Genomic DNA, 115,343 nt, shown 5'->3' with positions numbered 1-115,343 from the left:
AGCAGGGCCGCGCCGCTTTTCTGGGAGCTGTGAAAACGGCCTGGGGCGGGTACCAAGCGTGCGATTCACTAGTTGCAGCTAACGTGGTGGAGGCATTCGCGGCCAGTTGTACTGATGAACTGATGGCTCTCAGAACGCGGTCATCTGCTTAGCTCCGTTCAGCGCACCAGCGCGTCCCGATGACAGCCAGACGGATGCCGGCAGTCCCGCCGACGCTACCCCTTGATCGCCGAGCCGACGATCGAATCCACGAAGAAGCGCTGCAGGAAGACGAAGAGCACCAGTGGCGGCAGCACAGCAAGCGTGGCGCCGGCCATGACCAGTCCTGTATTGAGGGCGCCTCTGTTATAGCTGAGCAGGCGGCTCAGGCTGATGACAATCGGATAGTCCTCCGCATCGCCCTGCAAAACTGTCAGCGGCCAGAGATAGCTATTCCAGTGATAGACGAAGGCAAACAGCGCCAGTGCCGCGATTGCCGGCGCCACGCTCGGCGCGACGATCTTGAACAGGATCAGGAGTTCCGACGCTCCATCCATCCGTGCTGCGTCGATCAGATCGTCGGGCACGCCGGCTATGAACTGGCGCATCAGGAAAATGCCGAACGCATTGGCGAGATTGGGCACGATGATGCCGGCAAGGCTGGCGTTCAGGCCGATTGATCCGACGAGACGGTAAAGCGGGATCAGCGTGACGATCGGCGGCAGGAACATGGTGGCGATCAGCACCGAAAACAGCAGTGAGCGGCCGGGAAAGTGATGCTTGGCGAAGGCGTAGCCAGCCATCATGCTGGTGACCAGAATGCCGGCGGTGGTGATCGTGGCGATCACGAGCGAATTCCACATCGAGCGGCCGACATTGATGACGCCGGACACGTTCTCGTACGCTTCGAGGGTCGGCGTGCGCGGTATCCACACCGGCGGCACCTGCATGGTTTCGGCCGGCGTTTTCAGGCTGGAGAGCACCATCCACAACAGCGGGAAGGCGGAGGCCACGGCAACCAGCAGCATCAGCGTGGCGAGCAGTGCTCTGCGGCCCGCCAGGCGTTTGCGCGCCAACCGGCTCGATGCTGAGCGGCCCGGCGCGCTCATTCGCCATCCTTCCGGTTGGCGAATGCAAACAGCGCACATACAATGACGATCAGCGACAGCATCAGCATCACTGCCATGGCCGAGCCCAGCCCGCCTTGTGCGCGCTCGATGCCGACTCGGCGGATATGGTAGGTCAGCACGTTGGTCGAGCCGACCGGCCCGCCTTGGGTGATCAGCGCCACCGGCTCGAACACTTGCACGGCGTTGATGATGGCAATGACGGCGCTGAACAAGAGCGTGCGGCTCAATAGCGGCAAGGTAATGAAGCGGAACTGTTCGCGCCGGTTGGCGCCGTCAAGCGTCGCCGCCTCGTAAAGACTGCCTGGGATCTGGGTCAGCCCGGCAACGGCCAGCACCGTAAAATAGCCGATCTGCTGCCAGACATTGAGGACGACGATCGAGATCAACGCCGATCTTGGCGAGGACAACCAGAGTTGCGGGCCGATGCCGGCGAGACCGAGCACCTGGTTGAGCGGCCCCTCGCTCGGCGAATAGAGCTTCGACCAGACCAGCGTCACGGCGATCATCGGCACCATGTAGGTGGAAAACAACACGGTCCGCAGCGCCGTACCGCCTGCGACATTGCGCTGGTGGACCATCAAGCCGAACACTACCGAAAGGGGTAGGATGAGCATCACCGATAATGCCGTGTAGATGGCGGTGTTGAGCAGCGCTCGCTTGAAATCCCGCCCGACCGAGGTCGGCCCGAATATTTCGCGAAAATTATCGAAGCCGATGAAGCTCGCATTGGAAAAAGGCGTCTGCGTCGACCAGTCCTGGAATGACAGCCAGATGGTGAGCAGCATCGGCAGCAGGATGAAAACGCCGATCAGTGTCACGGCAGGCGCCAGCATGATGCCCGCCGAGGCACGATAGGTCTTGATCATCGCTCTGCTTCCAAAGCGTCGGGCTCTCCAAACAGCGCCTTCGCTATTTGGCGGCACGCTCCAGGATCGAGACGGCATCGGCCTGCGCGTTCGCCTGCGCATCCTTGGCCGAGAGCTGCCCATACTGCAACGCCTCGAGCGTCTGCTGCAGCGATTCGCTGAACTCCTGGCCGCCCGGGACGACAGGGAAGGGCTTGGCGTCGACAAGCACGCTGACATAGCCGGACAGGAACTCGGAACCGAGCTTGTCCTTATGGGCTTCGATGTCGGAGGTCCGCGTCGGCAGGATGCCCATCGACATCAGAATATCCGACATTGCCGATGCGCCGTTCTTGCCGGACTTCGGACTGTTCAGCCATACCAGGAAATCCCATGCCGCTTTTTGCTCGGCCTGACCGGCATTGGCGTTGACGACGGTCATCCATGAATAGGAGATCGAGTGCGGCTTGTCGCCGCTCGGACCGACCGGGATGGGTGCGGTGGCGATATTGGAGAACTTGTCGCCCATGCCGCTCTTCAATGCGCTTTCCCACCAGTTGGCCATGATGATCATGCCAGTCTTGCCGGAGACGAAATTGTCGAGGAAGGGGCCGGTTGTGTTGGCGTCGGCCGTGGCCATCGCCGGATCGCTGGCGCCGGACTTGATCAGGTCCTCGTAAAGCTGGAAAGTCTCACCGGCTTGAGGACTGTCGAGCATCGGTTTGCCGTCCTTGACCAGCTCGCCGCCATTGGAGACCAGCAGCGAGGCGAAGGGATGGACGACGCCCGCCGCCCAGGAATTGATCAGGCCGAAGCCTTGCTGGCCGGCATCTTTCCTGGTCAGCTTCTGGGCCGCATCCTTCAATTCGGACCAGGTCTTCGGCGCGGCTGTAATGCCTGCCCGTTTGAACAGCTCCTTGTTGTAGTTCAGCGCGTAGACGTCGATCTCGTTTGGAATGCCGTAAAGCGTGGCGCCAACAGAGGCTGCACTGACGACACCGGCCGGCCACGCACTCTTGACCTCGCCGGCAACTGCATCGGGGGCCGGCGCGACCAGCTTGTCTCGCGCCAGTTCGGGCAGCCACAAATCATAGATGCCGCCGATCGTCGGCCCGTCCGAGCTGCCGCCCTGGGAACGCAGTGTCGTGAGGAGATCGCCGAAGGGGACGGCGCGCACGGTGACGGTCACATCCGGATTGCTCTTGGCATAGTCCTTGGCCGCGGCGTCCAGCAAAGCGACCGTTTCGGGCGACCAGTGGGTCAGATAGGAGATGTTGACCGATTGCGCCCAACCAATGGTGGGCGAGGCCAACAACCCTGCAGCAAGTGCCAGTTTCGAAATCCAAGCCAAAGACATCCGACCCTCCGCATAGCCACACAGCGATGTCCATGACGTTATGACAACCCGAAGCAACGATGCAAGCGCTATCTTCGTGGAGAGCTCCTGCCGGCGTTGCGGCGTTTTCTTACTCCGATTTTGTGAAGAGATATCACATATCATAAACAGGAGTTTAGATACGATGGCTCGAGCTGTTTCTAACTGCTGGCTATCCCCAAAACCTCTTGCGATCGAAGTCATGTCGTTATAATGACACTGAGCCGCTGCAAAGGATGCCGATGTCGAATGGGAGACGGAGCATGGTTCATCGACACGCTGCGCTCAGCCCGATCGGCTTTGGCGCCGCGTGCACCGGAGTCTGGACCGCACTGCCGACCAGAGCCGACGACGCCGTGGCGTCATGGAACTGGCGCTCCGAGGACCGGGCGGCAGCCAGTCGGAGTCGCTCTCGATGACACGCGTTCTGGCCATCGATCTTGGCGGCACCAACTTGCGCGCCGCTATCCATACCGGCGATGTTCGCTGGCTGGAGATGCTCAGCCGCGAGCCCGCACCAGCAAGTCTTGATGCCTTCGTCGCCCGCGTCGGTGCGTTGCGCGCCGAGGCCGGTCCGGTCGAGGCACTTGGCTTAGCGGTGCCGGGGCTTGTCGAGGGCTCGGTCTGCCGCTGGATTCCGAACCTGCCCTATCTCGACGGCATCGACATCGCGGCCTTGTTTCCTCGTCTGCGCGTTGCCGTTGGCAATGACTCGCAGGTCGCCATGCTGGCCGAAGCGGTCGAAGGTGCCGCAAAAGGCCTGTCCGATGCCATCCTGCTGGCGATCGGCACCGGTATCGGCTCCGCCGTTCTGGTCAATAACCACATCGTCGCCGGCGTACGTGGCGGCGCCTGCTCATTCGGCTGGGCCTGCGCCGACATCGAGGATGAAGGCGAGGACCGCAGCGGCTGGCTGGAGCGCTTCGCTTCCGGGCGGGCGTTCGACGCCGCGGCGCGCCAGATCGGGCTGGCCAATGGCGGCAGGCTGGTCGAGGCGGCCCGGGCTGGCAACACGGCCGCACTTGACGCCTTGGAGCTGCCGGCGCGCCGGCTGGGCACTGCCTTGGCGGGTGCGGTCGCGCTGCTTGACACCCAGGCGGTCCTGATTTCCGGCGGGCTTGCCGATGCGCTGGACGTGGTAGGGCCGCCGCTGCTTGCGGCATTGCGGCGTCAGCTGCCGCCGCATCTGCGCGATGTCGTGCTGCGGTCCGGCGAATTCGGCTCCCGCGCCGGTCTCGTCGGCGCCTCGCTGGCCGGTCTCGCCGGAGCACAGTGGAGGCAGATTAGATGAGCCAAGTGAGCTTTCAGCAACCGGACCGCCGAAGACCCGAGCCGCTCTGGTATCAGGTGGAAGAGGCCATCCGCGCCATCGTCAAGAGTGGCGATTGGGCGACCGGCGACCAGATTCCGGCCGAAGACAGACTGTGCGCCCTGTTCGGGGTGAGCCGCATCACGCTGCGCCACGCGCTGCGCAATCTGGAAGAGCACGGGCTGCTCAGGCGCGAACATGGCCGTGGCACCTTCGTGCGCTCCACCACGCTGGTCGCCGGCACCCGCGAACTCACCAGCTTCACGCAGGAAATGGGCAATATGGGCGTGGTCGCCGGCTCGCGCTTGCTCGACTGCAGCCTGACCACCGCCAATGCCGCCGCGGCCGGAGCGCTGGAGATCGAAGAGGGCGACCCGGTGGTGCGCATCCGGCGGCTCAGGCTTGGCAACAACGAACCGATCGGTATTCAGACTGCGCAACTCTCGGCCGCGCGCGTGCCCGGCTTTCTCGATGCCGGCCTGTTGCAGGGCTCGCTCTACGAAGCGTTGGAACGCCATTACGGCATCGTGCCGGTCGCGGCGCGCGAAAACTACCGTGTTGGCGCGGTCGGGACGGCGGATGCCGAGTTGCTCGATCTGCCTGCGGGGAGCCCCGCATTCGTGGTCGAGCGCATCACCACCGACGAGCGTGGCCCGTTCGAATTCACCGTCTCGGTGATGCGCGGCGACCGCTACGAAATCCGCTCGACGCTGCGTGCCGGTCGCGCCGCGCCAACCGCAAGAAGCTGAGCCATTACCGAAGCCGACACATAACAGGAGTACCGACGTGTCCGATCTCTACATACCTCGCCTTGCCGCCCTCATCGAACAGGCCTCGAAAGCCAATGCCGAAGCCTTTGGCGAAGCGGCCAGCCGCTTTGCCGACACGCTCGAGAGCGGGGGGTTGGTTCATCTTTACGGCTCGGGCCACTCGGTGTTGCCGGTCCAGGAAGTGTTTCCGCGCTACGGCAGCTATATCGGCTTCAATCCGCTGACCGACCCGCGTGTCATGTGGCATAACGTGCTCGGCGCCGGCGGCGTGCGCGAACTTCTGTGGCTGGAGCGGACCGAGAAATACGCCGAGAAATTCCTCGATCACCAGCCGCTGAACAAAGGCGATTCGATCATCATCTTTGGCCACAGCGGCCGCAATTCGTCCGGCATCGACACCGCGCTCTATGCGAAAAAACGCGGCATCTTCGTCGTTGCGATAACTAGCAAGAACAATCTCGACAAGCCGGCGACGCACTCTTCCGGCAAACGGCTTGCCGATGCCGCCGACCTTGTCATCGACACCTGCTCGCCGATCGAGGATGCCATCGTGCCGGTCGAGGGCTGGAGCCGGCCGGTCTCCGGTTCGTCGACCGTGCTTGCCATGATCCTGGCGCATGAGCTGATCGCCCGCACCGCCGAGGCGCTTTCGAAACGCGGCATCGAACTGCCGGTTTTTGCCTCGCCGACAATTGCCGGCGTCACACTGCACGACACCGACGTCATCTATGGCGTCTATCGCGAGAAAATGCTCGAGGCACAAAGGAAGCATCTGCCGACGTTCCAGGCGACCATGCGCGGCGACTGACAACCGGGGAGGGCACGCAAAACACTAGGACGTAGTGTTCTAGGCAAGCCGCTTGAATGGTTTGGCCGAGGACGTTTTCGACAAATCCGCCAGCAGCCGACCTTCAGGTCGTCGCGTATCCTTCGACCGGCCGCGGCCGGAACCGAGACGACAACTTGCAGGGATGGAGCGGTCGATAGCGCTTTCGCGGACTCGCGCCGGTGCCGCTACGTCCGCCACCTGGTGGCGTGCGGGGGTTTCACCAACGTCGAAATACGCCTAGTCCGGCAAGCCCGCCAGACGCCAGCCATCGACAAAGGGCTGGGCAGCACTCATGCTCCTAAATGGCAAGTTCGCTACTAGTTCGCCGATCGTCCAACCTGGATTGCCCGCAAGAAATAGGCGGGCTTCCTCCTGTGCCTCAGGCAAGCGGCCGGCAAGGGCAAGCGCGGCAATCAGGTGCTCCCTCGAACCTGTCCCGTAGGTTTCTTCCCGGCTCAAGGACACGACCGCTTCTTCGTACTGACCGGTGGAAATCTGCGCCATTCCCACGATCCAGAAATACCAACCGGGTGGACGAGGATTTAAACGCAGCGCCTCCGCGCAAGCTATCAGGGCCGCTTGCGGCTTGCCCAAGTAGATTTGAAGCTCACCAATCCATGCAACCGCATCTGCATTGTTGGGATTTATCCGAATGGCAGCATCGAATTGAGATTTTGCTTCATCCCAATTGCGCTCAAAAAGCTGAACGCAGCCTAGGATCCTGCGAACGTTGGAATCGCCGGGATCGATTTCCACGGCCCGTTGTGCGTGCATCAGAGCCTTTGCGCGGCCGGGTACCTGTGGTTCTCCCCAAATAATCCAGCCAAACAGCAGTGAGATGGCAAGATTGCTGTGCGCTTCACAGTAGTTTGGATCGAGTGCAACGGCACGTTCCAAAGCTGAACGCGCCTCGCTGTTGTCTGATCTGGAAATGTTCCATTTGCCTCGCGACCTAACACAAAGATCATAGGCTTCGAGATTTGACGGTCGAAAACGGCTAACAATGTTCCTTTCACTGAGCTTGCCAGAAATCGCTTCAACAACGCGTCGCGTGACCTCGTCCTGAACGTCGAAGATGTCGGCGATTTCGCGGTCGAAACGCTCGGCCCAGACATGATTGCCGCCTTCCGCCGCGTTGATCAGCTGCACATTTACACGCAAACGCTTGACGGACCGCCTCGCGCTGCCCTCAAGTATGTACTTGACCCCTAGATCGCGAGCGATCTGACGGACATCACTGGGCTTGCCCTTGTAGGCGAAGGTGGAGTTACGGGCGATTACGAAGAAGCCCGGTACATTGGAGAGATCGGTGATGATGTCCTCTGTCAGGCCGTCGGTAAAGAACTCCTGTTCGGCGTCGCCGCTCATGTTGATGAAGGGCAGCACGGCGATGGACGGCTTGTCGAGAAGGGCGAGCGGAGCCGGAGTGGCGCCGATTAAGACAGTTGGCTCGCGACGGGCAGGCGTACCGACCTCCAGCGCATAAACACGCATCGGCTCAGCAATGTTCTTAAGGACTCTCTCGCCGAGATCACAAATCGCGAGGTCGTGCCGGCTCCGCACCTGACGGTAGGCATCTTCAGACAGGCAGATTGTTCCTGGCTTCGCCATGCCCTCCAGACGAGCAGCGATATTGACGCCATCGCCCATCAAGTCGCCATCCGCTTCCTCGACAACATCGCCGATATGAATACCGATGCGCAGTTCAATTCGACGCTCTGCCGGCAATCCGGAATTGCGCTCGAGCATCCCTACCTGCAGCTCCATAGCGCAGCGGACCGCGTCAACGCCGCTCCGAAACTCGGACAGCACGCCATCGCCGGTGCTCTTCACGACCCGACCCCGATGAACTGCGATGGTCGGGTCGACGAGGTCGCTTCGCAGCGTGCGGATGCGAGCGAGCGTACGATCCTCGTCACTCGCCGTCAGACGGCTGAAGCCGACGATGTCCGCCACCAGGATTGCCGCGAGCTTGCGTACTTCGGTCATTGCATGCCCATACCCGAACCTATCACAGCTGCGGACGGATGCCGCGCAGTTTGTGGCCAGCGAGATACCCTCCAATCAGTTCCGCATACGGACGAAGAAGCACAGCTTTGGGTAGTGAACGGAGTGACCGCTCAACGCGTCACCCTGGACGTCGAGGCGACCCGCGCGATCCGGCAGGCTGAGGTGGGAGCCGCGCGCACCAGGATTGACAGGACCGCGGACCGCTTCGGCCTGAAGCCGGAGTATTTGGCCGCCGACAGCGCCTATGGATTGGCGGCGAACCTCAGGCGCGCGACGAGTTCCTCCTCGCCGCTACCACTGTTCACCCTTAGCCGAGAAGGTCGCAATCGGCTGGAGAACCGACCCGCAGTTTTGGACAGCTCGATCAGCCGACGTCAGCCGTCTGGTTTGAGCGGTTCGTGCTCAATTACCTGGACAATGTCGGTAAGCTCGATTTCCGGTAATGCTCGCGCATCCCACGCAGCATCATGTCATCCGGCCACTCGGCCGATTTTCTGAGACAGGCAGCTCCGATGCAAGCTGAATATCCGCGCATTTTAAGACGTTAACGACAGCGGATTTTGCTCGCGTCATCATCGCAGACACACCGCATCGGACCGGGAACGATGCGGACCTCGCGAAACCGGATGGTCGACGTCTTTCATCGCTCATAATCAGCGGGAATAGTCGGCTTACGACACCGAGCGTCTGCATGGCTCTCGCGCCGCGATGCAAGGCCAGGAAAGCCTTACGCCAGATCAGTTTGTGAAAAGTCATTGCCCTTGTAAAGCAGGGCAAGCCGATGAGCCTTCGCGCAGGCGTAGGCAAAACAATCGCCGAAATTGAGATCGGCTTTGTTCCCGACTGCTTTGCCGTATTTCATGCTGGCTTCGATCGCCCGGTCGCCGATGTCGCCGGATATCGTGATTTCCTTGCCGGCGATCTCGATCAAAAAGGCGTCGACGGTATCACGGGCTTGCGCCAGCATGTTGGCCGTGGGCTTGGCGTTCTTTTTGATGGCTTCGGCCGACGCTCGCGCGAGTCCCTGGACTGCCTCGAACCGGACGAGCGGGGAGATATACAGCGGCTTGGTCGCGGCCGCGAGCCGCTTTTCCAGTTCTTCCGCGCCAGGTTCCTCGTTCAGGATGGCAACGATCACCGAGGCATCGACGAACATCAGTCGTCGCCCCACATTTCGTCGGTGAATTTCTTCATATCGAAATCAGGGTTGGCTGGCCCGATCCGCCGCGCCATTTCCTTGACTTTGGCAAGTCTCTCGCGCAGCGGGACGCTGCCGCGGTTGCGCTCGATCTCATGGCGCAAGGCGGTTCTGACGGCCTCGGTCTTGCTGCGCGCCTTGGTAATCTGCTGCAGCTCGACGGCCATGGCGTCGACATCGGGGTCGCGAATGAAGAGCGGCATTTTGTATATCCTCATGAGTGATATATGTATATCATGCCGGAGATATACTCGCCAGCGAATTCGCGAGCGGCGGTTTTGATAAGGAGGGGAGGGAGGAATGCAGCTCGCGAAAATCCGTCGGGAGGTTCGGTTCTGGTGCTCAGTCCTTGGAATTGCTCGGCGTCTGAAACACGTCGCTCCGGCCATGTCACTGTCAACGCCTACATGCCCAAGGCGTATCGACGCTACGTGCGCCGACGCATGCGCATCCCAACATCCGCGGCGATCGGTTGATGTCGATAGACCGCCCACGCGCCCGACGAGGCCGCGCCAGCTGCATCGATTGCGTCAGGTTCATAACGGCCATAATCCCGGCCCAGCGAACTCTCTCGTTAGGGCAGCTCGGGGAGTGCTACGGCTGGATGCTCTTGGGAACATCCCGAGCGCATGATCCGGCGGCGAGGATAAACAATCTGAACCACGCGCTGCCTCCACATGATGGCGCCGGCGAACTCAACGAAGCCGTGCTGCCATTCGTGCTGAACTGGATAACACGGCCTATCTTCTCGCTCGAAAATTCGGCGGCCTCGACAATCATTGCCGGGGTTACCTCGACGGATCCCTTCGCCGTCTATCCGCGTCTCATCGGCTGTCGCGCTGATCCGGATTGACAGCCACCCGCAATTAAAGGGCCGTTTGATGACACCTAGCCTCCCCAGCAGTATTAGTTCACAAAGCAGGTCGGCACCCCGCGATCCGCTGGATCCGGTCAGCGTGTGCTTCGGGTTCGGGGTGCAAGATCAGGCGGTGCCATTTGCACGGATGGCGGCGAACCAACCACCACGGCAGGGGCGCCAGATTGCTCACCACGTTGGCTCTCCACTTCGCGGCTCATAGCTTGGTGAGCAGCTTGCATCTCCGGAACGGTGAAAACCGGCACCTCGCCCTTGAAACCCTGGAGTTCAAAGGCGCCCGCCTGGACGACCGGCATCGGCGCTCCTGCCGCAAAGCCGGGACCAAGCACCAGGGGGATGCCCAGCTTCTTGGTCGTCGACTCGAGCCGAGCCGTGCGGTTCACCGGAGAGCCGATCGCGGTGTAATCGAAACGCCGTTCGGAGCCGAAATTGCCTACCGAGCAGATGCCCGTCTCGATGGCGACGCCGATTGCGATGGAGGGGTGGCCGTCCGCGGTGAAGGCGGCGTCTTCGCGCTTCACCCGTTCGATCAGGGCAAGGCCCGCGTCGAGCGCGCGCTCGCGATGGTCCGGCTGATCAAGCGGCGCGTTCCAGAAGGCCAGCACCGCGTCACCCATGAACTTGTCGATGGTGCCGTCGCGCTTGAGGATCTCATCGGTCGCAATGCCGAGGAAGTGGTTGACCACCTTTGCGATTTCCTGGGTGTCGAGTTGTTCGCTCATCGTCGTGAAGCCGCGTATGTCGCTGAGCAGGATCGTGATCTCGCGCTTCTCGCCGGACAGGATCGCTTCGGTGTCTGAGCTTGCGAGGCGCTGCACCACGGAAGGTGACAGATACTGGGCGAACTGCCGTGCCAGGGTGGACCGGCGCTGCTCGCTGCGCCTGTAGAGAACATAGCCTTCGAAGCCGGCTACCAGGATCGTCGCAAGCGCCGGCTGCAGCGGGTCATAGAGTGCACCCTGCAGGCTGTATTCGAGAGCGCCGAACACGAACGGCGTGACGGCAAGCAGCACGAGAGCCAGGGCACCAAGCACGACACGCCCGGCGAGCACTCCGGAAAGTCCGATAAAAATGACGGCACTGAGGACAAACCAGAGCCGCTCCACCGTGCGCGCATGCGTTGGCTCTGTTAGGTAGCGCCCCGCAAGCAGCTGGCCGATTGCATCGGCGTGGATGTCCGCGCCTGGTCGCGCTGGACGTGTCGGGGTGGGCAGGTACTGCGTCAGTCCCACGGCCGACAGATCGACAATGGCGATGGCGTCCCGCAGCCGTGGATCACTGCCGCCCGAAAGGATAGTGCTGGCAGATATACGCGGCGTATCCGTGGCGGTTTCCCAGAGGCGGATGGTCCCCTCCGGCTCGAGCAGCACGATGGCGCCGGCCATCCTGAGTGCGTCGAACCCGGCTGCATTCATCCGGGCTATGTAGCCGTCCTGCCCGGCGTAAAGGCGAAGAAGCTCGAGCGCGAAGGACGGCCACAGCTGCACGCCTTGAGCGGTATTGCGAAGCCACAGCAGCGGCACATGGCGCAGTACGCCGTCGGGATCGGGCAAGGTGCGAATTACCCCGAGGCCCGCGGCGGCGTTCGAGAATTCGGCAAGCGAGCCGGTCAGGCCGGTGAAGCCGGGAAGTGTGTCGGGTACCTGTCCGACGATCGACCAGCCGGCTTTGGGCCCTGCATCTGAAACCGTCGCCTCATTGCCCAGGCTGACAGCAAGCGCCGTTCGATTTTTGGCCAGCGCCGCTGCCAGGCGCTTGTCTCCGGCGATGCCCTCAGGCGAGGTGTCGGCCTCTGGCAGCACCAGCGCAAGCCCGATGACCGCGGCGCCGGACTTGGTGATGCCATCGACCAGATCGGCCAAGAGGCCCCGGTTCCAGGGCCATCGCCCATGTGCCTTGAGGCTGGCGTCGTTTATCGAGACAATCACGACAGGATTGCTCGTCGCCTGGCGCGGAGCGAGAAACTGGTAGAAGTCGTACGTCCGCTCACGCAGGCGCGACAGCGGCCCGTCGAAAGCCAAATGGCAAGCGAGCAGCAGGAGCACGACCAAAAAGCCGGATATCTTACTCCTGGCAGCTTGCCGCCAATCAGCCCAGCGCCAACCGACCAAGAGGCTCATGTCGTGCGGCCAGGCCTATTCACAGTAGTAGCAGCAACCCTCACCCTGACACTCGCCCTTATTCACGCCGCCGCCCACGGGTGGCGTTGGGGTGTCGGGGAACTCCATGACCACTCCTGGCAATGCGCCGTCGGTGGAGTCGCAGATTTTGAGCGAGCCGCCGAGTGCCGACGCACAAAGTGCGCTTACGTCCAATCCCGGACCCGGTGCGCCTGGCAGGCCGGTGCCGGCAATCCGGTCGATGCTGTCCAATATCGGGAAGGTGTCGATTCCGCCGTAGCCGGTCAGCAGCTTGCCATCTTCCGATGTGCAGGCGTAGCCCGGGTTTGTGATGACCAGCCGTTTGCCATTGATCGTGCAGGTCATGCGGCCGGCGCGCAGAATGCCCACGGTCTGGCCGGCTGCCACCAGCACTTCGATGATGCCGCCTCTGGCCCCGAGCACCATATGCGGCGTCGCAACCTGCATGACGCCGCCTTTCGAAACCTGGCCGCCATAAAAACGGGCCAGGCCGCTGTTCATCCCGATGTCGATCTTTCCCGATCCGGAGCCCGGATTGTAGACGAATTCATCGATCGTCAGGCTGGTGTTCGGACCAATCTTGGCGCTCGATTCGTCCCGGAACACCAGCATTCCAAGACCGGTGGGATTGCTGCGCAGCTGGTCGCCGAGTTCGACGCCGGCCCCAACGTTCATTGTCCCGCCGTTGTTGCGGACGATGTTGGTCTGGTAGGCCGTCATCGACCCGACCGTTTCAGCGGCGGATGGTGCCGAAAAAACAAGGCAGGCGACAAAAATGGCGATCTGACGGTACGGGGTCCTCATCGCGGCCTCTTTCAATTGAGCGTCAACGTATAGCTCATGAGCATTTCGAACGATTTTCGGTCGCGGTTGGCGATGTCGAAGTTGGTTTCGCGATAGGCGAGATCGACGCTGATCTTCTGCGCCTCCGTCAGCTGAAAATCGCTTTCCGAGGCAATGCGCCAGAAGTCGCTCTTGATATCTGTGCCGATGCCGACGGACAGATCGGGAGTGTTGCTGTGGCCGGCCGAAAAAGCGATCTGGTGCGACCATGCGAAAAGATCCGGTACGTTCATCAACAGGCCGCCATAGCGGACCTCGCCCGTGTAGCTGTGGCCGATTTCGCCAGATCCGGAGGCGAAGTCATTCGAGCCGACCAGCCGCAGTCCGAGCGCCTGGCCATTGCGGAAGCGGTAGCTGCCGCCCGCCTCGTAGAAAACCCTGCTATCGGCGAAAATGCCTTGCGAGGCGCTTAGATCGATGTAGCCGCCGCCTGCGAAAAGCGTCGTTTCGACCGTAGGGCGCACAAGAAAGCGCCCACTGACGCCGATGCCGGTCTCGTGGATATCGCTGTCGAAACGATCCGTAACTGTGAACGCCGAAAGCAGCAGGCGCAGCGAATCGATCCCACTGTTCGGCAGCCCCTTGTCCCAGGTGATTGCGGCGTTGCCGTGGATGAAGGTCTCCTCGCTACCCGGAACCGACAGGTCTTCCGTGAAAAAGCGCTGTGTCGCGGTCAATGAGCCTGAAAGGACGAGAGCGTCGGCGCTTGGCGTGCCGAGGTCCCACCGGACAAAGCCTTCCGCCCGCCCATAGGGCGAGACGAAGCTGTCGTCGTCCTGCGCCCCGCCGGGCTCAAAATCGGTAAATGCGCTGAACACGCCGCCGGTCAGGGCGAGTTCCCAGGTGACGCCACGCAACGCGCGCTCGATGCGGGCGAGCAGGCGAACGGCTTCCTGCTGCTCACTTGCGGTCAGACCGCCGACTTCGATGCCGTACTGCACCTGCCGCCGGGCCAATTCATAGGAGCCGACATGATAGTACAATCGGCTGGCCGCCAGTCGGGCGCGCGCATCGCGGGGATATTTGATCAGATACTGCTCGATTGAGGAGATCGCCTGATCGTATTGTCCCGCGTTGACGGCAACCGTGACGAATTGAGCGAGCGTTCCATTGTCGGCCGGACTGGCGATGCGGGCCGAAAACGCATCGTCATATGCCGTAAAAAGACCTTGTGCGCCGGCCGGCAATACGCCGGTACAAAGCAGCGCTGCGGCGAAGCCGAAGATCGTTCGAAACGAAGATTGCATGCCGAGAACCCACCCCAAACCCGACTAGTGCGAAGGATTTAGCACGACTCCAAGAAAAAGGCGACTGAACTGTCACCAGACCATGCGAGTCTCAGCAGCTGTTGCAGCGGCGCAACAAACTATCGGGTTTATTCGTATTTCGGCTGCGCTGGTTGTCAAAACATCTTCTCAGCGTTGCTGTACATAATTGAAGTATTCGGCACCAGTGGCAACTAACCCAAATCATCATCAGGGGCGGATCGAACAGCCGACAAGATTAATATTGTTTGCGCGATTCTGCGCGTATCTGGTCATCGAATGAGGCTTCAAGGTCACCCACGGCTCATCCAAAGGTCTTCCGTCGCGTTGCGCAAGGGGTCGGAGAGCTGCCGGAAGGTGCTTCTCACGACGCGTGCGCGATGCGGCACGGCTCTTGCTGTTTCGTTGAACGCGACGAGGTCAGTTATCGCCGACTCGCAGGGACGCGTCACCGGACGCGTCTTGCTACAGCACGAGCATGGTGGCCAGCCCCAGCATCAGGCCCATGCCTACAATATCGGTCACGGTGGTGAGGAAGATCGCCGAGGCGACCGCCGGATCGGCGCCGACCCGGCGCAGGCCCAGCGGGATCAGCACGCCGGAGATTCCGGACATGAGGCACGATCCGGACATGGCGAGCAGGATCACAAGTGCCAGCATCGGCGCCTGGGCCGCCGACTCCGGTTGCCGCGAGGCGTAGAACCACATCGCCGCAGCCGCCACAAGACCGACGAGCACGCCGTTGGCGATCCCGAGCGCGCCCTCCCGCATCACCAGGTGCAGCTTCGGTCGTTTGTCCACATCCCCCAGGGCAAGGCCACGCAGCGTCATAGCCAGTGCCTGGCAGCCGGTGTTTCCGCTCTGCCCGGCCAAGACCGGGAGGAACGCCGCCAGGGCGACGATCTTCTCGATCGTGCCTGTGAATGAACTGACCACGAAAGCGGCCATGAAGGCCGTCAGCAGGTTCAGCTGCAGCCACGGATGACGCTTCAAGAAGGCTGAAAACAGCGGCGTAAAAGAACGCTCCTCCTTCTGGACACCCACCATCTGGCCAGACTGAGCGGAAATCTCGATGATTTGCTGCTCGAACAAGCGCCAGCCGCGAACCTGCCCGAGCAGCCGGTTCTCCGCGTCCACCACCGGATAGACAGGGTACTGACGGCGTACTGCTGCCTTGCAGGCGTCGCTCAAAGACAGACCGACATTAAGGGCGAACGGCCTGGGCAGCATGATCTGATCCACCGTCGCGTCCGCTTCGCTCAGCATCAGATCGCGCAGGACCACCAGGCCAACCAGTTTATTGCCTTCGTCCGTGACGTAGAGATAAGTGAGCTCGGTCGGCACCTGGGCGCGTCTGACCGCCTCCACTGCGGCGGCAACCGTCGTCGCGACAGGAACGCTGGCGGGAATCGGGTCCATCAGCTCGACGAGCGAGTCGGGGACCGCGAAATCCTTGCCACTGCCATGAGACCTGATGGGCCGCATATGCGGTGGCAAATGCTCGGCCACCTTACGGGCGTGCCCGTCCGGCAACAGCTTTAGTGTGTCGCGGATGAACTCGGGAGATTCTCGGGCCAGCAATTCAGCCGCGTCATCAGGTGCTCGAGCACGTAATGTGCGCACCAACTTCTGAATGTCGTTCTCTTCTTTCATTTGCTACGGCCCCCAAATTGCTAGAGTCATGCCTCTGACAGTATGACACGGATTGGATCGCTCCGTCTGGCGCGCAGTGGACCAAGCGCCTCGATCCCGAAATCTTCACCTCTCGGGCCCGAGTGGACCGAACCCAGATAGATCTGCGCCATTGCGTGGGTGCATACAGGCGGGCTGTAACGTCAGAGTGTCGCCGAGAATTTGACATGTTGCGAACTTCACCGGTCTTCTGGGCTTTGCGAGCACGCCGACCAATGAACTTAAAACCGGAAATTCTGCAGAGGCAGGGTCTCCGGCGTTCGAATGATTGCCTCATCCGGCGCATCTTGCCAGTTTCACCAGGTATTGAGGCCACGGCCGGTTAAGATCTGCGACTGCTTGCACACAAGGATGTGGAGCACGAGCTCCTTCGAGGACGATTTCATGACGGTCTTGCACCAAGGCAAAAACTTCGGCAAGTTCGTTGCGTCTTGGAAGAGGGCAACAACAATGAAATTTTCGTGCGTAGGCATGATGCCGGTCGCGGCAATGGTGATTTGCGCAAACTCGTTCACTCCAACCGCCGCCCGCGCTAACTCGGTTGCCTTCGATTATGGATATCAGATGGCAGCTTATTTGTTTTGCTCTCAATCGATCTATAACGACAGACGTTTTGGCGACTTTCTTGTTGAGGATGGGAAGTATAACAAAGCGAAAGAGTACAATCGTGGCGTTGCCGCTCTGAAGGCCGCGCTCAAAGGCCCCCACCCTAGGAAAGTGTGCTTCGATGCCGCCCGCGCCAGCGGTTGGTGGACCGACCGCTGACGGCTTTCGAACTCGGTCTTTAGTTGGTTGCTTATCGGCTTCGGCTCCACCGCCAATCGGCAGGCCGTCGAAGCCGTGCAACCATGCCTCGGCACGCTCGCTGTCGCGGCGCTGGCACTCCGGCTCCACGATTGTCCAGGGACGGATCTCGAAAGCCGGCAACTCGGATGTGCGGCGTTTGCTCTGCGAGGCGGTATCGGGTCTGGTGATCCGCTTCAAGGGCAGGGACAAGGTCAAGAGCTGGGGTGAGGCGACCGCCAAACGCTCCTGCCACCGTAGAGCCAGTGTCGCGGTGGCCCCGCAAGCTGGCGGTGATCATCATCGCCTTTGAGAGCCTCTTCGCCATGGAACCGGGTCAGTGCCGGCAGACCCCGGCCGAGGTGGCGCAGACGGTGAAGGCCGTCGGCCCTGGTGGCTCGTCGATTTCAACCACGCCTATATTGAATCCACCCATCGGGAGCCTGAACTTCCGCGAGCAACTGCGGGCCATGGCGCCGTGGCAGGGCACCTGCATGTCCATGATTCCTTCGGGCGCCCGCAGAGCTCCACAGAACCTACCTCCCGCAGGAGGATGCAGCTCTGAGTATAGGCGACCTGCACGTGCCTCTCGGCTGGGGCGAGATCGAATGGGATGACATCTCCATTGAGCTGGCCTTCTTGCCGGGAACGCCCTCATTGTGGTAATCGGACCCCCTATCGCAACGAGCAGCCCGATTGCCTGGCCCGGGCAAAAAAATCTAGTCACCTTGAACGATCGCGCTGAGCGCGGAGCGGCGGAGTAAAAACGGAGAATCCGCAGCTGTTGTGGTGCCAATGTCGGCCAGAGCTGCCGAATTCGTTGGCAGCGAGCCGTTCCGCATTGGCAAGGTCGACCGTAACGAGTTTTGTCCGTCTGTTTCGATGAGATTGTAAGAAGAGTTCGCCTGCCGGTCTAGGATACGACGGCCAGCATTAGTTGGCTTGTCCCTGGTGGTCGAGCGCGGGCAGGGGCGGAAACGTGCCAGTCACCTACCCGTTGGTCAGCCGGGCCCTCGGCTGATTTCTGCTCCATGTGATCGCATGTGTGTTCGCCATCCCGGTACCTTGGCGGGCGTGCGCCAGCTCGCTTCTGACTATTCCCTTTCCTTCGCACTTATCTTGATTCCGCGCCGTTCCGCGTACTCGATCAATGCGAGTTCTATCACCGAGGTGATAGAACGCCGCTCCGCTTCTGCAAGCTGTTGCGCCAAGGCCAAGACCGGCGGATCAAGGCGGGTGGTGAACGGCTTTTTGGTCATTTTCGCTCTGCGGCTTGATATTCGGTTTCAAAAGGCGCATAGATATGCACGTGCACCGCACTTGCATCGCACGTGCGGCGGCTGGCCAGAGTGCGCCAAACTCCAGTCAGCCTGACCACAACCCAAGCTGATGGAGCTCGGATCATGGCTGATTCCGACAATACCACGACTCTGCCTTCCGTCACCCGCAGGCGAGTACTTGAGGGAACAGTCGTGGCCACCACCGCGTGGACACTCGAAGGCAACGCGCCCGCAAGCGGCGCCGGAAGCACGAATGTGCGTTCTGATCCTGCACTGGCGCTTTGGCGGGAATGGGAGAGAGTCCATAAACAGACCGAGCGGCTTTGCCGCAGGCAGCAGCGCTTGGAGACAAGGCTTGTCGAGAGCGTCGGCTTTCCTTGTGTGACCCTCCGCGTGCCCGAAGGTAAGGAACTGACGGTCCACTCGATCGAGCGGCTCAATGAAGTGCTCGGCAACGGGCCGGATACCGCCGCTCTCCGAGGGAAGGCCGAAACTGAGTTCGCAATGCATCAAGCACGCTGGGATGCGGCGGCCGAGAAGACAGGTTACACCGCTGCGCTCAGGGCCGAACGCGAGGCTTGCGACCGGGCGAAGGATCTTCTGGGAGCTTTCTCAACCACCCACGCCACGACTCTTGCCGGTGTGGCGGGCAAGCTCGATGCCGTGGTGCGAGAGGGCGAAGCCTGGGAGGAATGCTCCGAGTTTCCATGGCCGCAAATCCGCTCAGCGCTCTGTGATCTGGTGCGCATCGCCGAAGGCTTTGGTGCTGACCGGGTGCGACGCCGAAGGATCCGTCCTGACCAAGCTGAAACTCTCCGCCATTCCCGATGACCGTCCGGTCAGGATCACGGTCGAACTGCCCGGCCGTTCATCGCGATCTCGTCGCCTATGCTGAATTGCGCGGCCGCGAGACCGGACAGACAGTCGCCGATCCGGCAAAGCTGATAGCGCCGATGCTGACCCGGTTCATGACAACGGACAGAGCGTTCGTTCGCCAGACCCCGACGCACTCTGAAACCGGGTGACTGCTCGGTTCATGCCGGTCGGAAGAGTCTCAGCACGAATGCCGATCGCGCAGGAAAGAGATGAAGGTCGGCAGGGCAGGATTGGCGTTGTCGGGGCGCCAACGGGCTAAACTGGAGATCTGGATTGGTTTGCCTCCGATCCGCAGCTTACGACAGACCGCATCCTGAGGAATGCTGTCGGCATCTCGGTCGTGGATCAGAGCGACTCCAAGTCCGTTTCCGACAAGGCGCAAAAGGATTCCCGCACTGACGTGATGTTCGACGATTGGAGGAAACTGCACGCCGCGTCCAACAGCGTCGGCGAGCTGAAATGTTTCGCCCCTGCGCACCAGCAACGTTTCCTGGTGCAACTCGTGCCACTCGATCACGGAACGGCTGGCGAGAGAATGATTTGAAGCAAGAACGACAGCCAGAGTGTCTTTCCACAGCGTCAATTCGAATGCGCCGCCGGCAAACCGGGAAGAGGAGGTCACGACCACGTCGACCTGGGTGGCACCCAGAGCAGCCTCAGGCGAAGGATAAGGACCCTCTGTCAAGCTGACAGTCACATTGGGATGAGATTGCCCGAACTCGATAATCGCATCCAATGCTCGCCCGGCGAGGATCATCCCGTTGGAGCCGATGGAAAGCCTATGTTTTTCATCCTTAATGCCGGTCCTGGCCAGGGTGAGAGTATTGTCCAGTTCGAGCAGCACCGAGCGCAGACGATCCAGGAAACGCTCGCCGGCTGGGGTTGGGCCAACGCCGCGAGCATGGCGATGAAATATCGTCGTTCCCATCGCGTATTCGAGATCGCGTATGCGCCGGCTGAGCGCAGTGTGATCGATCCCGGCGCGCCGCGCTGCGCGCAGAAAGCTACCCTCCTCTGCGACCACAAGCGCATAATTGAGTGTCGTGAGTTGAATGGAGCTCCGCATCTCTACTCAAAGTCAAGTTGGCGACAAAACGCGTTTGAGCGCTTTTGACGCCGGCGGGCTATCCCCAAATCTCAGTATTGACACTGAGTGAAACCATTCCGGCTTCTTTAGGCAGGATCACGCGGACAAGGACGATATCATTGCATTTTTGGGGTGATCGTTATGGAGGGGACGTCGCACTCCAGGAGGAGAGCACAACTCAGACCGGTCATTTCGCTTGGAAAATCCGGTGCTTGAACAAAGATAAGGCGGCGGACCGTCTCGAATTGAAGGTCCGCCGTTCCGGGTCGTTCAGATCACAAGGAACGAACCTGCCGTAAGCGACAGACCTGGAGAGAGAGTGGCGAACTGTATTTGAGCTGCGCCGCCGATGCCGTCGCTGTCGAAAGAGAGCGCTCCGGTTGAACTGTTGTAGATGATATGGTCGGAGCTATCATGCGCAGCCGTGCCAGCAAAGAAAGCATCGGATGAAAGGCCGCCCAACTTAAGCCCGGCAAAAACGGCGTCGTCGAGCTGGATCTTGTCCTGGAGCTTGTTGAAGTCGGTGACCTTGTCGATATTGCCGGCTCCAAGAGCGCTGTTGAACACGAAGGCATCATTGCCTCCGTTACCGGTCAAGATGTCGGCACCGCCGCCACCATTGATGATGTTCGCGCCGGCGTTGCCCTGGATGGTCTGGGCAAAGGCGTTGCCTGTGAGATTGATCGCCGTGGTGCCAGACGGGTACCTGGCAGCGAGAAGCTCAATCTCGGAGCCGGCCGAAAGGGCATGACTCACCGAAGTGAATACCTTGTCCGCGCCGCCCCCCAGTGCCTCAACCACCTTGTCGCCGGCGTTGTCGACATAGTAGGCATCATTGCCGCCATAGCCGACCATGGTGTCAGCGCCGCCGAGGCCGTTGATGATGTTGGCGCCGGCATTGCCCTGGATGGTTTGGGCGAACTCGTTGCCGTTCAGGTTGATTGCCGTCGTGCCGGCCGGGTACCTTGCGGTGAGAAACTCGATCTCGGAGCCGGCCAACAGGGCGTGACTGACCGAAGTGAACACCCTGTCTGTACCACCGCCCACCGCCTCGAACACCCTGTCGCCGGCATTGTCGACATAGTAGGTGTCATTGCCGCCATAGCCGGTCATTGTGTCAGCGCCGCTGAGGCCATTGATGATGTTGGCGCCGGCATTGCCCTGGATGGTCTGGGCGAACTCGTTGCCGGTGAGGTTGATTGCAGTCGTGCCGGACGGGCTGTTGGTGGCAAGAATCTCAATCTCCGAGCCTGCTGAAAGCGTATGGCTCACCGAAGTGACCACCCTGTCGGCGCCGCCGCCCACTGTCTCGATGACCTTGTCACCGGCATTGTCAACATAGTAGGTGTCATTGCCACCATAGCCGGTCATCGTGTCAGCGCCGCCGCCACCGTTGATGATGTTGGCGCCGGCATTGCCCTGGATGGTCTGGGCAAATTCGTTGCCGGTGAGATTGATTGCCATCGTGCCGGCCGGGTACCTTGCGGTGAGAAGCTCGACCTCGGAGCCGGCCGAAAGGGCATGGCTGACCGAAGTGAACACCTTGTCTGCCCCACCTCCCTGTGCCTCAACCACCTTGTCGCCGGCATTATCGACATAGTACGCATCGTTGCCGCCGTAGCCGGCCATCGTGTCAGCGCCGCCGAGGCCGTTGATGATGTTGGCGCCGGCATTGCCCTGGATAGTCTGGGCGAATTCGTTGCCGTTGAAGTTCATTGCTGTGGTGCCGGACGGATTGCTGGTGGCGAGAAGCTCGATCTCCGACCCGGCCGCAAGCGCATGACTTACTGACGCGAGCACTTTGTCGGTACCGCCGCCTGCTGCCTCAATCTCCTTGTCGCGGACATCTTCGACATAATAGGTGTCATTGCCACCATAGCCGATCATCGTGTGGCCGCCGGCGCCGTGGAACACATCGTCGCCGCTGGTGCCATACAAGGTGTCGCTTGTGTCGACGGGAGGCGGTTCGGTCCCAGTCGTTGCGAGGTTGTGCTCCCGGAAAACGGCTTGTAATTCCGGAGAGCTCTCTAATGCGGTGTCGCCGTTCTGCGTTCCCCATTTGTAGGTGTAGTCGAAGGCAGGTGACGGAACCAGCTTGGCCCAATGATCGATCATGATTTGCATCTGTTCGGCGGTGGGCATGACCTGTCTGCCGCCGTCGGAAGTCTCCCAGTTACCGCCACCGAAGGCCTGATAGACCGGAACGATGTTGCTGATCGGGATGCCGGATTTCACCGCTGCAGCCACGGCTCGGTCGATCATGTCGTAGTCGACCGTGTCCGTTCCCGTGCGCACCGGATAGGGGTCTATTCCAAAATAGTCGATATGCGTGTTGGCCGGATTGTAGGTGTTGGTAAAATCCGGATTGGTCGGGGATCCCATGTTCATCATGGTGATGAAGGTCTTGGCGCCTGGAAAATGCTCATGGATCCAGTCGGATTCCGCCTTCAGGTTCTCGGCGGTTGCATAGGTGCCCCACCTGCCCGTGGGATCGGGCTCGTCAACCAGATAGAACCCAAACACATTCGGATTGCCGAGGAAGGGGGTCATTTTCTCGATGAAGGATGCGGTTACGCCCTCATGCTCGTTGAGGTACACCAGGCCTTTCATGCCGTCAGGCAATGCGTCGACCAGCGAAACATACTGAACGTCAGCCAGATTGAAGCCGGCGGTTGCGATTTCGGTGGCAGAACCACCCGATGCATAGTGCAGAGTTGCCATCCATAATCCCTCATTTTGATTCGATAGCGCCCCGCGGATGTCTGCCTACTAGAGGGTGTATATTAGCGCCAAATCACATACCTGCAGGCTCTGATAGAATGGTTGATCGCCAATAGGAATGCTGCACGGAAGGAGTAACTTCCATGGACATAATAAATAAGTAACAAGAATATGATCCCATCAAAGGGCCGTGTTTATCCAGCCCATCTGGTCAGATTGAAAGACAGATAGTTTAATATCTAGAGCGTATCTTGCAGATCGCTGAAATAAACTTGTAAACTATGTTTCTATCTAACTGTTCACCCGCGCATTGAGAGATCAGACAGACGTTCACCTAAGAGCCAGACCCCTCCACAGTCTCACTCCCGCAACCAATTAGTTGTGGATAATTCGTAGGCGTCCCCGCGTTCGTCGCGTGAAATCGGTCGGCAGATCAGGTTGCCGGCATCGGTACGGTCGAATCGGCTTATCCGCTGGTCGCAAGGAGGCAGGTTGCGCCAGGAGTTGTGGCTGAGGGGTCGACTATCATGCCTGGTAGCACAAGCGGGACAAGCTGAGGCGCGAACCCGGACCGGGCGCTTAGGAATCCGACGCGCCCAGCGTAGAGCAGCCGTACAACGCACGACTGTGGGAAGCGCTTTCTTCGGTTGCCTTATCAGTTGCAAGTCCGGCTTGGCCGAACCCCTAGTGTTCGAGGCGCAATTCATCCGCGTACCCGTTCCTATGCACCACCAGATGCCGTCGAGGTGGTTCGCGATACCCGTAAGGCCGTGATCCCCATGCAGTTTGCCTCATTCAAACAGACGAGGACAGTATGCAAGCCTCCTCCTACCGTATCCTTTCACGCGCACAGAAGTAACGAAGCAAAACCATGAAAGCAGATGCGAAAGGCAGTTACTTCACGCGACCGGAACACGGCGCACGGACGGGAGCTTCGGGATGAATCCGCATCTCGTTTGTGTCGGAGGCGAAGATCACGCCCTGAGAATTCCGTTCCTAATGTCCCTGCGCGAAAGCGGCTTCCGGGTCACGGCAGTTTCAACCGGCGATGAGGCTGCGTTTTTGCGGCATGGCATTCCGCATCGTCGCTACGGTTTCGACCGATTTGCCAGCGGCACTGGCGAGTGGACCGCTGTAAGAGCGATTCGGAAATTGCTTGCGGAACTCCGGCCTGACATCGTCCAAAGCTTCGATACCAAGCCTAACCTGCTGACACCCATTTCGGTGCGCGGAACGGTCCCGGTCGTGCGCACGATCAACGGCCTGGGCTGGACATTCTCATCGTTGGAACCGCGGGCTCTGGCCTTACGTCCAATTTTTTGCGGACTACAATGGCTTGCCTCCTTCTGGACGGCAGCGACGGTATTTCAGAATCGGGACGATGAGGCTTTCTTCAAGCGCTTTCGATTGATTGAACCTGGCAGCGGAAGAGTGATCCGCAGTTCTGGCATCGATGTCGATGCGTTCGCTATGGCGAGGCATCTTGCTCCGCCGGCGGCGAAAATGCGCCAGGAACTCGGGCTCCAGTCAGCAGAGATCGTAATTTTTGTGGGCCGGCTAACCCGCCAGAAGGGCATCCCGACGCTGCTCCAAGCAGTCCCCCGCGTCCTTTCTAAAAGGCCTAATGCGCGTTTCGTGCTTGTCGGCCCTTGGGAGTCCGAAGGTCCATTTGCAGTCGACAAGTCGGAAATCGATAGACACGCTCCTCATATTATCGCGCTAGGCCCACGACGCGATGTTCCAGCCCTTCTTGGCATGGCCGACGTGTTCGCCTTCCCCACACAATATCGAGAAGGAATCCCGCGCGTCCTGCTCGAGGCAGGGCTGGCGGGATTGCCCATAGTCGCCTCAAAGATGCCCGGCTGCAATGAGGTGGTCGAGGATGGATGGAACGGCTACCTAGTCCAACCTTACGACGCCGATGGCCTTGCATCTCGAATAGTCGACATCCTGTCCGACCGCAGTCACGGAAAAATCATGGGCGGTCGTTCTGTCGAACTCGTCCGTGAGCAGTTCGCGCTGCCGCGGGTGGTCGCTCAGTATTGCGATCTGTACGAAAATATCCTTGGCGCCAAATCCCACGGTGGCCTCGCCCGACCGGCGTATCCGATCTTAATTAGAGACGATGCTGTCAGCGGTAGATTGGATGTGCGCCGATGATCCGGGACGCGATCCTGGCCTGCGGGCTCGCAACGACCTATGCGGAGCAACTCGACATTCCTGGGTCGCCCTTGGGGATTGGCGAACTGTTCCTCGTGCTTTGGATCATGCTGTCGATCGCGCGCGTCCTTGCCGGCGGTCGCCTGGAGACCAGGCCGGCGCTGACACTCCTTGCAAGCTACTGGACGATTATGGCGCTGGCTCTGGGGGTCGGCACCGTTGTCGGCTATCTGACCACAGTTCTATATCTGACGGGCCTGATGCACGATACGATGGCCTACCTGCTGTTGGTCAGCGTCACCTGCCTTGCCGCTGCAGAACCCGAGGCCGACCGCCATCTCCGTCGTACTGGCTGGTGGGTCGTGGGTATCGCGAATATGGCCCTTGCCATTCAGCTGGGACAAGGCTGGGGTTGGATCCCCCGAGCTGGCGTCGATCCCTGGTACTGGGACCGCTTTCGCGGCTGGTCGCACAATCCAAACCAGCTCGCGCTCTACTGCGCAATCTTTGGCCCGCTAGCCTTGCATCTTGCGACCACCACCAGCAATCGATGGGGCAGGTCTCTTGGGATCGCCAGCTTGTTCCTAACCTTCTATGTCGGGAGGCTGACAAAGAGCGATACCTATTTGTATACCAGCATCCTGACCTGCCTGACGTTCCTCGGGCTGCGGATCAGGACATGGCTCAAGACCAGTGGCAATAGGGGCAGCTTTTCACGGCAAGCCGTCCTCCTGTTGCTCGTCGGTATCCTTCCGTTGGCGATCGCGATAACCCCCTACGCCGTGACGGAGGCGAGCGTCCTCGAAAACTTCGCCAAGGGCCTGACCAAGGACAAGGGCGGCGAGGCCACTGCCGAAACCGCCGCACTCCGCGTGCATCTCTGGGACGAAGCAATAGAGAAGGGCGCGGAATCCGGGTCGTTGGGCCTTGGTCCAGGTCCGCATCTCGAGCGCCCATCAGTGTTCGAATCGCAATTTTTGGAACGACCCTTCGAGGCTCACAACACGATCCTCGATCTGTACACTCAAGGTGGACTTATTGCGGTTCTGGCGCTGGTCTGGATCGTCAGCGCCGCCATCGTGTCGGTATGGCGTGCGAAGCTCGACGCGCTGTTAGCGCTCGTGGTGTCAATCGCTATTTTCGGAATGCCGCACCTGATCATCCGTCACCCGATCGTGTGGTTTGCGCTGACCATCTGCCTTGTCGCCGGTGCTCCGAAAGCAGTTTCTGCAATCTCCAACAATCCGGGTTAATGGCATGTGTGGTATTGCCGGAATTCTTCTTGCCCCCGATTCAGCCGACACGAAGCCGCTCAAGGCAATAGAGCAAATGACGGCCGCGCTTCGTCACCGCGGACCGGATGGCGAGGCATTCTGGATACATAGCGAAGCCGGGCTTGCCTTCGGTCACAGGCGTTTGGCCATTGTTGATCTGTCGGAGGCGGGCTGCCAGCCAATGCATTCCGAAAGCGGCAGATACGTCATTACGTTTAACGGCGAAATATACAATTTCCGCGATCTGCGCTGCGAACTGGAAAGTACAGGTCGTCATTTCAGGGGCACCAGCGATACCGAGGTCATGCTTGCCGCTATTGAGAATTGGGGCCTCGAAAAAGCACTCACACGCTTCGCCGGCATGTTCGCGCTAGGACTATGGGATCTGAAGACGAGGACGCTCCATCTCGCCCGCGACCGAATGGGCAAAAAGCCGCTTTATGTCGCCTCAACACGTGATGCGCTTGTTTTTGCCTCTGAGTTGAAGGCGATCACCCGTTTTCCAGGTTTTTGTCAGGAGCTCGATATCAATGCGGCCGCGGCGATGCTTTCGAACGGATGGGTACCGGATGACAGCTGCATCTGGCGAGGCGTGTTCAAATTACCGCCGGGTTCGGTCCTGTCGGTGACGGCAGCTGACTTCGCCGCGTCGCGAAGTGCCGCCTCGCTAGCGCATCGTATTCGATACTGGTGGTCGCTAGCCGAAACCGCCGCCAAAGGGCGGGCGGAGCAGGTCGTCGGCAGTGACGAAGAACTTACCACTGAACTGGATGGCCTGCTTCGACTTGCCGTTCGGGAGCGCATGATCGCTGACGTTCCGCTCGGGGCCTTCCTGTCGGGCGGAATAGACAGCTCGACGGTTGTAGCCCTGATGCAGGCTCAATCGGACAAGCCGGTGCGCACGTTCACGATCGCTTTCGGAGAGGGCGGGTTCGATGAGGCTCCCCACGCGGCGGAAGTCGCGCGGCATCTGGGCACCGACCATACCGAACTCCACCTTTCGGCTGCCGTAGCGCGCGAAGTCATTCCAGAATTGCCGCAGATCTGGGACGAGCCTTTCGCTGACGAATCGCAGATACCAACTCTGCTGGTGGCGCGGCTCGCCCGCCGGCACGTTACGGTGGCTCTGTCGGGTGACGGTGGCGACGAATGCTTCGCCGGCTACGCCCGCCACTTCATGGCTGCCCGCCTGCGACGACAGCATACTCTGCCGTCGGCACTGCGTCGGGCGCTCGCGGCAGGCACTGGGTTACTGGCCCGTGCAGCCCGTCACGATCTCGTCGGGAAGCTGCCGCTTTCGGAGGGTGCACGGCATGCGCTGCGGGGCGACCGGCTGGATCGCCTCGCTCAGCTACTCGCTGCAGCCGATGAGGACGAGTTGTTTCGGCGACTGACGAGATCGTCGACCGAGAACCTCAGCCTGCACCAGCCCCCCTCATCAATCCACGTCGAGCACCGGCTTGATGGGCTGCTGTCCCGTCTTTTGTATGACGATATGGACGGCTACCTGCCCGGCGATATATTGGTGAAGCTGGACCGCGCCAGCATGGCCAACAGCCTCGAGGGGCGGTGCCCGCTACTCGATCATCGGGTTGTCGAATTCGCCTGGCGCCTGCCGACGAATACCAAGGTTCGTAATGGCAAAGGTAAGTGGATCCTTCGTCAGCTGTTGCGCCGGTACGTTCCGCAGCGACTGATCGAGCGGCCAAAGCAAGGTTTCGATGTTCCTATAGCAGTCTGGCTGAGGGGCCCGCTGCTCAGTTGGGCAAACGATCTTGTCGCCGATATGCGCATCTCCGGAGACGGAATTTTCGACCTTGCGAAGGTGGATGCGTGCTGGCGCGGTCACGTCGATGGCAGGCACGACCATTCTCGCGAATTGTGGCCGGCTTTGATGTTCCAGGCCTGGCACAACGAGGCAAGGCGGCCATCGCCGCCAGCAACGGGTTCTCGCGTGCCCGAACTTACAGGAGATTAAGATGGAAGGGTCCATAGTTAGCCGCATCCACCTTCCGCACGTTACCGAAATGCACTTGCCTGCGCGCGAAATCACTCCGCGCATGAAACGGCCGTTACGTGAGCAGATGGACACGCAAACCCCGCTCCATCAGCTCCTCGTTACCCTCTCAAGAAAAAAGTGGTTCCTCCTGGCCATGGTCGTCGCAGGCGGTGTCTTGGCCGCGCTTGGAGGGCTTGCACGGCCTGCCCTATACGAGGCCACCACGCAGGTAATCGTCGACGCACCTAGTAGAGCAGCCCCTGCCGGCGGCTTGATCTCTGCTCAGGATCAGCTGGATTCCAGCATTGACGACCATATCACCATGCTCTCATCGCAAAGCCACCTGCGAAGCGTAGTGGCAGCGCTGCGCAAAACGGATGCTGCCAATGGTGCTAAACAGGCTGGTGCTCGAACCGGAAACCATCCTCCGAAGCCTGTTGGCGTCGAGCCGCTGAATTTGCGCTCGGTTCCAGCCGATTTGCTGGCCAAAATTTGGCCGCGAAGCACGCCGGCGGCGCCAGATGCGGCTGAACTCAAGGTGCTGCGTGAAGGTATGAGGATCGGCCAGGAGCTGCGATCGAGAGTTATCAGTGTCGGCTTCACCGATCACGATCCGGCGCGAGCCGCTCTGATCGCCAACACGTTCGTCGAAGTGTATATTGGCGATCTGGCAAGGAAAAGCCAAGCGTCGGACAGGCTGGAACTCGACTCGATAGTCTCCGGGCTGCCGACTATACAAAGCAGTCTGGCAGAAGCGACCGATCGTCTGGAGAGATATCGGTTGAGCCATGGCGCGGTCGATCAAGGTGCGGCGGACAATGCTGCCAAGGAGACAGCCGAACTCACTCAGCAAATTTCCTTGTCGAAAGCGGACCTCTCCGCAACGGAATCCCGACTCCAACACATTCAGGACTTGCGAAAGGGGGGCGCGCCCGTTGCCTCGGTAGCCGAAGCCATCGGATCACCCTTGCTGGCCGATCTCTTGGCAGGCCAGGCCAACGGCACGGCAGATGAGAATGTCACAAATGCGATCGATCGTGAGATCGAACAAGAAATCGCCCGCGTCGCTGCTGAGGCAAACATCTATCGCTCCCAGATTGCGGCGCTGCAAAAGCGTAAGGATGTCCTAGATGCGGTTGTGGCCGATACAGCCGGCCGGCTTTCCGGACTGCGTGCTCTCGAGCCGCAGGTCAGCATCCTGACGCAGCGCTACAACGACCTTTTGACCCGGCAACAGGACTTGATGCGGCGTATTGCAAGTCCATCCCCCGGAGTCAGGCTTCTCTCAGCGGCGTGGCCCCCTACCAATCCAACGACTCTTTCGCCAATTTTTCTTATTCCGCCTGGCATGGTCGTGTTTGGCCTGATTGGAGGGATTTTCATACTTGTCCGCCAACGCTTCGATCGCACTTTGCGCGGAGAGGCCGAAGCTGAAGCAGCGCTCAAGGTTCCGTGCCTCGGGCTAATACCCCAGGCTCCCACAACGCACGCGAAGCGACTGCAGCAGCTGGTTTCAGGCCAGCAGGGGTGCAGATACAGCCGCGCCGTGACGTCCCTGCTTGTCGCCGCGGCGCCCCAACAGGCAAGGGATTACTCGAACATAATCTTGATAACATCCTGCGGTGAGGATGATGGCAAGACCGAGCTCGCATGGAGCATGGCCTTGGCGGCCACCAGACTTGGAGGGCGAGTACTCTTCATTGATCTGGACCGCACGGACCACCGCCTTACGGGCGAGTTTGTGAAGGAATTCAGCGCACGTAAGCCGCACAATTTTTTCGGAGACTATGTGAGTGACCGTTGTGCACTGCACGATGCGATAGCAGGAATGTCGGCGATCGGGATCGACTTCATGGCGCTCGCACCGTCGGAGGATCTGCTGCCCTTGCTGTCCAGTGTCGACGGCTCCCCTTTCAAAGATGAACTGCACTCGATCTATCGGGTCGTCATCATAAATGGACCGCTGGGGCTTGAGGGACCAGAGGCCAGGCTCCTGACAGGCTGGGGTGACGTGGTTCTTTTCGCCGTTCGCTGGGCGAAAACGCGACGCAGCATCGCGCGAGGCGTTCTGGACCTGCTTGCGGGCGATGCACCAGCTTCGGTCCCCGTCGCAAGCGTTCTCACGAAGGTTAATCTCAGGAAGCACGCTGGTTACCGGTTCGGGGACAGCGCTGACCTCTTGCTGGAGAGGACATGACGAGCGCGGCTCTTGTTGTTGCGCACTTCCCGCTTGGTTGAAAATCACCGCGCTAGGCGCTGCGCCGATCGGCTGCTGGGCGCGGGCCATCCGGCAGTAGCTGGGGTTGTCGCGGAGAGATCCATCCGGAGCGTGGGTCCGAAGTGTCACAACGGAACCTACGGCCAGGAGCCGCCGGACGGGCATTCATGAATTCCGGACCCCATCTGAGGCAACGCGCCTGACGCCGTCCTTCGTCTGCTTGGCGTTCACCGCGCGCCTAGTGGTGTCGAAATCACCCTTCACGCGGACCCGCTCATCGCTGCTTGGCTTGGCGATGAATCCGTAGCGCAGGTGACGAGACTTTGTCGATCTTTGCCCAGAGTGCGCTCCCCCCCATCGTCGATGCATTCCTGACCGCGTATGCCCATGCCGGCAACCGCGATGGTGAAATCGCAAGGGCAGTCAAACCTTGCGCAATCCGTTGCGCTTTGCTTCGCGGCAGGGCGCGCACGAACTCACTCACGCTACCTGGTTTCTCTCCCTTTCGGAAAAAGCTGTGGACGATGTCTTGTTTCAGGAATTTGGCGAGATTGAACGGCTCCCGCTCGCACTTGCTCAATTGCAAGCCGTGCCGCTGACATATGGCATCGAAGGCTTCTTTCGTCCATCGGCCGATGTGGTTTGGTGGCATGTCTATGAGCGAGCCATGGGACTCCATGTAGTAAGTTCTGTTTTCATTTGGCACGGCGATAAAGGCAGATCCTTGCGCCTTCAAAAGATATTTCAATCGAGCAAAAACGTCGTCCACTTGGTCCATATGCTCGAAGACTTGAAACATGAAAATAAAGTCGAAGGACTCTTTCATAGAATCGAAGCTGTCCATCCGAAAATCGCCTGAATAGGTCTTAAAGCCTTTCGACGCCAGTACAGACCTCGCCGTTTCGTTGTAGTCGACCGCAGAGATGTCGGAAACATGGAAGAATTTATTCTTGATGCGATCGAGAAAATATCCGAACCCAGACCCCACTTCGAGGGCAGTTTTTCCGCCAGTCTTCAGGCCCGCGAGCTCTTCGATAGTCCTTGAATATTCCCATTTCATGGTCGGATAGGAAGGGTACGCCCAGGCTAAGTTATAAAATTCAACGCCGCCAGCGACGAAGGGATCTGCAAAACCGAATCCGCAATCTGCGCATTTGCGGATATCGCATGTGTTGCTGCCCCAGAGATCCGACAGGTGGCTTGTTAATTTTCGAGAGCGATCGGGGTCCTGACGCGGATTGATGAAATGTCGAGAGGCCTCATCTGCTGTCACTTCGAACAATTTCGCGGTTGATACACTGGCACACGCCGGACAAATGGTCATCTCGCTTACCCCTAAAGGCCAGACCGAAGGAAAGCCGCCTTCGACGGTATATGATGCGCCCCAGCCCGCCCGCCGTCGCGCTCGACGATGCCGCCATGCTCAGAAGCTAAATCGTCTCAGGCTACGCAATCGACCCAGTCTCGGGCGGATCGCGAACACGTAAGTAAGAATGTGCTGGCTCGCTATTTTCATAACTGACGGGCGAAGAATTTGCATCGCATCTCGGATCGTCGCCCGCCAGGGTTGCTGGTGGAATCTGCTGGGAAGACGAGCAACCCGCAGCGCCCGTAACAGAGTCTCAGGGCAGGGAAGATGTTTACGATCCTCGATGAGGTTCCAGTTAAGCTCTTTGACGGCAAGCGTTACCTGATCGACCTCATCGAAACTCTTGGTTGTAGTGATGCTCGGGTGGTTCGTCGCGTCGTAGAAGATCAAGCCATCGTTTATCGCGACCATGTCTCCGTGGCAGGCCAGATCGACAAAGAACAGCTGGTCGACTCCAGCTGGGATTGAATTATGGGCGCGCATCAGGCAACCCGCGTGAATGACGTCGCGGTTGATCAAAAGCGTCGATGGGATGATCCCAAGGCTCCGCGTCGTGCGGACCAGATAGAGGTCCGTCAGGCATTGCTGGCTTGAGTAGACGGAAATTCGTTGCCGCCCCTGCGGTGGCAATCGGAATTTCATCCGATCGTCCTCAATTATATTGGCTGCACAGGTCATGAATGCAGCTGAGGGATGCTTGGTGGAAACCTCGGCAAAGGTCTTGAGTGCGCCCGGGGCGAGCCAGTCATCGTCATGGAGCAGCTTGATCCATTTTCCGGCGCAAGCGAGCATGGCATTGTTGGTATTCTCTACCTGACCGCGGCCCCGGCAGTTTTCGACAATTCGGATGCGAGGCTCGGTCCGCGCATACTCGGCCACGATTGCCCAAGTCGGTCCGTCCCGGCCCTCGTCGTCGCTGACGACCAACTCCCAACTGGAAAAATTCTGACTCAGAATGCTATCCATTGCCCGGCGGATCGTGTCCGGTCGGCGAAAGGTTGGGATTGCAACTGAAATGAAAGGGCGCAGTCGCGAAGCATCAGCGCGATGATGTTGGTCAACCACAGCGGTCGTTTGGAGCTGATCAAGCTGCGATTGTTTCATGGTGCTTTTCCCTCGAGATGATGACCTTGTTTTGGTATGGCAGCTCCCGCTGGTTTAATGGCATGGCTCAAAATATACAGAGAGGCCGCCGTTTTCAGTGCAAACCCGACGCCGCCGCCGGCCGCCATCAGATAAATGACCTTGAGTGGTTCCCAACCTGCCTCAGCACCGGCAAGAAGCGGACCAAACACCAGCGCCGTCCGCGCGCCGTCGACGAGAAGCCGTAGCTCCTGCCGGCGCAGGAGAGCTGGGACATCTTGAAGCGGCGTCGCCAACGCCTGCGCAGCCCCCATGAACGCCAGCGCGGTCATAATGTCTGCGGCGGGAACCCAGGGCGGGCCCAGCAGGGGGACGACAATATATGGCGCAGCCAGGCCAAGCGCCAATATTGGCAATGCAGTGAGGCAGGCTGAAAGCATCAAGAGGCCGCGTGCGGTGCCGAGCAGATGTCTGCGATCACTGTTTTTGTTCGCCTCGGAGACAAAAACATTGCTGAGCGGGGTGGCGATCAGCGTGACCGGCGCAGTCACCAGCCGCGCTGCCACTCCCAGGTAACCCGCAAAAGCGGCGCCAAACAGCGAACCAACAAGTATTGCGGGAAGATTGATAATGGCGAAACTCGCGAGAGCTGAGGGAATGTCAAATAACGGAAACTTGTATTCTCGCCTGGCGACGGCAAAGACGGTACGCCACGGCGCTCGGGCGACGCCGTGTAAGTCCTTCCAGCTCAGAATCCGAGAGCCGAGGAGTCCGATAAAAATGAATTGGCTCAGGATATGGGCATGTACCATCGACTCACCTCCGAAATGGGCGAGCCCAAAAATCAATTGCAGCAGGGCCATGGTCGCCGGCAAGATCAGCCGGCCGAGGGCGAAGTCTCGTAGCAGGCCTGCGCGCAGGCTCCAGCAGTTCATGGCTTCGACGAGACCTGCGCCCGCCATCCCAAGTGGAACGAGCCAGGCGAGGTGGCCGACCCGCGCTGGAGCGATGCTCGCCCACAGCAATCCTGCCGCAAAGGCGAGGACACTCGTCACCGACACAGCCAGGAGAATGAGCTTAACAGTCACATACGCCCGCGCATTGTCCTTGACACCATAGAGAGAGGCCTCGAAACGCAGTGCTGCGATCGCGCCGAGGATGTTTACGATCGAAAGATAAATCGTGAAGATCCCGAAATCTGCCGGGGAATAGAGCCGGGCCAAAACGGGAATAGCGGCGACGAGAGTCAACTGACCGGCAATCGCCATGGCCGAAACGCCTCCTGCCGCGCGCAGAATACTGCCGATCGGGCTTGGAGGAACACGGGTGATTATTTTCTCGACCGTAGGAACCGTCCTGGATCTCAGAAAGTAGCTTTGGGACATGAGCTCGCGATTCCGAGGAGGCAAAATGCGGTTGACCGGAGCTTACGATGGGGCCTGAACGTCACCATCATCCATCTGAATGACATCGTTCGGCGGAGCGGCGATGTAGCGAATTCTTTGTGCTCCGGGCGGGGCACAACTGCAGCTCTGAAATTGAGACCGCTCGTTGGACTTGCCCGCGATGAACTGATTTCTGCGGGGATCGCGCGGGCATCGATGCTCGGGAATGTCGTCGTCACGTTATGCGGTACCAACTGGATCTTTTGACCAGACCAGCAGCCGCGACAAGGATGGCCGACGCGTGGATTCGTCGCTCCGACAAGGCGCGGATTACACGGTGGGCTTACACATGCATTAACGTTTGTTGCTGTGTGCTGGCTGCGATGTTCGTTCCATGAAAGTCCCGGTACCATTCGACAAAGCGTTGCACTCCGTCCTCGAGCGTTGTCGCCGGGGCGAAGCCGACAGCGTTACGAAGATCACTCACGTCGGCGCGAGTCTCCAGAACGTCGCCCGGTGGTAGAGGCACTTCCACGCGAATCGCCCGGCAGCCAAGGGCGGTCTCGATGAGCGAAATCAGCCGGTTAATCTCCTCCGGCCGGTCGTTGCCAATATTATAGACGCGGTACGGTGCAGAACTTGTGGCGGGATCTGCGGTAAGAAAATCCCAACCCGGGTCGGGTCGCGGCGGTGCAGCGAGTGCTCGAACCACCCCCTCAGCGACGTCGTCGATATAGGTGAAGTCTCGCCACACGCGGCCGGCATTGGCTACTTCGATTGGTTTCCCCTCGATAATCAAACGCGTGAACATGTAGACTGCCATGTCGGGCCTGCCCCAGGGGCCATAAACGGTGAAGAAGCGCAGTCCGGTCACGGGCAAGCAGAATAAATGACTGTATGAATGCGCCATGAATTCGTTTGAACGCTTGGTTGCGGCGTACAGACTGACAGGATGGTCTGCGCCGTGATGCTCAGAAAACGGTGTGGTTCGATTTGAGCCGTAGACGGAGCTCGACGAAGCGTAGACGAGATGACTAACGCCGAAGTGCCGGCAGCCCTCAAGGACGTTGAGAAACGCCACTATGTTCGATTGCACATAGCAATGCGGGTCAGCAAGTGAATGACGCACGCCGGCCTGAGCCGCGAGATGGACAAAGTGTGAGGGGCGAAATTCTGAAAACAGCAACTGAACGCGGGCGGCATCCGCCAGATCAATTCGCATCGAAGTGAAGCCCGGCTCGGCACAGAGACGTGCAAACCGCGCTTCCTTGAGTCGTGGATCGTAGTAGGGGGTGAAATTGTCGACGCCGATGACTTCGGCACCCAGACGCAAAAGCCGCAAGGCGACGTGAAAACCAATGAAGCCTGCAGCACCGGTGACGACGATCGGTCCTATCGGGACGAGTTCCTTCACGGCGCGGTCTGACCGGGATCGGGCGGTTTCCATATTTTCCGCAGAAAGAACGGAACCACCGTTTAAATCATGATCCAATTTTTTGCCCCTTCGACGTCACTCGACAGTGTCGAATTGCCTATTCCGAGATCCCGGCCAATTGTGCCGGGATGTTATGTGCCGGGGCGTCGGCGTCGGCACAGGTGAGCAGGCGCCGGCCACGCGCTGCGCAACGTGACCTGCCAAGCTAGGTTGGAACGGCCTCCAGCACCGGTCGACCAAGCCCCGTCGCATGTGGATGCCGCCAACTAGACCCCAACAACTGCGCGGCCCTTACGGCAGGACCGAAATACGCCCAAGAAGGGCCACCAGTTCCGCCTGGCGTTTTGTTTCGGTCTTGGCGAACAGCGAGGCAAGCTGGGAACGGATCGTGGTGCGGCTGAGACGCCAGCTGCGAGCGATCTCCAAAGGTGCGTCGCCCTGGGCCAAGCGCAAGGCGAGGTGCGTTTCTGCGCTCGTCAAGCCAAACATTCTTTGCAGCGTCCGAGGATTTGGCCCCGACCTGTTGTCGCGATCCAGCAGCGCCACAATGCTTGTTCCGTCGGGAGCGATAACGCCGTTCTCGTTCAGTATCACCGGTCGGTCGCCCCTGCTGCGGATCACCACCCAAGACAATGAGCCCGGCAGGAATTGGCCCGGAACATTCGCGATCAGCCGCCTTAGGGCGGCCGTAAGTCCGCTCGCCGTGTCGGCCGCTTCGCCCTGGCGCTCAAGCGTGGTTTGGGCGGCTGCGTTCCACTCGACTACTTTTCTTTCGCGATTCAACACGAGATAGCCACAGCCAATGCGATCAAGCACGCCGGTTATGGATTCCAGACTGCGGCCTTTTGGTTCGCCGAACCTTGCGCCCAATGGATCCGATGCGCGATCGGGAAGGTGACCAGAAGAGGGCCGCGTATTCCGCGCTTCAAAATCATACTTGGTCCTCGTAACAATATACCGATTGTTCGAAGAAGCATCGACCTGTCTATCGATCAGATTCATTTTCTACCCCTAACCCAAAGTTTCACACGCCCGAAATAAGTATTCGGGATTCATGTAGTCTTCTATGTGTAGCTGGATTATAGTCTTCTATGCGCTGACGGATAATACGTTCATCATCACCTTGAAAACTTAATATGATCCGACAGTTCTAAGGCAGCTCTTAGGCCCCGCTGCGTCCGATAAAATGCGCGCTATGATAGCGGTATGGCAATCCGGCAGTGGTACTAAGCTGTACGTTTTTTGCTCTAGTCTCGACGGGCTAGTCAGAAGGTTGTAGTCTGTGTCCATGAGCTCGCAGTCGCGCAGGTCGAATTCGAACCCGTCGGGCAGATTGCTAACTCATATTGCGTCTGCATCGGTGTTAGCTGCCACACTGATATTTGAAATAAAATCGTCAGCCTATATTGGGCAAGGCGCAAGTTTTCTGGAATTTATTCCGGCTATTATTATTATCGCTTATCTCGAAGACCGCGTACCTGCGCTCGCTGCGACCATTCTGATGGTTGCTGTCGGGCTGTGGGCACGAGGACACGATCAGATTTCAAGTGGAGACTGGGCACGCGCAATCCTGCTTCTGGTTTCGGGTGGCGTGATTGCCATGACCTTCCATCGTCTGCGGCAGGACTTGCGTGAGTTGCTGGAAGTCGCGGAGGCCAGGCTCGCTGCCGTCGAGGCGACCGAAAGCCGCTATCGTTGGGCCTTCGAACGTGCTGCCATGGGATTCGCGAACACCAACAAGAAAGGTGAGTTGCTGCAGTCCAACAGACGCCTTTGTGAGATGACCGGGTACAGGGAGGAGGAGCTTGCCCAATTACAGCTTGATACGCTCGCCCATCCGAACGACCGGGATACCTTGGCGCAATTGCTGGCGAGGCTGGGCAATGACATTTCTTCGTTCGTTTCGGAGGTGCGTCTGTCACGAAAGGACGGTACGGCATTCTGGGCCAGGCTAACGCTTTCTTCGTCCGTGCCCGAGGGTGGCCTCTCGGAGAGCATCTTCGTGGTGGTCGACGATATTTCGGAACGACGCGCTGTTCACGAAGCGCTTCGGGCCCAGAAGGAATGGCTGGACCTCGCTCTGTCTGCTGGACGCTTGGCCACGTGGCGCATAGACCTTAAAGACGGGGTAGTCACGGGCTCGGACACGTTCTGGGACATTCTCGGCCTGGCCCAGGCCAATAGCCGCAGTTTGGAGGAGCTGTCAGCTGTCGTTCATCCGGCGGACTGGCCAAAGCTGGCGGCATCGAGAAAGGCCGCACCATCGGTCACGAATTACGATGTCGAGATACGCGTCCGCCGACCGGACGGACATATCCGCTGGGTTGCCCTGCGCGGAAGGGAGGAAAGACATGATGATGGTGGACAACGGCTTGGGGTGGCCGCCGACCTGAGCGAGAGACGACAAACCACGCTGCTGCGCGCCGCGGCAAAGAAGCGGGAGCGCATTATGCTCGAACAGCGTCACAGATTCGGCAACGTTTTCGCGGTGATCACGGCGCTCGTGAAAATGGTCGATGCTCCTGGAAACAATGTTGCCAAATACAAGGAAATGCTGATCGACCGGATACGCGCGCTTGAGGCAACCCATCTGCTTCTTTCACGCAACGGCAGCGTATCGGGGACGCTAAACGATCTCGTTGCGCAAGAATTGCAACCATATATGGGAACACGCGCCATATCGGTCGGCGGTCCTTCCGTGACGATGTCGGGAGGCGCCGCCGAGAGTTTTGCGATGATCGTTCACGAGCTTGCCACCAATTCCATGAAGTATGGAGCGCTTGGCGATCCAAAAGGCCGGATCGACGTAAGCTGGACGTTCGCACCTGAAGACACAGGCAGCGAGATCGGGTTCGAGTGGGTGGAATCGGGGCGGCGGCGGACCTCGAGCGTAGTCCGTCATGGCTTCGGTTCCATGATAATCGGAGTGGATGGAGCGCCGCTTGTCGGTCACTCTCCCAGGCTGGAAATATCGGACCAAGGGTTACGGTATTCGCTGCGGCTGTCACGCAAGGAAATCGGATTGTAGTGCAGTGCTCCAATCGCAAAGCAGATATCTAAAGGCGGGTCGCGCTGAGCGGCCTTTGAGATGCGCAGGGTTCCTTCCAAGAATGTCGTCGGCCCAAAGCTGCGCCGCGGCTTTGGGATATGCAGTAAAATGCATGAGGAGTCTTGCGACGCCGTTTGCACGTCCAAAAGGACGCGCGGCGCTCTAGCTGGCATGTCTCGAAAGCCAAGTCTTCAGCATAACGGCAGCCTCGGTCCGATTGCGTACCCCCAATTCACGCAGAACCGCAGCAGCGTGGATTTTCGTGGTCGCCTCCGCGATTTCCAGATCGCGCGCAATTTCCTTGTTTGAATAGCCTTCCGCCATCAGCTTGAGGACTTCCTTTTGCCTCGAAGTCAGCCTGCCAAGGTTGACGCCAGCGGTACGCCTCTGTGGGCCTTTGTCGTCGGAATGGGTATGCGCGTGGGTTGTTTGCGTCGCTCCCGGGCGTGACAGAAGCGCAGGAACATAGATGCGGCCGGAGAGGATTTCATTGACGGCCAAAACAACCTCTTCGTCGGTCTGCGATTTTACGATGTAGCCGTGAAGCCCGATCGACAGAGCTGTGAGTATTTCCGAGCGTGAATCGTTTCCGGAAACGATCGCAAATCGCGTGTCCGGATAGGCAGACAGGATCCCGCCGAGCACTTCTTGATTGAACAGGCCCGGCATATTCAGATCCAGGATCGCAAGATCCACGAACGACTGCTCTGCCAGCAAACTGAGCACCGCGTCGAAACAGGACGCTTCAAAGATCTCCACACCTGGAATGCCTGCGGTCAGTGCCAATCGCAAGCCGCGACGATACAAGCCGTGATCGTCGGCGATGACGATTCGATACATTGAACTACCCCAACGCCTATCTGAATGGATTGAACGGTAATGGCCTGAAAATCGTGGCCATCCACTCGTCGATTCATCCAGCCGACGCTGCGGCACCCCCAACACCGCAAACGCCAGATTTCTAATATAATCTTAAATGACGGGAAACGCTCCTCTTTTTTTGCCCCTTGTGAGCGAAACCCGCCGAACGTCGTCGAACATACGTTCTGACCTTTTGGACAGCTGACAGACCGGCCGGTCGTTCAGCAGTGCTATAGGCCTAAAGATATAGAACAGCAAAACGGCTGAATTGTTACCATTCGAATGCACGACGACATCCACCCTGACGGCCACATACCATCCAGATGCAATGTCCGGATCAGGGGACAGTGGAGTAATCTCACCGGTCTTCTACGGGAAATCTCACCGGTTCTTCTGAGGGGACAAGAACGCGTTTCCCGGGTGCTGACCAGGGCAGGATAGCCGGCCCGTGACGATGGCGTTCAGGCCGAATGAACAAGGGAGGACCAGGATGAAAGCGGTTATTCAATGTGGAGGAATGGGAACACGCCTCCGCCCCTTCACTTCGGTCTTGCCGAAGCCGCTCATGCCGATCGGCGCACGGCCGGTTCTCGAGATGCTTCTGAAATGGTTGCGACGCAACGGCATTCAGGAAGTTTATATTACAACCGGGTATCTCGGCCACTTGATCCGCACCGTGTGTGGAGATGGCTCGCAGTGGAACCTGAAAATTCGATATACGCAGGAGATGGAGCCGCTTGGCACCATCGGGCCACTGTCTTTGATCAGGGATGAACTGACGGAGCCATTCATCGTTCTCAATGGCGATGTCCTCACGGATCTAAGCCTCAGTCGATTTGTAGCAGCGCACCGTAAGCACACCGATCCAGTGACAATCGCAACAGCCTGTCGCCTGATCAAGATGGATTTCGGCGTCATCGACGAAGTCGACAATACCGTGCAGGTCTTTCGCGAGAAGCCGACGCTTTCGCATCTGGTCAGCATGGGAATTTACTGCATGAACCCGGATGTTCTGCAGTTTATCCCATCCGGCATACCCTTTGGGTTCGACGACCTGATGCTGCAGATGATGCAGAACGGCACAACCGTGCACGTGTACAAGCATGAGGGTCTCTGGCTCGATATCGGGCGCGTCGACGATTTTCAGAACGCACAGACCATTTCCTGGGAAGACCAGTCGGCCTCGATCGAGGTCACTGCGACGGCTGCATGATGATGATGAAGTCACGAGCCCGGTTCCCACAGTTATCAGTCTAGGAGGTTGTGATGCTCTTGGTCAGTGCCCCGATCTTGGGTGTGCCGGAGAAGACTGCTTTGACCAGGGTCATCGACAGCGGCTGGCTGACCATGGGGGAGCAGGTACGAGCCTTCGAACAAGCTTTTGCCGACGTTCATGATGCGGAGGATTGCGTCGCGGTCAGTTCTTGCACCGCAGCGCTTCATCTCATTTTGCACGCACTTGGCATCGGACCGGGCGACGAGGTGCTGGTGCCATCCTTGACGTTCGTGGCGACCGCAAATGCGGTCCTCTATGTCGGTGCGACGCCGGTTTTCGTCGACATCGAGTCAGCCGACGTGCCGCTGATGTCGATCGTGGAAGCCGAAGCGAAATGCACGGCCCGCACCAAGGCAATCATTCTCGTTCATTTCGCCGGCTACCTCGCCGATCGGGAACAATGGCAGAGGTTCGCCCGTGCCCGGGGGCTACACATCGTCGAGGACGCCGCGCATGCGCCGGGCTTGAAGGAGGTGGGGACATTTGGTGCCGCGGCCGCCTTCAGCTTCTACGGCAACAAGAACATGACCACGGCGGAAGGCGGGGCTGTGATCGCCAGGGATGCCGGTCTGCTCGAGACAATCCGCCAGGCGCGTGGACATGGGATGACCACCGGGACACGTCAAAGGCTGAACAGCCGCACCCCTCAGTATGATGTCACCATGCTCGGATTCAACTATCGCATGGACGAATTGCGGGCTGCGATCGGACTGGTCCAGCTGCAAAATCTGCAGGAGTGGAATGAGATCAGGCGTATCCTGGTCATGCTGTATCGTCGTCTCATAGCGAAGCATTGCCCAGCCGTGACCATCCCGTTCCACGAGCCGCGGACGTCGGCCTACCACATCATGCCTATCCTTTTGCCACGTTACGCCGACAGGCAAGACGTCATCGACGCACTGCGCGGGCAAGGGATACAAACCACTATCCACTACCCGCCGGTGCACCAGATGACGCTCTATCGTGAGCTCATTCCCGGTACTCACTTACCGCGCACTGAAGATTTCGCCCAGCGCGAACTGACTGTACCGCTGCATCCGCAGATCACCGCACCTTTGGTCGAAACGGTGGTGGTCGCTCTTGCCGCAGCGGTCAATAACTGCGCTCAGACAGGAACAGCCGCATGAATGCCCTGGACCTAGCCATTCACAGGCCTAACGGCTCGAGCGCCGCCCATGGGTCTGCGAGACGAGCAATCGATCTCGTCATTGCTGCAGCCGCGGCGATCGTCTTCGCCCCGCTGATGCTGCTGATTGCCGTGGCGCTGCTGCTGGAAGGCGGTCGGCCCATCTTCTTCGCACAGACCCGCGTCGGGGCCGGTGCTCGCCCATTCCGCATGTACAAGTTTCGCAAGTTCAGCGTGCAATGTGACCCCGGTGGCTTGGCTCTGACCATGGCCGATGACAGCCGCATGACACCGATAGGACGGTTCCTCGCGGTCACCAAGTTCGACGAACTGCCACAGCTTTGGAACGTCTTCAGAGGCGAGATGGCAATCATCGGGCCACGCCCGGAGAGCCTTGCCTTCGCCGATTGTTTTCGCGGGGGCTTCGAAGACATTTTACAATACAAGCCAGGCTTGCTGGGTCCAGCCCAGGTTCTCTTCCGGCATGAAGCCCGTTTCTATCCGCGATCGATGGACCCGCTACTGTTCTATCGCCAGGTTCTGTTTCCTGCCAAAGCCAGGCTCGACCTTTCCTATTATCCGCAGCGCACGATCGGGTCCGATGTTGTGTGGATGGTGCGCGGCTTGCTGGCGGTGCTTGGGGTGGTTTCGCCGTCGCCGATCGGAACTTGAGAGCAGGTGGAACACCCGCACTCTCGTGGATTTGCAAAGTCAGTGCCTCACGTCATAGGGGGAACGCTTGGGTCATGGCATACAAGGGCAGGAAAGTTCTGGTTACCGGTGCCGACGGATTCATCGGGTCGCATCTCACCGAAGCACTCGTCCGTAGCGGCGCGGACGTCACTGCGCTGGCTCTCTACAATTCCTTCGACAGCCACGGCTGGCTGGACGATTTGCCGGACACCATTCGAAGCCAGTTGAACCTCATCCGCGGCGATGTTCGTGACAGCGCCTTCCTTAACCGGATCGTGCGTGGCCAGGCGGTCGTGTTTCATCTCGCCGCACTGATAGCTATCCCATATTCGTACGCCGCGGCCCAGTCCTATGTAGAAACGAACATCCTGGGCACGGTCAACGTCCTCGAAGCGGCGCGCCAATGGGATACGGAGCGTGTGGTGCACACCTCGACAAGCGAGGTTTATGGCACCGCGCTGACAATGCCTATCAGCGAATCGCACCCGTTGCAGGGACAGTCACCATATTCGGCATCCAAGATCGGCGCGGACATGATGGCGGAGTCCTACGCCAGATCGTTCGACATCCCTGTGGTTATCATGCGGCCCTTCAATACGTACGGCCCGCGCCAGAGTGAGCGGGCCATAGTACCGACCATTATACGCCAGGCTCTCGACAAGAAATGCCCGGCGATCATGGTGGGAGACACAAGCCCGATCCGCGATCTTACTTTCGTGGAAGACACCGCGGCGGCGTTTTTGACCGCAGGTTCCGCCGAGCTCGAATTTGGCCATGCCTACAATGCCGGAAGCCAGCGCGCCGTGACGATCTCGGACATATTGGATCTGGTGATCGAGTTGAGTGGCTGCAAGAAACCAATCCACCGGGACGAGCGCCGCCTGCGGCCGCAGAATTCCGAGGTGCGTGCCTTGCTGGCCGATTCTTCGCTCCTCGAAAGCAAGACTGGATGGCGTGCCCAGACCAGCCTGCGCGAAGGCCTGGAGCGGACCATCGGATGGTGGCAAGGGCGCCTCAGCGAAGGCCGGGTGCGACACGAGATGGGCTACATGACATGAGCTTTCGCCCGGGAGGATTGGCTCTGTTGATTGCGGCTGCCTTGTCGTTGGATTTGACCGTGGCAGGCAGTCGGCAAAGCAGCGCGTCGAGACAATTTGTTGCGCCAGTGACGATGGACTTGCCCGATTATCTCCAACCCGCGACCGACCCAGCCTTCGGGACAATTTTCATGCGCATTACCAAGCCTGGGGCCCTTGGGAATGGAGTCGTATGCGAGAAAAAATTCTGCAGCCACCGTTATTCCAGCGCCCAGGCCTGGAATTCGGACCAGACTCTCCTCGTCATCACCAACGGCTGCAATGGCATGTGCTTTTTCGACGGGCAGACCTATGTCCCGCTCTTCCGTCGTGCTCGATCGGCTGAATGCGAATGGCATCCGCAAAATGCCGATCTGATGATCTGCGTTCAGGACCGGAAAATTTCGACCTGGGCGCCGCGGACCAATCGCGAAGACGTCCTGTTCGTTTCACCGAATTATCGTGATCTTCAGTTCGGGCCGTCCAAAGGCAATCCCAGCCGTGACGGCGATCGCATAGCAGTGCGCGCAATCCGTGGGGATGGCGCGATGGTTGTATTTGCCTATGATCTCAAGCAGCGCCGGAAATTTCCGGACATCGATCTTGCTCAGCTTGCCGGAACCGTCAGCGCCTGCTCGATCTCCCCGCTCGGTGCGAACATCCTGTGCTTTCAGAATGTGAACGAGGACACAGAGCAGCGGGCTATTTTCTCCGTCGACGGGACGTTGCGGCAGAGGTGGACTGACCATCATCGCCCCGGCCATGGCGATATGACGGTGGATAACGACGGCAGCGAAGTTTTCGTGGGCATCAGCAAGTCCGACCCTGACAAATATCACGTCATCAAAAGGAGGCTGGGCGACGGAAAGGTCACCTCACTTATGAAGTTTGGCGAAGCCGAGCATGCATCCCTGCGGGCATTGGACAGGCGCGGTTGGGTGTTCGTAAGCTATGGCGGCAAGCCGGAAGAGATATCTGCCAATCCCGACTGGGCGCCATATGCGCGAGAGGTGATCGCGCTTCGCCTCGACGGCAGCGGGGAGGTTCGACGCATCACGCAAACTCACAACGTCCCGTCCGATTACTGGAGCGAGACCCATGCCTCGCCATCCCCCGACGGCTCGCAGGTAATCTGGTCGAGCAACTGGGGCGTGCCTGGCGGGCCGGTCTACGAATTCGTCACCCGTCTCGATTGGCCGGAAGAGCCGCGGTCGAACCAGAAGGAGATTGCCGCCAATGGTCCTCGTTGATCGAATGCTTCTTGTCGTGTTCGGTATGCTGGCTGCCATGAATACGGCTGCTGCAGCGGAACCGCGGGTCGCCTATCGACTTTCTGCCGGCGACACCGTCGAGATTGGAATTGCCTCCATCCCGGAGCGAACGCAACGTGCGGTGGTCCAGATGGACGGCACGATCGCGCTTCCCGAAGTCGGGATGGTTTCGGTGGGGGGCTTAACTCCGGCTGAACTGCAAACGCGCATGCAGACGATCTTGCCGACCAAGATATTCCACCAGCGTCTGCCTGATGGGCGGGAGCAAATGATCGTCATCAAGCCGACAGACGTGACCGCCGTGGTTGCGGAGTACAGGCCGATCTATGTGACCGGCGACGTGCTCACTCCCGGACAGCAGGCCTACCGCCCGCTGATGACCGTGCGGCAGGCGATTGCCGTGTCAGGCGGTTTCAGCCTTTTGCGGTCCCGGGCAAACCAGGTTGGCCCGGATCCGGTGGATCTGCGGCGCGATTACGAGTCGCTTTGGGGGGAATATACGAGAGATTATTTTCATAGCGCCCGCATCCGCGCCGAACTTCAGGACAAACCGACTTTCGACATGCAGCCACCACAAGGATCTCCCTTGCCGGCAAGTTTTGCGTCGGCGATCGCGCAGGCTGAAGCGGAAGGGCTGAAGCTCTCGTTGGACAACTTCCGGCAAGAGCAGGGCTTTCTCGAAAAAAGTGGCAAGGATGCTGCTGCACAAACCGAGACCCTGCTCAAGCGCGAGCAGGCCGAAGCGGATGGAGTGAAGGCGGACGAAGACGAGCTGGCGCGCGTAAGGAAAGCGTTTGAGTCCGGAAATCTAACCAATACCCGGCTTGCCGATGTCCGGCGCGCTTTGGTTCTTTCTTCCAGCCGAGCACTCGAAACGTCGGTTGAGCTTATGAGAGCACGACGTCAGCAGGACGATTTTACCAGACAGCACGAACGCAATGTCAACCAAAGAAGGATGGGTCTGCTGACTGAGTTGAAGGATACCAACGTGCGTCTTGCCGACGTTAGCGCAAGACTTCGCGCCGCCAGCCAGAAGTTGCAGCCCACGGGAGCGGCCGCTCTGCCGTTGCCGGTTGCCGGCGAAACGATCCAGGCCGAGGTCACGATCATTCGCAAGGTCGGCGAAGAATGGCGAAAACAGCTTGCCCAAGAAGACACCGAGGTCATGCCGGGAGACACGATCGAGGTCAGATTCAGCAGCGCTCTCGAAAATGCGGCGACCCGATAGATCGGCTGCGCCCCGATCCAATCGGCCGCCGCACTGTCGGTTGAGTGTGGGCAACCGCTTTACTGCCTGAAAGCTCTGGAAAACTGGTCGGTGAGGGGCTTCATCAAGTAGGACCAGACACTGCGCTCGTCGGTTCTTATGTGGACTTCGGCGGGCATGCCCGGTTTGAGTATTTTCTCTCCTGTCAGGCACGTCGCTTCATTCTCGACGTCGATGCGCGCCGAAAAAAAGGAAAGCTGGCGTTGCTGATCCTTGATCAGATCCGCTGAGACGCGCTTGACCGAGCCTTCGCAAGCAGGTGTGGTGCCGGCGTCGAACGCTGGAAAGCGGATCGACACCTGCTGTCCGGGATGAATCTCGTCGATACGCGACGGAGGAATGGAAGCGTCGACGACAAGGTTGTCGGAATCGGGCACAATCATCATGAGCACCTCTCCCGCGCCAATCACGCCTCCTACGGTATGGACCGAGGATTCTTGTACTGTGCCCGATTGCGGGGCACGAATGTCTGTCCTGCTGAGTTCGTCTTCGGCCACCACCTTGCGCTCACTGAGCTCGGTCTGCTTGGCTTCCGTTTCGCGAAGTTCGTTGGTCACGTCGCTCCGCATTTGTTCGTCGAGCTGAAGCACCTGCAGGTCCGTTTCACTGATGTGAGCTTGGACCTCTGCTATCGCTGCGACAAGGCGTCCCGATTCGCCGCGAGCCCGGGTCTTGTCCAGGCTGACATTGCTCAACCTCTCCTTGGACACCAACTTCTTTGCGTAGAGAGATTCGACATCCGCAAGGTTCTTGGTCAGCAGATCCAGAGACTCGTCCGTTGCAGACTGCTGCGATTTGAGGCCATCGATCTGACGTTCCAGCTGCTTCGCGCGGCTTTGTAATTGTGCCTTCTGGCCAGCCAGCGCCGCAGCACGGCTTTCAAACAAGGCACGCTCGCCACTGACAAGTGCCGCCACTTGCGGGTCGCCCATTTGAGCGCGAAGGTCGGGCGGGGTCTGCATTTCCGGCAGACCCTGGCGCTCGGCCTCCAGTCGGGCCAGACGAATGGTGGCGCGATTGAGGTCCTCGGTGACTATCTGCAGGTTTGCTCGGGTCAATGTGTTGTCCAGCCTGACCAACACATCGCCGGCCTTCACATGATCGCCGTCCTGAGCGAAGATTCCGCCGATGGTGCCGCCGGTTTGATGCTGGACTTTTTTAATGTTGCTTTCGACCACCACGGTTGCGGGCGCAATCACCGCGCCGGCAATCTTGGTCAATCCCAACCAGAGCCCGCCGCCAAAGATCAACAGCAAGCTGGTTGCCAGGCCCAAGAGCAGATTGGCCCGGATGCCATCCGGCTCTGGCTTCGTCTCCAACGAACGGCCTTCGCCACCGGCTGCGACGTATGACACGGCAACAGCAGAGCGATACCTCGCATATGCCCGGCTGCACCCTTGTGCGGCGGAACGACAATGTGCTGCTAGGCTCCGGACCAGAGTACCCCAGGGTAGATTGGCTCGAATCCCATCCGGCTGCGGCTTCTGCCCGGTCGGCGGGCCTTCGCCGCCAACCGCAGCATATGACGACATGGTCACGTTAGACACTAAGCAATACCTCACGCATGCCCGCTTGCACCGTGCTGCAGCGGAACGACAATGTTTGGCTTGTCCGGGCGCGGGAAGGGCCGGACCACATTTGCCAGAACGTCTTCGCGCGAGCCGAACGAATGGAGCATCCCGTTCGACAGGACGAGTACCTGATCGATGTTGACGAGAGCGGAGGGGCGATGCGCAACGACGATCACGATACCGCCGCGCCGACGCACTGCCAGGATTGCGCCGGCCAAAGCAGCATCACCGTCTGCATCCAGATTGGAATTTGGTTCGTCAAGAACGACGAGGAATGGATCGCCGTAAAGTGCCCTGGCAAGCCCGACGAGCTGCCTCTGCCCAGCCGAAAGGGCCGCGCCGCCTTCTCCGATGCGTGTTTGAAAACCCTGCGGAAGACGCATGATCATCTTGTCCACGCCCGCGGCCTTGGCAGCTGCCAGCACGCCTTTTGCGTCGCTTTTACCGCCGAACCTCGAAATGTTGTCGGCGATCGTCCCGTCGAACAGCTCAACGTCCTGCGGCAGGTAGCCAATATGAATGCCGAGCAGTTCTGAGTTCCACTGATCGAGCGAGGCGCCGTCCAATCTTACCGTGCCACGAAGCGGCTTCCATGCGCCGACCAAAGCGCGCACGAGCGTGGTCTTGCCGGAGCCGCTCGGGCCGACGACCGCCAACCCTGCGCCTCTCGCCAAGCGGAAGCTTACATTGAAGATGGTGGGCTTCTGCAGGCTTGGTGGCGCGACGGTCAATTCCTCGACCGCAAGCTCAGCCTTCGGGCCGGGCAGTTCCATTGGCTCTTGCTGGCTATCAAAAGCATCCAGGGCTGCCGCCAGCTCGGAATAGCTTTTGCGGGTTGCCAGAAACCCTCTCCAGTTTGCGATCGCCACATCGACCGGTGCCAGCGAGCGGCCCAGCAATATGGACGATGCAATGATCACGCCGGGCGAGGCCTCGCCTCCGATCACAAGGTAGGCACCAAGCCCCAGCACACATGATTGCAGGGCCATTCGGAGCGTCTTCGACAGTGAGCTTGCTGCGCCGACGACGTCGGAGAGCCGTTCCTGGTTCTTCAGATAAAGATGACTGACCTCGTTCCAGCGCCGGCTAAGCGGGGCGGAAAGGCCCATCGCCTGAACAACCTCTGCGTTGCGGCGGCCGGAGTCGGCCAGAAGCCGCTGCGCTACGAGTGTCTCAGATGCACGAGCCGCTGGTTTGCGGCCGATGATCTCGGCAACCACCGTCAAAAACACAACGGCACATGCGCCGAGCGTTGCCAGCACGCCAAGCGCGGGGTGCAGCAGATAGATGACCACCATATAAAATGGTATCCAGGGAGCGTCGAACAAGACTGTCGGCCCGAGCCCGGAAAGAAAGCCACGTAGCTGGTCCAGATCACGAAGCGGGTGTACCCGGTTCGCATCCGGCCCGGCGACGAGGGGCAGGGAAAGCGAGGCTGCGAACGCTTTTTGCTGCAGATTTCTATGCAGGCGGCTGCCGATGCGGACCAACAGGCGAAGCCTCACGAAATCGAGGAGCCCATAGGCCGCGTAAAGTCCCAGCATCCCGACTGTAAATCCGATAAGAGTCGGCACGCTCTGCGAAGGCAGCACGCGGTCATAGACCTGGAGCATGTAGACGGAGCCGGTCAAGGCGAGGATATTTATCAATGCCGAGAAAACGCCTACGCCGACGAGGCCGTGCACACAGCCGAACATTGCGGAGCGGAGATCGAGCGAGCGCCCTTTGGTCGACTTCATGATGTGCGCTCGTTGACGCGAAATTGCCGCGCAATCTCGTCGATTCTTTCGATGAGGGACAAACTTTAACCTTCCGGGAAGCAGCAGCCCCGCCCCGCTGCTGAACATTACGAATTGCTTACATACGTGCCTTCTTTGATTAAAATGTAGCAAAATCGTGACGCCAGGCTGAGAATTCGGCAACTGGCTCGCCAGGCTGGGGATAACCGGGTCAGGTAAGGAGATATTCCTAATCATGACACCCGGCAGAAGCTTATGATCATCTTTGTAGCATCAAGGCTTCAAAGCGTCTGGCGACGGATGGGTTTTGATTTTGTCGATCGAGAGTTAAACGGTTTTGAGATACACTTCATCGGTACGTCGGCCACCAACGCCGGCTAAATCGGGGAGGCGAGTGTCGTGAGCGAAGAGATCAATGTTGCCGATGCCTACGGCAGGGGGCGCAGCACCTTCATGGGATTGCAGTTGCTGGTCTCGCCCGGTGCGCTTGTTCCTCGGCCGGAAACGGAACTGCTCGGCAAGGCCGCTCTCGATGTCCTGAGCCAACTGAACCTGCCGGTGCCTCGCGTTGTCGACATGTGCTGTGGGGCGGGCAATCTGGCGTGCGCCATCGCGCACCACGCTCCCACCGCGCGCGTGTGGGCAAGCGATCTTACCGACGGATGCGTGGAGGTCGCGCGCCGCAACGTCACCCATCTTAAAATCGAGGACCGGGTAACGGTGCTTCAGGGCGACTTGTTCAGCGCCTTCTCAGGCTTGGAGCTCGACGGCACTATCGACGTGATCGTTTGCAACCCGCCCTACATTTCGGAAAAACGGCTCGAGGGCGACCGTTCGCATCTGGTCGAGCTCGAGCCGCGTGAAGCATTCGCAGCCGGCCCCTACGGCCTGAGCATCCACATGCGGGTGCTCAAGGAGGCGCCGCGCTATTTGCGGCGCGGAGGCATCCTCCTTTTCGAAGTGGGGCTTGGCCAGGACCGGCAGGTCATGAGTTTGCTCGAGCGTTCCAAGGCCTATGAGAGTATCCGGGCAGTCACCAACCAGGCCGGTGAGGTCAGGGTGGTTGTGGGACATACGAGGGCGCAGGCGTAAGCATCGCAGCCGCGGCAGGTAGACGCGCTGTCGCGGCTAGAAACGGCCGGGAAGCTGAAACAGAGTTGCGCGAGATTTCGGAAATCAGTTTCTCTTGCGTCAGTTTCTCTTGCGCATGACGTATTGCGCAATTCCCTCGATGGAATCGAGATTCTCCGGCAGCAGCTCGCTGTCTTCGACCGTGATGCCGAAGGTCTCCTCGATGAAGCCGATAACCTCGAGCACACCCGTCGAGTCCACGATGCCCTGGTCGAGGAGCGAGGTGTCGCTCTCCAGGCTCTCGGGATCGGCTATATAGAAATTCGAGGCCAGGAAAGCGCGAATTTGTTCGCTGCAGGTATCGGTTCTATCCTTGGTAGATAACATTTATTTCGCCTCCGGTACAAAAGATGAATGCTGATCAACTTCGCCCTGGTACCGACTCATGACAGGGCCGTTTTTTTGAGCTTACCCGTGTCGGTCATCGGCAGACTGGGTACGATGACGATGGACTTCGGAACCATGAAGTTTTCCAGCCGTCTCTGGCACTCTTTCTGCAACTGCTTTTCACCGATCATGCTTCCCTGCTCCATCACGACAAATGCCTTCACTGCTTGCCCGAGCAGTTCGTCCGGAACGCCGATGACCGCGGCTTCCCGTACGCCCGCAATGTTCATCAACACGTTTTCTACCTCCTTCGGCGCTATCTTCTCTCCGCGCGATTTTATGATCTCGTCGCCGCGACCGACGAAGTAGAGGTAGCCCTCGGCGTCCATCCGGCAGTAGTCGCCGGTGTATAGGACCTGCTCACCCGGCAGCGGGCCGGGCTTGAGCTTCCTGGCTGTCGCCTCCGGTTTGCCCCAATAGCCCTTCATCACCGTCGCTCCGCGGATGACGAGCTGACCAACGATGCCGGGGCCGACCCGCCTGTCATGCTCGTCGACAATCCACATTTCCGTATTGGGGATGGCGATCCCGACGCTCGACGGCTTTCGCTCCAGATCCTCCGGCGGCAGGTAGGTGCAGCGCTTGCATTCGGTAAGGCCGTACATCGAATAGATGCGGGCGCCAGAAAACAGCTCTTGCAGCAGGAGAATGTGCTTGAGCGGCAGGGCGGCCGCAGTGTTCGTGACGTAGCGAATACTCGAAAAATCCTGATCCCTGAGAGACCTGAGCTCCCCGAGTGCGGCGAAGATGGTCGGTACGCCGGGAAAACCCGTCACCCTTTCTTGCTTGATCAGCCCAAGGATCTGCGCCGGGAAGGCGAATGAGCGCTCAAGCACCAGCCGGGCGCCCGCGCCGAATGCCATGATCATCTGGTAAAGACCGTAGTCGAAGGCGAGCGGCAGGACATTGAGGATCACCTCGTCTTCGGCAAGCGCCAGGTATGAGGAAATCGAGGCGCACGCGGCGATCATGTTTCGATGCGTCAGCATCACGCCCTTGGGCTCGCCCGTCGAGCCGGACGTATAAATGATCGCAGCGAGATCGATGTCGATGCAGCGGCGCCAGGGCGGCGTGCTGCCGGCTGCCGCGACCGCAGCGTCCCAGCGCACAGCATGCGGCAATTCTTGCAGGTCGCTGTGTTCGATCGGCCCGGAGACGATCATGCGGCGCAACGATGGGCAATTCCGCGCCGGCTCGCTGAAAATCGAGTGCAGGTGTTTGTCGGTGATCAGTGCCGTCGGGCGGCAATCGTTGAGCAGATAATCAAGCTTGTCGCTTTTGGTGAGCGGATTGACGATGCACACCACGGCGTTGGCCTTTAGCACCGCCCAGAACGCAATGACGGCCTCGACAGTGTTGTCGGCGAAGACCACCACGCGATCGCCACGCGCAATTCCGGCATCGGTCAAATGGTGCGCTATGGCGTTCGAACGCATATCGAGATCGCCATAAGTGACGCGTTGATTGCCGCACACCAGGGCCACCTTCTCGCCGAGCCGGCTGGCAGAGTGGGTGAGATAGTCGTGCAGGAGCGGTACGGCGCCATGCATCATGCGAGCACCTCTTCGCGGTGTTCGCGGTCGATATCGATGCTGAGCTTGAGCGTGCGGGCCCCACTTGGACGGCTCGCGATAAATTGCCGATGGAGAAGCTGCGTCGACAGCACTCCGACCAGCGCCATATTGTCGGAGTTGGACAGGTCGCCGCCGCCGGCGCTGGCCTGGCACTTGCTCAAGAGCCGGGTAACCGACTTGGGATCGAAGACGTTCGCTTCGCGCAGCGCCGCCTCCGAAAGTGCTTCGCGAATGTAGGCCGGAGCGCCATCTGCGACAAAGCAAAGCGCGTTGGGAGCCCGGTAAGGCTGCTTCTTGCGGGTGACGATTTCCGACGGCACGATCGGTTGCGCTACGCGCTTCAGCACATGCTTTTCATCGAGCACGCGCAGCTTGTAGGCGGCCGGAAGCGAATTCGCGAGTCTCACGAGTTCATGATCGAGGAACGGGAAGCGCCCCTCGACGGAATGAGCCATCAGCATTCTGTCCCCTTGTGAGGAAAGCAGGTATCCCGACATCAGCGTCTGAATCTCGATATACTGGTCCTGCGCAAGAGAGCCCCATCGCGAAAACTCCGGCGGCAGGCGGGCAAGCAGCTCGGACACGGCGTTATGGCGCTCCGTTTGGGCGCGCATGTCTGCCGAAAACAGCCGCTTGATGGCGCTTGTGGTTCGCCAGCGCGTGCCATGCGCAAAACCAGGCGCGTCACAGGCGTGGATGTCGCGCCCGAAGAACTGGCGTGCCATCGCCTGCTGCTGTACCGGCGAGCGGCTGAGATAGGGATAGAGGCGCTCCAGCAGCCGCGAGCGTCGCGTCGAGGCGGGCTGGCGTCCCCAGAAGCGGCGGACCTTGCCTTCGCGGAACAAATCGTAGCCGGCGAACATTTCGTCGGCCCCTTCGCCGGTCAGCACGACCTTGATGCCATGCTGGCGCACCAGTCTCGAGAGCAGGAACAGCGGCGCCGGCGCGGTCCTGAGGATTGGCCGCTCGGTGTGGTAGATCACCTCAGGGAAGATGCCAGCGATATCGCTGCGCGAAACAACCACCTCATGATGGTCACTGCCGGCCACGCCGGCAACCAGGCGCTGGAAATGCGTCTCATCATACTCGGCGTCGGCAAAACGCAGCGAGAAAGTCTGGAAGCGCTCGCCCGCGAAGCGTCTCCCCAGCGTGGCGACCAGCGAGCTGTCGAGCCCGCCGGACAAATAGCAGCCGACCGGCACGTCGGCGCGTACTATCCTGAGCGCCGTCGCGGCGTCCAGGGCGCTGCGCACTTCCTCCACCGCGTCATCAAGCGAGCCGGTGAATTCATCATCGCCGGGTCCGTCAACCTCTGGATAGTCAGGCTTCCAAAAAGCCCGCTCCCGGACGACGCCGCTGTCATAAATGCGGATATGCCCCGGCGTGAGTTCGCTTACTCCTCCAAACACGCCTTGTGGCGGCGCGACAGTCCAGAGTGTGAAAGTCTGATCGATGCCGGCTGGATCGAAGGCGCGGGGTATATCCGCATCGGCCGCGAAAATGGCCTTCACCTCGCTGGCGAAGTAAAGCCGCCCGCCATGCTCGCAAAAGTGCAGCGGGCAAATGCCGAACCGATCCCGAGACAAGACGAGACGAGCTGCCACGGAGTCCCAGATGGCGACTGCCCACTGCCCATTCATTCGCTCGAAGGCGGCCTCGCCCCACGCATGATAGGCATGGACGATGACCTCGGTGTCGCTGCGTGTGCGGAAGCAATAACCGAGCGCAACCAGATCTTGTCGCAGCTCGACGTAATTGAAGATTTCGCCGTTGAAGACGATCCACATTGTGTCGCCCGCGCCGGCGAGTGGCTGCTGGCCGCTTGCGAGATCGATGACGGACAGGCGGGCATGCGCCAATCCCGCACGTCTGTCCCGGTAAAGGCCGCGTTCGTCCGGGCCGCGATGCGCCAGCGCCCCCGCCATGCGTATCAGCGCATCCCGGGAAGGGGGCGCCGCTGCGGCGCTCAGCGACACAATTCCGGCGATGCCGCACATCGCCTAGCCCTCGCCCATTGAAGAGGACACCAACGGCCGCGCGTGAAGATAACGTGCGGCGCGCCGCTTGCTGTCGATATCCTTGAAAACCTTCTGGACCTGCATCACCGTGAGGCTGGTTGCCTCAGCGACGTCTTCGTCGGCGATCCCATGGTTCAAGCCGTAGAGGCACAGATCCATCAGATAATAAGGAAGCGCGAAGTAGAACTCCTCCTGACTCTGCGCCATCGAGAAGGTGTCCGTGGTGGGCGGTCTGCGCCGGACCTCTTCGTCCACCCCAAGATATTCGGCCAATTGGTAGACCTGGGTCTTGTAGAGGTGGACGATTGGCATCAGGTCGGCAATTCCGTCGCCCTGCTTGACGAAGAAGCCCTGGTCGTACTCCAGGCGGTTCGGCGTGCCCGCTACCGCGTAGTTGAGGCGGTCGGCATGGTAGTATTCGGTCATCTTGCGCAGGCGCTGCTTGTAGTTGGTTGCAGCGACGATCTGCAGATAGGCTGCCGACGGCAGGCGCACTGTGTCGGTCCTGCCCTCGGGGTCCTGAACCGTGAGGCGCGTGATGTTGAGACCGTTGCTCTCGAGAACCGAGGCGAGCACCAGCTTGCATTTCCAGCCGTCCCCATATTCGGGAACGACGGTCTGGATTGCTTCGGTCTGCCGTCTATAGGCGCCGGTCGCTTCCAGGGCCGGCGTTATATCCTCCAGGATCGTTTCGATACCAAGGTGTGCGGCGACAATGCGGCCGAGCCTCAGTGAGTCGCCGGAGGAATGGCGCTCCGGCATGAATATCCCGAGGACCTTGCCTTTCCCAAAGGCGCGAACACACAACGCCGCAACGACGGAGCTGTCGATGCCGCCTGAGAGGCCGACAACCACGCCTCGACGTCGCAGCGTGCCAAGGACCTGCTGGCGCAAGATCTGGACGATGCGATCGACTTCCGCGCCAGCGTCGAGCACCAGGGCGTCTTTGCCGAATGATGAGATCAGGTCGATGGCTTGTACTCCAGTTTGCGAGACTCGATTGGCGAATAGGTTTTCGCCACCGCTTTCTCGATAAGGGGACGATTGGTGGTAAGGTGAGGCTCTACAACCAGATCGATGTGGCTGCCGACGATCGGAATCACGTCCAGATGGGCGAAGACGTTATCCCAGCCGATTGCCAGAGGCATTCCGGGTCGAGCACAGCGGAACAGGGTGCCTGTGATCGGCAGAGCCGGCTTTGGCTCGGCCACCCACTGGAAGAAGGCTTGCGCGCGCAAAACCTCTTGCAGTTCTAGTTTGGTTCTAAAGCTCGTCGCGTTGAACTGTCCTTGAGCGAAGCGGTCGAGAAACTGGACCAGTTGTGCCTCGCGCTTCATTGCCACGGCAACTTTCGCGAGGGCGCGGCAAGCCATCCGGTAAGCGGACACGCGGTTGGTTCGGATTCGATTGACTGTGCGCGTAAACGTCTCCCAGCGGGCGCTTCGCTCCCCGACGAGGCTGGTGTCGAGGATGCCGAGGAACTTTACGGTTCGCCCCGCTGCCAGCAGCCGCGCCGCAACTTCGAAGGCAACAGCGCCGCCGAGCGAATGGCCGAGAAGTCGTACATGGCCCGAGGGTTGGGCGCGGCGGATCTGGTCGACGGCGGCGTCGGCCATATCGGCGAGGCTGTCTTGTCCGCGCAGTATCATAGCCAGGGCCGGATACCTGATCGGGGCAACACGGGTCACCTTGCCCATCGCTGCTGCAAAGGCAGCAAGGCTCGGGCCATAGCCGACGGACCCGGGGAACAGAAAAAGAATGGGAGGGTCGTGCTTCTGGGCGCGCGCGCTTTGATCGCCTGCCTGGGCGGACACGACCGCCTTGATCATTTGCTCCAGGCTCATCCCGACGGTGAAGGCCTCAAGGCCGAGTTCCTGCCCGATGGCGCTTTCGATTTCCATGACGCAGTGCAGCAGCTTTAGCGAATCTCCTCCGGCGTCATCCCAGCGTCCTGCCGCTACGCGCGTATTGAGAATGCTGGTCCATGCCCGCTGGACGACCTGCTGCGCGGTCAGCTTGCCTTGCGGCTCGAGCGGACGCGCGGTCGCCGCTGTCTCTCTGGCTGAAAGATCCATCTCTGCAAGTGTCGTGATGTCGACTTTGCCGCTCGGCAGACGCGGAATCTCGGCGATCGTGTGCAACCGCAAGGGACGCAGCGGCGGCGGCAGATTGGTCCTGACAAGCTGGCGAAGCTCGTCCGAAAAGGTCGCTTCGGCCGAGCGCCGAGGAATAGCAAAGGCGACAAGCTCATTCGCGGCCGTGACGATTGCCACGGCATCCGCGACAGAGGGTGCACAACGCAGCACCCGTTCGAGTTCGGCTGGCTCGACGCGTCGACCGTTGATTTTTACCTGGCGCCCCTTGCGACCGACGATGTGCAGTAGGCCTTGATCATCAAGTCGAACGAGGTCACCTGTCGCGAAAATCCGAAGGCCTGGATCGTGCGGGTCTGATGTTGCCGGCACAACCGCCCCCTCCTCCCAATGGCCAAGCAGGACATACGGGCTCCTGATCAGAAGCTCTCCGCTGCGGCCCGGTTGAACGCGGCGGCCCGCTTCGTCGACAATTGCGAAGGCGATTCCAGGCAGCAGCCAGCCAACTGGAACCGAATCTCCATGCTCTGGCCAGTCTCGCGGCAGGAACCATTGCGAGCCGGTGGTCTCGGTTGACGAATAACCGATCTGGATAAGGCACGTATCGGAGACGGCCTTGCGCAGCAGGGCGATGTCGGTCCAGGGCACCTTCTCGCCACCGATCCGGGCGACTCTGAGTGAATGGAACGCTTCTGCAGGTCCGTCTGCCATAAGCGCGCGAAGCAGTGCCGGCACCAGATAGGTGATTGTCACGTCTTCGGATCGCACCAGGCGTTGAACGGCGCGCAAGCCGACCGCTTCGACTTCGACCAGATGCAAGGTGGCGCCGGTGAGAAGAGCAGCAAGAATCTCCCGGCACCCGGCGATTGTGGCCGGTCCGGTCAATGGCAGGAAAACGTCATCCGAGTTGATGTGGCACGCATCGACATATTGCTGGACCCGGCACAGCAAGCTGCGCTGGCTGTTAACGATGCCTTTGGGCCGGCCCGTACTCCCTGACGTATAAAGCACGATGGCGGGCGCATCGACCGAGACGGAATAAGAACGAGGCACTTGCCCAGCCTGCGAGGCCGCACTGGTCGACACATCGATCCAATTGACCAGGTGAGGCAAACCATCGGGTCGGACATTGCCCTCGCCCAGGACAGCCGAGAGCCGCGCCCCGGCCACGATTTCAAGGATACGCGAGCTAGGATCTCGCGCGTTGAGTGGCACCGAAGGCCGCCCAGCCGTCATGCTTGCCAGCATGGCAATGGGATACCAGGCCGAGTTGGCCTGAAGAATCCCTATCGCCTGTCCGTCTGGGACGGCCGCCGCGATCTGGTGGGACAGCGTCTCGACTGACCGGAGGAGCTGGGAATAGGTCAGACGATTGGCGCCGTCGCTGATTGCAAGCTTGTCGGGGTACTGGCGGACGACATTTCTCAGGTGATCGAAGGCCGCAATGTTGGTAAAATCGACGCCCAATCTTTGAAATGGGCGCAGTACGGGACCACCCTGATCCAGTGCGTATTGTGGGACACTTGACCAATTATCCGAGGTCGTTGTCTGACAATCCACCGCTAGATCCTGATCCGCGACTTCTGATCCCAAATATGCCGAAGACATGAGTTGCCTACGCTAAGATTAGGGTCACTTATCGCCCCCCGCCCCAATCTTTTCATCGATCATTCTGATGATGCCCCGATCTTCGCTCAATGACGCTTGGTTAGTCACTTCGCCTGTTTCGCAAGCCGCCGGCAGAGCCAATCATGCCGGGCTCGCTGGCTGTTGTGGTGCGCATGACACGGACACATGCCAAGGCGGGCTCGAAGACCAAGGTGGGGTCGAAGATGGAATTGCCGCTATTCAGGCATATTGCCTATTCGGTGGTTCTTCCGGACGATACCGCCGATGTTTCGGTGTCGGAATAGCTGCCGGGGACGAAACAATAGGCATAGATCTGTCCCCGATTTTCGTCGGTCACGCGGATCCAATCCTTTTCCCACGTTCGGAAGGTAATACGCCCGCCCGTCATCATAGCTGCGGCTCTGAACGGACTCGGCGCGTTGACAACGCGCACCGAGATAACATCGTCGCCGTCCATACGCTCGACGAGATACGTCTGCATGAAAGCCTCCCCATGCCCCGCTAGATCACCCGCACTTTAACGCCGGCTAATGAATTCGGTTGCAACTGCTTGGCGAAACTTTGGGTCCGATACTTTCCGTACCCACCGGCAACTTGGTCCTCCGTATCCGTCAGGTTTTTCAGCGACGGGATGCCAGTTCAGGGGATGGCAGGCTGATTGCGGCCATGCCGGCGACATGCCAATCTGCGCCGCAACGTTAGGCCTTCGCCTCCGCGGGCAATGGAAAAGGCGCTCGAATGGGCTCCTTTATGCTGTCCGTGATCTGGCATTCTGCCCGTGATTTGGCCTCATCGGACGACCCTGCAGGCCTTTGCGAGACATCCACATAGCGTGGCGTCGCCATCACCGAGGCATAGCAATGTGCGTCGGCGGAGAAATGGGACGGTTCGAGGTTTTCTGAACCTGCCTCACGACGACTGCGTCGTGTCGACGATCCGTTGGAACAGATGGCCTGGTGCTGGAACGTCAATCGTATTTGGCCAGGAAGCGCCCGACGGCGCTGAGGCAGTCGTGCTTTTCCTCCACATGCGGCATGTGGCTGGAATTCGGGAAGACCAGGCCTTCAACGCACGGGATAAGATCCAGAAAGGGCTGGACGCAGGCCTCGGTCGCTTCGTCGTAGAAGCCGCGGAAAACCAGGGTCGGCGCCTCGATCCGATGCAGGCGGTCAACGATGGTCCAGTTCCGCATCGTGCCGATGACGTGGAACTCATTCGGACCGTTCATGGTGTGATAGACGGTCGGATCTTCCTCGATTGCCGCAAATGTCCGGGCGACCTCTGGCGGCATCGGAACGACGCGACAGACATGACGGTCGTAGAAAGCCTTCGTCGCCGCAACATATTCGGGCTGATCGGTGGTTCCCGCCGCTTCGTGCCGGTCGAGCGCACTTTGCACATCGGCTGGCAACTCGGCGCGCAATTGCCGGGCTCCTTCCACCCACAGCGCCATCGAGGCCAGCGAATTGGCCAGGATCAATGCCTTCAGCCCCTCAGGGCGGCGCACGGCGTGCTCGGCCGAGAGTATGCCGCCCCAGGACTGGCCGAGCAGGGTATAATGGCCGGCAATGCTGAGATGGGCGAGCAACGCATCGAGTTCGCCCAGGAAGAAATCGACGGTCCAGAAGTCGCCGCCCTTGTCCGGCAGATGGGTCGATTTGCCGTTGCCGATCTGATCGTAGTGGATGACGGCTCGCCCGGTTCCGGCAAGCTCCTTGAATGAGTCCACATAGTCGTGGGTGCAGCCCGGTCCACCATGAGCGACGACCAGGGGCACCTTGCCCGACCCGATGTCCCCGGTCACACGGTACCAGGTGCGATAGCCCTTGTAGTCGCTAAATCCTTCGGTGATCGCATGTGCCGTCACAGTCCAAGCTCCGCATCATGGCGCGGCAGGAGCCACTTTGGTGCACCCCTCCCAAGCCTTGTTTGCGGCCGACGGTACTAAGCGGCCCAGCGCATTTACAGCTAGCACTATTTATAGGTTCGCCGGTTATGGGTTCGCCCGAGGCAAGGCCGATCGCCCGCAGGTCGCGAGCCTCAATGCTCCGGTTCGAGCAGCCGGTAATGGGCGGCGAGCGCGATGGCATGGAAGCGGTTGCGCGCGCCAAGCTTTCGCGTCGCCGCGTTGAGGTGCAGCGTTGCGGTAGGCACCGCGCGGCCAATCTCACGCGCAACCTGCTTGGCCGTCAGTCCGGCAGCGGCCAGGCGCAGGCACTGACGTTCGCGCGACGTCAGATGGACATGTTGGCAGGTGCGGATTCCGGCGTCGAAACCGGCGTAGGCGGAGTCATGCAGCAGATGACCCAGATCTCCGATCTCGGCGATCAAGGGTCTGGCTTCGAGCTCGAACCCGGCCTCCGGATCGGCACGGATCGCAGTGAAGGTGGCGAGATCGCCGCCGGCAAGGCGAATGGGTACGGTGACGCCGCAGGTCATCCTGGTGTCAAGCAAATAGCTGACCACAGGATCGTGCTTGGACTGGAGCACGCGCTGCATGACGGTGCTCTGAACGCCGCTGTGCGACCAGAGAAACGGTCTGGATACGGTGAGCGCGGCCTCCTGCACCGGGTCAAGCTGATAATATCCGCCCTTGCACCAGAGATCCTGCATGTCGCGCGGCACGTTGCGCAGAGCCATCAACGAGGGCGTGATAAGCTCGCCCTTGTGACTGACCGGCACGGGCGTATAGTCGTAGATGAATGCGGTGAAACCGATAGGCTCCAGCACCTCCGTTGCCACCGCCATGGCAGCGTCGATGCTCATTCCGGTTTGGAACCGGCTCTCTAGATCGCCTGGAAGGCTTTGCATCGGGCAAGCTTACCCGCTGATGATTGCTTGTCAAATAGCCATGTCGGCCGGCTGCTCAACAAATAGGCGGGGATAAGCCTGTCCGACCCTATCTATCTTAATAGCTATCCCGTCCGGCTTCGCTCGCCGTAGTCTTTTGCGATTGGGCCAAGTAGCGGACACCGTTCGCAAACCCAGACTGTTTCAGCCGCGCAATGGTCGATCGACCGGGCTCAGCGCGGCAAAAGCCGAGACGCCTCCATGAGGGAACAAATATGCGACCCCAAAAAGCATTTGCAGCGTTGATGCCCTGCCTGGCTCTGCTCGGCGTGTCCATGATGTCGCCGGCAAACAGTGCCCTGGCCACCGAGGGCAAGCCAGGCGGCACACTCCGACTGCTGGCCAATGCCGCGGCAGGCACCGCCGATCCGCACATCAACTACACGCTGCAGTATTTCCAGATCAATTATGTCCTCTACGATGGCCTGGTGACCTACAAGAAGGCCGGGGACAAGACCGGCTTCGAAGTCGTCGCGGACCTGGCGGAAAGCCTCCCGCAGGTCGAGAACGGCGGCAAGACCTACGTCTTCAAGCTGCGCAAGGGCATCAAATTCGCGGATGGGTCGGATGTCACCACGAAGGACGTGGTGGCTTCGTTCCAACGCATCTTCAAGATCAGCGGGCCGACGGCCGGGACCTTCTACAAAGGCATCGTCGGCGCGGATGCGTGCTTGAAGACGCCTGCGACGTGTACCCTCGAAGGTGGCCTGTCGGTCGACGACGCCGCCGGAAACATTACCTTCAACCTGGTCCAGCCGGATGCCGAGTTCCTGCAGAAGCTGGCTGTTCCGCATGCGTCGATCCTGCCGGCGAGCGCGCCGCTGAAGGACGCCGGCACCGATCCGATCCCGGGCACCGGACCCTACATGATCGCCAGTTACGATCCCAACAAGCTGATGAAGATTGTGCGCAACCCTCATTTCAAGGAATGGAGCAAGGAAGCGCAGCCGGCCGGATATCCGGACGAGATCGACTACGAATTCGGCCTAACCGACGAGGCGGCGGTGACCGCTGTCGAGAACGGCCAGGCGGACTGGATGTTCGACCCGCCGCCGTCCGACCGTCTCGCCGAACTCGGCACCAAATATGCCAAGCAGGTCACGGTTCATCCGCTGACAGCGATGTGGTACGCGCCGATGAACACCAATCTGGCGCCGTTCAACGACATCCGCGTTCGCCAGGCAGTGAACTTCGCGATCGACCGCGCCGCGATGGTCAAGCTGTTCGGCGGCAGCAATCTGGCGCAACCGGCCTGCCAGATCCTGCCACCGGGCTTCCCGTCATTTGTGGCCTATTGCCCGTTCACCGCCAATCCGGGCGAGAAGTGGTCAGCACCGGATATGGACAAGGCCAAGCAATTGGTCGCTGAATCGGGAACCGCAGGTCAGGAGGTGACGATCATCACCGAGGACACCACGGTCTCCAAAGCGATCGGCGTCTACCTGCAGGATGTGCTCAACCAGCTTGGCTACAAGACGTCGGTCAAGCCGATCTCGCAGAACATACAGTTCACCTACATCCAGAACACCAATAACAAGGTGCAGATTTCGATCTCGCAATGGTTCCAGGATTACCCGGCGCCATCGAATTTCCTGCAGGTCTTGTTCAGCTGTGCCTCGTTTACGCCGGGCTCCGACGCCTCGGTCAATATTTCGGGGTTCTGCGACAAGTCGATCGACGCATCGATGGACGAGGCAGAGGCAGCCACCATCGCCGATCCGGCCAAGGGCGCGACACTCTGGACCGCCATCGACAAGGCTGTGACGGACAAGGCTCCGGTCGCTGTCCTGTTCACGCCAAAGCGCGTCGATGTGATCTCTTCCAGGCTGAAGAACTTCACCTTCAGCCCGCAATTCTACTGGATTGTCAGCCAGTCCTGGGTGGAATAGCCGACCGGAGCCAATGCGACGGAGTGCCGCTGGCTCTCCGTCGCATTTCCTTTTCCGGCGGATCAGCGCATCTTCCAGGCCGCGATTTTTCCCAGGCAATCCTGTTCATGGTCAATGTCATTGCGGACCAGCCTGCCATCCCGGTTCGCCGGGCCACCGATGGCCCGTGGCGCACCGCATGGCGCAAGCTGAAAGGCGATCGTTCGGCAATATCTGCCTTCGCCGTGCTCGTCGTCATCGTGATCGCCTCGCTCGCGGCGCCGCTTTATGCGCGGTACGTCTCCGGCACCGATCCATTTGTGACCAATCTCAATGGCGAGATCGTCGTCGATGGGGTGACCCAGCCGGTGCTGCAGCCCTCCACCGAAGGCCTTGGCCTCGGCATGACGCCGGTCGGGCCGACCTGGCGCATCGGACCCTATATGCTGGGTGCCGACAACCAGGGCCGTGACGTCGCGGCGCGGCTGCTTTACGGCGGACGGGATTCGCTGTTGATCTCGGGTGCTGCAGCCGTGCTGTGCCTTGTCCTCGCGACATTCCTTGGGGTCGTTTCCGGCTTCTTCGGCGGCATCGTCGACATCGGCCTGTCGCGCATTCTCGACGTGCTCTGGGCTTTTCCGATTTTCCTGTTGGCAATTTCATTGTCGATCGTGCTGATTGCGCAGAGTATCCAGATCGGTCCGTTCGAAATCCGCTCCGGCAGCCTGTGGCTACCGGTCTTCATCATCGGCATCGTCTATGTGCCCTATGTGGCGCGGCCGATCCGCGGCCATGTCCTGACCTTAATGCATGCCGAATTCGTCACCGCTGCGATCGGCCTTGGCGCATCGCCCTGGCGCATCCTTTTGCGCGACATCATGCCCAATGTGGTGACCCGCATCATCGTTTTCGTGCCGTTGATCCTGGCGCTCAACATGATGACGGAATCCTCGCTGTCGTTCCTGTCGATCGGCGTGCAGCCGCCGGATGCCAGCTGGGGCACGATCATCCAGGACGGCCAGGGCCTGCTCTATTCGCGGCCGGTCGTGGCACTGGCGCCGGGGCTAGCCATTGTGATCACGGTGCTGGCTCTAAACATTCTGGGCGACGGCGTGCGCGACGCGCTCGATCCGAAATCCTCGCCGAGGGGCGTCTAGTGGTTGCCGCGCTCGGCTTCCGGCTTGGCCAGATGGTGCTGGTTATGTTCGGTATCAGCGTCGTCGCTTTCCTGATCTTCTTTGCGACGCCTGGCGCTGATCCATCGGCGCGCATTGCTGGCCGCAATGCTTCGCAAGAGACGCTGATCCAGGTGCGCCACGATTTCGGTCTCGACCGGCCATTGCCGGTGCAATATGGGCTGATGATGAACCGGCTTTTCGTCAGCCGCGATCTCACCTCCTTCGTCAATCGCGGGCAGCGCGTCATTCCGACCGTGATAAGCGCCATTCCCGTGACGCTGTCGCTGGTCGGCGGCGCGGCAGTGCTGTGGGTGCTCGGCGGATTGATCGTCGGTGTGATCGCAGGCGCAACGCGCGGTACATTCATTGATCGCGCGCTGATGATCCTGAGCCTGGTAGGTGTGTCGATCCCGGTCTTCTGGCTGGGCGAGGTCGCCAACCTGCTGACGCAAAGCCGCTGGCACGACAACTGGCTGTTTTCCTGGGTTCCTCCGCTCGGCTACATCCCCCTGACCGAGAATCCCTGGGGCTGGTTCAAGGCGCTCGTCATTCCGTGGTTCACGCTGGCAACCCTTTATGTCGGCCTCTACGGCCGGGTGCTGCGGGCAAGCCTGATCGAAATGATGCAGGAGGATTTCATCCGCACCGCCCGGGCCAAGGGGATCGGCGAACGCCGGGTGCTGCTGCATCATGGCCTCAGGACCTCTTTGGTCGCATTCGTCACCATGTTCGGCCTCGATTTCGGTGCCTTGGTCGGCGGCGGCGCGCTGTTGACCGAAGTGGTCTTCGGATTGCAGGGTGTCGGAAAACTGACGTATGAGGCGCTGCAGACCCTCGATCTGCCGATGATCCTGGCCACGGTGATTTACGCCGCCTTCTTCGTGGTGATGGCAAACTTCGTCGTCGACGTCGTCTTCGTCATAATCGACCCGAGGGCGCGCAATGTCGGCTGATGCTCCCCTTCTGGTGGTCAAGGACCTCACTGTCTCCTTCCGCAGCGACGAAGGCCTGGTGCGGGCGGTGGGAGGTGTTTCGTTCTCCGTCGAGCAGCGCGAGATCGTCGGTGTGGTCGGCGAATCCGGTTCGGGCAAAAGCCAGACCTTGCTCGCCATTATGGGGTTGATCGACAGCCCCAACGCTATCGTCTCCGGTTCCATCCGTTTCATGGGACAGGAGCTGATCGGGCTCAAGCGGCGTGCGCTCGATGCCATCCGCGGCCGCCAAATCGCGATGATCTTCCAGGATCCGATGTCTGCGCTCACCCCGGTGCATACGATCGGCAACCAGATCGGCGAGCAGGTCCGCGCGCATGAAAAGGTATCGGCGAAAGCGGCACGGGCGAGGGCCGTGCAATTGCTGGATGCGGTCGGCATCGCAAATCCGGATCGGGTCATCGACAGCTACCCGCACCAGCTTTCCGGCGGTATGCGCCAGCGCGCGGTGATTGCCATGGCGCTCTCGTGCAACCCGGCGCTGCTCGTCGCGGATGAACCGACTACAGCCCTCGATGTTACCGTGCAGGCGCAGATCCTCGAACTGATCGGACGATTGCGCGACCAGTTCGGTTCCGCTGTGATCCTGGTCACGCATGATCTTGGCGTCGTCGCCGAAGTCGCGGACCGGGTACTGGTTATGTATGGTGGACGCTTTGTCGAGGAGGGCGGCAAGAGCAGCGTGTTCCGGGCGCCGCTGCATCCCTACACATGGGGCTTGTTCGGCTCGATCCCGCCGATGGAGGGACCACGTCCAGCCCGGCTCGCTGCCATTCCGGGAATTCCGCCGTCGCTCTCCAACCTGCCGAAAGGCTGCGCCTTCAGCCCCCGCTGCGCCTTTCGCCACGACGCCTGTCTGGTTCAACTGCCGATCATGCAAGGCGAGAGCCATCGCGCCGCGTGCCTGTTGCCGGAGCCTACGCGCAGACAATTCGCTGCCCAGAGGCCTGGCGGCGTGGTGGAGATGCAACGATGAATGCCAGGCCACTCGAACGTCCGCTGCTTCGTGCCGGCGACCTGTCGAAGCGCTATAGCGTCGGCCGCTCGATCTTCCCGGCGCAGCGCCGGACCGTGCATGCGGTTGATAGGGTGTCGCTCGACATCTGGCCCGGGGAGAACCTCGGCATCGTCGGCGAGTCCGGTTGCGGCAAATCCACGCTTGGCCGGTGTCTGGTGCGTCTGACCGAAATCAGCTCGGGGTCGCTGGAATTCGAGGGCCGCGACATCAGCGACGCCTCCCAGCGCCAGCTTCGTCCGTTGCGGCGGCAGATGCAGATGGTCTTTCAGGATCCCAGCGCTTCGCTCAATCCGCGCCGGCGGGTCGGCGATCTGCTGGCCGATCCGTTCCGCATCCATGAACGCCTCTCGGCATCGGAAATGGCGGACCGCGTGGCCGAGCTCCTGCGCCGGGTCGACTTGTCGCCCCAGCACGCATCGCGCTACCCGCACGAATTCTCCGGCGGCCAGCGCCAGCGTATCGGCATCGCCCGCGCGCTGGCGCTGCGGCCACGGCTGATCGTGGCCGACGAGCCGGTCTCGGCGCTCGACGTGTCGATCCAGGCGCAGATCGTCAATCTGCTCGCCGACCTGCGCGAGGAGTTCAACTTGACCTATGTGTTCATCGCCCACGATCTTTCCGTGGTGCGTCAAATCTCGAGCCGTGTGGCGGTGATGTATCTGGGGTCAATCGTGGAGAGCGGGCCGACCGACGAGGTCTTTGCGGCGCCCAGACATCATTACACCGCGGCGCTGCGTTCCGCCGTGCCGATACCCAGCATCGACCGGGCGCGGCGCGGCCGGCTGGTGCTCAAGGGTGATCTGCCCAGCCCGATGAACCCACCCTCGGGGTGCCGGTTCCACACCCGTTGCCCAGCTGCCACCCCGATCTGCCGCAGCGAGCGCCCGCTTCTCCAAAGCATTGGCGAGGGCCGCCTGGTTGCTTGCCATCATCCAGCCGGCGGTTGACGAGGGAATTCTCGTTCAACGATATCCGGACCGTCAGCCGTAATCATTGCTTCGGCGAGAATAGAGGCCGATCTGGACGCCGCACGATCCGGCGCTATGTTGCGCTTCGGCGGCCGGGCATCGCGGATGCCTAATACTAAAGTAACTGTTCTCGCGTTGCCGAGCGATGCTACGATTTGAAGGACGGCGGCCGTACAGCGCTGCGTGATTTTGCGCCGGCGAGGACGGAATGTGGGAGGCCACTCTTCGTGCTGCAGCAGGCTGCCGCCGACATGTTGCTCGGTTGTCGACCATAAGGGAGGAAGTCACCAATGAAGATATCGTACCTGGTCTCGGCCGCGCTTCTTGCAGCGACCGCGATGCCTGCCGCAGCCGCCGAGATTTCCGACGGCAAGATCAAGATCGGCATTCTCAACGACCAGTCGGGCGTCTATGCCGATTTCGGCGGCAAGTGGTCGGTCGAGGCCGCCAAGATGGCGGTCGAGGATTTCGGCGGCAAGGTACAAGGCTCGCCGATCGAGATCGTCAGCGCCGACCACCAGAACAAGCCGGACATCGCCTCCAACATTGCGCGGCAGTGGTATGACACCGAACAGGTCGATTCCATCATGGAACTGACCACCTCCTCGGTGGCGCTCGCCGTCCAGGGAATTTCCAAGGAAAAGAAAAAAATTGACATCGTCACCGGCGCCGCGACCACCGAGCTAACCGGTAAACAGTGCTCGCCCTATGGCTTCCACTGGGCCTACGACACGCATTCGCAGGCAGTGGGGACCGGTGGCGCTCTCGTCCAGCAAGGCGGCGACAGCTGGTTCTTCGTCACAGTCGATTATGCATTCGGCTATTCGCTGAAGGAGCAGACCGCAAAGTTCGTCGAGAGCCATGGCGGCAAGGTGGCTGGCGAGGTGCGTTACCCGCTCGGCTCGACCGACTATTCATCCTTCCTGCTGCAGGCGCAATCGTCGGGCGCCAAGGTTATCGGCCTGGCGAATGCCGGCCTCGACACCTCCAATTCGATCAAGCAAGCGGCCGAATTCGGTATCGTGCAGGGCGGTCAGAGGCTTGCAGCACTTCTGTTCACGCTGGCCGAGGTGCATGGGCTCGGTCTCGAGGCGGCGCAAGGCGTGGTGCTGACCGAAGGTTTCTACTGGGATCGCGACGACAAGAGTCGCGAGTTCGCCCAGCGCTTCTTCAAGCGCACCAACCGCATGCCGAATATGATCCAGGCCGCCACCTATTCAGCGGTGACCCAGTATTTGAAGGCGATCGACAAAGCCGGCACCGATGGAACCGAGGCGGTCGCCAAGGAATTGCATGCGATGCCGGTGAACGATGTCTTTACGGCAAACGGCAAAGTGCAGGCAGACGGCAACATGGTTCACGACATGTATCTTTATCAGGTCAAGTCGCCGAGCGAGAGCACCAAGGAGTGGGACTATTACAAACCGCTCGCCACGATCCCCGGTAACGAGGCGTTTCTGAGCCCCAAGGAGAGCGGCTGTCCCATGGCAGGCGAGTGATTGGCGGACCGATGGCGCCGCCTGAACCGGATCGGCCGCGGGTGGTGCTTTCCGCCCGCGGCCTGCGGCGTGACTTCGCCGGCTTTGTTGCGGTCAGGAATGTCGATCTCGACCTCTACCACGGCAACATCCACGCGCTGATCGGACCCAACGGCGCCGGCAAGACCACCGTCTTCAACCTGCTCACCAAGTTCCTGCCGCCGACCAGCGGCAGGATCGAACTGCTCGGCCACGACATCACCCGCACCTCGCCGGCCAAGGTCGCGCGGATGGGCCTGGTGCGCTCGTTCCAGATCTCGGCGGTGTTTCCACATCTCAGCGTGCTCGACAATGTGCGTGTTGCGCTGCAGCGGCCGGGCGGGCTCAGCGTTCAGTTCTGGCGCTCGCTGTCTGCGCTCGATCGATTGACGCCGCGCGCCGAGGAGCTTTTGCGGTCGGTCGGCCTCGACGATGCCAAGAACAGGCCCGCCGCCGATCTCTCCTATGGCAGGAAACGCGTGCTCGAGATCGCCACGACGCTGGCGCTCGACCCGAAAGTGCTGCTGCTCGACGAGCCGATGGCCGGCATGGGGCACGAGGATGTGCGCACGGTTTCCGACATCATCCGCTCGGTCGCCAGGGAGCGTGCGGTGCTGATGGTCGAGCACAATCTGACTGTTGTAGCCGATCTTTGCGACTGGATAACCGTCATGCAGCGCGGTGAAATCCTTGCCGCCGGCGACTACTCCACGGTCAGCCGCGACGAGCGGGTGAGGATCGCCTATATGGGCACCGCCGATGAGTGACGCCGCGCCGCTTCTCGCCGTCCGCGGCCTCAACGCCTGGTATGGCGAGAGCCATGCGCTGCACGGCGTCGATCTTGAGGTCTTTCCAGGTGAAACTGTGACGTTGCTGGGCCGCAACGGCGTCGGCAAGACCACGACATTGCGCGCCATTATCGGGCTGATCCGCCAGCGGACCGGCCAGATTTTTTTCGACGGCAAGGATCTCATGCGCCTGCCATTGCACCGGACCGCGCATCAAGGCATCGGCCTGGTGCCGGAGGAACGCGGCATCTTCGCGACGCTGACCGTGGACGAGAATCTGGTTCTGCCGCCGATCGTCGCCGAGGGCGGCATGAGCGTGGAGGAAATATTCGATCTTTTCCCCAATCTGAAGGAGCGCCGCAACAGCCCCGGCACCAGGCTGTCGGGCGGCGAGCAGCAGATGCTGGCGATCGCGCGCATGCTCAGAACCGGCGTGAAAATGCTGCTTCTCGATGAGCCGACCGAGGGCCTGGCTCCGGTCATTGTGCAGCGCATCGGCGATCTGCTGGCGACGATGAAAAAGCGCGGCATGACGATCCTGCTGGTCGAGCAGAATTTCCGCTTTGCCAGCCGCATCACCGACCGTTTCTACCTGATGGAGCACGGCAAGGTCGTGGCGGGCTTTCCGGTCGGCGAACTGCCGGATCGCATGACGCTGCTGCATGAAGTGCTGGGTGTATGATGGCGCCATGACGATGATCTTCGGAATACCCGTTCAGGCATTCCTCGGCCAATTGCTGGTCGGCCTCATCAACGGCTCGTTCTACGCAATGTTGAGCCTGGGCCTGGCTGTCATATTCGGCTTGTTGCGCGTCATCAATTTCGCTCACGGCGCGCTCTATATGCTCGGCGCCTTCATCGGCTACCTGCTTCTCACCCGGTTCGGCATCGGCTACTGGCCGGCTCTGATCCTGTCGCCGCTGATCGTCGGCGGCTTCGGCGTCGTGGTCGAGCGCCTGGCGCTGTCGAGGCTTTACGACATCGACCCGCTCTACGGGCTGCTTTTCACCTTTGGCCTCGCGCTCGTGCTCGAAGGGGTGTTCCGTTACTACTATGGCGTATCGGGAAGTCCTTATTCCGTGCCGCCGCTGCTCTCCGGGGGAACCAATCTCGGCTTCATGTTCCTGCCCAATTATCGCGGCTGGGTGGTGGTCGCCTCGATGATCGTCTGTTTCGGCACCTGGGCGCTGATCGAGAAGACCAGGCTGGGCTCCTATCTGCGCGCGGCGACGGAGAACCCCGGCCTGGTGCAGGCTTTCGGCGTCAACGTGCCGTTGCTGCTGACCCTCACCTACGGCCTCGGCGCCGCTCTTGCCGGACTTGCAGGGGTTCTCGCCGCGCCGATCTATCAGGTGAGCCCGCTGATGGGATCTGACCTCATCATCGTCGTCTTCGCCGTCGTCGTGGTCGGCGGCATGGGATCGATCCTCGGGGCGATCGTCACCGGTTACATGCTTGGCCTCGCCGAAGGCCTGACTAAGGTCTTCTATCCCGAAGCCTCCAATCTGGTGGTCTTCGTCATCATGGCAATCGTGCTTCTGGTCCGGCCAGCCGGCCTGTTCGGAAGGGATGCCTGAGATGGCCGAACTGACACTTCGCGAGACGCGTGCCAAGAATTCGGCACGGCTTGAATGGGCGCTGGTCGGGCTCGGCATCCTGGCGCTGCTGGTGGCGCCTTTCTTCGTCTATCCGATCTTCCTGATGAAGATGCTGTGCTTTGCGCTGTTTGCCTGCGCGTTCAACCTTCTGCTCGGCTACACCGGGCTGTTGTCCTTCGGCCATGCGACATTCTTCGGCGGGGCGGCCTATTTCACCGCATACGCGGTCAAGGTCTGGGGCTGGCCACCGGAAGCGGGCATCCTGCTCGGTGTCCTAGGTGCCGCGCTGCTCGGCCTTGTGATGGGCTTCTTTGCCATCCGCCGGCAAGGCATCTATTTCGCCATGATCACGCTGGCGCTGTCGCAGATGTTCTTCTTCTTCTGCGTGCAGGCGCCGTTCACCGGAGGTGAGGACGGCATCCAGGGCGTGCCGCGCGGCAGGCTGCTTGGAATGCTCGACCTGAACGTCTCGATGAACATCTATTATTTCGTGCTGGCGGTCTTCCTGATCGGCGTGTTCGCCATCTGGCGCATCATCAACTCGCCTTTCGGCATGATCCTGCGTTCCATCCGGGAAAACGAGAGCCGGGCCATTTCGCTTGGCTATTCCGTCGCCAACTACAAGCTGGCGGCTTTCGTCATGTCGGCAACATTGGCCGGGCTGGCCGGCGCGCTCAAGGCGATCGTTTTCCAGTTTGCCACACTCACCGACGTCACCTGGCAGATGTCCGGCGAGGTGATCCTGATGACGCTCCTCGGCGGCATCGGCACCATGGTCGGGCCGATCATCGGCGCCAGTCTGGTCGTCGGCCTGGAGAACACGCTCGCCACCTCGAATTTTCCAGTGACCATCGCCACGGGCCTGACCTTCATGGTCTGCGTGCTGGTTTTCCGGCGCGGTATTGTCGGTGAGATCTATGCGCGATTTCTCGGGCCAAAGGGTGACGCGAAAGACTGAACGGGTCAGCGCCGCCTCGCTAGGCGATGCGTACACCTTGCGCGTCGAGAAGCACGCAGCCCAGCAGGTCGAAGCAGACATCGACCGCTTCGCCTTCACGCAGCGGCTGGCCGTCGATCAACGTGTTGGCGCGCACCAGCGTGCCGGCGCCGATGTCGATCTCGTAGACCGCATTGCCGCCGAGATAGGAGGTCGAGACGATCCGTCCCGCCAGCCTGTTGGCAGCACCGGCGGTACCGACGGTAAGCTTCTGCGGGCGAACGACGACGGTGACCACGCTGCCGGTCTCGAGCGCCTTCGGCGCGGCCGCCTTTACGATATGGCCGGTGGCCAGCGCGATCGTCGCCATCTTGCCGTCCATCACGGTCACGCTGCCGGGCAGCATGTTGGCCTTGCCCAGGAAATTGGCGACGAATGCGGTGGCCGGCTGGTCATAGACCTGCGCGGGGGAGCCGATCTGCTCGATCAGGCCGGCGTTCATCACGACGATGTGGTCGGACATCGACAAGGCTTCTTCCTGGTCGTGCGTCACGAAGATAGCAGTGATGCCCGTCTCCCTCTGGATTTTCTTGATCTCGACGCGCATGTCCTCGCGCATATTGGCGTCGAGCGCCGACAAGGGCTCGTCCAGCAGCAGCACTTCCGGCTCGAAGACGATGGCGCGGGCCAGTGCGATGCGTTGCTGCTGGCCGCCCGAGAGCTGTGACGGCAGCTTTGTCTCACTGCCGGGCAGCCGCACCATATCCAGCGCCTTCTTGACCCGGCGCACGATTTCCAGTTTCGGCACGTTTCGGTATTTCAGGCCGAATGCGACGTTGTCGAAGACGTTCTTGTGCGGAAAGAGCGCGTAGTTCTGGAACACCAGACCAATGTTGCGCTTATAGATCGGGATGTCGTCGACCCGCTTTCCGCCGATCGAGATCTGGCCACTGGAGATGTCGACCAGGCCCGCGATCGAGCGCAGGATCGTCGTTTTGCCGCACCCGGACGGCCCCAGCAAGGTGACGAAACTACCTTTGCGGATTGCCAGTGAAAAATCGCGCACAGCGGCGAACTTGCCGTAGAAAATATCGATGTCGCGAAACTCGACCGCAGGCTTTCCTATCGGCTGCCGCTCGCTCTGGGCGAGCGGGTCGCCATCAGCCCCGGCCGAAGCCGGCCGGGGCTGCTGGTCGTGGCTGTTGTCGTCATGCACCTTTCGACACCCTGTCCCATTGCTTGGTCCAGGCGTCTTCGTTCTTCGCCCAGTAGAGCGGATCGGCGAAGGTCAGCGATTTCATCGATCCAGTCGGGTCGAAGGCCGGAAGCGCCGCGATCTTGTCGGTCAGCTTCACCTTGGTGGGGTCAAGCGATGGCGGATAGTTCTGGCCCTCGGCGACGGCGATCGAGGTGGCAGGATCCAGCATGAAGTTGATCAGTTCCTCGCATTCGGCCATCGGCGAACCCTTGAGGACCAGCATGTCCTCCATCCACGCGTATGAGCCGGTAGGGTCGAGATAGCCGATCGGCTGGCCCTGCTGCTGCAGGGCGGCGACACGTCCTGACCAGGCGTCGGTGACAACGATCTCGTTTCGCGACAGGAGGTCCATGAGTTCCGCGCCGGAACTCCAGAACTTCTTGGCCAGGTCGCGGGTCTCGCGAACCTTGGCCCAGACCGCATCCATGTCCTGGATGTTGTTGGGGTCCTGTTTCGTCTGCAGTGCCGCATACCAGACGCGCGTCGTCATATCGGCATAGCCGCCGATCTTGCCGGCATATTTCGTGTCGGTAAGCAGGTTGGCGCCCTTTTCCTTGGCTTCCTCCGGCGAGATGACCTTGTTGTTGTAGGCGATGCCGGTGGTGCCGTAATCATATGGCACTGCCGACAGCTTCGGCGTGATCTTGCGGAACGGCTCGATCATGGCGGTCAGGACATTCGCCATGTTCGGAATGTTTGCCTCGTTGATCTCCGAATTGAAACCGCCATTGACGTATTTGATGTAGTAGTTGACGCCGGAAGAATGGACGATCTGGAAGTCGCCTGGTTTCGACGTCTTGATCTTGGTGATGATCTCGTTCTCGTCGCCAAAGGTGCCCTGGACGACCTTGACCTTGGACTTGGCGGTATAAGGCTGGAACGCGTACTTATCGATCGCCTCCTGCACCACGCCGCCCCATCCGTCGAAGCGCACTTCCGAAACCGCGGCCAGCGCCCGTCCCATCCAGGGCATGGAAAGCCCGGTGGCGGCGGCAGCGGCCGCCGTCAGCGTCAGGAATGATCGCCGGCTGATGTCACCATTGGCATAGCGTTCGTTGAGCCGTTCCAGTCGTTTGGTGGTTGTCAGTTTCATTTCCATTCTCCCATTTTCATTTTCACTTGCCTGCCTTGAACCAGGTGAGGCTTTGCAGGATGAGCCCGCCTGCCAAGGGAATGCCGACCGTCAAAAGGATCATGACGGTTCCGAGCGCGTTCACCTCAGGGCTGATCGAGATCTTCAGCATCGAAAGGATTTGCGTCGGCATGGTCTCGACGCCGGCCGGCCGCCAGAACAGGCTGGCCGAGGTGTTGTCGAACGAAATGGTGAAAGCGAGCAGAACACTGGCAAGCACTGCGGGAATGAGCAGCGGCAGCGTGATTTCGCGGAATGTCGACACGCGCGGCGCCCCGAGCGAAAGCGCCGCCTCCTCATAGGAACGTTTTATGCCGACCATGCGCGCCTGGACGATCAGCACCACGTAGGGGAGCGTGAGCATAATGTGGCCGAGCACCAGCAGCGTCATGCTGCGCGGCTGGTCGACGGCTTTGATCATGACCAGCAGGCCGACGCCGAGTATCGTTTCGGGGACCAGCGCGGGAAGAATGACAAGCGTGTTGATCGCCTGCTTGCCACGGAACTCGAAGCGCACCAGCGCCAATGCCGCCATGATGCCGAGCAGCGTCGTCACCGTTGCCGTCACCAGGGCAATCCACATCGATGTCCGGAAGGCGTCGAGAACCGGCTCGTTGGTGAGCAGCTTTTCGTACCATCGCAGGCTGAAGCCGGTGAGGGGAAAGCCGCCGAACATCGAGGCATTGAAGGAAAGCACGACCGTGGCGAGGATCGGCGCAAACATGAAGACGTAGACGCACACCGTGATCGCGCCGGTCAGCCGCCACGCCCATCTGCCTTCGCGATCGGGATGATCCGCTCTCATGCACTGAGGCCCTTCATGATCTGCGATAGGCCCATATAGCGGCTATAGGCGGCCGCGGCCGCGCCGAGCAGGACGAACAGGACGATGGAAAGCGTGGCGCCCATCGGCCAATTGAGCTGCCCCATGATGGTGTCGTAGATCAAGTTGCCGAACAGCGCATCGCGGCTGCCACCGAGCAGCTGCGGCGTCACATAGGAGCCGGCCGCCAGCACGAAGCAGAGCAGCAGCCCGGCGCCCAGCCCCGGCATCGATAGCGGCAGGGTCACTTCGCGAAACGCCTGCGCGCTGGTACAGCCCATCGAGCGGGCGGCGGCGATCAGCGTGCGGTCGATGCTTTCCAGGCTGACATAGACGTTCAGGATCATATAGGGCAGCAGAAAATGCAGCAGCCCCATGATGACGGCGCCCTCGGTGTAGAGCATCGGCAACGGCTCGTTGATAATCCCCAGCCTGATGAGCACGACGTTGATCAGCCCCTGTTCGCCGAGAATATGGATCCACGAGAATGTCCGGATGGTGAAGCTGATCCAGAACGGCACGATGAGCAGCAGCAACAACAGCCATTTGTGCCTGAAGGTCGTGGCCCAGATGAAATAGGCGGGGAAATAGCCAAGGATCGCGCAGATCACAGCGGTGATGGCGCCGACGCGAACGGTCTTCCAAAGAAAACCGTGATAGTAGCTGTCGGTGAGGAATTCCTTCCAGTTGTCGAAGGTCAGCACCGCCGACTCCACCCCCGCGGTGACGAAGGTGAAAAACGTGTAGACCGTCATCATCGCGATCGGCAGCAGCAGAAGCAGGGTAAGCAGTAAAAGCACAGGCGCGACGAGGACCCAGGCCAGTCGCTGATCGTATAATTTCCACCCTTTGGTCACGACCCGTCCAACCGCTTTATGTGCAAGCCGCCATCAACGGGCTCGGCTCCGGACTAGATTGGGCGATCGGCGTTCAGGTGTCCACTCTGCATATGGCTCCTGCACAAATTCTGTGCAGGGCCACCGCGCGACCCTCGCCCTGCCGGATTCAACAAATTGCCCGGCGTTCCGCCTGCACATTGATTAAATCAGATATCCCGATATACAGGGTAATTTCGGATATGGATTTAACATGGGCCGGGCAATTTTATGAGTCGCAATTTTCTGGTGATTGAACCTGAGGAAGGCATTGCCGTGCTCAAGGGGCTTGCCTCCTCGGCGCGGATCTCGATGCTGAAACTGCTGCATGAGAAGGGGCCGATGAATGTCAACGAAATCGCCGCCGTGCTGTCGCTTCCGCAGTCGACCGTCTCGACCAACATCCAGGTGCTGGAGGATGCGGGGCTGATCCGCACCGAGAACCTGAAAGCGAAGAAAGGCAGTCAGAAAATCTGTTATCCGACGGCGGAAGAAGTGCTCGTCGTGTTCAAGAGCGAATATCGTGCGGTCAAGAACGACGCGATCGAAGTGTCGATGCCGATCGGGCTTTATACCGGCTTCGAGGTTACCGCGCCCTGCGGCCTTTGTTCGCCGGACGGCATCATCGGTCTACTCGATGTGCCGAACACTTTCCTCGATCCGGACCGCATGAAGGCCGGTCTGCTATGGTTCACGCGCGGTTTTGTCGAATACCAGTTCCCCAACAATGCCAAGCTCGCCAATGCCGAGATCACCGGACTCGAAGTTGCGATAGAGCTGTCTTCGGAAGTGCCGGGCACCAGCGCCGATTGGCCCTCGGACATCACGCTGACGATCAATGGCGTCGATGTCGGCACCTGGACGTCGCCGGGGGATTTCGGCGACAAGCGCGGCGTCTTCACGCCCTCCTGGTGGAAGCTCAAGGGCTCGCAATACGGTAAGCTGAAGAACTGGCGAATTGCCAATGACGGCACCCATGTCGACGGCCTCAGGATTTCCGAAACCGGCCTCGCTGCACTCGATCTGAAGAGCCATCATTCAATCCGCGTCCGTATCGGCGTCAAGGACGACGCCAAGCGCCCCGGCGGGATCAATATTTTCGGCAAGGGCTTTGGAAATTACGATCAGGACATCCTGCTCAGGATCAAAACTGGTTGATATCATGAAACCGGGTTCTGAAGATAACGCAGCGATTTCAACGATCTGGCATTCTGCTGTGCCACATCGTTCGTCTAATTGTCCTACATTTGGCTATTTTGGCTTGACGAAGGGCTGCCATTTCCCCTTTGATATCGGGCAAGATGATTTAAATCATCGTTTGTGATATCGATGGGAGGAATGCATGAAGGCAGCCGTTACGGCTCATCCGCACTATGTTGTCTCGGAAATCGACCCGAGGCTCTACGGATCCTTCATCGAGCATCTGGGGCGGGCAGTTTACACCGGCATCTATGAGCCCGGCCATCCGACAGCGGATGCCAGCGGCATGCGTCAGGACGTCATCGATCTCGTCAGGGAACTCAATGTTCCGATCGTCCGCTATCCCGGCGGCAATTTCGTCTCGGCCTACAATTGGGAAGACGGCATTGGCCCCAAGGAACAGCGCCCAGTGCGCCTCGACCTCGCCTGGCACACATCGGAAAGCAACGAAGTCGGCCTGCATGAATTTGCCGATTGGTGCACCTGCGCCAACACCGAGATGATGCTTGCCGTCAATCTCGGCTCGCGCGGCCTCGACGAAGCCCGCAACCTGCTGGAGTACGCCAACCATCCCGGCGGCAGCAAATGGAGCGACAGGCGCATCGCCAACGGCCGCAAGGAGCCGTTCGACGTCAAGCTCTGGTGCCTCGGCAATGAAATGGATGGCCCCTGGCAGATCGGCCACAAGACCGCGGACGAGTATGGCCGGCTGGCGCATGAGACGGCCAAGGCCATGCGCGCCTTCTCCAAGTCACTCGAGCTGGTGGTCTGCGGCTCTTCGAATGCCAAGATGCCGACCTACCCTGAATGGGAAGCGACGGTTCTCGACCATACCTACAACGAGGTCGACTACATCTCGCTGCACATGTATTTCGACAACGAAGCCAACGACGCTCCGAACTATCTCGCCATGAGCGAAAAGCTCGACGACTACATTGTCTCGGTCGCCGGCGTCATCGAGTATATCAAGGCCAAGAAGCGCTCCAACAAGCAGGTCTACATCTCGTTCGACGAATGGAACGTCTGGTACCATTCCAAGGAGCAGGACAGGAAGATACTCGGCGGCAGCAACGGCTGGCCGTTCGCCCCGCCGTTGCTCGAAGACATCTATAATTTCGAGGATGTGCTGCAGGTCGGCCTGATCCTCAACACCTTCATCCGCCGTTCCGATGTCGTCAAGATCGCCTGCCTGGCACAACTGGTCAATGTCATCGCGCCGATCATGACCGTTCCGAATGGCCCGGCATGGCGGCAGACGATTTTTTATCCCTATCTGTTTGCTTCTAACTATGGTCGCGGCAATGCGCTGGATCTCAAGGTGGAAAGCCCGACCTACAAATCCAGCGTTGCGGGCGACGTCGCTTATGTCGATGTTGCCGGCGTGCACGACAGGCAAACCGGCCACGTCACCTTCTTCGCGGTCAACCGCCATTCGAGCGAGGCAATCGAAACAGTGGTCGACCTCACCGGCTTCGGCGCGGCGGAGATCGTCGACCACCAGGTGATGGCACACGCCGATCTGAAAGCCGTCAATTCGGCCGAAAACCCTGGCAATGTCGGCCCCAGGAAGGGTGAGGGCGCCTCGCTCGCCGGCGGCAAGCTGAGCCTGTCACTGCCGGCCTATTCCTACCAGGTCATACGCCTGAGACTCTGAGTTCAGGCGGATCATCGAGAAAGCGCAAACGCTGAGGAGGAGCGTCGACGTGACGGCCGATATCGAGATCAGGAACGTGAGCAAGCAGTTCGGTGCCATGACGGTGCTGGATCATCTGTCGCTCTCCATAAGGGCACGCGAATTCATCGTGTTCCTGGGCCCGTCCGGCTGCGGAAAATCGACGCTTCTTCGAATGATTGCCGGGCTCGAAGCTGTCGATAGCGGCGAGATTGCCATCAACAACGAGCGCATCGATCATCTGCCACCGGGCAAGCGCGGCATTGCCATGGTGTTCCAGTCCTATGCGCTTTATCCGCATATGACGGTGCGCGACAACATGGCCTTCGGGCTTGCGAATATCGGCGTACCAGGCAAGGTCATCGAGGCGCGCATCAACGAAGCCGCCCGCATCCTCGAAATGCCGCATCTGCTCGATCGCAAGCCGGGCCAGCTCTCCGGCGGCCAGCGCCAGCGCGTCGCCATCGGCCGTGCGATCGTCAAGGAGCCGAAGGCCTTTCTGTTCGACGAGCCGCTTTCCAATCTCGATGCGGCGTTGCGCACCCGCACCCGCATCGAGCTTGCCCAGCTTCACCAGCGGCTGCAATCGACGATGATCTTCGTCACTCATGACCAGGTCGAGGCCATGACGCTGGCCGACCGCATCGTCGTCATGAACAATCGCAAGATCGACCAGATCGGTACGCCGATGGAGATCTACGAACGCCCGGCGACCAAATTCGTCGCGGGTTTCGTCGGCGCGCCGGCGATGAACTTCGTCGATGCGACGCTTGACAGATCCGGCGAGAACGCCACGGCCAGGTTTGCGGACGGCGTCTCGGTGCAGACCGAGATCGCCTCCAGCCAACTGACCGATGGCAAGTACACTTTCGGCATCCGTTCTGAAGACGTGCGCATCGTTGCCGCCGGACAGGGCAATGCCGGCGGCGTGGTCGATGTGCTCGAGCGGCTCGGCGAACGCACCCTGATCTACGCGCGGCTGGGCGATGGCCAGCAGATCGTCGGCTCGGATGCCGGCAACAGCCGCGTCGCCGTCGGCGACAGAATCGGGCTCGCCTTTGACGGCCAGAAATCGCATCTGTTCAACGAGACCGGCCGCGCCTGGCATGCGAGGGAGGCCTGAGATGGCTGACCGGCTGGCGATGTCCCCAACCGCGACACTTGCTGTCGGCGTCAGAGCCCCTACCGCCGACATCTATGCGCCGCAATGGCGAAACGTCATTTTCGTTGCGCCATTCTTGTTCTTCTTCACCACGCTGCTGCTCTTCCCGCTGCTCTGGGGGATGTGGCTGAGTTTCCACAAGGCCGACACGTTCTCGTCCGGAAATTTTGTCGGTCTCGGCAATTACGCCAGGCTGTATCACGACAAGGTCTTCCTGCAATCGATCTGGAACACCTTCTATTTCGTGCTTCTGACGGTGCCGACGCTGGCGCTGATCGGCCTTTTCCTGGCGCTTTGCCTCAACCGCCGCACGCGCACTGCCGCGGTTTTGCGGACGCTGTTCTTTTCCTCGTCGGTGCTGTCGGTCACCATCGTCACGCTGATCTGGCGCATCGTCTTCATTCCGAATGTCGGCCTGTTGTCGACGATCTACGGATGGTTCGGCGCAACGGCTCCGGCCTTCATTTCCGACCCCAGCCTTGCGATGATCGGCATCGCCATTGCCACCATCTGGTGGTGCATCGGCCTGCCGATGATGCTCTTTCTCTCGGCGCTCCAGCAGATTCCACAGGATATTTACGAGGCGGCAGCGCTGGACAATGCCAATCGCTGGCAGACGCTACGCTCGATCACGCTGCCGTCGATCAAGCGGACCTTCATCCTGGTGATCATCATCCAGATCGTGCTGCAATTCCAGCTGTTCGGCCAGGCCTGGCTGATGACGCGCGGCGGTCCGAACAACCTGACCAAGCCGATCGTGCTCTACATCTACGATACCGCATTCCGTCGCTGGGATCTCGGCCTGGGCGCCGCCGCATCGGAAATCCTGTTCATCCTCATCCTGGTCGCGGCCATGGCCCAGTACCTGGTGACACGCAGCAGGGGAGACCAGGCATGAGCGCCACAGCAGCTTCCATCAAGGGCCGGGCATTTGGCGACCATTTGTTATTGGCCCTGGTCATCCTGCTTTCGATCGTCATGATCGCGCCGGTTCTGTGGGTCATCGGCCTGTCACTCAAGGACAATACGGAGCTGATGGCCGATCCGAATTCGGTGTTTCACGCGCCCTATACGCTGAAGAACTACATCAACACCGTCGGCACCTCGTCGGTGTTCATCTGGGTGCGCAACAGCATCATCGTCTCGGGCGGATTGACGCTCGGCACGTTGATCCTGTCATCGCTCGCCGGCTACGGCTTTGCACGGCTGAATTTCCCCGGCCGAGACGTGCTGTTCGTGATCGTGCTGTTCGGCCTGGCGGTCCCGGAACAGGCCGTGCTTGTCGCCCGTCACCAGATCTTCAGCATGCTGAAGTTCCACAACACCTATCAAGGGCTCATTCTGCCGGGCCTTTCGGCTCCGTTCGGTGTCTTCCTGATGACCCAGTATTTCAAGGCCATCCCGAAGGAGTTGGACGAAGCCGCCATGCTCGATAACGCCAGCCGGCTCAGAATTTTCTGGAAGGTGCTTCTGCCGCTCACGCTGCCTGCGCAGGCGACGCTCGGCATCTTCACCTTTCTCGGCGCCTGGAATGACTACTTCTGGCCGCTGATTTCGGCGACGAGGAAGGACATGTTCACGCTGACGGTCGGCATGGCCTCGACCCAGACCAACTTCGCCCAGTCCGAAGGCATCGGCTTCCTGATGGCGCAGGCGGTGTTCGCCGGTGCACCGATCCTGATCGTCTACCTGTTCTTCCAGAAATACATCGTCACGGCAGTCTCCGGCGCTGCGGTGAGATAACGAAGATTGCCTGACGGCCGGGGGAATGCGCAGCAATTGAAGCACGAAAGCCAATCCAGGGTGGAGCGGCGGAAACTCAGTAGGAGGAACTGATATGAAACTGAAGAAAATACTGTTTGCCGCAGTCTCTGCGGGCGCAATGATGCTCGCAAGTCCAAGCTTCGCGGCCACGGAGCTGAGCGTGCAGCGCTTTTTCGGCGCCTGCGATGCCGATTTCGGCACCAACACCGATGCCACCAAGGCCGTTGGCGAATGCGGCATCATCACCTCGCTAATCAACAAGTTCAACGCCGACAATCCCGATGTCCATGTCAACGTCACCACCGTGGAATGGCCCGGCTATGATCAGCTGACCGCGCAGTTCGCTTCAGGCGACGCTCCGGACATCGTCACGATCCATGAATCCGTACTGTCGGATTATCAGTCGAAGGGCCTGTTGATGCCGCTCGACGATCTCTTGAAGTCGGTCGGCGTGACACCCGACGCCTTCACCGACGCGGCACGCAATGGCGCCACCAAAGACGGCAAGGTCTATGGCCTGCCGATCGACAGCTGGACGATGCTCTATCACGTCAACATGGATCTTTTCAAACAAGCCGGCCTCGTCAATGCCGACGGCACGCCGATTTTTCCAAAGTCGCCCGAGGAACTGCTCGCCCAGGCCGAACAGTTCAAGCAGAAGACGGGCAAGCCTTATTTCGTTCAGAACCTGACCAATGAGACTGCACTCTACACACGCAACCTCTACACCTATCTTTTCCAGCAGGATTCCGATTTCTTTGCCGATCCGAAGCACGTGAAGTTGAATACGCCGGAAGCCAAGAAGGTCGTCGAGATGTACAAGGCGATCTTCGAGAAGGGCTACACCACCAAGGATCTCGATTATGGCGGCTCGATAAACGCCTTCCTTGCCGGCGAGGGTGGCGTCCACCTTAACGGCACCTGGGTGGTCGGCGATTACAACGCCCAGTCCGAGACCAAGGGTACGGCGCTCAACAAGGGCGGCTATGCGGTCTATCCGTATCCGCAGCTGTTTGGCGGCGCCCATGCGCAATATGCCGACGGCCACACTTGGGCCGTTTCGCAGAAAGACCGCACGCCTGAACAGATCGCGGCCATCGGTAAATTCCTGAAGTTCTTCGCCGACAACGACTTCGAATGGTCACGCACCGGTCACCTGCCGGCCTATAAGGCCGTCATCACCTCGGACGCCTTCAAGGCCCTGCCGCATCGCAACACGATCTCTGCGGTCGCCGATCTCGGCAGGCCGCTGCCGTCCGCCGTACAGCGTCAGTTTGCGATCCAGGACATTATCGGCGAAGAGATGAGTGCAGCAATCAGTGGCCAGAAGGACGTCGACACCGCCCTTGCCGACATGGAAAGCCGCGTCAACGAATTGCTCGCCAACATTTGATCACGGGTTTCGAAAGGCCCCTCCCAAGGCCCCCCGCGGCTGGAAACGGCCGCGGGTTTTTGGTGAGGCAGTGATTTTGGTGAGGCAGTGATTATTGTCCTCGAATTGCGCGCGACTTGCCGGTGGCGACCGGGTCAAACACGCCAACCACGGCGCCGCAACCTCGGCAGCAGCCGACGCAAGCCCTGGCCGGAGGATTCGGTTAGAGCGGTTCCTGATTTGACGGAATCGAAGGGGATTCCGGATCAGTCGGTTTTGTGATTCAAGATGCTGGCTGGAGTGGAGGCCAGCATCGGATGACGCGACCTCTTTCGGATGATCTTCGCGAACGTGTTGTAGCGGCGGTTTTGGGTGGCGAGAGCCGCCGGTCGGCCGCGAAACGGTTCGGCATTTCGGTTTCGGCGGCGGTGAAGTTGTTGCAGCGCCATCGGGCGACTGGCTCGGTTGCGCCTGGCAAGATGGGCGGACATCGCAAGAGGGTGCTGGAGCCGCACCGTGCCTTCATCGAGGCGCGTGTGCGAGACGCCGCATCTGACACTGCATGGTCTGAAGGATGAGTTGGCCGCACGCGGGGTCAAGGTCTCGCACAACGCGGTCTGGATGTTCTTGAGGCGCGAGGGCCTGAGCTTCAAAAAAAACGCTGTTCGCCCTTGAGCAGGCGCGCGCTGATATTGCCCGCAGGCGTCAGCGATGGCGCTCTTGGCAGGCCGGCCTCGATCCGCAGCATCTGGTCTTCATCGACGAGACCTGGATCAAGACCAACATGGCTCCGCTGCGCAGTTGGGGGCCGAAGGGCGAGCGGCTGCGCGGCTTGGCCCCGCACGGCCACTGGCGCACGCTGACCTTCCTCGGCGCGCTGCGCTGCGATAGGCTCGCGGCACCTTGCGTCTTCGACGGGCCAATCAACGGCCAATGCTTCCGCGCCTATGTCGAGCAGCAGCTCATCACCGTGCTGAAACCCGGCGACATCGTCGTCATGGATAATCTGGGAAGTCATAAGTCGGCGGCCATCAGGCAGATGATCAAGGCGGCCGGCGCCAGGCTTTGGTACCTACCGCCCTACTCCCCAGACCTCAATCCGATCGAGCAGGCCTTTGCCAAAATCAAACACTGGATGCGCCAAGCTCAGAAACGTACCGTCGAGGACACTTGGCGCCACATCGGCCACCTCGTTGAAACGATCGAGGCAACCGAATGCAACAACTACTTCGCAAACGCCGGCTACGCTTCCATCAAAACGTGAAAGGCTCTAGAACGCCGCGGCCATGGGCATTGCGACCTTGTTGGGGATCTGGATGTCGATCTCCAATCTCGACGTCGTTTCGCCGTGATCCATGCTCACCTGCAGGAAATCCTGGTCGACCTGAACATGCCGGGCGATCACCGCCATGATCTCCTCGCGCAACACCGAGACGAGATCGGGCTGGTTGCGGCTTCGACGCTCGTAAGCCAACAGCAGTTGCAAGCGCTCGCGCGCCACCGGCGCGCTGCCGCGGCGCTTGAAGATATCGAGCAGGTTCATGCTGCCCTCCTTCCCAACAGCCGGTCGAGGAGGCCCCTCCGCTCGAAAGGCAGAATGACCGGCAGGTCCTCGCCCTCGAGTCTTCTTGCCGCGTCGATATAGGCGCGTGCGGCGGGGTTGGTGTTTTCGCTGAGCGTAACCGGCGCGCCCACATTGGATGCGCGCAGCACGTCCTGGCTCTCGGGAATTATTCCCAGCAAGGGCGTCGACAGGATCTCGAGCACGTCATCGATGCTGAGCATCTCGCCGCGGGCAGCGCGCGCAGCATCGTAGCGCGTGACGAGCACGTGTTTGGCAATCGATTCACCCTGCTCGGCTTTCATCGTTCTGGAGTCGAGCAGGCCGATGATGCGATCGGAATCGCGGACCGAGCTCACTTCCGGGTTGGTGACGATTACCGCCTCGTCGGCAAAGCGCATGGCAAGTTGCGCGCCCCGCTCTATGCCGGCGGGACTGTCGCAGAAGACGTAGTCGAAAACCGAGCGCAGCTTGTCGATGACATCGGCGACGCCTTCCTCGGTGAGAGCATCCTTGTCGCGCGTTTGTGAGGCCGGCAGCAGGAACAGCGTGTCGAGTCGCTTGTCACGGATCAGCGCCTGCGAAAGCTTGGCGGTTCCCTGAATGACGTTGACGATATCGAAAACAACGCGCCGCTCGGCACCCATGATCAGATCGAGGTTGCGCAGGCCGACGTCGAAATCGACGAGAGCCACCCGCTTGCCGGTTTTCGCGACCGCGGCGCCGAGAGCGGCCGTCGAGGTCGTCTTGCCGACACCCCCTTTGCCGGATGTGACAACCACTACCTTGCCCATATTTGTGCCTCCAATGTTGTTAGTTGAGCGGTGCGACGCAAAGTGCGCCGTCCTCGAGAAAGGCCTGTACCGGCCTTCCTCGCGAGGAGGCGTCCATCTCCTCGGCAGTGCGGTACCAGCCGTCCACCGCCAGAAGTTCGGCTTCGTTTTTCCGGCAAAAGATGCGAGCCGCGGAATTTCCCGTGGCGCCGGCGAACGCACGTCCACGCAGCGTGCCGTAGACGTGGATTGATCCTCCGGCGACGATCTCGGAACCGGAACTGACGGAGCCGACAATGACCACATCGCCATCGGGATGAAAGATCGACTGGCCGGAGCGGATCGGTGCCTTGATCATCAATGAGTTCGGCGCCTGCGGTTCTTCCGTCTTGGCCTCAGCGGCGGCCTTCGGGTCCGGCTGCACGTAAAGCGCATCAGCGGTGGCCTCCTTGGCGCCAACGAGGAGCGGCGGCAGATCGGCATCGAGCGCTACATTGCCATCGGCCTCGATCGCGTAGATGCGAATCCCGCGCTCCGCGAGCTGTAAGACCAGATCCCGCATCTCGCCCACCTCGGGCTTGAGTATATTCAGATCGAGCACGACCGGGCGGCCGGCAAAGAAGCCGGGGGAGTTTTCGGTCCAGTGATCGAGGCTTTGCAGCCATTCCCCTAGCGGAGCCTCAGGGGTGAGGGTGAAGGCTACAAACGAGCGCGCTCGAAAGCGTATGGACTTGTTTTGGATGGGAGCGACGCAGGTCACAGAGGCGAGTCCTTACTGATTGGTTAAGGCTAGCCCGGCATGGTTAACGAAAAGTTAATGGCGGCTTCCCGAGGCGTTGGCGGAGGCATTCTTTTTGTCCCCGATCGTCCCGGCGGCGCCCTGCTTCCGGTGCACGACGAGGTCCTCCTCGCGGCTGCCTGGAGGCGCCTCCAGTTCACGAGGTCGGCCGACCGGTATATTGTTGTCGGAACGCCGGGCCTATTAAGGAGTTATCGATTTGACAAGTGTTGCCAAGGGGCCTGTCGCGGATCGCGGTCGCGCTACCTATGACCTTGGCGCGACCGCCATCTTTGCTTCCAAATCAGACGCGCGCTTTCACTATTGCCTGTATGTGCCTCCCGCGGTTGGGGAAGGGGCCAAAGTCGATCTGATGGTCGCTGTCCATGGCACCGGCCGCACCTCTTTTCTTGGATTCCGCGACGCGTTTTCCGAGTTCGGACGCTGGAACGGCTGCGCCGTTTTGTGTCCGCTGTTTCCAATCGGCGTTCTCGGGGATGATGCCCGCAGCGGGTACAAATATTTGCTCGAGGGCAACATACGCTACGATCAGGTGCTGCTCGCCATGGTTGAGGAGGTCAGCGCCAAATACAGTCAGGATTGGAGCCGCTTTGCCATGTTCGGATTTTCCGGCGGCGGACATTTCACGCATCGTTTTGCTATCCTGCATCCCGACAGGCTCTGGGCGGCCTCAATCGGCGCGCCAGGCTCGGTGACCTTGCTCGATCCGACGCATGACTGGTGGGTGGGCATTCGCGATCTGCCGGAGAAGTTCGGCATCACCTTCGATGCCGCAGCGCTGGCAAAAGTGCCTTTCCAGATGATCGTCGGCGGCGCTGACCTGGAGACTTGGGAAATCACTCATGTCCAAGGCAGCACCCATTGGATGCCAGGCGCCAACGATGCCGGGCGAACACGGCCGGAACGCCTCATGGCATTGTGTCGATCGTTCGAGGAGGCGGGTGTGCGCGTGCGCTTCGATTTGCTGCCAGGCATATCTCATGAACGGGACGCGGTTCTCGATTCGGTCAAGGATTTCCTCGCCCAACAACTCAAGGAACGAGGAAACGTCTCACGATGAATTCGTTGCGCCCCAGCCCGTGAAGAGATTATCGCAATCAAAGCCCGACTACGTCGACCGCATCCAACGCCGATTTGCTGCCAGTGCGTAACGACTAGAGCAACGCTTCGTATTGATTGCCAATCTTGTCGACTGTGAAATCCACCGCCCTGTTTTTCAGCACGGCAGCAGGGGTGGGGTGGTCCAGCGTCTCGGCCATCGCCTTCGCCAGGGCCGCGGCGTCACCGACCGGCACCAAGGTGCCGAAGCGGCCGTCACCGAGTATTTCGCGCGGGCCGTGCGGAGCATCGGTGGAGATTACGGGGACACCAGCGGCCATGGCCTCGACCAAGACGTTGCCAAAGCCTTCGCTCGTGGATGTAAGGACGAACAGATCGGCTGCGGCGTAACAGGCTGCGGGATCGTTGACGTAGCCGGCAAAGAGTACGTCCTGGCCAATGCCGATCTGCTCGGCACAGGCGTGCAATTTGGCAGCCAGCGGACCTTCGCCGAAGATGACAAGCCGGGCAGGGCGGCCGGCGCGCAGGGCAGCGAAGGCCCGCAGCAAAGTCCGGTGGTCCTTGACCGGCACCAGGCGTCCCGCGGTGGCGATGACCGGGCCATTGCCCATCGCCGCCAACGCTGCCTGCCAGGCATAGGAATTCCTCTGCGGTGCTACAGCCGGCGGCAGCGGGTTGTTGATGACGACAACCTTCGATTCGGGGAAGCCTCGGGCGATGATGTCACGGCCGACACCCGCCGAAACGGCGATGGCTTTGGTTGCGCGCGCTGCAACCAGCGCGGAAAGCCAGATCGCCAGCCTGGCGCCGAGGCCGCTGGCAGGCAGCGAGGCCGCGGCATGGAAGCTTGGAAAGAATTTTGCCCGGCTTCTGGCCAACATGAGTGACAGCGCCATCACCAGATTGGCGAATTCCGGGGCGCTATAGACCGCATCAGGATCAAGGCGGCGGAACAAATTTGCGCTTCGCACGATGCCTTTCAGCGTCGCCGACTTGGCGTAACCCTCGCCGCGCAAGGGAAGGCCGAAGTCGACCAGATGCACGGCAGCGGAACGCAGCGCGGCGTTAGGGCCTTCCGCGTTCCAGGTAAAAAGCGTGACCTCGTGGCCACGCGATGCCAGTTCATTTGCCATCAGGACGAAAACACGTTCGGCGCCCCCGCCCCTCAGGCTGGCGATGTGGAAAACGATGCGCTTCACCATGCCTTGCTTCAGGCTCGGCTGGCGGCAACGCCTGATCGGGTCGGCGGCCGGCGCATGTCGCGGATGATGCCCATGCCGATGGCCAGCAGCATCCCCAGGGCAAAGCCTGCGAACGCTCCGGCGCCTGCCACCAGGGCAGTGCGCGGGGGCCATGAGCGCGCGGGCGGGGGCACCGCGGTCGAAATCACCTGTACGTTTGTGGTGTCGATCTGCTCGCGCTCGCTGATTTGGCGCGCACGTGACAGGAAGCTCTCATAGACCGCTCTCTTGGACGCGGCATCGCGTTCAAGTTCACGCAGGGCGACCTCGGATTCGCTGTCGGTGAATACATTGCCCTTCAGATCGTTCATCCGGGCGTTGAGAGAAGCCAACGAGGCCCGGGCCTTGTCCAGGCTGGCCTTTGCCGTGCCGACGGTGCGGGAGAACTCGGCCCGGAGTTGCGAGTTGACGGTCTCGAGTTCCGTCCTGAGCCTGACAATCGTCGGGTGGCGCGGACCGAAGGTCATCGACTGTGAGTCGATCTGCTGCCGCAGGCTGTTTGACCTGTCGCGCAGCGCAGCGAGCGCTTCCGAAACCGTGGGGTCGGGATTGGCCCCGTTGATACCGGAGGCAACCAGGGCGTCGTAGCTTGCCTGCGCGGCGATGACACGCGATTGCGCATCGACGATTTCGCCATTGAGCTGCGTCAGCGTCTGCGAACTGACGAGCTGGCCATTGCTGGACGACAGGTTGTGGCTGCGCCTGTAGCTCTCGACCTTCTCTTCGGCTGCCTGCACGTCGCTCTTGAGTTGGCCAAGCCGGCTGTCAAGGGCAGCCGCGGCACGGCTGGCGCCGGCAGCTTCGGCCTTAGCCAGTTCTTCCTGGAAGTTTTTGACTATGGCCTGCGAGATCAGGATCGCCTTGGCGGTGGTTTCCGCAGATACCGAGAGGGTTGTGACAAATGAGGTCGGATCCGCGATGGCGTCTACCCGGTCCGCCAGGTTCTTCAAGGCGATGAGCCTCGGGTCGGGCTTCGCCACAGCGCCGGACGAGGATGTGCTCCGGTCCGGATCGAAAAACTCCGGATCGTGAGTCAGATTCAGTTCGTCCACCACACGGGAAAGCACGTTGCCCGAGGTCAGGATGCGCTGCTTGCTGCGCGTGCTGAGCAGCTGGCTATCGACCTGGCCCGGTTGCGAGTAGAGGTCGTTTTCCACAACCTGCAAATTGGATGGGTTGATGAGGACCTCGGTCGTGACGGTGTAACGCTGCTTGCTCAGCAATGCATAGGCGCCGCCGACAATGCCGCCGATTACCGCCAGCATGAAGGCCAGGGCGAGGCCGGCCCGCAGCCAGACGAACAGGCGTCGAAAATCGAGCTCGAGGAAATCGCCGATCTTGTCCAGGGTCACCGTTGCGACAGGCTCTGGAGGTTGCGGCGTCACCGGCGCGGAGCTTAGCCCCGCGACTGGGCCATGCTGTTGCAGCAATGCCCTGCGCCGTGCATTGGCGATACGCTCGAATGCACTGTTATTGGAAGCCGTCGCGGAGATAGGGGGTGTGCCGGAACCGGCAGACATGGTGACAACCCTTGTTAAATCATTACGCTTGGCCTGCTCTACAGAAACATCGTTAACATCTTATTTTCCAAGTTGGCCCATTTTACCGCTCTCGCTGTCCGTCCGGCGGACGTTGAAGGGGTCTCGTTGCCCGGAATGCTGTTTGAATACCTTCACCTGGATGGGCCATGAGCTATCCCGCTGCCGCATCGGAACGATTGTTGCCCAGTCGAGCGCGCCGTGAGAACGCGCTGTCGCTGCTGTTTTTCCTATGCGCCGCCTTCGCGCTCCTGCTTCGCTTTACGGTGTCGCCGCAGGTGATGAACATGGTCGTCGACTATACGGCCCAGGGGGGCTCGTTCTACGAGAAGCTGCATTTCGGCACCTACGCGATCTTCCTGGTCCTTGCCGTCGTTCTTTTCAGCCGACCGTTTCTGCTGCAGGGCGACGAAATTGGGATATTCAAAGCGTTGATTCGCTTTTCGGTGCTGATGTTCGCGCTGGTGCCCTATCTGTTCGTCACCGGCCGTGCGGGCTCCTCCGGGTTCATCATCGATTCTTATCTGGTGGCCGGCGCCGCAGGCCTGTTGATGCTGGCCTTGAACGCGGAAGTGCGGCGGGCGTTGGGCGACGTCGTGCTTGGAATGGTGATCCTCAGCGCTGTGCTCGGCACGATCGAAGCGGTGACTCAACATCGATTTATGCCTTACGGTCTCAACGAACTGCAGTTCAGGCCAATTGGCCTATCGGCGCACCCGCTGGCACTAGGCGCGCTCTGCGCCACAGCCATCGGATTCGTGCCGCTGACGCGCTGGCGCATATGGGTGCGGGTGGCATCGATTCTCGTGTTGCTCGTCGGTTGTGCTGCGTCAGGCGCCCGCGCCGCCCTGATGCTCGCTGCGGGAGAAACCCTCATTCTGCTGCTGTTCGTGCCTTGGCCGCGCCTGACTCTCAAGCACCAGCGGCAGGCCAAGTCCGTCGTGCTGCTGTTCGCCCTGGTGAGCGGCGCAGTGCTGGTGGCCATACTATTTTCGGGCGGGCTGCTGAATCGATTCGGCAACACGATCTTTGACGAGAATTTCATGGCGCGGGTGACGATCTACCAGATATTCGGACTTGTTAGCTGGAAAGACGTCCTGTTTGGCATGAACGTCGACGACCTCCTGGCGATCGTCAAAGAGAAGCTGCATCTGCCCTATATCGAGAGCGCTCCGGTGGTCATCACCATGCTATTCGGCTTGCCGATAGCTGTGCTCTTCATAGTGCTGGTATTCTGGTTCATTTTTCGGCTGCTGCGCGCGGCGCCGCTGCCAGCATGGATCGGCACCATGACATTCCTGCTTGCTGCGCTGTCGAACAACGCGCTCTCGTCAAAAGCGCCGGATATTACGACTATCGTGGTGTTGCTGCTTGCCTATAGAAACGTGCCGTATAGAAACCAGCCGAAGAGCACGTCTTCGACCGCTGTCGCATCCGAGCCGAAACTGGATCGGCTTGGATAGGCGCAGGCTCCAGACGCATCAGCCGGCGCTATCCACAACCTCGACATTGCCTGCGCGATTGAGCGTGTGGATGCCCGCCCGCGCCCACGCCGGTCCTGGGCCGATCGGATGGGGCGGTGCAAACAGGACATCGAAGTCGTCAAGGCGATCCAACCGCATCAATCCCAGGCCGCCGCCATAGGCTCTAGACCCGTTTTGCACGGGCAGCAGCAAAGCGTCGCCCTGGCGGATGAAAGCGCCGCCCGGCCGAGTGGCCGAGTGATCGACGGCGATGGGATTGAGGGCATGCGCGACCCAAGGCCCACGCAGCGCAGGGGCGGAATAGACCGCCATCGTGTCGGACGCGCTACCGTGACCGAACCGCCCCGTCCCCAACAGCCAGAAACGGCCGTCGGATTCGAGCAGCGTGGCGTCGTTGAAATCCCTGTCCGTCATCAGCACCGTATCGCGTACCCAGCGATCCGGAAACTGCACGGCACGGTAGAGCACCAGTTCTCGCGCCGTAGCGCTTTCAGGGATCATGAAAATCTCGCCGGAGTGAGCGAACACCTGCGGATATGACAGATGATGCGCTTCCTCCAGCACCACTTTCGGTACGCCGAAAGTGCCGTCGGTGCCAAGTTCAGCGACGGAAATCACCCCGCGGCCGGTGGAGTAGGGAAACTCCTCGACAAACAGAAAATGACGGCCGTCGCGCTCGAGAACGAACGGATCGGCGTAGAAGCGCTGCCCGTCATCGGCAAGCACGGTGAAGGGCTTACCATCCAGCAGTCCGGTTTCGGCGACGCCTGGACCGTCGATCAGCCGATAAGCAACCTGCCAATAGAAGGGACGCCGACCACGTCGCAGTTTTTGCACGGCGCGGTCGACTAACCCCCTGCCGAAAAAGGGCAGATAGTGCCCGATAAATCCGCCTTTCTGCAGGGGCGGCGCCGGGCTCTCGGCAATCGGCGCAAGTTTGCCCGCGGAAAAGCGGGCGACACATTGGGCAATCAGGGAGATGGCGCCGGCGAGCAGGTCGTTGCTGGTTCGGGACAGCCACAACCGGTCGCTGATCATCGGCCGCGCCCTGGCGACGGCAACGCCGTCGAGGCGCGCGGTGAGTTCGGGCAGCCGCCCGCTCGCCAGCATCTCGGTCATGCCTGCGGCAAAGCTGCTTTGGCCGCAAAATTCGAGCGTCAGGACAGGCGTGCCGCGTCGTGCGGCGGTAGCCGTGAGATCGACTATAAGATCGACTGGGCCGGTGTCGCCGGACGGCAACGGCCGGGAACGGCTTGCCAGTGAGGGGCCGAAGCGCCGGCCCTCGAGCGCCAGCACATTATCCATCGTGCGCGCATTGGGTTCAGGCGTCGGCGCGCGGCAACTCGAAACCGCATGTCCAGCCGCACTCAACCGCGCCAGAAGCTCATTTTCCCAGCGCCGGGATGGGTCGGCGTGGCCGATGATTAAAATATTAGTCAATCCAATATATTCTTTTTCAAGACTACTGCCATAGACTACTTGTCAGCCCAACCTTTCACAAGAGTTAAACCGGGAGAACGCGGCCTTGGTTGTTAATCATATATTAAGAATTGAGATCACGAAGGCGCTTTCCGGCGCTATTATGACTCTTGCGGGCAATAGTCGGCATGTCCCGAAGGCTGCAGGCGACCAGGATCAGCGATGAACGTCCTTTCACGTCCAAAACTGCCATCCAGGCAGAAACTGCTGATCGTGTTCGGCACTAGGCCGGAGGCACTCAAATGCTTTCCAGTGGCGCGTGCCGCCCTCGCTCATCCAGGCTTCATCACCGAAATATGCATAACCGCCCAGCATCGTGAAATGGTCGACCAGGTTGTCGAGCTGACCGGCTTGCCTGTGCACCACGATCTCAACATCATGCAACCCGGCCAGTCGCTGTTCGATGTGACCTCGCGCGTGCTCCTGGGCATGGCCGAGGTGTTGGACAAGGCGAAGCCCGATATCGTCATGGTACAGGGCGACACCACCACGGCAATGGCCGCGGCTCTTGCTGCCTTCTACAAGCGTATCCCCGTCGCTCATGTCGAAGCAGGATTGCGCAGCCACAACATCAACTCGCCGTTTCCTGAAGAACTGAACCGCAAGATTGCCGGCGACATCGCCACCTGGCATTTTGCGCCGACCGTTCAAGCGCGCGACAATCTCATCGCCGAAGGAAAGGCCGAAAGCACCATCTTCGTGACCGGCAACACGGTGATCGACACGCTGTTGCATTTTTCAAGCGCGATCGATGCCGACAGGCTGATGAAGGCGAAGCTCGCTGCCAGCTTCCCCTTCCTCGACCCTTCCAAGAAGATGATCCTCGTCACCGGACATCGCCGCGAGAATTTTGACGGCGGCATCCAGCGCATCTGTACGGCGTTGAAGGGATTGGCGGCGCGCGGAGACGTGCAGATCGTCTACCCTGTCCATCCAAACCCCAATGTGCGCTCGGTGGTCAACGCAGAGCTGGAAGGCGTGCCGAACATCCATCTGGTCGAGCCGCAGGACTATCTGCCGTTCCTGTACCTGCAGAAGCAGAGCTATCTGGTGCTTACCGATAGCGGCGGCGTGCAGGAAGAAGCGCCTTCGCTCGGCAAGCCGGTGCTGGTGATGCGCGAAAATACCGAGCGACCCGAGGGGATCGTGGCCGGCACCGCCCGCCTTGTCGGCACCGATGTCGAGAAAATCCTGTTCAACGCCAATCGCCTGCTCGACGATCAGGCTGCCTATCGCGGCATGGCGGAACGACACAACCCATATGGCGATGGCCGGGCCAGTAACCGGATTGTTGAGGAACTGCTGCATCATGGCTGAAATCAAAACCGTTTCCGTAATCGGCATGGGATATATCGGCCTGCCGACCTGCGCCATTTTCGCCAGCCGCGGGCTCAACGTCATTGGCGTCGATGTCAACGGAGCGGTGGTCGAGAAGGTCAATCGCGGCGAAATCCACATCGTCGAGCCGGACCTTGACGGTCTGATCCAGAAGGTCGTGGCGAACGGCAAGCTCATGGCCTACAGCACGCCGCAGCCGGCGGACGCCTATATCATCGCCGTGCCGACCCCGATGACCCACGATCATAAGCCGGACGTAACCTACGTGCTCGCGGCGGCACGAAGCATCGCCCCCGTGCTGAAGCGCGGAGACCTTGTGGTATTGGAATCGACATCGCCGGTTGGAACCACGCGTATCATGACCGGGCTGCTTGCCGAGTTGCGGCCTGATCTCAAATTTCCTGTCCAGCATGGCGAAGACGCCGATGTGCTGGTCGCCTATTCGCCCGAGCGTGTGCTGCCGGGAAAGGTGCTGACCGAGCTGATCAACAACGATCGCTCGATCGGCGGATTGTCCCGCAAATCGTCGGAGCGGACCGCGGCACTCTATTCAACCTTCGTCACCGGCGATCTGTTCATGACGACGGCCGAAAGTGCTGAGCTGGTGAAACTGACCGAGAACGCGTTCCGCGACGTCAACATCGCCTTCGCCAACGAGCTTGCTGCAGTGTGCCAGGACCTGTCGCTCAATGTCTGGGAAGTGATCGATCTTGCCAATCGGCACCCTCGCGTGAACATCCTCCAGCCGAGCCCGGGCGTTGGCGGTCACTGCATTGCGGTCGATCCATATTTTATCATTGACGCCGCACCCAACAGCACGCGGCTGATGGCTTCGGCACGCCGGATCAATTCCGAACGGCCGATGTCGGTGGTCAGGGATATCGAGGCCTTGCTCGACCCCTCCCGCAAGCAAACGATCGCCTGTCTTGGCCTCAGCTTCAAAGCCAATATCGACGATCTGCGCGAGAGCCCGGCCGTCGAGGTGGTGAAGCTTCTGTCCGATAACCCCAATGTGAAGATCATTGCGGCTGAACCCAACACAAATGCGCTGCCGCATGAGCTCGAGGGCAGGGGCATCGTGTTCACCGACGCACTTTCGGCCATCGACAAGTCCGATATCGTCGTCCTCCTGGTCGACCATCGGCAGTTCAATCTGGTCGACCCCGAAGCGCTCAAGGACAAGAAGCTCGTCGATACGAGGGGTCTGTGGACGTGGCGCAAGGCACGCAAGCCCGACGCCCGCATCGAAGGCAAGAAACCAGAGGTCGCACAAGTGACGCTTGCAAGGGAGCAGGCCGCATGAACGCGCACGCCCCGGCATGGGCGCAGCATTCCCTGTTGGCATCACGGCGCCGGGAGTTCCTTGGTGCACCGATCCATGCGCTGACCATGGCCGAGACACTGGCCATCGCCGACGAGGCGATGACCCTGGGGCGGCCGCTGCATCATGTGGTCGTGAACGTCGCCAAGCTGGTGACCATGCGCCAGAATGCCGAGCTGCGCGAGGACGTGGCCGGGGCGGACGTGGTCAATGTCGACGGCATCGGCGTGCTTTGGGGTGCACGTCTGTGCGGCGTCGCGCTGCCCGAGCGGGTGGCGGGCGTCGACATCATGATCAATCTGCTGAGCCTCTGCGCGAAGCGTGGATTCAGGCCGTATCTGCTGGGGGCCGAACAGCACGTTCTCGACGCGGTTGTAGTGAGACTTGCCAAGGACCATCCGAGCCTCGTCATAGCGGGAATGCGCAACGGCTATTTCAAGCCGGAGGACGAGGCCGGGATCGTCGCGGCGATCAACGCCTCGGGCGCCGACTGCCTGCTGGTGGCCATGCCGACACCGCGCAAGGAACGCTTTCTCAAACGCTACCGCGATGAACTCGCCTCAAGCTTCGTGATGGGCGTAGGCGGCAGTTTCGACGTCTATGGGGGCAAGGTTGCCCGTGCGCCGAAGCTGATACAAGCGGCCGGCCTGGAGTGGCTGTTCCGCGTCGTCCAGGAGCCGCGACGCTTGTGGCGCCGCTACTACGACACCAACACTGCCTATGCGGGACTGCTGTGCCGGGAGTTCTGGGAGCGTCGCTGGCGCCGAAACGCCGGTTTATAGTTTCGCGTTCCCCCCACAAAACAGGCGTTGCCCCTGGACTTCGCTTTACGCGATCCGTAGCCGCGCTCGCAGCTGGGCGACGAATTGCGTCGCTGCCACGGGGTGGAACAACGAGGTCAGCCCGAAGAAAACCGCGGCGCCGGTGGTGCCGCCGGCGACAAGCGAGAAGATCGCCGGCACGTCGCCGGCCACCATGCTGGCAAGCTTGGCGGCCACCCCCGTGCTGAGCGAGATGATTACCGAAACACCGATGTCGCGCCACGGCACCGGCACCGGTGTGAGCCGCTCGCTGATGATGATGCAGGTTATGGAGCCCACCACCGAGCCCCCCGCCAGCGCCAAAGCGGCGCCGATCTCCGCCATCGGGGGGATCAACAGCAGGGACAATGCGATTGTTGCCACCGAGCCGAAGAGATTGGCGATGATCAGCAGCCACGGCCGCTTGTGCGCGTGCACCACGACGCCATAGACGAAGCTGGTGAGGTTGGCGCACAGCACGCTGAAGGCAATGATCGGAAACAGCAGGCCGAAGCGGCCGTGATATTGCGAGGGCAGCATGAGCTCGGTGATATCGCTGCTGAGCGCGACCAGCATCGCTGCAATCGGCAGGCAAAGCCGCATCATCAAGGCCATTAACTGCGACAGCAACCGACCCGATGCCGCGGGGCCATCCTCGTCGAACCGGCTAACCACCTCGGGAAAGGCGCCCATGTTGATGGCGTTGGCGACCATATCGATCGGCTGGCGGGCCAGCGCATAGGCTGCCGCGAAGATCGCCACGGCGCTGGCATCGTAATAGAACTTGAGGAACAGACGCTCCGCGCTGTTGAGCCCGAAGCCAACCAGCGCCATGATGATCAGCGGCACACCGAGCGCAAAGAAGTCCCTGTGGGTGAAACGCGGCGGACCGGCAACGAGCCGTCGCGATGCCATGATGCCCGCCACGATGCCGGCAATCAAGGCGCCGAGGCTCGAGCCGAGCGACACCGTCAGAAAGCTATCCTGAAAGACAAGGATAGCGCCGATCGGTAACGCGAGTTGCAGCAGGGCACGCAGGGCTTCTAGCATCGAATAGACCGAATGGCGCTGCTGCATCTGCAGCACCGTCAACGCGAAGCGGCTGATGGACCCGGCGACCAGATAGCCGCAGACTGCGATCGCGAACTCGATCCAGCGTTCAGGCACGATCACTGCCGACGCGCCTACCGATATGACCAGCGCCAGTGCCGTGGTGGCAAGCAACACCTGCCCGGCCAGCATCAGGCTGCCGCGGCTGACTTCGCCCTTGCCGCCAAGCCTGAGCAAGGCGATGCGCAGCCAGTTGGTGACGGCAATGTCGGTCATTTCCCCGACGGTCACCACCAGGGTGAGCAGGCCATACTCGGTCTGGTCGATCAAACGCGTCACGACGACCAGCAGGAGCAGCGCCGAAATTCGCGTCAGCAGGATCGCCGGAGCATAAATGAGCGTGGAACGGAGCAGCAAGGGCGTGTCCCTGGAAAACTCACCTTCGACTAGCCGCCGACTGGCGGAAAATCCAGCCCGATGACGCCGAAGGGTGAACAGATTCAGTTTGAACTAAAAGATTTGCCGTAAAACTTATCGGGAACGTTTGCTTTGCAGTTACCCGGTCTGTGTTATTTAGAGTACCATCATGTTGCAGCGCCTCATATCCGATCGAAAAATACATGTCCTGGTCGCGACGCCCTCGGGCGTTTCGGGGCAGGGCGGCATCGACCGCATCATGGGCGCGCTGAAGCAGGAGTTCGAACGGCAAGAAATCGCCGACATCGATGTGTGCTTCCTTGCCAGTCGTGGCCCGGGGCATGTCGGACTTTCGATCTTCTATATGCTCGGTTTTTGCTTACGGATGCTTAAAGCGCGTCTGGCTGGACGCGCCGATGTCATTCATATCAACATCTCGGTTTCCGGCAGCACCTACCGCAAGATGGTGATCGCCGCCTGCGCACGGCTGCTGTCGATACCCTATGTCCTGCACTTGCACGGGGCGCAGTATCAGACATTCTGGAAAGCCGACCGCGGTTTCATTAGCCGCCGTATCAAAGCTCTGTTCGAGCATGCCGATCGGGTGATCGTTTTGGGCAGGCTTTGGCGCGATTTCGTCGCCAGCCGGGCGCCGGGCGCAGCCGGCAATATCGTGATCGTGCCCAATGCGACCGAAGTCCCGTCGCTGGCCCATGTCGGCGGCGGCGACCATGTGCATATCCTGTTCCTGGGCCGCATCGGCGACCGCAAGGGCGTACCGCAATTGCTCGAGGCACTGCACCGCATGAGCCTTGTCAAGAATTGGCGCGCCACGATTGCCGGCGATGGCGAAGTCGAGGCGGCACGGGCAAAATCGGCCGCGCTGGGGATTGCAGACCGGATCGCCTTTCCGGGTTGGGTGGGACCGGACGATGTCGCATCGCTGATTTCTTCGGCCGATATTCTGGTTCTTCCATCCTTCGCCGAAAATCTGCCGATGTCGGTGATCGAAGGCATGGCAGCCGGTTTGGCGGTGGTGGCGACCCCGGTTGGCGCCGTCGAAGACATAATCACCGACGGGCAATCCGGGCTGCTGGTGCCGCCAGGCGATGTTACAGCGTTGACCGAGGCGCTGAGCCGCCTCGTGGAGAACCCGGCACTGCGGGCAAGGCTTGGTGCCGGTGCCATGGCCGTGCATCGGGAACGGCTTGAGCTCGCCCCGTTTGTCGGCGCAATCTGCGATGTCTGGCGGTCGGCCGCGTCAAGCCGTCAACCGGTCAAGCGCTGAGGCCGACGATCGCGGCGGCGCGTCGAGCCTGAATTCGCGGTGGAATATCTCCAAATTCAACAGCGCCCATATCAGCTTTTCGTGGTCTGCAGCACGCGTTGTGTGTTCCGAGACGATTTGATCTAGCTGTTTCGGACTCAGATAGCTGCGAATGACGGAGTGAGGCGAGCAAAGATGGTCATGCACGTAGTTCCTCATCGATCCGCGAAACCATTCGGCGACCGGTACCTTGAACCCGACCTTGCGGCGGCTGAGAATTTCCTCCGGGAGGATATTGGCCATGCTGTCGCGCAGGATCTGCTTGCTGTGCAACCAACCCAGCCTGTAGCGATCGGGCAATTTGCTAACGAATGAAACCAGGTCTCGATCGAGGAACGGCATTCTTCCTTCGATTGAACCGGCCATCATCATGTGGTCGCCTCGTTCCAGGAGATTGTCAGGCAGCCACGATGTCTGATCGAAAAACAGCACGCGGCGAAGATGGGAAGCCGCAGCGCTTGACGAGAACGGAAAGTCGTTGCGCTCATAACGGCGATTTGCGGACGCGCCGATCAGGCAGGCGCTCTGCTGCGCCGAAACGGCTCCAAACCAGGAGACCATCCGGGCGGCAAAGTCCCTTTCGCCCGCGGTGCGGGCAAATGTATCGACCTTGGCCGACGCGCCCGGCATGGCGCGTGCCAAAGGGGAAAGGACGTTATCGTGCAGCGAGGCTGGAACAAGCGACTGGTAGATCCCGGCCAGTGATTCCGCGCGATGCTTGGGATAGCCGCCGAGAATCTCGTCGGCTCCTTCTCCGGTGAGCACCATCTTGACGTCTTGCGAGGCTCGCTCCGACATCAGGTAAATTGGAATATCGCTGCTTTGCGAAACAGGTGCCCCGCGTTGGCGAACCATCGTCGGCAGATGATCCATCAGATCGCCTGGCTGGATTACAAGTTCGCAATGATCGGTCTTGAAATGATCGGCAACGCGTCGGGCGAATGCAAATTCGCTATAGGCTGCGTTGTCGAACCCGACGGAAAACGTGCGAATGGGCGTGGCGCTGTGCCTGGCCATCAGCGCGACGATAGCCGAGGAGTCGAGCCCTCCGGAGAGAAAGGCCCCAAAAGGTGCATCGCTGCGCATCCTGATCTCGACGGAATGGTCGAGCAATTCCAGAAATCGCCGCTTGGCGGTTTTTCCGTCGATCCGCTCGGTAACGGCCGCCTGGTCCGGAGGCGTATAGTAGCGCGTTTCCTTGACTACCCCTTGCGACCAGACAGCATAGCTTCCGGGATTGAGTTTGCGGATCTGTTTGAAGAGCGTGCGCGGTCCCGGCACATAACGCCAGTTCAGATACTCGTGCACGGCATCCAGATCGAGTTCCTGAGCATCTTGCTGCGATGACAACAATGCGTTGATCTCCGAGGCAAATAGCAGCAATTTTTCGCTTTGCATGAGGTAAAGCGGCTTTTCCCCGAAGGGATCCCGGGCGAGGATCAATTCCTGCCTCTGAGCATCCCAGAGTGCAAAGGCGAACATGCCGCTCAGCCGGTCGAACATTGACAAGCGCCACTGATCGTAGGCTCGGAGCAGCACCTCGGTATCGGAGCGCGTTCGAAAATGATGGCCAAGGCCGATCAGTTCCTGGCGCAGCTCGATGTAGTTATATATCTCGCCGTTGAAAATTATTTTGAGACGACCGTCCTCAATCTGCATCGGCTGATTCGACTCGGGCGCTAGGTCAATGATCGCCAGACGGCGATGAACCAATGCCAATTGTTGCTCGCCGGTATTCAGGTCCAATATCTCGGTGCCTTCGGCATCGGGACCGCGATGCCGCAATGCGTTTGACATTTTGGCGGCCCGCTCTTGTGGATTTTTAGCCCTTCGCCCGATCCATCCGGCAATTCCACACATTGTTCCCCCCTAGGCGCGCGCATTCCCCACTCAGTACAACAAATGTGTTAAACACTTCGTGCCAATACAACCCAACCGGGAGAAAGCTGCCACGGGCCGTTCCTCGATCGAGTCTGGCCGTCAGGGGTTGCCACCGGTTGTTCGCTGGTGAGGGCGAGTGATGGCACCTATGGCAGGCCCAATGCCTGCAGCATCTCCGGGTCGGGAACTGGGGGACCATCGGGCGGGATGAGGCTCATCCCATAGGGATTGGAGAACTCCCAGGCAGACCATGGGATCGCGAAGCGTTCGGCCTCTTGGCGCACTGCCTTGAGATAGCGCGAACGGTCGGCCTCAAAGGCGCCCATGCGGCCGTCCGCGGACATGAGGATAGCGCCGAATTCGCCCATGAAGAGCCGCCGGCTGGGAATGCCATGGCCTTCAGCCCAGTCGACAGCCTGGCGAAAGCTCGCCTCCAGTTGGCTCTGGCCCCAGTTCTGCTCGAAATAGTTCGCGATTGCTTGGCGCGCGGTGGCCATGTTCATGACCTGCTCGACCCTGCTCAAGCCGGCAGCGTCCATCCGCGCTCTAAGGGTTTCGGTCACCACTTCGGGTGTACTGCTGTCGGCCGGCCAGGGAAGTCCCGAAGCAAAGCTGATCGTGTCATCGGGCCGCTGGTGGGTGAAGCTGTGCGGCTCATACATATGGAAGCTGTAATAGAGGTTTGGGTCATCAAAGCCGGGGCTGAGGTTGACCAATCCGGCAATGCTGCCGCCGCAGGCGCCGGTTGCAACGATGGTAAGTTCGCTGTTGACCGCTCGAATGTCGTGGACGGTCCCTGCCATGATCCGCTGCCAGTGATCGCTGCCGCTCGCATCGCAAGGGTAGTATGCGGGCTCGTTGTAAGGTTCGAGGGCGACTTTGTCGGTGCCTATCTTGACCAGCATGGCGGCGACCGCCACAACCATGTGACGATAGCGGGCAACGCCCTCGCTGTCGGCGCCGCCATAGATCATCTCCATGCTGTAGTCGGGAACCTGAGTGACGCCATGCAGGTCGAAAACCACCTTGAGGCCGGTCGACGTGATCCGCTCGACGGCGGCGGCAAGTATGTCCAGCGCCTGCTGCCGCTTGGCGTCCCCGCTGGCAAGCAGCGGGCCGGGATCGACGCTCAGCCGGACGAAGTCGAAGCCCATCGATCGGATGTGGGCAAACACCTCCCCGGCCGGCCAGTCGGTGAGCGGCCTGCTTTCCGCAAGCCACTCCTTTTCGCTGCGATAGGGCGGCCAAACGTAGGTTCCGTCTTTCGCCACCGGCGACCAGTTGAGCCACTGATGCACGCCAACGCCGCGCTTGAGAGGGATGGGCTCTGCCTCGGCCGCCACAAGCAAGGCGAGCACCCAGGCAACAAAATACACCGCTTTTCGCATCGCTCCCTCCGCATGCTCGCGGGAGATATTAACCGCAACGAACGGGAAAGAAGATTGCCGGCCCGCAGCTTTTCGACGGCATGGTATACAAGGACCGAAACGTTGACGGGGCGTGCATGAGAATCGGCTGGTACATCAACCGATTGCGCAGCATGGGACCGGCCGAGGTGTTGCACCGGCTGGGCGAGCAACGTCGAAGGATCGCGTCGCGCCGCCGCGATGATGGGTGGGAACGCTATCCATCGCCGCAGTTGCACCCAGTGCTGCCCGGATTTCGCCATGCTGCGCTGGCAGCGACCGACGCTCAACGGCAGGCCATAGCGGCGGCCGCGCAAGAGATGCTTCATGGCCGGTTTTCGGCACTCGGGCGGACATGGCCAAAGCGTGAGCCCGATCGTTTGTTTCCTGCTGAGCTTTGGCGTCTTGATCCGGTAACCGGCAGGCTTTGGCCTGGCGCCGAGGCTCATACTTTCGATATCGATTTTCGCGATGGCGGCGACCTTGGCGATATAAAATATGTCTGGGAGATCAACCGGCTGCAGCAATTGCCAGTACTGGCTGCACACCTGCTCCTCAGCGAGGACAATCGATCCCGGAGTGCCATTGAGGCGGCAATCGGCAGTTGGCATTCCGCCAATCCGCCGTACCGAGGCATTGGCTGGGCTTCCGGCATCGAAGTAGCGCTGCGAGCCATCAGCCTGATCGTCACCCTGGACCTTATCGGTGACCGGCTTGACCCGGCGACGCTGCGGAAAGCCGGTGAGATACTCGCGGCAAGCGCCTATTGGCTGCCGCGGTTTCCGTCGCGATATTCCTCCGCCAACAACCATCTCGTCGCAGAGTTGGCTGGCGAATATCTGGTTGGCCTGGCGCTCGGGGCCGAATCCGAAATTGCCCGCAGCGCCCTCTTAAATGAGACGCACAAGCAGATTCTTGCCGACGGCGCCGGTGCCGAGCAAACGCCGACCTATGCAGCCTTCAGCGCCGAACTCATCTTGCTGTGCGCCGCCGCGGCGCGCCAGGCGGGAACGCCGTTTCCCTCGGCCGCCGAAGCGCGTCTGGGCGCCTTCGCCAATTTCGTCGGCTGGCTGCCACAGAAAGCCGCCCGCTTCGGCGACGACGATGAGGGCCATGTGCTGAAGCTGGGCGACGAGCCGAACTATATCCGATCCGTCGCGGCCGCCATCCACGGCTTACTGGGGACGCCGGGCAACGCGCCGGAGCCTGACGATTTTCGTTCGCTTTTCTTTGGTGCGCCGTCAGGCCCGGCGCCCGCGGTGCATGGCTTGCAGACATTCACGCAAGGCGGGCTCTCCGTCTGGCGCGGAGCAATGAATGGCCGCAATGTCGAACTGACGTTCGACCATGGACCGCTCGGCTATCTCTCGATAGCGGCGCACGGCCATGCCGACGCGCTGTCGCTCACCCTGTGCATCGACGATGAGCCGGTGCTGGTCGATCCCGGCACCTGGCTCTACGGTTCGGGAGGCGCATGGCGCGACTGGTTCCGCTCCACACCGGCGCACAACACGCTGAACATCGAGGGCAAGAGCCAAAGCACCATCGCTGGAAATTTCAACTGGTCGCACAAGGCAGTCGCATCGCTGGTGGAGAGCGAACCGGGACCGCACTGGAGGCTGAGCGCCCGGCATGACGGCTATAGAAGCCGCTTCGGCGTCGTGCATCAGCGCACTTTGGCGCGCCAGGCCGATGGCATCCTCATCACCGACCAACTGCTCGGCGGCAGGCGCCAGTCCGAGATCGTCTTCCAACTGGCCCCCGGCCTCCATGCCGACCGGCACGAAGATACGGTCGCGGTATTGCGCGGCGACGAGGTACTGTTGGCCATCCGCTTTCCTGATGCTGCTCTCGATATCGGCGCCGGCGGTGACATGCCGGGCCAAGGCGGTTGGGTTTCACTGCGTTTTGGCAGCAGGCAGCAAGCCGAACGCCTCGCCTGGCACGGTGAAGTGGGCGAAGCCGGGATCGATATCCATCTTGCCCCAATTCACCCGCCGCGACAGCAAAAACCGGTGCCAACGTAGAGTTGCCGCGTGAGTTCCAGCCGTATTCGACATTAATTACGTTTGGACATTTAGCGGTTTCGTTACCGTTGATCTGCTAGTCTCGCACCATCCAGCCTGCTTTGCCCGCTGCGCCCCGCAACAGCCACTGGTTGCAGGCGGCGTAGCAAGTTTGGCGGGAATTTTGTGCTTTGCTATTCGCGAGATCGCCTTCTTACGACCCCCAGACTGCCTTCTTACGACCAGGAGCCGCTGCATCAATGTTTTCCGAATTTGCCAGAGCGATTGTGGAAAAGCTTTCGAACGTCAATCTGACCACGCTCGGCCTGCTTCTCCTCACCGCACTGGGCAGCGCGGTGATCGCCTACTGGCGAACTGCCGAACATAAGTCCCTCAGGGACTTTTTCGACTTCGCCTTCCCACAGGAAGTCATCCTGCACCCGTCGGCGCGAGCCGACGCCATGTTCTGGATCACGAAACGGGCGATGATGCCTTTCCTGCTTATTCCTGCCGGCGTCACCTTCGTCGTCGCGGTGGGCTATGGCACACGCGAGGCAATTGGCTGGCTCCTTAACATCCACGCGCCGCTTCTCGGCGGCCCGGCGGGACCGGTGACGATCGTCATCTTCACCGCAACCATGCTGGTCGCCTATGATATTTCATACTACCTCTACCACGTCGCCCAGCACCGTTTCCCGTTCCTGTGGGAATTGCACAAGGTACATCATTCGGCCGAGGTGATGGTGGGGATCACCAAGGACCGGGTTCATCCGCTGGACGATCTGATGAACCGTATGTGGGATGGCGTCATCCCGGGCATCTGCTTCGGGATCTGGAGCCTGATCGCACTCGATCCGGTAGAGGTCGCTATCTTCGGCATCAACGTCTACGTCATCCGTAACATCCTGATGATGGACTTTGTTCGTCACACGCATCTCAAGATATCGTTCGGCCCGTTGAACAACATCATCCTGTGTCCGCACTGGCACCAGGTGCATCACAGCATCGACCCTCGTCATTATGACAAGAATTTCGGCCTGCTTTTTTCGTTCTGGGATCGTCTGTTCGGAACGCAATTTGTCCCGGAGCCGGATGAAGACCTGAAATTTGGCCTGGTCGATCGCGATGTGCGCGATTACCAGTCGCTCTTTGGGCTCTACATCCTGCCGCTCAAGAAGATGGCAAGGCATGTCATGCGACTGTTTCACAGACGGCCCAATGTGGTCGCGCAGCCACAGGACAGTTCTCCTTCATGAACACCGCTGTTTCCATCGACGTCCTAAGCGCGGAGCGCCTGGAAATCGTCCGTTCGGCGGATCGCCTGGCTGCGATCGAAGCCGCTTGGATGGAGCTTTGGCATCGTACCGACGGGCTGATCTTTCAAAGCCATGCCTGGATTTCGGCATGGTGGAGTACCGTACAACGCCGTGACCAGCGCGCGTTGCGGATCGGCCTGGTCTGGAAGGGCGAGAGACTCGTTGCTGTCGTTCCGCTGGCGATCGGCAGGCGCAGGGGGCTGCGGTTTCTCGAATGGGCGGCCGGCAGCTATACCGACTATGGGGATATTCTCGTTGCTCCGGAATGCTCGTTATCGGCGCTGCAGGAGCTATGGACCCAACTCTGCGATGCCGGCGGCTTCGACCTTGCCTTGATCAGTCGTCTCTCGCCGGATGCGGCGGCCCGCAAAATTTTCACGCCGGGAGCTTCCGGCGGCATCAGGCTTCGTCCGTTTCACCGAACGGAAGTCAGCTATCGCGTTGCCGGACAATGGGAAAGCGGAGCGGCATGGTTCGCGGGCCAGTCGAAAAAGACGCGCCAGAACTATCGGCGCGGCATCAAGGCGCTGGAAGAAACCGGAGAGGTGAGATTTCGCCTGCTTGCCCCCGACGAGCCGCTGCAACCGGTACTGGAGCGCCTCGCGGCCTTGAAGCGGAAATGGCTGACCGAGCGCATGCGTGAGTCAGACCTGTTCGAAGAGGGCGTCCCGGTACTCGCCGCGCTCGTCGGTGCGTTGGCGCGCGCCGGCGTGCTGCATATCTTCGTCCTCGAATGCAATGGCGTGATGGTCGCGGTGTCGATCAATTTCGTCCAGCACGACGTGATGATGGCCTTCGTGACGACGTTCGATCCGGATTTCGGCCGGGCGTCGCCGGGTGTGATCCTGTTGATGGATTACGTGCAGTGGTCGATAGATCACGGTTTGAGCATGGTCGATTTCCTCTGTGGCGCAGAGTCGTTCAAACACAAATTCTCAACGCAGGCGGTTACGCTGGAATCCGTCATCGGGACGCGCACGGCACAGGGCGCGCTTGCATTTCTTGCCGATCGTGTTCTCCAGACGGTCAGGCATATGCGCGAGCGGTCATCGGCACCACCAGAGGGACGCGATGCGCCCGCTCAAGCCGAAGCAGCCTTGGACTAAAGCGCGTCGCGTTCGATCGGCCTCATGCAACGCGCTTTAGATTCTTGTTTTAACATGTCGTTATCGCAAAACCGCTGCACACTTTTGCGCGACATGCTTTAGAACGGTTCATCGTTTCACGGAAACGGCCCGCTCGCAAAAAGCTCAAATGAAGCGCGGTATCGGACCGTTTTGCGGCGTGGTGCGGTCGCCGAGGTCGAGGAAGATTTCGTCGATGTAGCACCATCCCCAACCTTCCGGCGGATCGTAGCCTTCGATGACAGGATGGCCGGTTGCCCGAAAATGCTTGGTGGCATGACGGTTGGGCGAGTCGTCGCAGCAGCCGACATGGCCGCATGTGCGGCAGAGCCGCAGATGCACCCACTGCGAACCGCTCTTCAGGCATTCCTCGCAGCCGAGCGCGCTCGGTGTCACGCCGCGAATGTCCCCGGCGTGCCTGCATTCGTCTGCCATCATACGCTCCTGACCAGTTGTGGCGCCACGGCGAGACTGCCGTTTCGCGCGAGATATTGGCGGGTTGAGACATGGTTCGAACCTATCGCCGGTTTCCGACAGTTTGAAGCGGTTTTTGCGGCTTGCGGCCGGTAGGAACCTGGCCCGCCTGTCGGTAAACGCTGTGTCCTTCGCTTCGCAGTTAACTGATCGCAGCCGTGCGACGGTGTCGTCGCGACGTGCCTCACGATCCGTTGCATCTCCTTGATTTGTTTGATTTGCGCATCCCGGCAAACCCGGCGCATGCTGCTTTAGCCGGCACCTGCCTAAGCCGGCCAGGCCCGGCGGGCCGTCCTGTGTCAAACTCTCGGCCGCCGGGCTTCTGGACAGCAGAAAACGGCCTGTGTCCGAGCACTCCGCAAACTGGCCCGCGGCCTGTTGTTCGGCGAGTGCTCAGGCAGCTACCTGAAGCACAATCTTGCCGCGCGTGTGCTGCTTCTCGAGCTGTTCCTCGGCCCTGGCGACTTCCTCAAGAGGATAGATTGCCTGCACGAATGGCCTGACCTTCCCGGCGTCGATGAGGCGGCTGATCTCGGCAAGCTGCGCCGCGTTCGGCTTGGTCAAATAGGAAACGCCGCGAGCCCGATGCAGGCGGGCCTTCTCCGCCGACGGTTCGGAAAGCGTTGAGACGAGCGTCCCGCCGGGCTTGAGCACGTCCCACGAGCGGTCCTGTGTTTCACCCGCTACCAGGTCGAAGACGAGGTCGACGTCCTCGACAAGCTCCTCGAAGCGCTGGTTCTTGTAATCGACCGCCTGGTCGGCGCCAAGCGCGCGGACGAAATCGAAATCCTGCGCGGACACAGTCGTCGCGACAAACGCGCCCGCGGCCTTTGCGAACTGCACCGCCAGATGACCGACGCCGCCGGCGCCGCCATGGATAAGGACCCGCTGCCCGGATTTGAGGCCGCCGTGATCGAAAAGGCCTTGCCACGCGGTAAGGCCCGCAAGTGGCACGGCGGCGGCTTCGGCGTGGCTTAAGCGTTGCGGCTTCGCCGCCGCCTCCGTTGCCTTCACGACGACATATTCGGCGTTGCCGCCGCGGTCGTTGCCGAGCATGGCATATAGCGGATCGCCCTTCTTCAGCGTATGGGCCCGCGTGCCGCACAGTTCCACCACGCCGGATACGTCGCGGCCGAGCGTGACGGGCAGATCCGCGCCCGAAGAGCCCTCGCGAACCTTGTAGTCGACGGGATTGACGCTTGCCGCGTAGACCTTGAGCGTGACCTCGTCGTCATGCGGCTGAGGCAACGGAACCGCGTCCAGCGAAAGAACCTCCGGTCCACCAAAATCGTGGATACGGACGGCCTTCATCGTAATCATGGCTTGCTCCTCGTCGGGTTGCAGTCCAGTTCGCTCTGAACAGTTTCGCCGGCAGGCCGGCGTCTATCCAGCCGGCGGTTCGGTCGTAGCAAAGGCCGGCCGGTGGTGCGCCGTCAGTGTATCGTTTGCGAATGCTCGCCGCCGGGTTGCGAGATGCCGCTCAGCGCTTCACCTGCTGTCGCCGTCTCGCTGTTGGTGGCGAGGTCGCCCAGCGAAACGATGCCGACCAGGCGCTTGTCGCGGTTCAGCACCGGCAAGCGGCGCACTTTCAGGTCAGCCATGTTACGCAGAACATCCTCTGCGTCTTCGTCTTCGAAGCAATACCTGACCTCGGTGCTCATCACTTCCCGTACCTTGGCGTCAGGTGTCTTGCCTTGGGCGACGCCGCGGATTGCGATGTCGCGATCGGTTACCATGCCGACAAGCCGATCGTTCTCGCCCACCGGCATTGCGCCGGCGTCGAGGCGACCCATCATTTCAGCCGCATCGCGCAGGGTTTGCTGCGGACTGGCGATCTCGACGTCCTTTGTCATGCAGTTGCCAACTTTCATTTTAACCTCCCTTGGTTGCAGGGCCCGCCGCCGGTTTCCATGATGGAAGGGTGAATGAGCGCCAGCGCAAAACGTTCCATGGCAAGACCCGTTTCGAGCGCTTCGCCGAAATCACCCTTGCCATCCTCCACCCGACCGCCCCTTCAGGCGGTCGGCCCGGGAAAAGTCGGTTCCGAAGGAATTTCGGAAGGCGTGCCGGGAGGAACTCCGATCGGCTCCTGGTCCGGCGTCGGAATTGGATCCGGCGAGGGCGGGGGTACGCCTGGAGGTTCTCCCGGCGGAGTCTCCGGCGGGGCAGGCGGCCGGGCCGGCTCCGGATTGGGATTGTCCGGCAGTGGATTCGGGTTGTTCGGATCGGGGTTGTTCATCGATCACTCCCCTGACATCTGTGGCCTGATCGCCGCCAGAGCGGGGGTGCGGCAGCGGCGAGCAGGCTCTCTTGTCCTAAACCAAGGGGAAGCAAAAGCGTTCCCGCACCCGATGCCAAGCGCGGTGCCAATCTATCGGGCTATCGGGCGGTTCCCAGGCTGGCATACATCCCGTTGGTGCGGAACTGCGTCGGGTTGATGCCGTAGAGGCGGCGGAAGACCTTCGAAAAATAATTGGCATCCTCAAAGCCGCACATGATGGCGACTTCCTTGACCGGCAGGAAATCGGCCTTCGTCAGCAACTTCGCCGCCCGCTGCAGTCGCTGCTGCAGCACGAATTCGGCGGGCGGAAGTCCCTCGCTCTCGGCGAAGCAGCGCGAGAAATGCGCGCGGCTCAGGCCGCTGATCTCAGCGAGATCGGCAACGCGGAGCGGCCTGTCGAGATTGGCCCTGATGTGATCGATGACCGGCTGCATGGCGCTCTTGTCGTCGGTGACGGCATGCGAGCCGAAGACATCGTCGTAGAGCGCCATGGCTGCTTCATAGGCGACGGCCGAGGCGGCTCCCGGCGAGACCGCGCCCGTGATCAGGCGCATACTGCAATCAGCCAGATGATCGATCGTCGAGGGCTGCAGCCGCAGCACCGGACCGACGGCGGCAAGGATCGACTTGTGGATGCGCAGTGCCTCCTCGCCGTTCATCGATATCCAGAAGAACTCCCAGCGTTCGCCCTTGGCCAGCCAGTAACGGTGGTTGTGCGGCACGAGAACCAGCAAAGTGTCGCCCTTTTGCAGGCGGTAGTTCCGGTTCTCGTAGCGCAATCGGCCGGTGCCGCTGATCGTATGCTGGAGCACGGTAAACGGCGTCAGGCCGCGCTTGCGCCCATCCCAGTCGTAGACCTCGTTCTCGCGCACTTCATAGCCGGTGCTTGTCGGCATGGTGTGTAGGCGCTGGCGCCCGCGCGGCAGCGATACCGTCCTGCCCGCCGGCCCGATGTCGATCAAGTTCCGCAGCACAAAATTACCCCTAAAAGCATAATCCTTCTCTGGTCGCGTGCCGAATAAGGCGCATAATCCCTCGAGAAAAGCAAAAGAAACCGCGGTCAAAGAGCGGATGGGAGGAAGTGCTGGATTCCAGCCTGCATAGCGTCGCAGGCGGGCCAGCCTCTTTTCGCCGCCTTTGCCCTAGCGTTCGATCAGGTCGAGGTGAGGCTGATGAGTTTCAAGATCGCTATCATCGGTGCGGGAAGCGTCGGGTTCACCAAGAAGCTCTTCACCGACATTTTGTGCGTTCCTGAATTCAGGGATGTCGAATTCGCATTGACCGATCTCAGCGAGCGCAACCTCCAGATGATCAAGTCGATCCTCGACAGGGTCGTTGAATTCAACAGGCTGCCGACCAAGGTTACGGCAACGACAGACCGCCGTGCTGCCCTCGAGGGCGCACGCTACATCATCAGCTGCGTTCGCGTCGGCGGTCTCGAAGCCTATGCGGACGACATCCGCATTCCCTTGAAGTATGGCATCGACCAGTGCGTCGGCGACACGATCTGCGCCGGCGGCATCCTCTATGGCCAGCGCAACATTCCGGTGATCCTCGATTTCTGCAAGGATATCCTCGAAGTCGCCGAGCCTGGGGCGAAATTCCTGAACTACGCCAATCCGATGGCCATGAACACCTGGGCGGCGATCGAATATGGCAGGGTCGATACCGTCGGCCTCTGCCACGGCGTCCAGCATGGCGCCGACCAGATCGCCGAAGTGCTCGGCGCCAAGTCGCGCACCGATCTCGACTACGTCTGCTCCGGCATCAATCACCAGACCTGGTTCATCGACCTGCGTCTCAACGGCCGCAAGATCGGTAAGGACGAGCTGGTTGCCGCCTTCGAGGCGCATCCGGTCTATTCGCAGCAGGAAAAGCTGCGCATCGATGTCCTGAAGCGCTTCGGCGTCTATTCGACCGAAAGCAACGGCCATCTTTCCGAATACCTGCCCTGGTATCGCAAGCGGCCGGACGAAATCACCCGCTGGATCGACATGTCCGACTGGATTCACGGCGAGACCGGCGGCTACCTTCGTTATTCGACCGAAACACGCAACTGGTTCGAAACGGAGTTCCCGCAATTTCTGGAATCCGCCGCCAGGCCGATAGACCCCGCCAAACGCTCCAACGAGCATGCCAGCCACATTCTCGAGGCGCTGGAGACGAACCGCGTTTACCGCGGCCATTTCAACGTCAAGAACAACGGCATCATCACCAACCTGCCGCAGGACGCGATCATCGAGTCGCCCGGCTTCGTCGACCGCTTCGGTATCAACATGGCCTCCGGCATCACGCTGCCGGAGGCCTGCGCCGCCACTTGCATTTCCTCGATCAACGTCCAGCGCATGTCGGTTCATGCGGCGATCTCCGGCGATATCGACCTGCTGAAGCTCGCGGTCCTGCACGACCCGCTGGTCGGCGCGGTTTCGACGCCGGAAGAGGTTTGGCAAATGGTGGACGAAATGGTCGTCGCCCAGGCTCGCTGGCTGCCGCAATATGCCGATGCGGTGCCGGCCGCGAAGGAACGGCTTTCGAAATCCAGGATCAAGACCCGCGAATGGGCCGGTGCGGCAAGGCGCGACGTCCGTTCGATCGAGGAATTGCGTGCGGAAAAAACGGCTCTCAAGCAGGCCGTCTGAATTTCGCCAGAACGGATCGCGCCGAGCTTTCGGGAGGATTTTTCCGCACCCGTCTGTACATTCGTTCGAGGAGAAATGGAGCGGCGTCAACGCGCTCCTGAACAACAGGGAGGAGAGACGATGAGGAATTTTCGAAACATTGGCATTCTCGCCGGGCTGGCGCTTAGCGTCTCGGCCTCGGCGCTGAACGCGTATGCATCCGAGCCGACCGTGCCGCCGGTGCCTGCGCAATTTCCCGCCGAGGGAAAGATCAAATACGTCGCGCGCGACTCCATCCTGGAGTTCAAGGCACTTCCGGAATACCACGAACCCGATTGGGTCACCGACAAATACGTCAAGGCAGGCAAGCTGCCGCCGGTCAAGGACCGGCTGCCGAAGGAGCCGCTGGTCTTCAAGACCGGCAATATGCCGGACGGCGTCGGTGTCTACGGTGATACGATGCGTCATGTCATCGGCGGCCGGCCGGAGGGCTGGAACTACGGCGCCGGCCAGACGCAAGGCTGGGGCGGTATCGACATCGGCCTTTCCGAATGCCTGACGCGCACCGCGCCGCTGTTCCAGGTCGAGGCCAAGGACACGGAGCCGCTGCCGAACCTCGCCAAGAGCTGGGACTGGTCGAAGGACGGCCACACGCTGACGATGCATCTGGTCGAAGGCGCCAAATGGTCGGACGGCGTTCCGTTCAACGCCGACGATGTGATGTTCTACTGGGACGACGAGGTGATCGACCCCAATGTGTCGCCGCTGAACGGCGCGACGCAGGAGACCTTCGGCGTCGGCACGACGTTGAAGAAAATCGACGACTACACCGTCGAGTGGACGTTCAAGGACGCCTTTCCGAAACAATACCTTTACGCCATGGCTTACGGCACCTTTTGTCCGGGACCGTCGCATATCCTCAAGCCGCAGCATCCGAAATATTCGAAGAACACCTACGAGCAGTTCAAGAACGCGTTCCCGCCGGAATATATGAACATGCCGGTGATGGGTGCCTGGGTGCCGGTGGCATACCGCCCCGACGACATCATCGTCATGCGTCGCAATCCGTACTATTGGAAGGTCGACGAGAAGGGCAACCAGCTGCCGTATCTCAATGAACTGCACTACAAATTGTCGACCTGGGCCGACCGCGACGTTCAGGCGGTATCGGGGGCGGGCGACTTCTCCAATCTGGAGCAGCCAGAGAACTTCGTCGCCTCGCTGAAGCGCGCGGCGCAAAAAGACGCACCGGCACGGCTTGCGTTCGGCGCGCGGCTGATCGGCTATAATCTGCGCATGAATTTCTCAGCCAATGGCTGGGGCAACCCCGACGAGCGCGGACAGGCGATACGCGAGCTGAACCGCAACGAGGACTTCCGCAAAGGCGTCACCATGGCGCTCAACCGCAAGGCGCTCGGCGACTCGCTGGTCAAGGGTCCGTTCACTGCCATCTATCCGGGCGGCTTATCCTCGGGCACGAGCTTCTACGACCGGAAGTCGACGGTCTACTACCCCTTCGATCTCGAAGGCGCTAAGGCGGAACTCGCCAAGGCAGGCCTGAAGGACACGGATGGCGACGGCTTCGTCAATTTTCCTGCAGGTACCGCCGGCGGCAAGAATGTCGAGATCGTGATGCTCGTCAACAACGACTACACCACCGACAAGAGCCTTGCCGAAGGTGTCGTCGCCCAGATGGAAAAGCTAGGGCTGCGGATCGTGCTGAACGGACTCAACGGCACCCAGCGCGATGCCTCGCAATACTCCGGCCGCTTCGACTGGCTGGTACGGCGCAACGATCAGGAGCTGACTTCCGTCGTCCAGAATACCGATCAGCTGGCCCCGGTCGGTCCACGAACCAGCTGGGACCATCGTGCGCCGGAAAACGGCGAGGTCGATATGATGCCTTTCGAGAAGGACCTCGTCGACATCGTCAACAAGTTTGTCTCGTCCGCGGACAATGACGAGCGCGCCAGCCTGATGAGAAAGTTCCAGAAGATCTCGACCGAGCACGTCTACAATGTCGGCCTGACGGAATATCCCGGCGCGCTGATCATCAACAAACGCTTCTCCAACATCCCGCAGGGCACGCCGATCTTCATGTTCAACTGGGCCGAGGATTCGATCGTCCGCGAGCGGGTCTTTGTCGCTGCCGACAAGCAGGCCAAGTACGAGCTGTTCCCCGAAGAGCTTCCCGGCAAGCCCGGAGACAAGGGCCCGATGAACTAGGTTTACCTCCCCTGACTGAGAACTCCGGGCCCCCCCCGTGGGGGCGGCCCGCCCACCCAACCCACCAAACCGACAAGAAACCGCCCCGCCCCACACCACACCCGGCCCCCCCCAGGTGGGAGTAAAGCGGCCCCCCCCAACAAACGCCGACACCCCGG

Annotated in this window: 92 protein-coding genes and 4 pseudogenes; 49 read left to right on the top strand and 47 right to left on the bottom strand. The window is 60.5% G+C overall.

All coding sequences use genetic code 11. From position 1 onward, the window contains the following. Positions 1-215: 215 nt before the first annotated feature. The 3 genes from NKH60_RS07740 to NKH60_RS07730 are packed head-to-tail and all read right to left on the bottom strand — an operon-like array spanning position 216 to position 3,311. Positions 216-1,088 carry a carbohydrate ABC transporter permease gene (locus tag NKH60_RS07740; RefSeq protein ID WP_352871698.1) on the bottom strand — a complete coding sequence of 291 codons (873 nt, stop codon included), beginning with the start codon at positions 1,086-1,088 and terminating at the stop codon, positions 216-218. Next, positions 1,085-1,975 carry a carbohydrate ABC transporter permease gene (locus NKH60_RS07735; RefSeq protein ID WP_352871696.1) on the bottom strand — a complete coding sequence of 297 codons (891 nt, stop codon included), beginning with the start codon at positions 1,973-1,975 and terminating at the stop codon, positions 1,085-1,087. Before NKH60_RS07735 ends, NKH60_RS07740 begins: the two co-directional genes overlap by 4 nt. 43 nt (positions 1,976-2,018) lie before the next feature. Next, positions 2,019-3,311, bottom strand: coding sequence for an ABC transporter substrate-binding protein (locus tag NKH60_RS07730; RefSeq protein WP_352871694.1), 1,293 nt, complete (start codon positions 3,309-3,311; stop codon positions 2,019-2,021). 433 nt (positions 3,312-3,744) lie between these two features. Here NKH60_RS07730 and NKH60_RS07725 point away from each other — a divergent pair, with 433 nt between their 5' ends. From NKH60_RS07725 to NKH60_RS07715, 3 genes are read left to right on the top strand one after another with little or no spacing between them, the layout of a single operon-like run. Beyond that, positions 3,745-4,620 carry an ROK family protein gene (locus NKH60_RS07725; RefSeq protein ID WP_352871692.1) on the top strand — a complete coding sequence of 292 codons (876 nt, stop codon included), beginning with the start codon at positions 3,745-3,747 and terminating at the stop codon, positions 4,618-4,620. Further along, positions 4,617-5,387, top strand: coding sequence for a GntR family transcriptional regulator (locus NKH60_RS07720; RefSeq protein WP_352871690.1), 771 nt, complete (start codon positions 4,617-4,619; stop codon positions 5,385-5,387). The genes NKH60_RS07725 and NKH60_RS07720 overlap by 4 nt, the downstream gene beginning before the upstream one ends. Positions 5,388-5,424: 37 nt before the next feature. After that, positions 5,425-6,216: a sugar isomerase domain-containing protein gene (locus tag NKH60_RS07715; protein ID WP_352871688.1), complete on the top strand. Its 792-nt coding sequence runs from the start codon at positions 5,425-5,427 to the stop codon at positions 6,214-6,216. Between the two features lie 258 nt (positions 6,217-6,474). On the opposite strand, the gene NKH60_RS07710 is transcribed toward NKH60_RS07715, so the two are convergent. After that, positions 6,475-8,226: an adenylate/guanylate cyclase domain-containing protein gene (locus tag NKH60_RS07710; RefSeq protein ID WP_352617941.1), complete on the bottom strand. Its 1,752-nt coding sequence runs from the start codon at positions 8,224-8,226 to the stop codon at positions 6,475-6,477. A 138-nt stretch (positions 8,227-8,364) separates the two neighbouring features. Between NKH60_RS07710 and NKH60_RS07705 the strand changes: the two are divergent. Further along, positions 8,365-8,511, top strand: a pseudogene (locus NKH60_RS07705) (IS5/IS1182 family transposase); the annotation flags it as partial. A 463-nt stretch (positions 8,512-8,974) separates the two neighbouring features. Here NKH60_RS07705 and NKH60_RS07700 read toward each other — a convergent pair. Both NKH60_RS07700 and NKH60_RS07695 read right to left on the bottom strand, forming a co-directional pair. Continuing rightward, positions 8,975-9,403 (bottom strand): type II toxin-antitoxin system VapC family toxin, encoded by a 429-nt coding sequence (locus NKH60_RS07700; protein ID WP_352871685.1) that lies wholly within the window; start codon positions 9,401-9,403, stop codon positions 8,975-8,977. Beyond that, entirely contained in the window at positions 9,403-9,648 is a 246-nt protein-coding gene (locus tag NKH60_RS07695; protein ID WP_352502773.1) for a type II toxin-antitoxin system VapB family antitoxin, read from the bottom strand. Before NKH60_RS07695 ends, NKH60_RS07700 begins: the two co-directional genes overlap by 1 nt. Positions 9,649-10,049: 401 nt before the next feature. Between NKH60_RS07695 and NKH60_RS07690 the strand changes: the two genes are divergently transcribed. Then, complete coding sequence (locus NKH60_RS07690) at positions 10,050-10,298, top strand: hypothetical protein (RefSeq protein WP_352871683.1); 249 nt, start codon at positions 10,050-10,052, stop codon at positions 10,296-10,298. A 98-nt stretch (positions 10,299-10,396) separates the two neighbouring features. Here NKH60_RS07690 and NKH60_RS07685 read toward each other — a convergent pair whose 3' ends face one another. The 4 genes from NKH60_RS07685 to NKH60_RS07670 all read right to left on the bottom strand — a co-directional run bounded on the left by NKH60_RS07685 (position 10,397) and on the right by NKH60_RS07670 (position 16,224). Further along, positions 10,397-12,367, bottom strand: a complete 1,971-nt coding sequence (locus NKH60_RS07685; protein WP_352871681.1) for a CHASE2 domain-containing protein — start codon at positions 12,365-12,367, stop codon at positions 10,397-10,399. Positions 12,368-12,457: 90 nt separating this feature from the next. Then, the gene (locus NKH60_RS07680) at positions 12,458-13,282 is read right to left on the bottom strand and encodes a FecR family protein (RefSeq protein ID WP_352871679.1); all 825 of its coding nucleotides are present in this window, start codon (positions 13,280-13,282) and stop codon (positions 12,458-12,460) included. Then, positions 13,279-14,553, bottom strand: a complete 1,275-nt coding sequence (locus tag NKH60_RS07675) for a tetratricopeptide repeat protein (RefSeq protein ID WP_352871677.1) — start codon at positions 14,551-14,553, stop codon at positions 13,279-13,281. The genes NKH60_RS07680 and NKH60_RS07675 overlap by 4 nt, the downstream gene beginning before the upstream one ends. 483 nt (positions 14,554-15,036) lie before the next feature. After that, entirely contained in the window at positions 15,037-16,224 is a 1,188-nt protein-coding gene (locus NKH60_RS07670) for a magnesium transporter (protein ID WP_352871675.1), read from the bottom strand. 423 nt (positions 16,225-16,647) lie between these two features. On the opposite strand from NKH60_RS07670, the gene NKH60_RS07665 reads away from it, so the two are divergent. Both NKH60_RS07665 and NKH60_RS07660 read left to right on the top strand, forming a co-directional pair. Then, positions 16,648-17,028 (top strand): hypothetical protein, encoded by a 381-nt coding sequence (locus NKH60_RS07665; RefSeq protein ID WP_352871673.1) that lies wholly within the window; start codon positions 16,648-16,650, stop codon positions 17,026-17,028. A 100-nt stretch (positions 17,029-17,128) separates the two neighbouring features. Then, positions 17,129-17,354 (top strand): annotated as a pseudogene (locus tag NKH60_RS07660) (transposase); the annotation flags it as partial. 786 nt (positions 17,355-18,140) lie between these two features. On the opposite strand, the gene NKH60_RS07650 reads toward NKH60_RS07660, so the two are convergent. Further along, on the bottom strand, positions 18,141-18,305 hold the full coding sequence (locus tag NKH60_RS07650) for a hypothetical protein (protein WP_352593088.1): 165 nt from the start codon (positions 18,303-18,305) through the stop codon (positions 18,141-18,143). Positions 18,306-18,449: 144 nt separating this feature from the next. Here NKH60_RS07650 and NKH60_RS07645 point away from each other — a divergent pair, with 144 nt between their 5' ends. Together NKH60_RS07645 and NKH60_RS07640 are read left to right on the top strand one after the other, a co-directional pair. After that, positions 18,450-19,157, top strand: coding sequence for a hypothetical protein (locus NKH60_RS07645; RefSeq protein ID WP_352871671.1), 708 nt, complete (start codon positions 18,450-18,452; stop codon positions 19,155-19,157). Continuing rightward, a pseudogene (locus NKH60_RS07640) lies at positions 19,123-19,351 on the top strand (DUF2274 domain-containing protein). Before NKH60_RS07645 ends, NKH60_RS07640 begins: the two are co-directional and overlap by 35 nt. Before the next feature lie 29 nt (positions 19,352-19,380). Here NKH60_RS07640 and NKH60_RS07635 read toward each other — a convergent pair. Both NKH60_RS07635 and NKH60_RS07630 read right to left on the bottom strand, forming a co-directional pair. After that, on the bottom strand, positions 19,381-20,268 hold the full coding sequence (locus tag NKH60_RS07635) for a LysR family transcriptional regulator (protein ID WP_352871669.1): 888 nt from the start codon (positions 20,266-20,268) through the stop codon (positions 19,381-19,383). A 291-nt stretch (positions 20,269-20,559) separates the two neighbouring features. Beyond that, entirely contained in the window at positions 20,560-23,010 is a 2,451-nt protein-coding gene (locus tag NKH60_RS07630; RefSeq protein ID WP_352871667.1) for a calcium-binding protein, read from the bottom strand. A 939-nt stretch (positions 23,011-23,949) separates the two neighbouring features. Between NKH60_RS07630 and NKH60_RS07625 the strand changes: the two genes are divergently transcribed. Genes NKH60_RS07625 through NKH60_RS07610 form a run of 4 tightly spaced genes read left to right on the top strand, consistent with a single transcriptional unit; the run spans position 23,950 to position 30,640 of the window. After that, complete coding sequence (locus tag NKH60_RS07625; RefSeq protein ID WP_352835892.1) at positions 23,950-25,170, top strand: glycosyltransferase; 1,221 nt, start codon at positions 23,950-23,952, stop codon at positions 25,168-25,170. After that, complete coding sequence (locus tag NKH60_RS07620) at positions 25,167-26,423, top strand: O-antigen ligase family protein (RefSeq protein ID WP_352871665.1); 1,257 nt, start codon at positions 25,167-25,169, stop codon at positions 26,421-26,423. Before NKH60_RS07625 ends, NKH60_RS07620 begins: the two co-directional genes overlap by 4 nt. Before the next feature lie 4 nt (positions 26,424-26,427). Next, positions 26,428-28,422: an asparagine synthase (glutamine-hydrolyzing) gene (gene asnB, locus NKH60_RS07615; RefSeq protein WP_352501443.1), complete on the top strand. Its 1,995-nt coding sequence runs from the start codon at positions 26,428-26,430 to the stop codon at positions 28,420-28,422. A 1-nt stretch (position 28,423) separates the two neighbouring features. Further along, positions 28,424-30,640, top strand: coding sequence for a GumC family protein (locus NKH60_RS07610; protein ID WP_352472462.1), 2,217 nt, complete (start codon positions 28,424-28,426; stop codon positions 30,638-30,640). 295 nt (positions 30,641-30,935) lie between these two features. On the opposite strand, the gene NKH60_RS07605 is transcribed toward NKH60_RS07610, so the two are convergent. From NKH60_RS07605 to NKH60_RS07585, 5 genes are all read right to left on the bottom strand, one after another. Then, the gene (locus tag NKH60_RS07605; protein WP_352472463.1) at positions 30,936-31,985 is read right to left on the bottom strand and encodes a class I SAM-dependent methyltransferase; all 1,050 of its coding nucleotides are present in this window, start codon (positions 31,983-31,985) and stop codon (positions 30,936-30,938) included. A gap of 99 nt (positions 31,986-32,084) precedes the next feature. After that, the gene (locus tag NKH60_RS07600) at positions 32,085-33,134 is read right to left on the bottom strand and encodes a glycosyltransferase family 2 protein (RefSeq protein ID WP_352472464.1); all 1,050 of its coding nucleotides are present in this window, start codon (positions 33,132-33,134) and stop codon (positions 32,085-32,087) included. Then, entirely contained in the window at positions 33,131-34,381 is a 1,251-nt protein-coding gene (locus tag NKH60_RS07595) for an oligosaccharide flippase family protein (protein ID WP_352472465.1), read from the bottom strand. Before NKH60_RS07595 ends, NKH60_RS07600 begins: the two co-directional genes overlap by 4 nt. Positions 34,382-34,841: 460 nt before the next feature. Continuing rightward, positions 34,842-35,945, bottom strand: coding sequence for an NAD-dependent epimerase (locus NKH60_RS07590; protein ID WP_352472521.1), 1,104 nt, complete (start codon positions 35,943-35,945; stop codon positions 34,842-34,844). A gap of 279 nt (positions 35,946-36,224) precedes the next feature. Then, entirely contained in the window at positions 36,225-36,935 is a 711-nt protein-coding gene (locus NKH60_RS07585; protein WP_352472466.1) for a helix-turn-helix transcriptional regulator, read from the bottom strand. A gap of 286 nt (positions 36,936-37,221) precedes the next feature. Between NKH60_RS07585 and NKH60_RS07580 the strand changes: the two genes are divergently transcribed. Then, positions 37,222-38,961 carry a PAS domain S-box protein gene (locus NKH60_RS07580; RefSeq protein ID WP_352821425.1) on the top strand — a complete coding sequence of 580 codons (1,740 nt, stop codon included), beginning with the start codon at positions 37,222-37,224 and terminating at the stop codon, positions 38,959-38,961. Between the two features lie 183 nt (positions 38,962-39,144). On the opposite strand, the gene NKH60_RS07575 is transcribed toward NKH60_RS07580, so the two are convergent. Beyond that, positions 39,145-39,822, bottom strand: coding sequence for a LuxR C-terminal-related transcriptional regulator (locus NKH60_RS07575; protein WP_023675618.1), 678 nt, complete (start codon positions 39,820-39,822; stop codon positions 39,145-39,147). A gap of 511 nt (positions 39,823-40,333) precedes the next feature. Here NKH60_RS07575 and NKH60_RS07570 point away from each other — a divergent pair. The 6 genes from NKH60_RS07570 (at position 40,334) to NKH60_RS07545 (ending at position 46,513) form a co-directional block, all read left to right on the top strand. Next, positions 40,334-41,056: a nucleotidyltransferase family protein gene (locus tag NKH60_RS07570; RefSeq protein ID WP_023675619.1), complete on the top strand. Its 723-nt coding sequence runs from the start codon at positions 40,334-40,336 to the stop codon at positions 41,054-41,056. A 53-nt stretch (positions 41,057-41,109) separates the two neighbouring features. Further along, the gene (locus tag NKH60_RS07565) at positions 41,110-42,246 is read left to right on the top strand and encodes a DegT/DnrJ/EryC1/StrS family aminotransferase (RefSeq protein ID WP_352472522.1); all 1,137 of its coding nucleotides are present in this window, start codon (positions 41,110-41,112) and stop codon (positions 42,244-42,246) included. Beyond that, on the top strand, positions 42,243-42,917 hold the full coding sequence (locus NKH60_RS07560) for a sugar transferase (RefSeq protein ID WP_352541723.1): 675 nt from the start codon (positions 42,243-42,245) through the stop codon (positions 42,915-42,917). The genes NKH60_RS07565 and NKH60_RS07560 overlap by 4 nt, the downstream gene beginning before the upstream one ends. A gap of 74 nt (positions 42,918-42,991) precedes the next feature. Next, positions 42,992-43,996, top strand: a complete 1,005-nt coding sequence (locus tag NKH60_RS07555; RefSeq protein ID WP_352472469.1) for an SDR family NAD(P)-dependent oxidoreductase — start codon at positions 42,992-42,994, stop codon at positions 43,994-43,996. Continuing rightward, complete coding sequence (locus NKH60_RS07550) at positions 43,993-45,264, top strand: TolB-like translocation protein (protein WP_352835885.1); 1,272 nt, start codon at positions 43,993-43,995, stop codon at positions 45,262-45,264. Before NKH60_RS07555 ends, NKH60_RS07550 begins: the two co-directional genes overlap by 4 nt. Continuing rightward, positions 45,251-46,513 (top strand): polysaccharide biosynthesis/export family protein, encoded by a 1,263-nt coding sequence (locus NKH60_RS07545; protein ID WP_352835883.1) that lies wholly within the window; start codon positions 45,251-45,253, stop codon positions 46,511-46,513. Before NKH60_RS07550 ends, NKH60_RS07545 begins: the two co-directional genes overlap by 14 nt. 59 nt (positions 46,514-46,572) lie before the next feature. On the opposite strand, the gene NKH60_RS07540 is transcribed toward NKH60_RS07545, so the two are convergent. Further along, positions 46,573-47,871 carry an HlyD family type I secretion periplasmic adaptor subunit gene (locus tag NKH60_RS07540; protein WP_352472472.1) on the bottom strand — a complete coding sequence of 433 codons (1,299 nt, stop codon included), beginning with the start codon at positions 47,869-47,871 and terminating at the stop codon, positions 46,573-46,575. A 239-nt stretch (positions 47,872-48,110) separates the two neighbouring features. Continuing rightward, entirely contained in the window at positions 48,111-49,862 is a 1,752-nt protein-coding gene (locus NKH60_RS07535) for a type I secretion system permease/ATPase (protein ID WP_352472473.1), read from the bottom strand. Between the two features lie 399 nt (positions 49,863-50,261). On the opposite strand from NKH60_RS07535, the gene NKH60_RS07530 reads away from it, so the two are divergent. Then, positions 50,262-50,954 (top strand): N5-glutamine methyltransferase family protein, encoded by a 693-nt coding sequence (locus NKH60_RS07530; RefSeq protein ID WP_352472474.1) that lies wholly within the window; start codon positions 50,262-50,264, stop codon positions 50,952-50,954. Positions 50,955-51,053: 99 nt separating this feature from the next. Here NKH60_RS07530 and NKH60_RS07525 read toward each other — a convergent pair whose 3' ends face one another. From NKH60_RS07525 to NKH60_RS07490, 8 genes are all read right to left on the bottom strand, one after another. Then, a complete protein-coding gene (locus NKH60_RS07525) occupies positions 51,054-51,320 on the bottom strand; it encodes an acyl carrier protein (RefSeq protein WP_023675628.1) in 267 nt (88 codons plus the stop codon). Positions 51,321-51,376: 56 nt separating this feature from the next. Then, positions 51,377-52,933: a class I adenylate-forming enzyme family protein gene (locus NKH60_RS07520; RefSeq protein ID WP_352871659.1), complete on the bottom strand. Its 1,557-nt coding sequence runs from the start codon at positions 52,931-52,933 to the stop codon at positions 51,377-51,379. Further along, on the bottom strand, positions 52,930-54,951 hold the full coding sequence (asnB, locus tag NKH60_RS07515) for an asparagine synthase (glutamine-hydrolyzing) (protein WP_352835877.1): 2,022 nt from the start codon (positions 54,949-54,951) through the stop codon (positions 52,930-52,932). The genes NKH60_RS07520 and asnB (NKH60_RS07515) overlap by 4 nt, the downstream gene beginning before the upstream one ends. A gap of 3 nt (positions 54,952-54,954) precedes the next feature. Next, positions 54,955-55,938, bottom strand: a complete 984-nt coding sequence (gene nadE / locus NKH60_RS07510; RefSeq protein WP_352472523.1) for an NAD(+) synthase — start codon at positions 55,936-55,938, stop codon at positions 54,955-54,957. Continuing rightward, the gene (locus NKH60_RS07505; protein WP_502898619.1) at positions 55,935-58,673 is read right to left on the bottom strand and encodes an AMP-binding protein; all 2,739 of its coding nucleotides are present in this window, start codon (positions 58,671-58,673) and stop codon (positions 55,935-55,937) included. Before NKH60_RS07505 ends, nadE begins: the two co-directional genes overlap by 4 nt. A gap of 253 nt (positions 58,674-58,926) precedes the next feature. Then, positions 58,927-59,175 carry a hypothetical protein gene (locus tag NKH60_RS07500; RefSeq protein ID WP_352472478.1) on the bottom strand — a complete coding sequence of 83 codons (249 nt, stop codon included), beginning with the start codon at positions 59,173-59,175 and terminating at the stop codon, positions 58,927-58,929. A gap of 486 nt (positions 59,176-59,661) precedes the next feature. Next, on the bottom strand, positions 59,662-60,561 hold the full coding sequence (locus NKH60_RS07495) for a proline iminopeptidase-family hydrolase (RefSeq protein ID WP_352835870.1): 900 nt from the start codon (positions 60,559-60,561) through the stop codon (positions 59,662-59,664). Positions 60,562-60,734: 173 nt separating this feature from the next. Beyond that, positions 60,735-61,460 carry a LuxR family transcriptional regulator gene (locus NKH60_RS07490; protein ID WP_245274646.1) on the bottom strand — a complete coding sequence of 242 codons (726 nt, stop codon included), beginning with the start codon at positions 61,458-61,460 and terminating at the stop codon, positions 60,735-60,737. A 299-nt stretch (positions 61,461-61,759) separates the two neighbouring features. On the opposite strand from NKH60_RS07490, the gene NKH60_RS07485 reads away from it, so the two are divergent. From NKH60_RS07485 to NKH60_RS07440, 10 genes are all read left to right on the top strand, one after another. Then, positions 61,760-63,433 (top strand): ABC transporter substrate-binding protein, encoded by a 1,674-nt coding sequence (locus tag NKH60_RS07485; RefSeq protein ID WP_352541715.1) that lies wholly within the window; start codon positions 61,760-61,762, stop codon positions 63,431-63,433. Between the two features lie 107 nt (positions 63,434-63,540). Next, positions 63,541-64,569: an ABC transporter permease gene (locus NKH60_RS07480; protein WP_352449667.1), complete on the top strand. Its 1,029-nt coding sequence runs from the start codon at positions 63,541-63,543 to the stop codon at positions 64,567-64,569. Then, a complete protein-coding gene (locus NKH60_RS07475; protein WP_352541714.1) occupies positions 64,569-65,543 on the top strand; it encodes an ABC transporter permease in 975 nt (324 codons plus the stop codon). The genes NKH60_RS07480 and NKH60_RS07475 overlap by 1 nt, the downstream gene beginning before the upstream one ends. After that, positions 65,533-66,558, top strand: coding sequence for an ABC transporter ATP-binding protein (locus tag NKH60_RS07470; RefSeq protein ID WP_352472482.1), 1,026 nt, complete (start codon positions 65,533-65,535; stop codon positions 66,556-66,558). Before NKH60_RS07475 ends, NKH60_RS07470 begins: the two co-directional genes overlap by 11 nt. After that, positions 66,555-67,547 carry an ABC transporter ATP-binding protein gene (locus NKH60_RS07465; protein ID WP_352835867.1) on the top strand — a complete coding sequence of 331 codons (993 nt, stop codon included), beginning with the start codon at positions 66,555-66,557 and terminating at the stop codon, positions 67,545-67,547. Before NKH60_RS07470 ends, NKH60_RS07465 begins: the two co-directional genes overlap by 4 nt. A 311-nt stretch (positions 67,548-67,858) precedes the next feature. Beyond that, the gene (locus NKH60_RS07460; protein WP_352835865.1) at positions 67,859-69,067 is read left to right on the top strand and encodes an ABC transporter substrate-binding protein; all 1,209 of its coding nucleotides are present in this window, start codon (positions 67,859-67,861) and stop codon (positions 69,065-69,067) included. A gap of 11 nt (positions 69,068-69,078) precedes the next feature. Further along, positions 69,079-69,852 carry an ABC transporter ATP-binding protein gene (locus tag NKH60_RS07455; protein WP_352472485.1) on the top strand — a complete coding sequence of 258 codons (774 nt, stop codon included), beginning with the start codon at positions 69,079-69,081 and terminating at the stop codon, positions 69,850-69,852. Then, positions 69,845-70,555, top strand: coding sequence for an ABC transporter ATP-binding protein (locus NKH60_RS07450; RefSeq protein WP_352851014.1), 711 nt, complete (start codon positions 69,845-69,847; stop codon positions 70,553-70,555). Before NKH60_RS07455 ends, NKH60_RS07450 begins: the two co-directional genes overlap by 8 nt. A 7-nt stretch (positions 70,556-70,562) precedes the next feature. Continuing rightward, entirely contained in the window at positions 70,563-71,450 is an 888-nt protein-coding gene (locus tag NKH60_RS07445; RefSeq protein WP_254819527.1) for a branched-chain amino acid ABC transporter permease, read from the top strand. Position 71,451: 1 nt separating this feature from the next. Continuing rightward, positions 71,452-72,429 carry a branched-chain amino acid ABC transporter permease gene (locus tag NKH60_RS07440; protein WP_352683173.1) on the top strand — a complete coding sequence of 326 codons (978 nt, stop codon included), beginning with the start codon at positions 71,452-71,454 and terminating at the stop codon, positions 72,427-72,429. Between the two features lie 19 nt (positions 72,430-72,448). Here the strand turns inward: NKH60_RS07440 and NKH60_RS07435 are convergent, their stop codons facing one another. Genes NKH60_RS07435 through NKH60_RS07420 form a run of 4 tightly spaced genes read right to left on the bottom strand, consistent with a single transcriptional unit; the run spans position 72,449 to position 76,478 of the window. Continuing rightward, the gene (locus tag NKH60_RS07435) at positions 72,449-73,624 is read right to left on the bottom strand and encodes an ABC transporter ATP-binding protein (RefSeq protein WP_352835856.1); all 1,176 of its coding nucleotides are present in this window, start codon (positions 73,622-73,624) and stop codon (positions 72,449-72,451) included. Continuing rightward, entirely contained in the window at positions 73,617-74,759 is a 1,143-nt protein-coding gene (locus tag NKH60_RS07430; RefSeq protein WP_352835853.1) for an extracellular solute-binding protein, read from the bottom strand. The genes NKH60_RS07435 and NKH60_RS07430 overlap by 8 nt, the downstream gene beginning before the upstream one ends. A 22-nt stretch (positions 74,760-74,781) precedes the next feature. Beyond that, positions 74,782-75,603: an ABC transporter permease gene (locus NKH60_RS07425; protein WP_352835850.1), complete on the bottom strand. Its 822-nt coding sequence runs from the start codon at positions 75,601-75,603 to the stop codon at positions 74,782-74,784. Then, entirely contained in the window at positions 75,600-76,478 is an 879-nt protein-coding gene (locus tag NKH60_RS07420; RefSeq protein WP_352851013.1) for an ABC transporter permease, read from the bottom strand. The genes NKH60_RS07425 and NKH60_RS07420 overlap by 4 nt, the downstream gene beginning before the upstream one ends. Before the next feature lie 249 nt (positions 76,479-76,727). Between NKH60_RS07420 and NKH60_RS07415 the strand changes: the two genes are divergently transcribed. The 7 genes and pseudogenes from NKH60_RS07415 (at position 76,728) to NKH60_RS07385 (ending at position 84,930) form a co-directional block, all read left to right on the top strand. Further along, positions 76,728-77,654: an ArsR/SmtB family transcription factor gene (locus NKH60_RS07415; protein WP_352472493.1), complete on the top strand. Its 927-nt coding sequence runs from the start codon at positions 76,728-76,730 to the stop codon at positions 77,652-77,654. Positions 77,655-77,838: 184 nt separating this feature from the next. After that, positions 77,839-79,350 (top strand): arabinosylfuranosidase ArfA, encoded by a 1,512-nt coding sequence (arfA, locus tag NKH60_RS07410; RefSeq protein ID WP_352837464.1) that lies wholly within the window; start codon positions 77,839-77,841, stop codon positions 79,348-79,350. 49 nt (positions 79,351-79,399) lie between these two features. Then, positions 79,400-80,491: an ABC transporter ATP-binding protein gene (locus tag NKH60_RS07405; RefSeq protein WP_352449658.1), complete on the top strand. Its 1,092-nt coding sequence runs from the start codon at positions 79,400-79,402 to the stop codon at positions 80,489-80,491. A gap of 19 nt (positions 80,492-80,510) precedes the next feature. Then, positions 80,511-81,428 (top strand): carbohydrate ABC transporter permease, encoded by a 918-nt coding sequence (locus NKH60_RS07400; protein ID WP_502893759.1) that lies wholly within the window; start codon positions 80,511-80,513, stop codon positions 81,426-81,428. Beyond that, positions 81,425-82,273 carry a carbohydrate ABC transporter permease gene (locus NKH60_RS07395; RefSeq protein ID WP_352851243.1) on the top strand — a complete coding sequence of 283 codons (849 nt, stop codon included), beginning with the start codon at positions 81,425-81,427 and terminating at the stop codon, positions 82,271-82,273. The genes NKH60_RS07400 and NKH60_RS07395 overlap by 4 nt, the downstream gene beginning before the upstream one ends. 94 nt (positions 82,274-82,367) lie before the next feature. Beyond that, entirely contained in the window at positions 82,368-83,687 is a 1,320-nt protein-coding gene (locus NKH60_RS07390) for an ABC transporter substrate-binding protein (protein WP_352472497.1), read from the top strand. 296 nt (positions 83,688-83,983) lie between these two features. Beyond that, a pseudogene (locus NKH60_RS07385) lies at positions 83,984-84,930 on the top strand (IS630 family transposase). A 6-nt stretch (positions 84,931-84,936) separates the two neighbouring features. Here the strand turns inward: NKH60_RS07385 and minE are convergent. Genes minE through minC form a run of 3 tightly spaced genes read right to left on the bottom strand, consistent with a single transcriptional unit; the run spans position 84,937 to position 86,760 of the window. After that, a complete protein-coding gene (gene minE / locus NKH60_RS07380; protein WP_023677151.1) occupies positions 84,937-85,209 on the bottom strand; it encodes a cell division topological specificity factor MinE in 273 nt (90 codons plus the stop codon). After that, positions 85,206-86,021, bottom strand: coding sequence for a septum site-determining protein MinD (gene minD, locus NKH60_RS07375; RefSeq protein WP_352472499.1), 816 nt, complete (start codon positions 86,019-86,021; stop codon positions 85,206-85,208). Before minD ends, minE begins: the two co-directional genes overlap by 4 nt. A 19-nt stretch (positions 86,022-86,040) precedes the next feature. Then, positions 86,041-86,760, bottom strand: coding sequence for a septum site-determining protein MinC (gene minC, locus NKH60_RS07370; protein WP_352472500.1), 720 nt, complete (start codon positions 86,758-86,760; stop codon positions 86,041-86,043). A 238-nt stretch (positions 86,761-86,998) separates the two neighbouring features. On the opposite strand from minC, the gene NKH60_RS07365 reads away from it, so the two are divergent. Continuing rightward, complete coding sequence (locus NKH60_RS07365) at positions 86,999-87,859, top strand: alpha/beta hydrolase (protein ID WP_352832135.1); 861 nt, start codon at positions 86,999-87,001, stop codon at positions 87,857-87,859. 94 nt (positions 87,860-87,953) lie between these two features. Here NKH60_RS07365 and NKH60_RS07360 read toward each other — a convergent pair whose 3' ends face one another. Then, positions 87,954-89,060, bottom strand: coding sequence for a glycosyltransferase (locus tag NKH60_RS07360; RefSeq protein WP_352817237.1), 1,107 nt, complete (start codon positions 89,058-89,060; stop codon positions 87,954-87,956). 8 nt (positions 89,061-89,068) lie between these two features. After that, entirely contained in the window at positions 89,069-90,619 is a 1,551-nt protein-coding gene (locus NKH60_RS07355) for a GumC family protein (protein ID WP_352832132.1), read from the bottom strand. A 167-nt stretch (positions 90,620-90,786) separates the two neighbouring features. Here NKH60_RS07355 and NKH60_RS07350 point away from each other — a divergent pair, with 167 nt between their 5' ends. Then, the gene (locus tag NKH60_RS07350; protein WP_352832129.1) at positions 90,787-92,100 is read left to right on the top strand and encodes a VpsF family polysaccharide biosynthesis protein; all 1,314 of its coding nucleotides are present in this window, start codon (positions 90,787-90,789) and stop codon (positions 92,098-92,100) included. 18 nt (positions 92,101-92,118) lie between these two features. On the opposite strand, the gene NKH60_RS07345 is transcribed toward NKH60_RS07350, so the two are convergent. Then, positions 92,119-93,561, bottom strand: a complete 1,443-nt coding sequence (locus NKH60_RS07345) for a glucosamine inositolphosphorylceramide transferase family protein (protein ID WP_352871647.1) — start codon at positions 93,559-93,561, stop codon at positions 92,119-92,121. Positions 93,562-93,762: 201 nt separating this feature from the next. Here NKH60_RS07345 and wecB point away from each other — a divergent pair, with 201 nt between their 5' ends. From wecB to NKH60_RS07330, 3 genes are read left to right on the top strand one after another with little or no spacing between them, the layout of a single operon-like run. Next, on the top strand, positions 93,763-94,917 hold the full coding sequence (gene wecB, locus NKH60_RS07340) for a non-hydrolyzing UDP-N-acetylglucosamine 2-epimerase (protein ID WP_352472506.1): 1,155 nt from the start codon (positions 93,763-93,765) through the stop codon (positions 94,915-94,917). Then, the gene (gene wecC, locus NKH60_RS07335) at positions 94,910-96,241 is read left to right on the top strand and encodes a UDP-N-acetyl-D-mannosamine dehydrogenase (RefSeq protein WP_352569040.1); all 1,332 of its coding nucleotides are present in this window, start codon (positions 94,910-94,912) and stop codon (positions 96,239-96,241) included. Before wecB ends, wecC begins: the two co-directional genes overlap by 8 nt. Beyond that, entirely contained in the window at positions 96,238-97,041 is an 804-nt protein-coding gene (locus NKH60_RS07330; RefSeq protein WP_031211886.1) for a WecB/TagA/CpsF family glycosyltransferase, read from the top strand. Before wecC ends, NKH60_RS07330 begins: the two co-directional genes overlap by 4 nt. Positions 97,042-97,086: 45 nt before the next feature. Here NKH60_RS07330 and NKH60_RS07325 read toward each other — a convergent pair whose 3' ends face one another. Continuing rightward, entirely contained in the window at positions 97,087-98,526 is a 1,440-nt protein-coding gene (locus NKH60_RS07325; RefSeq protein WP_352771238.1) for a lipopolysaccharide biosynthesis protein, read from the bottom strand. A gap of 169 nt (positions 98,527-98,695) precedes the next feature. Between NKH60_RS07325 and NKH60_RS07320 the strand changes: the two genes are divergently transcribed. Beyond that, positions 98,696-99,814: a glycosyltransferase family 4 protein gene (locus NKH60_RS07320; RefSeq protein ID WP_352683197.1), complete on the top strand. Its 1,119-nt coding sequence runs from the start codon at positions 98,696-98,698 to the stop codon at positions 99,812-99,814. Here the strand turns inward: NKH60_RS07320 and asnB (NKH60_RS07315) are convergent. Continuing rightward, on the bottom strand, positions 99,788-101,713 hold the full coding sequence (gene asnB / locus NKH60_RS07315; RefSeq protein ID WP_352683199.1) for an asparagine synthase (glutamine-hydrolyzing): 1,926 nt from the start codon (positions 101,711-101,713) through the stop codon (positions 99,788-99,790). The genes NKH60_RS07320 and asnB (NKH60_RS07315) overlap by 27 nt on opposite strands. 167 nt (positions 101,714-101,880) lie before the next feature. After that, entirely contained in the window at positions 101,881-103,122 is a 1,242-nt protein-coding gene (locus NKH60_RS07310) for a glycoside hydrolase family 5 protein (protein ID WP_352683201.1), read from the bottom strand. Between the two features lie 116 nt (positions 103,123-103,238). On the opposite strand from NKH60_RS07310, the gene NKH60_RS07305 reads away from it, so the two are divergent. The 3 genes from NKH60_RS07305 to NKH60_RS07295 all read left to right on the top strand — a co-directional run bounded on the left by NKH60_RS07305 (position 103,239) and on the right by NKH60_RS07295 (position 107,568). Next, positions 103,239-105,167 carry a heparinase II/III family protein gene (locus NKH60_RS07305; RefSeq protein ID WP_352832123.1) on the top strand — a complete coding sequence of 643 codons (1,929 nt, stop codon included), beginning with the start codon at positions 103,239-103,241 and terminating at the stop codon, positions 105,165-105,167. A 239-nt stretch (positions 105,168-105,406) separates the two neighbouring features. Continuing rightward, positions 105,407-106,402 carry a sterol desaturase family protein gene (locus NKH60_RS07300; protein ID WP_352683204.1) on the top strand — a complete coding sequence of 332 codons (996 nt, stop codon included), beginning with the start codon at positions 105,407-105,409 and terminating at the stop codon, positions 106,400-106,402. After that, complete coding sequence (locus NKH60_RS07295) at positions 106,399-107,568, top strand: GNAT family N-acetyltransferase (protein WP_352472515.1); 1,170 nt, start codon at positions 106,399-106,401, stop codon at positions 107,566-107,568. Before NKH60_RS07300 ends, NKH60_RS07295 begins: the two co-directional genes overlap by 4 nt. A 144-nt stretch (positions 107,569-107,712) precedes the next feature. Here the strand turns inward: NKH60_RS07295 and NKH60_RS07290 are convergent, their stop codons facing one another. The 5 genes from NKH60_RS07290 to NKH60_RS07270 form a co-directional block, all read right to left on the bottom strand. Then, positions 107,713-108,024 carry a UBP-type zinc finger domain-containing protein gene (locus NKH60_RS07290; protein ID WP_352501352.1) on the bottom strand — a complete coding sequence of 104 codons (312 nt, stop codon included), beginning with the start codon at positions 108,022-108,024 and terminating at the stop codon, positions 107,713-107,715. 429 nt (positions 108,025-108,453) lie between these two features. Then, positions 108,454-109,380 carry an NADP-dependent oxidoreductase gene (locus NKH60_RS07285; protein WP_352449638.1) on the bottom strand — a complete coding sequence of 309 codons (927 nt, stop codon included), beginning with the start codon at positions 109,378-109,380 and terminating at the stop codon, positions 108,454-108,456. Positions 109,381-109,493: 113 nt separating this feature from the next. Continuing rightward, positions 109,494-109,931: a CBS domain-containing protein gene (locus NKH60_RS07280; protein ID WP_352472517.1), complete on the bottom strand. Its 438-nt coding sequence runs from the start codon at positions 109,929-109,931 to the stop codon at positions 109,494-109,496. Next, positions 109,928-110,062, bottom strand: a complete 135-nt coding sequence (locus tag NKH60_RS07275; protein ID WP_352683206.1) for a hypothetical protein — start codon at positions 110,060-110,062, stop codon at positions 109,928-109,930. Before NKH60_RS07275 ends, NKH60_RS07280 begins: the two co-directional genes overlap by 4 nt. A 377-nt stretch (positions 110,063-110,439) precedes the next feature. After that, positions 110,440-111,315: an AraC family ligand binding domain-containing protein gene (locus NKH60_RS07270; RefSeq protein ID WP_502898565.1), complete on the bottom strand. Its 876-nt coding sequence runs from the start codon at positions 111,313-111,315 to the stop codon at positions 110,440-110,442. A 198-nt stretch (positions 111,316-111,513) separates the two neighbouring features. Here NKH60_RS07270 and NKH60_RS07265 point away from each other — a divergent pair, with 198 nt between their 5' ends. Together NKH60_RS07265 and NKH60_RS07260 are read left to right on the top strand one after the other, a co-directional pair. Next, a complete protein-coding gene (locus NKH60_RS07265; protein WP_352472519.1) occupies positions 111,514-112,980 on the top strand; it encodes an alpha-glucosidase/alpha-galactosidase in 1,467 nt (488 codons plus the stop codon). Positions 112,981-113,100: 120 nt separating this feature from the next. Beyond that, positions 113,101-115,185, top strand: coding sequence for an ABC transporter substrate-binding protein (locus NKH60_RS07260; RefSeq protein WP_352541688.1), 2,085 nt, complete (start codon positions 113,101-113,103; stop codon positions 115,183-115,185). The last annotated feature ends 158 nt before the right edge of the window (positions 115,186-115,343 follow it).

The sequence above is a fragment of the Mesorhizobium sp. M1006 genome (genome assembly GCF_040318825.1).
In the GTDB taxonomy this organism is placed as follows: domain Bacteria; phylum Pseudomonadota; class Alphaproteobacteria; order Rhizobiales; family Rhizobiaceae; genus Mesorhizobium.
This window is presented reverse-complemented; position numbering and strand designations above follow the sequence as displayed.

Excerpts from the sequence above, each read along its gene's own strand:
- NKH60_RS07740 (WP_352871698.1), bottom strand. The coding sequence starts at position 1,088 with ATGAGCGCGCCGGGCCGCTCAGCATCGAGCCGGTTGGCGCGCAAACGC.
- NKH60_RS07735 (WP_352871696.1), bottom strand. The coding sequence starts at position 1,975 with ATGATCAAGACCTATCGTGCCTCGGCGGGCATCATGCTGGCGCCTGCC.
- NKH60_RS07730 (WP_352871694.1), bottom strand. The coding sequence starts at position 3,311 with ATGTCTTTGGCTTGGATTTCGAAACTGGCACTTGCTGCAGGGTTGTTG.
- NKH60_RS07725 (WP_352871692.1), top strand. The coding sequence starts at position 3,745 with ATGACACGCGTTCTGGCCATCGATCTTGGCGGCACCAACTTGCGCGCC.
- NKH60_RS07720 (WP_352871690.1), top strand. The coding sequence starts at position 4,617 with ATGAGCCAAGTGAGCTTTCAGCAACCGGACCGCCGAAGACCCGAGCCG.
- NKH60_RS07710 (WP_352617941.1), bottom strand. The coding sequence starts at position 8,226 with ATGACCGAAGTACGCAAGCTCGCGGCAATCCTGGTGGCGGACATCGTC.
- NKH60_RS07700 (WP_352871685.1), bottom strand. The coding sequence starts at position 9,403 with ATGTTCGTCGATGCCTCGGTGATCGTTGCCATCCTGAACGAGGAACCT.
- NKH60_RS07695 (WP_352502773.1), bottom strand. The coding sequence starts at position 9,648 with ATGCCGCTCTTCATTCGCGACCCCGATGTCGACGCCATGGCCGTCGAG.
- NKH60_RS07690 (WP_352871683.1), top strand. The coding sequence starts at position 10,050 with ATGCTCTTGGGAACATCCCGAGCGCATGATCCGGCGGCGAGGATAAAC.
- NKH60_RS07675 (WP_352871677.1), bottom strand. The coding sequence starts at position 14,553 with ATGCAATCTTCGTTTCGAACGATCTTCGGCTTCGCCGCAGCGCTGCTT.
- NKH60_RS07670 (WP_352871675.1), bottom strand. The coding sequence starts at position 16,224 with ATGAAAGAAGAGAACGACATTCAGAAGTTGGTGCGCACATTACGTGCT.
- NKH60_RS07665 (WP_352871673.1), top strand. The coding sequence starts at position 16,648 with ATGACGGTCTTGCACCAAGGCAAAAACTTCGGCAAGTTCGTTGCGTCT.
- NKH60_RS07650 (WP_352593088.1), bottom strand. The coding sequence starts at position 18,305 with ATGACCAAAAAGCCGTTCACCACCCGCCTTGATCCGCCGGTCTTGGCC.
- NKH60_RS07645 (WP_352871671.1), top strand. The coding sequence starts at position 18,450 with ATGGCTGATTCCGACAATACCACGACTCTGCCTTCCGTCACCCGCAGG.
- NKH60_RS07635 (WP_352871669.1), bottom strand. The coding sequence starts at position 20,268 with ATGCGGAGCTCCATTCAACTCACGACACTCAATTATGCGCTTGTGGTC.
- NKH60_RS07630 (WP_352871667.1), bottom strand. The coding sequence starts at position 23,010 with ATGGCAACTCTGCACTATGCATCGGGTGGTTCTGCCACCGAAATCGCA.
- NKH60_RS07625 (WP_352835892.1), top strand. The coding sequence starts at position 23,950 with ATGAATCCGCATCTCGTTTGTGTCGGAGGCGAAGATCACGCCCTGAGA.
- NKH60_RS07620 (WP_352871665.1), top strand. The coding sequence starts at position 25,167 with ATGATCCGGGACGCGATCCTGGCCTGCGGGCTCGCAACGACCTATGCG.
- asnB (WP_352501443.1), top strand. The coding sequence starts at position 26,428 with ATGTGTGGTATTGCCGGAATTCTTCTTGCCCCCGATTCAGCCGACACG.
- NKH60_RS07610 (WP_352472462.1), top strand. The coding sequence starts at position 28,424 with ATGGAAGGGTCCATAGTTAGCCGCATCCACCTTCCGCACGTTACCGAA.
- NKH60_RS07605 (WP_352472463.1), bottom strand. The coding sequence starts at position 31,985 with ATGACCATTTGTCCGGCGTGTGCCAGTGTATCAACCGCGAAATTGTTC.
- NKH60_RS07600 (WP_352472464.1), bottom strand. The coding sequence starts at position 33,134 with ATGAAACAATCGCAGCTTGATCAGCTCCAAACGACCGCTGTGGTTGAC.
- NKH60_RS07595 (WP_352472465.1), bottom strand. The coding sequence starts at position 34,381 with ATGGCGATTGCCGGTCAGTTGACTCTCGTCGCCGCTATTCCCGTTTTG.
- NKH60_RS07590 (WP_352472521.1), bottom strand. The coding sequence starts at position 35,945 with ATGGAAACCGCCCGATCCCGGTCAGACCGCGCCGTGAAGGAACTCGTC.
- NKH60_RS07585 (WP_352472466.1), bottom strand. The coding sequence starts at position 36,935 with ATGAATCTGATCGATAGACAGGTCGATGCTTCTTCGAACAATCGGTAT.
- NKH60_RS07580 (WP_352821425.1), top strand. The coding sequence starts at position 37,222 with ATGAGCTCGCAGTCGCGCAGGTCGAATTCGAACCCGTCGGGCAGATTG.
- NKH60_RS07575 (WP_023675618.1), bottom strand. The coding sequence starts at position 39,822 with ATGTATCGAATCGTCATCGCCGACGATCACGGCTTGTATCGTCGCGGC.
- NKH60_RS07570 (WP_023675619.1), top strand. The coding sequence starts at position 40,334 with ATGAAAGCGGTTATTCAATGTGGAGGAATGGGAACACGCCTCCGCCCC.
- NKH60_RS07565 (WP_352472522.1), top strand. The coding sequence starts at position 41,110 with ATGCTCTTGGTCAGTGCCCCGATCTTGGGTGTGCCGGAGAAGACTGCT.
- NKH60_RS07560 (WP_352541723.1), top strand. The coding sequence starts at position 42,243 with ATGAATGCCCTGGACCTAGCCATTCACAGGCCTAACGGCTCGAGCGCC.
- NKH60_RS07555 (WP_352472469.1), top strand. The coding sequence starts at position 42,992 with ATGGCATACAAGGGCAGGAAAGTTCTGGTTACCGGTGCCGACGGATTC.
- NKH60_RS07550 (WP_352835885.1), top strand. The coding sequence starts at position 43,993 with ATGAGCTTTCGCCCGGGAGGATTGGCTCTGTTGATTGCGGCTGCCTTG.
- NKH60_RS07545 (WP_352835883.1), top strand. The coding sequence starts at position 45,251 with ATGGTCCTCGTTGATCGAATGCTTCTTGTCGTGTTCGGTATGCTGGCT.
- NKH60_RS07535 (WP_352472473.1), bottom strand. The coding sequence starts at position 49,862 with ATGAAGTCGACCAAAGGGCGCTCGCTCGATCTCCGCTCCGCAATGTTC.
- NKH60_RS07525 (WP_023675628.1), bottom strand. The coding sequence starts at position 51,320 with ATGTTATCTACCAAGGATAGAACCGATACCTGCAGCGAACAAATTCGC.
- NKH60_RS07520 (WP_352871659.1), bottom strand. The coding sequence starts at position 52,933 with ATGATGCATGGCGCCGTACCGCTCCTGCACGACTATCTCACCCACTCT.
- asnB (WP_352835877.1), bottom strand. The coding sequence starts at position 54,951 with ATGTGCGGCATCGCCGGAATTGTGTCGCTGAGCGCCGCAGCGGCGCCC.
- NKH60_RS07505 (WP_502898619.1), bottom strand. The coding sequence starts at position 58,673 with ATGTCTTCGGCATATTTGGGATCAGAAGTCGCGGATCAGGATCTAGCG.
- NKH60_RS07500 (WP_352472478.1), bottom strand. The coding sequence starts at position 59,175 with ATGCAGACGTATCTCGTCGAGCGTATGGACGGCGACGATGTTATCTCG.
- NKH60_RS07490 (WP_245274646.1), bottom strand. The coding sequence starts at position 61,460 with ATGAGCATCGACGCTGCCATGGCGGTGGCAACGGAGGTGCTGGAGCCT.
- NKH60_RS07485 (WP_352541715.1), top strand. The coding sequence starts at position 61,760 with ATGCGACCCCAAAAAGCATTTGCAGCGTTGATGCCCTGCCTGGCTCTG.
- NKH60_RS07480 (WP_352449667.1), top strand. The coding sequence starts at position 63,541 with ATGGTCAATGTCATTGCGGACCAGCCTGCCATCCCGGTTCGCCGGGCC.
- NKH60_RS07470 (WP_352472482.1), top strand. The coding sequence starts at position 65,533 with ATGTCGGCTGATGCTCCCCTTCTGGTGGTCAAGGACCTCACTGTCTCC.
- NKH60_RS07465 (WP_352835867.1), top strand. The coding sequence starts at position 66,555 with ATGAATGCCAGGCCACTCGAACGTCCGCTGCTTCGTGCCGGCGACCTG.
- NKH60_RS07460 (WP_352835865.1), top strand. The coding sequence starts at position 67,859 with ATGAAGATATCGTACCTGGTCTCGGCCGCGCTTCTTGCAGCGACCGCG.
- NKH60_RS07455 (WP_352472485.1), top strand. The coding sequence starts at position 69,079 with ATGGCGCCGCCTGAACCGGATCGGCCGCGGGTGGTGCTTTCCGCCCGC.
- NKH60_RS07450 (WP_352851014.1), top strand. The coding sequence starts at position 69,845 with ATGAGTGACGCCGCGCCGCTTCTCGCCGTCCGCGGCCTCAACGCCTGG.
- NKH60_RS07445 (WP_254819527.1), top strand. The coding sequence starts at position 70,563 with ATGACGATGATCTTCGGAATACCCGTTCAGGCATTCCTCGGCCAATTG.
- NKH60_RS07440 (WP_352683173.1), top strand. The coding sequence starts at position 71,452 with ATGGCCGAACTGACACTTCGCGAGACGCGTGCCAAGAATTCGGCACGG.
- NKH60_RS07430 (WP_352835853.1), bottom strand. The coding sequence starts at position 74,759 with ATGAAACTGACAACCACCAAACGACTGGAACGGCTCAACGAACGCTAT.
- NKH60_RS07425 (WP_352835850.1), bottom strand. The coding sequence starts at position 75,603 with ATGAGAGCGGATCATCCCGATCGCGAAGGCAGATGGGCGTGGCGGCTG.
- NKH60_RS07415 (WP_352472493.1), top strand. The coding sequence starts at position 76,728 with ATGAGTCGCAATTTTCTGGTGATTGAACCTGAGGAAGGCATTGCCGTG.
- arfA (WP_352837464.1), top strand. The coding sequence starts at position 77,839 with ATGAAGGCAGCCGTTACGGCTCATCCGCACTATGTTGTCTCGGAAATC.
- NKH60_RS07400 (WP_502893759.1), top strand. The coding sequence starts at position 80,511 with ATGTCCCCAACCGCGACACTTGCTGTCGGCGTCAGAGCCCCTACCGCC.
- NKH60_RS07395 (WP_352851243.1), top strand. The coding sequence starts at position 81,425 with ATGAGCGCCACAGCAGCTTCCATCAAGGGCCGGGCATTTGGCGACCAT.
- NKH60_RS07390 (WP_352472497.1), top strand. The coding sequence starts at position 82,368 with ATGAAACTGAAGAAAATACTGTTTGCCGCAGTCTCTGCGGGCGCAATG.
- minE (WP_023677151.1), bottom strand. The coding sequence starts at position 85,209 with ATGAACCTGCTCGATATCTTCAAGCGCCGCGGCAGCGCGCCGGTGGCG.
- minD (WP_352472499.1), bottom strand. The coding sequence starts at position 86,021 with ATGGGCAAGGTAGTGGTTGTCACATCCGGCAAAGGGGGTGTCGGCAAG.
- NKH60_RS07360 (WP_352817237.1), bottom strand. The coding sequence starts at position 89,060 with ATGGTGAAGCGCATCGTTTTCCACATCGCCAGCCTGAGGGGCGGGGGC.
- NKH60_RS07355 (WP_352832132.1), bottom strand. The coding sequence starts at position 90,619 with ATGTCTGCCGGTTCCGGCACACCCCCTATCTCCGCGACGGCTTCCAAT.
- NKH60_RS07350 (WP_352832129.1), top strand. The coding sequence starts at position 90,787 with ATGAGCTATCCCGCTGCCGCATCGGAACGATTGTTGCCCAGTCGAGCG.
- wecB (WP_352472506.1), top strand. The coding sequence starts at position 93,763 with ATGAACGTCCTTTCACGTCCAAAACTGCCATCCAGGCAGAAACTGCTG.
- wecC (WP_352569040.1), top strand. The coding sequence starts at position 94,910 with ATGGCTGAAATCAAAACCGTTTCCGTAATCGGCATGGGATATATCGGC.
- NKH60_RS07330 (WP_031211886.1), top strand. The coding sequence starts at position 96,238 with ATGAACGCGCACGCCCCGGCATGGGCGCAGCATTCCCTGTTGGCATCA.
- NKH60_RS07320 (WP_352683197.1), top strand. The coding sequence starts at position 98,696 with ATGTTGCAGCGCCTCATATCCGATCGAAAAATACATGTCCTGGTCGCG.
- asnB (WP_352683199.1), bottom strand. The coding sequence starts at position 101,713 with ATGTGTGGAATTGCCGGATGGATCGGGCGAAGGGCTAAAAATCCACAA.
- NKH60_RS07310 (WP_352683201.1), bottom strand. The coding sequence starts at position 103,122 with ATGCGAAAAGCGGTGTATTTTGTTGCCTGGGTGCTCGCCTTGCTTGTG.
- NKH60_RS07305 (WP_352832123.1), top strand. The coding sequence starts at position 103,239 with ATGAGAATCGGCTGGTACATCAACCGATTGCGCAGCATGGGACCGGCC.
- NKH60_RS07300 (WP_352683204.1), top strand. The coding sequence starts at position 105,407 with ATGTTTTCCGAATTTGCCAGAGCGATTGTGGAAAAGCTTTCGAACGTC.
- NKH60_RS07295 (WP_352472515.1), top strand. The coding sequence starts at position 106,399 with ATGAACACCGCTGTTTCCATCGACGTCCTAAGCGCGGAGCGCCTGGAA.
- NKH60_RS07290 (WP_352501352.1), bottom strand. The coding sequence starts at position 108,024 with ATGATGGCAGACGAATGCAGGCACGCCGGGGACATTCGCGGCGTGACA.
- NKH60_RS07285 (WP_352449638.1), bottom strand. The coding sequence starts at position 109,380 with ATGATTACGATGAAGGCCGTCCGTATCCACGATTTTGGTGGACCGGAG.
- NKH60_RS07280 (WP_352472517.1), bottom strand. The coding sequence starts at position 109,931 with ATGAAAGTTGGCAACTGCATGACAAAGGACGTCGAGATCGCCAGTCCG.
- NKH60_RS07265 (WP_352472519.1), top strand. The coding sequence starts at position 111,514 with ATGAGTTTCAAGATCGCTATCATCGGTGCGGGAAGCGTCGGGTTCACC.
- NKH60_RS07260 (WP_352541688.1), top strand. The coding sequence starts at position 113,101 with ATGAGGAATTTTCGAAACATTGGCATTCTCGCCGGGCTGGCGCTTAGC.